General features: G+C 63.2%; 113 protein-coding genes, 2 tRNA genes and 1 pseudogene (1 of these 116 cut by a window edge). 79 read left to right on the forward strand and 37 right to left on the reverse strand.

Annotated features, from left to right (window positions below; genetic code table 11):
• Positions 1-346: 346 nt before the first annotated feature.
• On the forward strand, positions 347-574 hold the full coding sequence (locus G3T36_RS17365; RefSeq protein WP_163291132.1) for a hypothetical protein: 228 nt from the start codon (positions 347-349) through the stop codon (positions 572-574).
• Between the two features lie 13 nt (positions 575-587).
• On the opposite strand, the gene G3T36_RS19560 is transcribed toward G3T36_RS17365, so the two are convergent.
• On the reverse strand, positions 588-752 hold the full coding sequence (locus G3T36_RS19560; protein WP_193571364.1) for a hypothetical protein: 165 nt from the start codon (positions 750-752) through the stop codon (positions 588-590).
• 46 nt (positions 753-798) lie between these two features.
• Between G3T36_RS19560 and G3T36_RS17370 the strand changes: the two genes are divergently transcribed.
• Both G3T36_RS17370 and G3T36_RS17375 read left to right on the forward strand, forming a co-directional pair.
• Positions 799-1,611, forward strand: coding sequence for an inositol monophosphatase family protein (locus tag G3T36_RS17370; protein WP_163291133.1), 813 nt, complete (start codon positions 799-801; stop codon positions 1,609-1,611).
• Between the two features lie 38 nt (positions 1,612-1,649).
• On the forward strand, positions 1,650-2,099 hold the full coding sequence (locus tag G3T36_RS17375; protein ID WP_163291134.1) for a hypothetical protein: 450 nt from the start codon (positions 1,650-1,652) through the stop codon (positions 2,097-2,099).
• A gap of 149 nt (positions 2,100-2,248) precedes the next feature.
• On the opposite strand, the gene G3T36_RS17380 is transcribed toward G3T36_RS17375, so the two are convergent.
• On the reverse strand, positions 2,249-3,964 hold the full coding sequence (locus G3T36_RS17380; protein WP_420811060.1) for a glycoside hydrolase family 13 protein: 1,716 nt from the start codon (positions 3,962-3,964) through the stop codon (positions 2,249-2,251).
• A gap of 355 nt (positions 3,965-4,319) precedes the next feature.
• Here G3T36_RS17380 and G3T36_RS17385 point away from each other — a divergent pair, with 355 nt between their 5' ends.
• From G3T36_RS17385 to G3T36_RS17415, 7 genes are all read left to right on the forward strand, one after another.
• The gene (locus G3T36_RS17385; RefSeq protein WP_163291135.1) at positions 4,320-5,573 is read left to right on the forward strand and encodes a sugar ABC transporter substrate-binding protein; all 1,254 of its coding nucleotides are present in this window, start codon (positions 4,320-4,322) and stop codon (positions 5,571-5,573) included.
• Between the two features lie 68 nt (positions 5,574-5,641).
• Entirely contained in the window at positions 5,642-7,336 is a 1,695-nt protein-coding gene (locus G3T36_RS17390; RefSeq protein ID WP_163291136.1) for an ABC transporter permease subunit, read from the forward strand.
• Entirely contained in the window at positions 7,336-8,208 is an 873-nt protein-coding gene (locus G3T36_RS17395) for a sugar ABC transporter permease (RefSeq protein WP_163291137.1), read from the forward strand. The genes G3T36_RS17390 and G3T36_RS17395 overlap by 1 nt, the downstream gene beginning before the upstream one ends.
• A gap of 4 nt (positions 8,209-8,212) precedes the next feature.
• Positions 8,213-10,060 (forward strand): glycoside hydrolase family 13 protein, encoded by a 1,848-nt coding sequence (locus G3T36_RS17400; protein WP_163291138.1) that lies wholly within the window; start codon positions 8,213-8,215, stop codon positions 10,058-10,060.
• A 159-nt stretch (positions 10,061-10,219) separates the two neighbouring features.
• Entirely contained in the window at positions 10,220-11,176 is a 957-nt protein-coding gene (locus tag G3T36_RS17405) for an aldo/keto reductase (protein WP_163291139.1), read from the forward strand.
• 96 nt (positions 11,177-11,272) lie between these two features.
• A tRNA-Thr gene (locus G3T36_RS17410) sits at positions 11,273-11,344 on the forward strand.
• 29 nt (positions 11,345-11,373) lie between these two features.
• Positions 11,374-11,447 (forward strand) — tRNA-Met (locus G3T36_RS17415).
• A gap of 225 nt (positions 11,448-11,672) precedes the next feature.
• Here G3T36_RS17415 and G3T36_RS17420 read toward each other — a convergent pair.
• From G3T36_RS17420 to G3T36_RS17430, 3 genes are all read right to left on the reverse strand, one after another.
• A complete protein-coding gene (locus G3T36_RS17420; protein WP_163291140.1) occupies positions 11,673-14,012 on the reverse strand; it encodes a hypothetical protein in 2,340 nt (779 codons plus the stop codon).
• Between the two features lie 160 nt (positions 14,013-14,172).
• Positions 14,173-15,303, reverse strand: a complete 1,131-nt coding sequence (locus G3T36_RS17425) for a site-specific integrase (protein WP_163291141.1) — start codon at positions 15,301-15,303, stop codon at positions 14,173-14,175.
• A gap of 5 nt (positions 15,304-15,308) precedes the next feature.
• The gene (locus tag G3T36_RS17430) at positions 15,309-15,911 is read right to left on the reverse strand and encodes a helix-turn-helix domain-containing protein (RefSeq protein ID WP_163291142.1); all 603 of its coding nucleotides are present in this window, start codon (positions 15,909-15,911) and stop codon (positions 15,309-15,311) included.
• Positions 15,912-16,014: 103 nt separating this feature from the next.
• On the opposite strand from G3T36_RS17430, the gene G3T36_RS17435 reads away from it, so the two are divergent.
• The 13 genes from G3T36_RS17435 to G3T36_RS17495 all read left to right on the forward strand — a co-directional run bounded on the left by G3T36_RS17435 (position 16,015) and on the right by G3T36_RS17495 (position 26,959).
• Entirely contained in the window at positions 16,015-16,212 is a 198-nt protein-coding gene (locus G3T36_RS17435) for a helix-turn-helix transcriptional regulator (RefSeq protein ID WP_163291143.1), read from the forward strand.
• Positions 16,213-16,643: 431 nt separating this feature from the next.
• Positions 16,644-17,387 (forward strand): sigma-70 family RNA polymerase sigma factor, encoded by a 744-nt coding sequence (locus G3T36_RS17440; protein WP_163291144.1) that lies wholly within the window; start codon positions 16,644-16,646, stop codon positions 17,385-17,387.
• Positions 17,384-18,484, forward strand: a complete 1,101-nt coding sequence (locus G3T36_RS17445; RefSeq protein ID WP_163291145.1) for a hypothetical protein — start codon at positions 17,384-17,386, stop codon at positions 18,482-18,484. Before G3T36_RS17440 ends, G3T36_RS17445 begins: the two co-directional genes overlap by 4 nt.
• A 76-nt stretch (positions 18,485-18,560) precedes the next feature.
• Positions 18,561-19,223 (forward strand): hypothetical protein, encoded by a 663-nt coding sequence (locus tag G3T36_RS17450; RefSeq protein ID WP_163291146.1) that lies wholly within the window; start codon positions 18,561-18,563, stop codon positions 19,221-19,223.
• A 4-nt stretch (positions 19,224-19,227) separates the two neighbouring features.
• Positions 19,228-19,389 (forward strand): hypothetical protein, encoded by a 162-nt coding sequence (locus tag G3T36_RS17455; RefSeq protein ID WP_163291147.1) that lies wholly within the window; start codon positions 19,228-19,230, stop codon positions 19,387-19,389.
• On the forward strand, positions 19,386-19,709 hold the full coding sequence (locus tag G3T36_RS17460; protein ID WP_163291148.1) for a hypothetical protein: 324 nt from the start codon (positions 19,386-19,388) through the stop codon (positions 19,707-19,709). Before G3T36_RS17455 ends, G3T36_RS17460 begins: the two co-directional genes overlap by 4 nt.
• A gap of 7 nt (positions 19,710-19,716) precedes the next feature.
• Positions 19,717-20,751 (forward strand): hypothetical protein, encoded by a 1,035-nt coding sequence (locus G3T36_RS17465; protein WP_163291149.1) that lies wholly within the window; start codon positions 19,717-19,719, stop codon positions 20,749-20,751.
• 3 nt (positions 20,752-20,754) lie between these two features.
• Positions 20,755-22,293, forward strand: coding sequence for an SCO6880 family protein (locus tag G3T36_RS17470; protein ID WP_163291150.1), 1,539 nt, complete (start codon positions 20,755-20,757; stop codon positions 22,291-22,293).
• Position 22,294: 1 nt separating this feature from the next.
• Positions 22,295-23,743, forward strand: a complete 1,449-nt coding sequence (locus G3T36_RS17475; protein ID WP_163291151.1) for an ATP-binding protein — start codon at positions 22,295-22,297, stop codon at positions 23,741-23,743.
• Positions 23,740-25,545, forward strand: a complete 1,806-nt coding sequence (locus G3T36_RS17480; RefSeq protein ID WP_240148637.1) for a type IV secretory system conjugative DNA transfer family protein — start codon at positions 23,740-23,742, stop codon at positions 25,543-25,545. The genes G3T36_RS17475 and G3T36_RS17480 overlap by 4 nt, the downstream gene beginning before the upstream one ends.
• Positions 25,545-25,946: a hypothetical protein gene (locus G3T36_RS17485; protein WP_163291152.1), complete on the forward strand. Its 402-nt coding sequence runs from the start codon at positions 25,545-25,547 to the stop codon at positions 25,944-25,946. Before G3T36_RS17480 ends, G3T36_RS17485 begins: the two co-directional genes overlap by 1 nt.
• Positions 25,943-26,413, forward strand: a complete 471-nt coding sequence (locus tag G3T36_RS17490; protein ID WP_163291153.1) for a hypothetical protein — start codon at positions 25,943-25,945, stop codon at positions 26,411-26,413. Before G3T36_RS17485 ends, G3T36_RS17490 begins: the two co-directional genes overlap by 4 nt.
• Positions 26,414-26,515: 102 nt before the next feature.
• Positions 26,516-26,959, forward strand: coding sequence for a single-stranded DNA-binding protein (locus G3T36_RS17495; protein ID WP_163291154.1), 444 nt, complete (start codon positions 26,516-26,518; stop codon positions 26,957-26,959).
• Between the two features lie 397 nt (positions 26,960-27,356).
• Here the strand turns inward: G3T36_RS17495 and G3T36_RS17500 are convergent, their stop codons facing one another.
• From G3T36_RS17500 to G3T36_RS17510, 3 genes are read right to left on the reverse strand one after another with little or no spacing between them, the layout of a single operon-like run.
• Positions 27,357-28,820, reverse strand: coding sequence for a ThiF family adenylyltransferase (locus tag G3T36_RS17500; RefSeq protein WP_163291155.1), 1,464 nt, complete (start codon positions 28,818-28,820; stop codon positions 27,357-27,359).
• Positions 28,821-28,839: 19 nt separating this feature from the next.
• Positions 28,840-29,220 (reverse strand): hypothetical protein, encoded by a 381-nt coding sequence (locus tag G3T36_RS17505; protein WP_163291156.1) that lies wholly within the window; start codon positions 29,218-29,220, stop codon positions 28,840-28,842.
• Entirely contained in the window at positions 29,217-29,651 is a 435-nt protein-coding gene (locus G3T36_RS17510; protein ID WP_163291157.1) for a hypothetical protein, read from the reverse strand. The genes G3T36_RS17505 and G3T36_RS17510 overlap by 4 nt, the downstream gene beginning before the upstream one ends.
• A 156-nt stretch (positions 29,652-29,807) precedes the next feature.
• Here G3T36_RS17510 and G3T36_RS17515 point away from each other — a divergent pair, with 156 nt between their 5' ends.
• Genes G3T36_RS17515 through G3T36_RS17525 form a run of 3 tightly spaced genes read left to right on the forward strand, consistent with a single transcriptional unit; the run spans position 29,808 to position 32,795 of the window.
• A complete protein-coding gene (locus tag G3T36_RS17515; RefSeq protein ID WP_163291158.1) occupies positions 29,808-30,236 on the forward strand; it encodes a transcriptional regulator in 429 nt (142 codons plus the stop codon).
• The gene (locus tag G3T36_RS17520; RefSeq protein ID WP_163291159.1) at positions 30,214-31,287 is read left to right on the forward strand and encodes a protein kinase domain-containing protein; all 1,074 of its coding nucleotides are present in this window, start codon (positions 30,214-30,216) and stop codon (positions 31,285-31,287) included. The genes G3T36_RS17515 and G3T36_RS17520 overlap by 23 nt, the downstream gene beginning before the upstream one ends.
• Entirely contained in the window at positions 31,284-32,795 is a 1,512-nt protein-coding gene (locus G3T36_RS17525) for a tetratricopeptide repeat protein (protein ID WP_163291160.1), read from the forward strand. Before G3T36_RS17520 ends, G3T36_RS17525 begins: the two co-directional genes overlap by 4 nt.
• Positions 32,796-33,615: 820 nt before the next feature.
• Here G3T36_RS17525 and G3T36_RS17530 read toward each other — a convergent pair.
• On the reverse strand, positions 33,616-36,054 hold the full coding sequence (locus G3T36_RS17530) for an AAA family ATPase (protein ID WP_163291161.1): 2,439 nt from the start codon (positions 36,052-36,054) through the stop codon (positions 33,616-33,618).
• A 28-nt stretch (positions 36,055-36,082) separates the two neighbouring features.
• On the reverse strand, positions 36,083-36,304 hold the full coding sequence (locus G3T36_RS17535; RefSeq protein ID WP_163291162.1) for a hypothetical protein: 222 nt from the start codon (positions 36,302-36,304) through the stop codon (positions 36,083-36,085).
• A 648-nt stretch (positions 36,305-36,952) separates the two neighbouring features.
• Between G3T36_RS17535 and G3T36_RS17540 the strand changes: the two genes are divergently transcribed.
• The 4 genes from G3T36_RS17540 (at position 36,953) to G3T36_RS17555 (ending at position 41,597) form a co-directional block, all read left to right on the forward strand.
• Complete coding sequence (locus G3T36_RS17540) at positions 36,953-38,368, forward strand: ABC transporter substrate-binding protein (protein WP_163291163.1); 1,416 nt, start codon at positions 36,953-36,955, stop codon at positions 38,366-38,368.
• A 255-nt stretch (positions 38,369-38,623) separates the two neighbouring features.
• The gene (locus tag G3T36_RS17545; RefSeq protein ID WP_275690033.1) at positions 38,624-40,144 is read left to right on the forward strand and encodes a CocE/NonD family hydrolase; all 1,521 of its coding nucleotides are present in this window, start codon (positions 38,624-38,626) and stop codon (positions 40,142-40,144) included.
• 50 nt (positions 40,145-40,194) lie between these two features.
• The gene (locus G3T36_RS17550) at positions 40,195-40,965 is read left to right on the forward strand and encodes a CoA transferase subunit A (RefSeq protein WP_163291165.1); all 771 of its coding nucleotides are present in this window, start codon (positions 40,195-40,197) and stop codon (positions 40,963-40,965) included.
• Entirely contained in the window at positions 40,962-41,597 is a 636-nt protein-coding gene (locus G3T36_RS17555; protein WP_163291166.1) for a 3-oxoacid CoA-transferase subunit B, read from the forward strand. Before G3T36_RS17550 ends, G3T36_RS17555 begins: the two co-directional genes overlap by 4 nt.
• Here G3T36_RS17555 and G3T36_RS17560 read toward each other — a convergent pair.
• Positions 41,594-42,511, reverse strand: coding sequence for a LysR family transcriptional regulator (locus tag G3T36_RS17560; RefSeq protein ID WP_163291167.1), 918 nt, complete (start codon positions 42,509-42,511; stop codon positions 41,594-41,596). The genes G3T36_RS17555 and G3T36_RS17560 overlap by 4 nt on opposite strands.
• A gap of 70 nt (positions 42,512-42,581) precedes the next feature.
• Here G3T36_RS17560 and G3T36_RS17565 point away from each other — a divergent pair, with 70 nt between their 5' ends.
• The 3 genes from G3T36_RS17565 to G3T36_RS17575 are packed head-to-tail and all read left to right on the forward strand — an operon-like array spanning position 42,582 to position 45,057.
• The gene (locus G3T36_RS17565) at positions 42,582-43,763 is read left to right on the forward strand and encodes a CaiB/BaiF CoA transferase family protein (RefSeq protein WP_163291168.1); all 1,182 of its coding nucleotides are present in this window, start codon (positions 42,582-42,584) and stop codon (positions 43,761-43,763) included.
• On the forward strand, positions 43,763-44,245 hold the full coding sequence (locus G3T36_RS17570) for a MaoC family dehydratase (RefSeq protein ID WP_163291169.1): 483 nt from the start codon (positions 43,763-43,765) through the stop codon (positions 44,243-44,245). The genes G3T36_RS17565 and G3T36_RS17570 overlap by 1 nt, the downstream gene beginning before the upstream one ends.
• Positions 44,242-45,057, forward strand: a complete 816-nt coding sequence (locus tag G3T36_RS17575; RefSeq protein WP_163291170.1) for an HpcH/HpaI aldolase/citrate lyase family protein — start codon at positions 44,242-44,244, stop codon at positions 45,055-45,057. Before G3T36_RS17570 ends, G3T36_RS17575 begins: the two co-directional genes overlap by 4 nt.
• A gap of 6 nt (positions 45,058-45,063) precedes the next feature.
• On the opposite strand, the gene G3T36_RS20245 is transcribed toward G3T36_RS17575, so the two are convergent.
• From G3T36_RS20245 to G3T36_RS17590, 3 genes are all read right to left on the reverse strand, one after another.
• Positions 45,064-45,420, reverse strand: coding sequence for an IclR family transcriptional regulator domain-containing protein (locus G3T36_RS20245; RefSeq protein ID WP_163291171.1), 357 nt, complete (start codon positions 45,418-45,420; stop codon positions 45,064-45,066).
• Entirely contained in the window at positions 45,374-45,661 is a 288-nt protein-coding gene (locus tag G3T36_RS17585) for an IclR family transcriptional regulator (protein ID WP_163291172.1), read from the reverse strand. Before G3T36_RS17585 ends, G3T36_RS20245 begins: the two co-directional genes overlap by 47 nt.
• A 228-nt stretch (positions 45,662-45,889) precedes the next feature.
• Entirely contained in the window at positions 45,890-46,282 is a 393-nt protein-coding gene (locus tag G3T36_RS17590; RefSeq protein WP_163291173.1) for a cupin domain-containing protein, read from the reverse strand.
• Positions 46,283-46,567: 285 nt separating this feature from the next.
• On the opposite strand from G3T36_RS17590, the gene G3T36_RS17595 reads away from it, so the two are divergent.
• From G3T36_RS17595 to G3T36_RS17630, 8 genes are all read left to right on the forward strand, one after another.
• The gene (locus G3T36_RS17595; RefSeq protein WP_240148638.1) at positions 46,568-47,233 is read left to right on the forward strand and encodes a GntR family transcriptional regulator; all 666 of its coding nucleotides are present in this window, start codon (positions 46,568-46,570) and stop codon (positions 47,231-47,233) included.
• Between the two features lie 152 nt (positions 47,234-47,385).
• The gene (locus G3T36_RS17600) at positions 47,386-48,153 is read left to right on the forward strand and encodes an N-acyl homoserine lactonase family protein (RefSeq protein ID WP_163291174.1); all 768 of its coding nucleotides are present in this window, start codon (positions 47,386-47,388) and stop codon (positions 48,151-48,153) included.
• Positions 48,150-48,926, forward strand: coding sequence for an NAD-dependent epimerase/dehydratase family protein (locus G3T36_RS17605; protein ID WP_338031625.1), 777 nt, complete (start codon positions 48,150-48,152; stop codon positions 48,924-48,926). The genes G3T36_RS17600 and G3T36_RS17605 overlap by 4 nt, the downstream gene beginning before the upstream one ends.
• Positions 48,923-49,918 (forward strand): NAD(P)-dependent oxidoreductase, encoded by a 996-nt coding sequence (locus tag G3T36_RS17610; protein WP_163291175.1) that lies wholly within the window; start codon positions 48,923-48,925, stop codon positions 49,916-49,918. Before G3T36_RS17605 ends, G3T36_RS17610 begins: the two co-directional genes overlap by 4 nt.
• Complete coding sequence (locus tag G3T36_RS17615; RefSeq protein ID WP_163291176.1) at positions 49,915-50,751, forward strand: hydroxypyruvate isomerase family protein; 837 nt, start codon at positions 49,915-49,917, stop codon at positions 50,749-50,751. Before G3T36_RS17610 ends, G3T36_RS17615 begins: the two co-directional genes overlap by 4 nt.
• Entirely contained in the window at positions 50,748-51,407 is a 660-nt protein-coding gene (locus G3T36_RS17620; RefSeq protein WP_163291177.1) for a hypothetical protein, read from the forward strand. Before G3T36_RS17615 ends, G3T36_RS17620 begins: the two co-directional genes overlap by 4 nt.
• Entirely contained in the window at positions 51,404-52,639 is a 1,236-nt protein-coding gene (gene otnK, locus G3T36_RS17625; RefSeq protein ID WP_163291178.1) for a 3-oxo-tetronate kinase, read from the forward strand. Before G3T36_RS17620 ends, otnK begins: the two co-directional genes overlap by 4 nt.
• A gap of 94 nt (positions 52,640-52,733) precedes the next feature.
• Positions 52,734-53,441 carry a substrate-binding domain-containing protein gene (locus tag G3T36_RS17630; protein WP_163291179.1) on the forward strand — a complete coding sequence of 236 codons (708 nt, stop codon included), beginning with the start codon at positions 52,734-52,736 and terminating at the stop codon, positions 53,439-53,441.
• A gap of 51 nt (positions 53,442-53,492) precedes the next feature.
• On the opposite strand, the gene G3T36_RS17635 is transcribed toward G3T36_RS17630, so the two are convergent.
• Positions 53,493-53,939: an RbsD/FucU domain-containing protein gene (locus G3T36_RS17635; RefSeq protein WP_163291180.1), complete on the reverse strand. Its 447-nt coding sequence runs from the start codon at positions 53,937-53,939 to the stop codon at positions 53,493-53,495.
• A gap of 145 nt (positions 53,940-54,084) precedes the next feature.
• Here G3T36_RS17635 and G3T36_RS17640 point away from each other — a divergent pair, with 145 nt between their 5' ends.
• The 18 genes from G3T36_RS17640 to G3T36_RS17725 all read left to right on the forward strand — a co-directional run bounded on the left by G3T36_RS17640 (position 54,085) and on the right by G3T36_RS17725 (position 73,951).
• Entirely contained in the window at positions 54,085-55,089 is a 1,005-nt protein-coding gene (locus G3T36_RS17640) for an ADP-ribosylglycohydrolase family protein (RefSeq protein ID WP_163291181.1), read from the forward strand.
• 91 nt (positions 55,090-55,180) lie between these two features.
• The gene (locus G3T36_RS17645) at positions 55,181-56,206 is read left to right on the forward strand and encodes a LacI family DNA-binding transcriptional regulator (RefSeq protein WP_163291182.1); all 1,026 of its coding nucleotides are present in this window, start codon (positions 55,181-55,183) and stop codon (positions 56,204-56,206) included.
• 32 nt (positions 56,207-56,238) lie between these two features.
• The gene (locus G3T36_RS17650) at positions 56,239-57,606 is read left to right on the forward strand and encodes an ADP-ribosylglycohydrolase family protein (RefSeq protein WP_205245081.1); all 1,368 of its coding nucleotides are present in this window, start codon (positions 56,239-56,241) and stop codon (positions 57,604-57,606) included.
• Positions 57,607-57,636: 30 nt separating this feature from the next.
• A complete protein-coding gene (locus G3T36_RS17655) occupies positions 57,637-59,049 on the forward strand; it encodes an ABC transporter substrate-binding protein (RefSeq protein ID WP_163291183.1) in 1,413 nt (470 codons plus the stop codon).
• Positions 59,049-60,005: a carbohydrate ABC transporter permease gene (locus G3T36_RS17660; protein WP_205245082.1), complete on the forward strand. Its 957-nt coding sequence runs from the start codon at positions 59,049-59,051 to the stop codon at positions 60,003-60,005. The genes G3T36_RS17655 and G3T36_RS17660 overlap by 1 nt, the downstream gene beginning before the upstream one ends.
• Entirely contained in the window at positions 60,002-60,910 is a 909-nt protein-coding gene (locus G3T36_RS17665; protein WP_205245083.1) for a carbohydrate ABC transporter permease, read from the forward strand. Before G3T36_RS17660 ends, G3T36_RS17665 begins: the two co-directional genes overlap by 4 nt.
• Positions 60,907-61,791: a PfkB family carbohydrate kinase gene (locus G3T36_RS17670; protein WP_163291184.1), complete on the forward strand. Its 885-nt coding sequence runs from the start codon at positions 60,907-60,909 to the stop codon at positions 61,789-61,791. The genes G3T36_RS17665 and G3T36_RS17670 overlap by 4 nt, the downstream gene beginning before the upstream one ends.
• Positions 61,788-62,048, forward strand: coding sequence for an ADP-ribosylglycohydrolase family protein (locus tag G3T36_RS17675; RefSeq protein WP_163291185.1), 261 nt, complete (start codon positions 61,788-61,790; stop codon positions 62,046-62,048). The genes G3T36_RS17670 and G3T36_RS17675 overlap by 4 nt, the downstream gene beginning before the upstream one ends.
• Positions 62,049-62,080: 32 nt before the next feature.
• Entirely contained in the window at positions 62,081-62,806 is a 726-nt protein-coding gene (locus G3T36_RS17680) for a substrate-binding domain-containing protein (RefSeq protein WP_163291186.1), read from the forward strand.
• A gap of 870 nt (positions 62,807-63,676) precedes the next feature.
• Positions 63,677-64,702 carry a LacI family DNA-binding transcriptional regulator gene (locus G3T36_RS17685; RefSeq protein WP_163291187.1) on the forward strand — a complete coding sequence of 342 codons (1,026 nt, stop codon included), beginning with the start codon at positions 63,677-63,679 and terminating at the stop codon, positions 64,700-64,702.
• A 32-nt stretch (positions 64,703-64,734) separates the two neighbouring features.
• Complete coding sequence (locus tag G3T36_RS17690) at positions 64,735-66,102, forward strand: ADP-ribosylglycohydrolase family protein (protein ID WP_205245084.1); 1,368 nt, start codon at positions 64,735-64,737, stop codon at positions 66,100-66,102.
• Positions 66,103-66,145: 43 nt separating this feature from the next.
• Complete coding sequence (locus G3T36_RS17695; protein ID WP_163291188.1) at positions 66,146-67,558, forward strand: ABC transporter substrate-binding protein; 1,413 nt, start codon at positions 66,146-66,148, stop codon at positions 67,556-67,558.
• Complete coding sequence (locus G3T36_RS17700; RefSeq protein ID WP_240148640.1) at positions 67,558-68,514, forward strand: carbohydrate ABC transporter permease; 957 nt, start codon at positions 67,558-67,560, stop codon at positions 68,512-68,514. Before G3T36_RS17695 ends, G3T36_RS17700 begins: the two co-directional genes overlap by 1 nt.
• A complete protein-coding gene (locus tag G3T36_RS17705; RefSeq protein WP_163291189.1) occupies positions 68,511-69,431 on the forward strand; it encodes a carbohydrate ABC transporter permease in 921 nt (306 codons plus the stop codon). The genes G3T36_RS17700 and G3T36_RS17705 overlap by 4 nt, the downstream gene beginning before the upstream one ends.
• Entirely contained in the window at positions 69,428-70,312 is an 885-nt protein-coding gene (locus G3T36_RS17710; RefSeq protein ID WP_163291190.1) for a PfkB family carbohydrate kinase, read from the forward strand. The genes G3T36_RS17705 and G3T36_RS17710 overlap by 4 nt, the downstream gene beginning before the upstream one ends.
• The gene (locus tag G3T36_RS17715) at positions 70,309-71,310 is read left to right on the forward strand and encodes an ADP-ribosylglycohydrolase family protein (protein ID WP_163291191.1); all 1,002 of its coding nucleotides are present in this window, start codon (positions 70,309-70,311) and stop codon (positions 71,308-71,310) included. Before G3T36_RS17710 ends, G3T36_RS17715 begins: the two co-directional genes overlap by 4 nt.
• Positions 71,303-72,370 (forward strand): ADP-ribosylglycohydrolase family protein, encoded by a 1,068-nt coding sequence (locus G3T36_RS17720; RefSeq protein WP_163291192.1) that lies wholly within the window; start codon positions 71,303-71,305, stop codon positions 72,368-72,370. Before G3T36_RS17715 ends, G3T36_RS17720 begins: the two co-directional genes overlap by 8 nt.
• A gap of 93 nt (positions 72,371-72,463) precedes the next feature.
• On the forward strand, positions 72,464-73,951 hold the full coding sequence (locus tag G3T36_RS17725) for an alpha-amylase family glycosyl hydrolase (RefSeq protein WP_163291193.1): 1,488 nt from the start codon (positions 72,464-72,466) through the stop codon (positions 73,949-73,951).
• Positions 73,952-74,216: 265 nt separating this feature from the next.
• Here G3T36_RS17725 and panD read toward each other — a convergent pair whose 3' ends face one another.
• Positions 74,217-74,639 carry an aspartate 1-decarboxylase gene (panD, locus tag G3T36_RS17730; RefSeq protein WP_163291194.1) on the reverse strand — a complete coding sequence of 141 codons (423 nt, stop codon included), beginning with the start codon at positions 74,637-74,639 and terminating at the stop codon, positions 74,217-74,219.
• Between the two features lie 634 nt (positions 74,640-75,273).
• Here panD and G3T36_RS17735 point away from each other — a divergent pair.
• A complete protein-coding gene (locus G3T36_RS17735) occupies positions 75,274-75,576 on the forward strand; it encodes a hypothetical protein (RefSeq protein WP_163291195.1) in 303 nt (100 codons plus the stop codon).
• A 63-nt stretch (positions 75,577-75,639) separates the two neighbouring features.
• On the opposite strand, the gene G3T36_RS17740 is transcribed toward G3T36_RS17735, so the two are convergent.
• The 7 genes and pseudogenes from G3T36_RS17740 to G3T36_RS20255 form a co-directional block, all read right to left on the reverse strand.
• Complete coding sequence (locus G3T36_RS17740; RefSeq protein ID WP_163291196.1) at positions 75,640-77,049, reverse strand: ParB/RepB/Spo0J family partition protein; 1,410 nt, start codon at positions 77,047-77,049, stop codon at positions 75,640-75,642.
• A gap of 244 nt (positions 77,050-77,293) precedes the next feature.
• A complete protein-coding gene (locus G3T36_RS17745) occupies positions 77,294-78,415 on the reverse strand; it encodes an ArdC-like ssDNA-binding domain-containing protein (protein WP_240148641.1) in 1,122 nt (373 codons plus the stop codon).
• An 11-nt stretch (positions 78,416-78,426) separates the two neighbouring features.
• On the reverse strand, positions 78,427-78,711 hold the full coding sequence (locus tag G3T36_RS20310) for a DUF4113 domain-containing protein (protein ID WP_491047484.1): 285 nt from the start codon (positions 78,709-78,711) through the stop codon (positions 78,427-78,429).
• A 77-nt stretch (positions 78,712-78,788) separates the two neighbouring features.
• Positions 78,789-80,255, reverse strand: coding sequence for a potassium/proton antiporter (locus G3T36_RS17750; RefSeq protein WP_163291197.1), 1,467 nt, complete (start codon positions 80,253-80,255; stop codon positions 78,789-78,791).
• 367 nt (positions 80,256-80,622) lie between these two features.
• Positions 80,623-81,579, reverse strand: a complete 957-nt coding sequence (locus G3T36_RS17755) for a DUF389 domain-containing protein (protein ID WP_163291198.1) — start codon at positions 81,577-81,579, stop codon at positions 80,623-80,625.
• A 263-nt stretch (positions 81,580-81,842) separates the two neighbouring features.
• The gene (locus G3T36_RS20250; protein WP_420811061.1) at positions 81,843-82,187 is read right to left on the reverse strand and encodes a transposase; all 345 of its coding nucleotides are present in this window, start codon (positions 82,185-82,187) and stop codon (positions 81,843-81,845) included.
• A gap of 14 nt (positions 82,188-82,201) precedes the next feature.
• Positions 82,202-82,798 (reverse strand): annotated as a pseudogene (locus G3T36_RS20255) (IS5 family transposase); the annotation flags it as partial.
• 73 nt (positions 82,799-82,871) lie between these two features.
• Between G3T36_RS20255 and G3T36_RS17765 the strand changes: the two are divergent.
• A complete protein-coding gene (locus G3T36_RS17765) occupies positions 82,872-83,501 on the forward strand; it encodes a hypothetical protein (protein ID WP_163291199.1) in 630 nt (209 codons plus the stop codon).
• A 448-nt stretch (positions 83,502-83,949) separates the two neighbouring features.
• On the opposite strand, the gene G3T36_RS17770 is transcribed toward G3T36_RS17765, so the two are convergent.
• On the reverse strand, positions 83,950-85,887 hold the full coding sequence (locus tag G3T36_RS17770; protein ID WP_163291200.1) for an ArnT family glycosyltransferase: 1,938 nt from the start codon (positions 85,885-85,887) through the stop codon (positions 83,950-83,952).
• Between the two features lie 203 nt (positions 85,888-86,090).
• Between G3T36_RS17770 and G3T36_RS17775 the strand changes: the two genes are divergently transcribed.
• Positions 86,091-87,200 (forward strand): GNAT family N-acetyltransferase, encoded by a 1,110-nt coding sequence (locus G3T36_RS17775; protein WP_205245085.1) that lies wholly within the window; start codon positions 86,091-86,093, stop codon positions 87,198-87,200.
• 37 nt (positions 87,201-87,237) lie between these two features.
• Here G3T36_RS17775 and G3T36_RS17780 read toward each other — a convergent pair whose 3' ends face one another.
• Together G3T36_RS17780 and G3T36_RS17785 are read right to left on the reverse strand one after the other, a co-directional pair.
• Positions 87,238-87,453: a hypothetical protein gene (locus tag G3T36_RS17780; RefSeq protein WP_163291202.1), complete on the reverse strand. Its 216-nt coding sequence runs from the start codon at positions 87,451-87,453 to the stop codon at positions 87,238-87,240.
• Between the two features lie 182 nt (positions 87,454-87,635).
• Positions 87,636-88,523, reverse strand: coding sequence for a helix-turn-helix transcriptional regulator (locus G3T36_RS17785; RefSeq protein WP_163291203.1), 888 nt, complete (start codon positions 88,521-88,523; stop codon positions 87,636-87,638).
• A 128-nt stretch (positions 88,524-88,651) separates the two neighbouring features.
• Between G3T36_RS17785 and G3T36_RS17790 the strand changes: the two genes are divergently transcribed.
• From G3T36_RS17790 to G3T36_RS17830, 9 genes are all read left to right on the forward strand, one after another.
• Positions 88,652-89,668 (forward strand): zinc-dependent alcohol dehydrogenase family protein, encoded by a 1,017-nt coding sequence (locus G3T36_RS17790; RefSeq protein ID WP_163291204.1) that lies wholly within the window; start codon positions 88,652-88,654, stop codon positions 89,666-89,668.
• A gap of 17 nt (positions 89,669-89,685) precedes the next feature.
• Entirely contained in the window at positions 89,686-90,951 is a 1,266-nt protein-coding gene (locus tag G3T36_RS17795) for a multidrug effflux MFS transporter (protein WP_163291205.1), read from the forward strand.
• A gap of 128 nt (positions 90,952-91,079) precedes the next feature.
• Complete coding sequence (locus G3T36_RS17800; protein ID WP_163291206.1) at positions 91,080-91,841, forward strand: phosphatase PAP2 family protein; 762 nt, start codon at positions 91,080-91,082, stop codon at positions 91,839-91,841.
• A 65-nt stretch (positions 91,842-91,906) separates the two neighbouring features.
• Positions 91,907-92,503 carry a dihydrofolate reductase family protein gene (locus G3T36_RS17805; protein ID WP_163291207.1) on the forward strand — a complete coding sequence of 199 codons (597 nt, stop codon included), beginning with the start codon at positions 91,907-91,909 and terminating at the stop codon, positions 92,501-92,503.
• 17 nt (positions 92,504-92,520) lie between these two features.
• Entirely contained in the window at positions 92,521-92,856 is a 336-nt protein-coding gene (locus tag G3T36_RS17810) for a YciI family protein (protein ID WP_163291208.1), read from the forward strand.
• A complete protein-coding gene (locus tag G3T36_RS17815) occupies positions 92,853-94,070 on the forward strand; it encodes a DUF6596 domain-containing protein (protein ID WP_193571393.1) in 1,218 nt (405 codons plus the stop codon). The genes G3T36_RS17810 and G3T36_RS17815 overlap by 4 nt, the downstream gene beginning before the upstream one ends.
• Positions 94,071-94,317: 247 nt before the next feature.
• Positions 94,318-94,995 (forward strand): GntR family transcriptional regulator, encoded by a 678-nt coding sequence (locus G3T36_RS17820; RefSeq protein ID WP_163291210.1) that lies wholly within the window; start codon positions 94,318-94,320, stop codon positions 94,993-94,995.
• Positions 94,995-95,654: a GntR family transcriptional regulator gene (locus G3T36_RS17825; protein ID WP_240148642.1), complete on the forward strand. Its 660-nt coding sequence runs from the start codon at positions 94,995-94,997 to the stop codon at positions 95,652-95,654. Before G3T36_RS17820 ends, G3T36_RS17825 begins: the two co-directional genes overlap by 1 nt.
• A 232-nt stretch (positions 95,655-95,886) precedes the next feature.
• A complete protein-coding gene (locus G3T36_RS17830) occupies positions 95,887-96,162 on the forward strand; it encodes a hypothetical protein (protein ID WP_163291212.1) in 276 nt (91 codons plus the stop codon).
• A 64-nt stretch (positions 96,163-96,226) separates the two neighbouring features.
• Here G3T36_RS17830 and G3T36_RS17835 read toward each other — a convergent pair whose 3' ends face one another.
• Positions 96,227-96,781: an ABC transporter substrate-binding protein gene (locus G3T36_RS17835; protein WP_163291213.1), complete on the reverse strand. Its 555-nt coding sequence runs from the start codon at positions 96,779-96,781 to the stop codon at positions 96,227-96,229.
• Positions 96,782-96,974: 193 nt separating this feature from the next.
• Here G3T36_RS17835 and G3T36_RS17840 point away from each other — a divergent pair, with 193 nt between their 5' ends.
• The gene (locus G3T36_RS17840) at positions 96,975-98,717 is read left to right on the forward strand and encodes an AfsR/SARP family transcriptional regulator (protein ID WP_163291214.1); all 1,743 of its coding nucleotides are present in this window, start codon (positions 96,975-96,977) and stop codon (positions 98,715-98,717) included.
• Between the two features lie 77 nt (positions 98,718-98,794).
• Positions 98,795-99,046: a DUF4242 domain-containing protein gene (locus G3T36_RS17845; protein WP_163291215.1), complete on the forward strand. Its 252-nt coding sequence runs from the start codon at positions 98,795-98,797 to the stop codon at positions 99,044-99,046.
• Positions 99,047-99,088: 42 nt separating this feature from the next.
• Here G3T36_RS17845 and G3T36_RS17850 read toward each other — a convergent pair whose 3' ends face one another.
• Complete coding sequence (locus tag G3T36_RS17850; RefSeq protein WP_163291216.1) at positions 99,089-100,099, reverse strand: LacI family DNA-binding transcriptional regulator; 1,011 nt, start codon at positions 100,097-100,099, stop codon at positions 99,089-99,091.
• A gap of 140 nt (positions 100,100-100,239) precedes the next feature.
• Here G3T36_RS17850 and G3T36_RS17855 point away from each other — a divergent pair, with 140 nt between their 5' ends.
• From G3T36_RS17855 to G3T36_RS17870, 4 genes are read left to right on the forward strand one after another with little or no spacing between them, the layout of a single operon-like run.
• Entirely contained in the window at positions 100,240-101,619 is a 1,380-nt protein-coding gene (locus G3T36_RS17855) for an ABC transporter substrate-binding protein (protein ID WP_163291217.1), read from the forward strand.
• A 47-nt stretch (positions 101,620-101,666) separates the two neighbouring features.
• Positions 101,667-102,590: a carbohydrate ABC transporter permease gene (locus G3T36_RS20035; RefSeq protein WP_338031626.1), complete on the forward strand. Its 924-nt coding sequence runs from the start codon at positions 101,667-101,669 to the stop codon at positions 102,588-102,590.
• 3 nt (positions 102,591-102,593) lie between these two features.
• Positions 102,594-103,481: a carbohydrate ABC transporter permease gene (locus tag G3T36_RS17865; RefSeq protein ID WP_163291218.1), complete on the forward strand. Its 888-nt coding sequence runs from the start codon at positions 102,594-102,596 to the stop codon at positions 103,479-103,481.
• Between the two features lie 4 nt (positions 103,482-103,485).
• On the forward strand, positions 103,486-105,561 hold the full coding sequence (locus G3T36_RS17870) for a glycoside hydrolase family 2 protein (RefSeq protein WP_338031627.1): 2,076 nt from the start codon (positions 103,486-103,488) through the stop codon (positions 105,559-105,561).
• 3 nt (positions 105,562-105,564) lie between these two features.
• On the opposite strand, the gene ppk2 is transcribed toward G3T36_RS17870, so the two are convergent.
• Complete coding sequence (gene ppk2 / locus G3T36_RS17875) at positions 105,565-106,473, reverse strand: polyphosphate kinase 2 (RefSeq protein WP_205245086.1); 909 nt, start codon at positions 106,471-106,473, stop codon at positions 105,565-105,567.
• An 85-nt stretch (positions 106,474-106,558) separates the two neighbouring features.
• Between ppk2 and G3T36_RS17880 the strand changes: the two genes are divergently transcribed.
• Positions 106,559-107,212 carry a cation diffusion facilitator family transporter gene (locus G3T36_RS17880; RefSeq protein WP_163291220.1) on the forward strand — a complete coding sequence of 218 codons (654 nt, stop codon included), beginning with the start codon at positions 106,559-106,561 and terminating at the stop codon, positions 107,210-107,212.
• 21 nt (positions 107,213-107,233) lie between these two features.
• Here G3T36_RS17880 and G3T36_RS17885 read toward each other — a convergent pair whose 3' ends face one another.
• From G3T36_RS17885 to G3T36_RS17915, 7 genes are all read right to left on the reverse strand, one after another.
• Positions 107,234-107,851 carry a TMEM175 family protein gene (locus tag G3T36_RS17885; protein WP_163291221.1) on the reverse strand — a complete coding sequence of 206 codons (618 nt, stop codon included), beginning with the start codon at positions 107,849-107,851 and terminating at the stop codon, positions 107,234-107,236.
• The gene (locus G3T36_RS17890; RefSeq protein ID WP_163291222.1) at positions 107,848-108,045 is read right to left on the reverse strand and encodes a hypothetical protein; all 198 of its coding nucleotides are present in this window, start codon (positions 108,043-108,045) and stop codon (positions 107,848-107,850) included. Before G3T36_RS17890 ends, G3T36_RS17885 begins: the two co-directional genes overlap by 4 nt.
• 80 nt (positions 108,046-108,125) lie before the next feature.
• Positions 108,126-108,890, reverse strand: a complete 765-nt coding sequence (locus tag G3T36_RS17895; RefSeq protein WP_163291223.1) for an ABC transporter permease — start codon at positions 108,888-108,890, stop codon at positions 108,126-108,128.
• Complete coding sequence (locus G3T36_RS17900) at positions 108,887-109,723, reverse strand: ABC transporter ATP-binding protein (protein WP_163291224.1); 837 nt, start codon at positions 109,721-109,723, stop codon at positions 108,887-108,889. The genes G3T36_RS17895 and G3T36_RS17900 overlap by 4 nt, the downstream gene beginning before the upstream one ends.
• A complete protein-coding gene (locus G3T36_RS17905; protein ID WP_163291225.1) occupies positions 109,720-110,088 on the reverse strand; it encodes a DUF1048 domain-containing protein in 369 nt (122 codons plus the stop codon). Before G3T36_RS17905 ends, G3T36_RS17900 begins: the two co-directional genes overlap by 4 nt.
• A 1-nt stretch (position 110,089) precedes the next feature.
• On the reverse strand, positions 110,090-110,431 hold the full coding sequence (locus G3T36_RS17910) for a PadR family transcriptional regulator (protein WP_163291226.1): 342 nt from the start codon (positions 110,429-110,431) through the stop codon (positions 110,090-110,092).
• A 120-nt stretch (positions 110,432-110,551) separates the two neighbouring features.
• Complete coding sequence (locus G3T36_RS17915; protein ID WP_163291227.1) at positions 110,552-111,673, reverse strand: epoxide hydrolase family protein; 1,122 nt, start codon at positions 111,671-111,673, stop codon at positions 110,552-110,554.
• A 71-nt stretch (positions 111,674-111,744) separates the two neighbouring features.
• Here G3T36_RS17915 and G3T36_RS17920 point away from each other — a divergent pair, with 71 nt between their 5' ends.
• A complete protein-coding gene (locus G3T36_RS17920) occupies positions 111,745-113,322 on the forward strand; it encodes a phospholipase D-like domain-containing protein (RefSeq protein ID WP_163291228.1) in 1,578 nt (525 codons plus the stop codon).
• Between the two features lie 4 nt (positions 113,323-113,326).
• Here the strand turns inward: G3T36_RS17920 and G3T36_RS17925 are convergent, their stop codons facing one another.
• Positions 113,327-113,545, reverse strand: the 3' portion of a protein-coding gene (locus tag G3T36_RS17925; protein ID WP_163291229.1) for a hypothetical protein. The gene runs 81 nt beyond the window's last position; 219 of the gene's 300 nt are visible here — the last part of the coding sequence; the start codon falls outside the window, past its right edge; the stop codon is at positions 113,327-113,329.

Raw genomic sequence — 113,545 nt, forward strand, 5'->3', positions numbered from 1 at the left:
GGTCAGCTGCTTGGACACGATCTTCAACACGGCGACACGAGCACGAGACATAAACCCGACTGTGACGGATGTCCCGACTCATCAGGGACCTATCAACTGTGACCTATCTCCTGAACCCAGACACCTCACTCGCCACCATTGTGATGAGTCGCGACATCGTTCATAGATGAGTCGCGACATCGTTCATAGTTCAAGAAGAGTCCGGCCATCGGCCGGGCTCTCTGTTTTGGTCCCGAGAGCGGTCGCGGGCTCGCCGACTTGAGCCAAATCGCGGTCTCTGAAGCGGCGGCGGCACAGCGATTCGGCTCACGTCGCGCCGGGTTTCAGCCGGTGGGACCATGTTCCTATGGACATTGAACAGTGGTGGCCGAAGCTGAAACCGTCGACACGGCAGTGGCTGATCGACAACAACGGGGATGCCGTCTCGGCGGAGGTGTTGGAGGAGATCACGCAGGCCGGCGGATCGCCGACGTCCGACGCCTGGTGGGTCGGCGAGAGCGGTCCGTCCGGTTTCTACCTCTCCGACAGCGCCATCGACTGGATCGAAATCAGGGCCAACGACGAAGACGAGTAGGCCGCGCCCCCGTCTACGGCTTCCGGGTCGATGAGTTGCGGCGGATCGCCCCGATGACGATGGTGGCGAGCACGAGAACGATGCCGATAATGCCTAGCCACAGCAGGCCCTTGATGGCGAACCCGACGATCGCAAGGATGATCCACAGGACGACGAGAACGATTACCAGGATGAGCATACGGCTAACGGTACGCCCACTTGGCCGGCTGTGACAGGCTGGCACCATGACCGCTGAATCGCAGTTGCTCGACACCGCCACCTCGATCGCACTCCGCGCGGGGGAGCTCGTCAAGCGCAGGCGAAGCGAGGGCGTCGAGATCGCTGCATCCAAATCGGCTCCGGAGGACATCGTCACGCTCGCGGACCGCGAGTCGGAGCAGTTGATCCGGGATGCTCTGGCCGAGGTGCGTCCCAACGACGGCTTCTTCGGTGAGGAGTCCGCTGCCGACGCGGGTACCAGCGGCCTGACGTGGGTGGTCGATCCGATCGACGGCACGGTCAACTACGCCTATGACATCCCGGCGTACGCGGTCAGCATCGCCGTTGTCGAGGGCGACCCGGACCCTGAGACGTGGCGCACGCTCGCTGGTGTGGTCGTGAATCCGGCGATCGGTGAGGTCTTCACGGCGACGACTGGCGGCGGGGCTTACCTGAACGGCCGCGCGCTCCGGGTGCGGACAGGCGTGGAGCTGCCGCTCGCGCTGATCGGTACCGGGTTCTCGTACTCGGCGGAATTGCGGGTGCGGCAGGCCGCGGTCGTCGGTGGACTCATCGACCAGGTGCGGGACATCCGCCGGATCGGTTCCGCCGCACTCGATCTCTGCTCGATCGCGGCCGGCCGGCTCGACGGATTCTACGAGCGGATGCTCAACCCGTGGGATCACGCAGCGGGCGCCCTGATCGCACGTGAGGCCGGTGCCAGGGTGGGGGGTCTCGCCGGCGCCCTCGAGAGCAAGGAGCTGGTGATCGCCGCCGAGGACGGCCTTTTCACCCGTCTCGAAGTGGTACTCGCGTCGTTGGGTGTCCTCGACGACTGAACTGGGAGGATGGCTGCCGGGGCGATAGGAGTCTTCGAGTGAATTCGGGTGCGAAGCGGAAGCGGCCGTGGATTCGCGTCACGGCGATCGTGACGGTTGCCGTCGCGGTTCAGGTCGGCGCGTTTCTGATTTTGTTCGCTTCGTTATCTGATTTGCCGCCCGCCGAGCAAGGACCAGCCGTCTCGTCTGGAGTTCAAACAGACAAGACGCTCGCCTCTTTTGATTCGAACAGCGAGCCCGCGTTTGCCAAACTCTATCCCCGAGAATCTCAGAGCGATCGGGAGCAGGTTTGGGATCATTGTGCGGCCGTCTCAGCCCAAGGTCGCGTCAACGTACCCGCCGAGGCAGCCAGCCCGTCACACACTCGGGTCGTTCTCGATGGGTTCGCCAAGAACGACCCGCGCAAGAAGGCGAGCTGCACATTCTGGTTGACCTGGGAAACAGGCACCGGGTCCGGTTATTGGTATATCGCTTGGCAGCGCACATAGAGCGCTCCCCGCAGGGTCGGCGTTCGTAATTCAGGAGTTCGTGCATCCGATCGGGCCGAAACGGTCGGTTTCGGGCCGTCCCAGCCAGTTTGAGCGTGGAAACTCCTGAATTGTGAACACGGTACGCCCCACCACGAGCGGGACGTGCGTCAGACCAGCCAGGCGGTCGTGTCGGTCGGGAGCGTGCGCCCGGTGAGCGGCTCGCTGGCGAGCACGATGTCGCCGGCGGGCAGCTCCACCGGCTCAGCACCGAGGTTCGCGATCACGGTCAGGCCGCCGTTGCGGAACGCGACGACGTCGGGCCCGAAGCCGTCGAGCCATTCGATCGTGCCGAATCCGAGATTCCGTTCGCGGCGCACAGCCAGGGCGGTCGTGTACATCGACAGTGTCGACGCCGGGTCGCCCTGCTGCACATCGCGTGCGTACCGCGCCCATTCGGCCGGCTGGGGGAGCCAGCTCGCGGCGGTCGGTCCGAAACCGTAGGAGGGGCCGGCCGCTTCCCACGGAATCGGCACACGGCATCCGTCGCGCCCGTAACGCTCGCCGTTGGTGCGGAACCAGGTCGGGTCCTGGCGCGCCGAATCGGGCAGGTCGATGACTTCGGGGAGCCCCAGCTCTTCGCCCTGGAACAGGTAGCTCGAGCCCGGCAGAGGCAGCATGAGGGCGGTCGCCGCGCGAGCGCGTCGAAGACCGAGCGCCTCATCGGGGCGACCGGGAGTCTTCGGTCCGATTCCGTGACCCTGGAGGTTCTCGCCGGTGAGGGCGAGCCGGGTCGCGTGACGGACTACATCGTGGTTGGACAGCACCCAGGTGCTCGGGGCGCCGACCGTGGCGAATGCCGAGATCGAATGGTCGACGACGGAACGCAGTTCGGCGGCCGACCAGGGCGTCTCCAGGTATTCGAAGTTGAAGGCCTGCTGCATCTCGTCGGGGCGCACCCAGCGAGCCAGCTTCTCGAGCGGCTCGACCCACGCCTCTGCGCAGAGAACACGATCGTTGTCGTACTCCTCGAGCACCTCGTGCCATTCGCGGTAGATCTCGTGCACGCCATCCTGTGCCCAATACGGCGCCGTCGGCGGCTCGGAGCTGATGCCGGGCTCGAGGGTAGCGGTGCCGCCGCCCATGCTGCCGCTCTCCGCCGGCGGGGTGTAGTCGGGCAGGCCGGCGGCCTTGATCATGCCGTGGGCGACGTCGACACGGAAGCCGTCGACGCCGCGGTCGAGCCAGAACCGGAGGATTCCACGGAACTGTTCGCGAACCCACGGGTTCTGCCAGTTCAGGTCCGGCTGCGACGTGTCGAAGAGGTGCAGGTACCACTGGCCGGGGGTGCCGTCGGGCTCGGTGACGCGGGTCCAGGCCGATCCGCCGAAGACGGACTCCCAGTTGTTGGGCGGCAGCTCACCGGATGCGCCACGGCCGTCGCGGAACAGATAGACCTCGCGCTCCGGGCTGCCCGGCTTCGCTGCGAGGGCGGCCTGGAACCACGGGTGGTCGCTGGAGGAGTGGTTGGGGACGATGTCGACGATCACGCGGAGGCCCAGGCGGTGGGATGCGGCGAGCATCGCGTCGAAGTCGGCCAGCGTTCCGAAGATGGGGTCGACGTCGCAGTAGTCGGACACGTCGTAGCCGGCGTCGCGCTGAGGGGAGGTCTGGAAGGGGGAGAGCCAGACTGCGTCGACGCCGAGGTCGCGGAGCGCAGGCAACCGGCGGGTGATCCCTGCGAGGTCGCCGAGCCCGTCACCGTCGGAGTCCGCGAACGACCGCGGGTAGACCTGGTAGATGACGGCGGAACGCCACCATTCGCGGCCCTGCGTGGGCGTGGAAGGCACACGGGTCTCGAGTGCCGACTCAGTCGGTTCAGAAATGACGATGGTCGAGTTCAAAGGGGTCCTCAGTCGTTCGGTGGGCGCAACGTTGAGCTCGAAATCTGTCGTAGACGTTCGATGTTAGCGCGCGTGAGCTGCCCGGAAGCTGAATTGCGAAATGTAACAATCGTGCAAACGCTTCCACGAATGACGATACACGACGGGCCGGAATTGACCGCAAAACCCCGCCAAACCGCTCAAATCCAGATGAATACAAGGAATTTCAGGCTAATTGCATAAGTGCAATCCACTTGCTATAACTGGAAGCGCTTGCACAAAAGCGTCTGGGAGAACGGTCTCTCGCCACTATCGGGGGCGACCTTTCTCCGGAACATCACAGAAGAAAGGCACACCAATGAAGGTGACCAAACGGTCCTGGGTAGGGATCGCCGCCCTGGCCGCCACCGCGGTCGCGGCTACCGCACTCGCCGGATGCTCGTCGAACACCTCGGGAGAAGACCTCTCCAAGGGCTCGCAGACGCTGACCCTGTGGGTCGACACGCAGCGCGCGCCCGCACTCAAGGAGGTTGCGGCGCAGTTCAAGAAGGACACGGGCGTGACCGTGAAGCTCGTCGTCAAGGACTTCGCGAACGTCGACAAGGACTTCATCAGCCAGGTCCCCACCGGCAAGGGCCCGGACATGATCGTCTCGCCCCACGACAAGCTCGGCGCCTACGTGCAGAACGGCGTCGTCGCGCCCCTGCAGCTCGGCGACAAGGAGAAGGACTTCGCCAAGGTCGCCGTCCAGGCGGTCACGTACGACGGAAACGTCTACGGCCTCCCGTACTCGATCGAGAACATCGCGCTGATCCGTAACACCGCTCTCGCCCCGACCGCCGCGAAGACCTTCGACGATGTTCTCGCCGAGGGCAAGGCTGCGGTCAACGCCGGCAAGGCCAAGTACTCGTTCCTGCTCGGCCTCGACCCCAAGCAGGGCGACCCGTACCACATGTACCCGCTCCAGACCTCGTTCGGCTCGTCCGTCTTCGCACAGAAGGCCGACGGCAGCTACGACGCGTCGAAGCTCACCCTGGGCGACCCGGCAGGCGTTGCGTTCGCCACCGCCGTCAAGAAGTGGGGCCAGGAGGGCGTCCTGAACCCGAACATCACGGGCGACATCGCGCTCGACGCCTTCACCAAGGGGAAGTCGGCGTTCTACCTCACCGGTCCGTGGAACGTGCCTGCCATCAAGCAGGCGGGTATCAAGTACTCGATCGACGCCCTTCCCTCCGCGGGCGGCCAGGACGCGAAGCCGTTCCTCGGTGTGAACGCGTTCTTCATCAGCTCGAAGAGCAAGAACAAGGTCGCTGCGACCAAGTTCCTCGTCGACTACCTCGGCACCGACGCGGTCCAGGAGCAGCTGTACAAGGTCGGCGGCCGTCCGCCGGCGCTCACCAGCGCCTACGACGCCGTCGCGAAGACCGACGCCGACATCAAGTCGTTCGGTGACATCGGTCTGAACGGTGTCCCGATGCCGGCCATCCCCGAGATGGCCTCTGTCTGGGCCGACTGGGGTGGAGCCGAGCTCCAGCTCATCAAGGGCGACGGCGACCCCGCAACCGTGTGGAACACGGCCGTCACCAACATCCAGGCGAAGATCAAGGGCTGAGCCCTCGTCGCCGGGCCGGGGTCGCGCACGTCGCGGCCCCGGCCTCCGCACGAAATCACAGGAGCACCATGACGAACGACGACGATCGTGTCGACACTCTCGACCCCGCGGATGAGGTCGCAGTCGACCCGGGAACCGCGCGCTCGACGGGCGGGCCGGCCCCCCGCATCCGCCCCCAGAGGCCGGCGAAGCCGGAACGAGCCGCAGAGCGGGAGCGGAGCGGATCGAACGGTCTCGGCGGCCTGATCGCGAAGATCGTCCTCCTCGGGCTCCTCGACGCTTTCGCCGTCTGGACCGTCTTCGTGATGGTGGGACTCCACATGTGGATCCCGGTCGGCGTGACCGTGCTCGTCACGGGCGTCATCAACTGGATCTACCTCGGCCGCAGCAAGCGGCTCCCTGCGAAGTATCTCGCCCCTGGCGTCTTCTTCCTCCTGCTCTTCCAGGTGTTCGTCGTCGTCTTCAGCGGCTACATCGCGTTCACGAACTACAGCGACGGGCACAACAGCACGAAAGAGGATGCGGTCGCATCCATCTCCAGTGCGGGCGCCAAGCGCGTCCCCGACTCTCCCGCCTACCAGCTGAGCGTGGTGCAGCGCGGCGCCCCCCTCTACCTGCTGGTGACCGCGCCCGACGGCACGGCCTCGATCGGTACGACCAACCAGCCGCTCAAGCCGGTCACGAACGCGGAGAAGGATTCGACCGGACGCGCGACCGGGGTTCCCGGCTACCGCAGCCTCAACCTCTCGCGGGTACTCGACCAGCAGGATGCGATCACCTCGCTCAAGGTCCCGGTCTCGAGCAACCCCAACGACGGCTTCCTCCGCACGGACGACGCGAGCACCGCGTACGTGTACAAATCCGACCTCACCTACGACGCGAAGGCCGACACCTTCACGGACACGGACGGAATCGTCTATGCCGACAACGGCAAGGGCGAGTTCCAGCAGGTCGGCGGCACCAAGACTCTCAGCCCCGGCTGGAAGGTCGACGTCGGGTTCCAGAACTTCGTGAAGGCCTTCACCAATCCGCAACTCGCCGGGCCGTTGTGGAAGGTGATCATCTGGACCTTCGTCTTCGCCTTCCTCTCGGTGGCGACCACCTTCGCACTCGGCCTGTTCCTCGCCATGGTGCTCAACCATCCGCGGCTCCGCGGCAAGAAGATCTACCGCGTTCTCGTGATCCTGCCGTACGCCTTCCCTGCCTTTCTTTCGGGTCTCGTCTGGGCCGGCCTCCTCAACCCGGAGTTCGGTTTCGTGAACCAGGTGCTCCTCGGCGGGGCGCAGATTCCGTGGCTGACCGACCCGTGGCTGGCGCGGCTCAGCGTCATCGGGGTCAACCTGTGGCTCGGCTACCCGTACATGTTCCTCGTCTGCACGGGCGCGCTGCAGTCGCTGCCCGAAGAGGTGGACGAGGCGGCGCGCGTCGACGGAGCGAGCCCGTGGAGGATCTTCCGCTCGATCAAGCTTCCCCTGCTGCTCGTCTCGGTCGCGCCTCTGCTCATCGCGTCATTCGCGTTCAACTTCAACAACTTCAACGTGATCTACATGCTCACCCGAGGCTGGCCGCGCTTCACCGACACGACTCTCGACATCGGATCGACCGACCTGCTGATCACGATGGTCTACAAGGTCGCGTTCGGTCAGGGCGGCGTCCGTGACTACGGACTCGCCAGCGCGCTGTCGATCCTCATCTTCATCCTGATCGCGATCATCTCGATCATCGCGTTCCGCAAGACCAAGGCCCTCGAGGAGATCAACTGATGAACAGGAAGAGGCCGTTCAACTTCGTCCGCTGGTTCGCCGACACCGGCTGGCGTCACCTCGTCGGCATCGCCCTCGTCGTCGTGGCCGTCTTCCCGCTGCTGTACGTGCTGAGCGCATCCCTCAATCCGGGCGGTTCGCTCGTCGGGTCGAACGCGTTGTTCTCGACCATCGACCCCCAGAACTACGTCGCGCTGTTCACCAACCCCGACCAGCCGTTCGCCCTGTGGTTCCTCAACTCGATGGTCATCGGCGCGGTGACGGGGGTGTGCACCGTGTTCCTCGGCGCCATGGCCGCCTACGCGTTCTCGCGGATGCGCTTCCGGGGCCGCCGCATCGGACTGCTCTCGCTCATGCTGATCCAGATGTTCCCGCAGTTCCTGGCGGTGGTCGCGATCTTCCTGCTGCTGTCGGCGATCTCTGATGTGTTCCCGGCGCTCGGCCTCGGAAGCCAGCTCGGTCTCATCCTCGTCTACCTCGGCGGCGCACTCGGTGTGAACACTTACCTCATGTACGGGTTCTTCAACACGGTCCCGGTGTCGATCGACGAAGCGGCGAAACTCGACGGCGCGAGCCACGCGCAGATCTTCTTCAGCATCATCCTCCGGCTGGTCGCACCGATCCTCGCGGTCGTCGGCCTGCTGTCGTTCATCGCGTCCACGGGGGAGTACGTGATCGCGAGCGTCGTCCTCACCGACCCGTCGAGCCAGACGCTCGCGGTCGGTCTGTACACCTTCGTGTCGCAGCAGTTCTCGAACAACTGGAGCATCTTCGCCGCCGGTGCGGTGCTCGCCGCGCTGCCCGTCGTCGCCCTGTTCCTGGCGCTGCAGAAATACATTGTTGGCGGATTGACCGCAGGTTCGGTTAAGTAGGCATATGCTGCCTCACCACGACGGTTCGCCTCTGTACGTCTCCACCCAGGCGCCCGGGATGGGCGACACCGTGTCGGTGCGTCTGCGCGTGCCGCAGGCGTGGGGGGAGGTCGATGCCGTTCGAACGCGGTCGAACCCGGACCATGAGCCGCAGTTCACGGATGCCGTGATCGTCGCGAGTGCCGACGGCTGGGACTGGTGGGAGGCCCCCATCCACGTCGAGAACCCGGTGCACGGGTACCGCTTTCTCATCTCGCGAGCCGATGGCCGCAAGGTGTGGGTGAACGCGACCGGACTCCACGAGATCGAGACCCTCGACTCCGAGGACTTCAAGCTCGTGACCTTTCCGGCACCTCCGACGTGGGTGAAGGACTCCGTGCTCTACCAGGTGTTCCCCGATCGGTTCGCGCGGTCCGCTGCGGCTGACGAGCGTCCCGTGCCCGACTGGGCGATCCCGGCGGAGTGGTCCGACCCGGTCGACCTCGTTGCTCCGGGTCGCTCACAGCAGTTCTACGGCGGCGATCTCGACGGAGTTCGCGAGCATCTCGACCACCTCGAGCGGCTCGGCGTGACGCTGATCTACCTCACCCCCGTATTCCCGGGGCGGTCGAACCACCGCTACGACGCCTCCAGCTTCTCTGTCGTCGATCCGCTGCTCGGCGGCGACGACGCGCTGATCCGGCTGGTCGAGGCTGCGCACGAACGCGGGATGCGCGTCATCGGCGACCTCACCTCGAACCATTGCGGAGACGGTCACGAATGGTTCCGTGCGGCATACGGCAATCCGGATGCACCGGAGAGCGAGTTCTTCTACTGGTTGAACGACGAGCACACGGAGTACGTCTCGTGGCTCGGAGTGCCCAGCCTGCCCAAGTTCAACTGGAATTCGGCCGAACTGCGCCGCCGGTTCATCGAGGGGCCGGGCTCGGTTGTCGGCCACTGGCTCGCCGCCCCGTACAACTTCGACGGGTGGCGCATCGACGTCTCCAATATGACCGGGCGCTATCGGGAGGACGACCTCAACGAGGAGGTGCGGCGGACCATCCGCCGCACGATGCTCGCGGTCAACCCCGACACGATTCTGCTCGGCGAGTCGACGAACGACGCGTCGAGCGACTTCCAGGGCGACGCGTGGCACGGCGCGATGACTTACACCAACTTCACCCGGCCGATCTGGGGCTGGCTGTCCGAGCCTGACAGCGAGTCCTCTTACTTCGGGCTCCCTTTCGGAACGATTCCCCTGTACGACGGCGAGCAGTTCTTCGCGGCCCACCGCCAGTTCACGGCCGGCTTCCCCTGGCGCACCCGGCTCGGAACGATGAACGCCCTCGACACGCACGACACCCCGCGGTTCCTCACGAACGCGAAACCCGGCACCGTGCCGGTCGCGTTCGGCATGTCGGTGACCCTTCCGGGCATCCCGGTCGTCTTCGCCGGTGACGAGTTCGGACTCACCGGGGTCGACGGTGAAGCGTCGCGCATCCCGCTGCCCTGGGCGGAGGAAAACGGATCGGCCGCCGATACGATCGCGCTGTACGCGTCGCTCATCGGGTTGCGGCGGGCGCACTCCGCGCTCAACGGCGGGGGGATGCGCTGGCTCCACGTCAGCCCGGAGGCGCTCGTCTATGTGCGGGAGGACGCGGACGAGTCGATCCTCGTCGTGGCGGCCCGTGAGACGTACGACCTGACCCTTCCCCCCGGACTGGTCAGCAGCCCTGGCGAGGATCTGGCGCCGCTGGTGGGGGAGGGGAGCCTGCACGCCGGCGGGTCGGGCATCCGCCTCACCGGTTCCGGCCCCTCGTTCACCGCCTGGCGCCTGCCCGGGGTCGTCCTGCCCGCGTTTGCGGTCTGACGGGTCGCTTTTCGGCGTGTGCCCGCCACGTCGGTACATTCCCGCCACCTCGAGCTGGCGGGAATGCACCGAACTGGCGGGCACAGTTCGGCTGGCGGCGGAATACGTCAGGAACATTCGCGTTACCGTCAAGGTCGGCACACCTTCGAAGGAGACCCCATGACAGCACCGCGCAGAACCCTCGGCACCTCTGACCTCGACGTCTACCCCCTGTCCCTCGGCGGAAACGTCTTCGGCTGGACGGCCGATCGTGACGCATCCTTCTCGGTGCTCGACGGCTACGCGGCCGCCGGTGGCAACTTCGTCGACACGGCCGACAGCTACTCCGCGTGGGTGACCGGCAACACGGGTGGCGACTCCGAGCGCATCATCGGCGAGTGGTTCACGGCCCGGGGCAACCGGGATGACGTGGTCATCGCGACCAAGGTGAGCCAGCACCCGGAATTCAAGGGCCTCGCGGCCGACAACATCCTGAAGGCGGCGGATGCGTCACTCGAGCGCCTCCGAACCGACCGCATCGATCTCTACTATGCGCACTTCGACGACGAGACCGTGCCGCTCGACGAGACAGTGGGTGCACTCTCCAGCCTCGTCGACGCCGGAAAAGTGCGGTACATCGGCATCTCGAACTACACGCCGGAACGCGTCGCCGAATGGTTCCGGATCACGAACGAGAACGGCTTCCACCGCGCAGTCGCGCTGCAGCCGCACTACAACCTCGTCGAGCGCGACTTCGAGGACGCCTATCGTGAACTCGCCGAGCGTGAAGGACTCGGAGTCGTGCCGTACTTCGCGCTCGCAAAGGGATTCCTGACCGGCAAGTACCGGGACGGCATCACGATCGACAGCCCGCGCGCCGGCGGCGCGACCGCCTATCTGGATGAGCGTGGGCGCAACGTGCTCGCGGCCCTCGACGGCGTCGCGAACGCTCATGACGCATCCGTCGCATCCGTGGCCCTCGCCTGGCTCGCCGCCCAGCCGACCGTTGTCGCGCCCATCGCGAGCGCCCGTAACACGCAGCAGCTGGCGGACCTCATCGCGAGCGTCGAGCTGCGGCTGAGCGACGCGGAGCTGGAGTTGCTTTCCGGCGCGTCATCCGTCACCGCGGAGGTCTGATCCGGACGCCGTCACGTGTTTAGAGCAGCCTCCGCGGGATGGTATTCTCGTACGGTTGCCAAAACGGCCGACGGTCCGCTGTCGTGCTCAGGCTTCGCCCCCTTAGCTCATTGGTAGAGCACTTCCTTGGTAAGGAAGAGGTAGTGGGTCCGATTCCCACAGGGGGCTCCGCCCTCCAGCGTTCACGCGGAGGCCGCGGCGGGGTAGCTCAGGTGGTTAGAGCACACGGCTCATAATCGTGGTGTCGCGGGTTCAAGTCCCGCCCCCGCTACAAGCCCCGGAATCTCGCCATTCCGGGGCTTTCTTCATGCCAGCTGACCGGCCCCATTTTGCCGATTTGCCCACATTTTGCCCACACTTGAATCCGCGTCAAGGTGAGGGAACATTGACGTCCGGGATGGCAAATGAACCTAATCGGCCGTCAGGCCTGCTTCGACCCAAGAGCTTGGGCAAGCGGCACCTGGCAGACGGATAGGTGGGTACTAATTGGCGATGCCTACCCGGGTATCGCGGTTGAAGCATCCGCGATACCGCTAAGCGCGCGACGTGGCTTGGGATAGGCCGCCCACATGACTGAGAAGTCACTGCTGTATCCGCGCTCGAACCGAAGCACCTCGTTTGCATCCTCAAACGCCGCAGCTCTCACGAGTAATTGATTGCGTCCGAGGCTCGGGAGGCCGGCCCACTGCAGGCTAGACGGTCGACTAATGGAATGTTCGAGGCTTCGTGGCCCTTGGAACCTTACGGTCCGCCTGCCCCATCGGTCCCCGGTGTCGCCTGCCGGTGCGAACAGATTGAGGCCAAATCCAAGGTTCTCAATTAGGCGGATAGCTTGCGCAACTGATTCAAGGGTCTCTGCCATTTGTGCGACCTCAGGAGATGTGCGTCGATAGTGCGAGAAGGCGTTTCTAACCTGATCGACCCTAGCTAATCGAAGTCCAGCCTCGATCTGTTGGAAGCCATTCACGATTCGATCCTGGCTGTGCTCTGATATGTCTAGGAATGGAACGGTCGATTTGAATGGGAAGTTCTGAAGAGCAGTGATGCTCGCGTACTTGGGAAACTCGGATTCGGGTCGCTCGAAATCCGAAGCTTTTGACCGCACGCTGGCGAGCACTTCCGACAGCACGCCAAAACCTCTCATCAGCGGATACATAGTGAGCTTTCCGTTGAATCGAAGCTTCTCGCCGATCTCGGTAGCCTCCTCTGATCTTGTGTACCGATCGAGTAGTTCGAGGCCGACGGATCGATCTAGATCAGGGGTGTAGTTGAAAGGTCGAGGTGAGATCGAGTGATCGTAAAGGAGGCTCCAGGAAGCGAAAGCAAGCGAATCTTCGAGCCGCCCCTCCAATTCAATAAAGTATGCGGAGGCCTTGCCCTTGAAGTCGGCTGCATCATCGGCTCCAGTTCCAAGCCAACTTTGAACCGCCGCCGCGACCTTCTCGTGCTGGCGCCAGAATTCAGCATGGAGGTCTTCGGGATCACGGTCGTCAAATCCCAGCTTCCAGAGCAGGCGAGAGATGATCTCTTCGTCAGACTCACCTTCAAAATCACCAGCTCCAACGAGTTCGCTTGCTGCGATCGCGCTGGCGCTTCCTGACAGAACGAGACGGGTCAATGCATCTGCGGGCGATTGTGTTCGCAAGTACTCGTCAAGTCTCACCTCTAGCGAGACTCCATCGATTCCACGTAGTTGCCAGTCGAGCTCATGGCGCTCAGCGTCACCGGCGTCGAGGTAGATGCGACGGAACAGGTCACGTTCGCGAAGTACAGGGAGACCAGGATCACCGGAGACGAAGCGAACGCCGTTCACACCCAATTGGGGCTGCAGCTTGAAGGCCCCTGACCGGAGATGAGCGGTCGAGACTGGACGGCGGACCTCGCCCACAGGTACCCCGAGCTTGCCAGCCCTCACAAGGTCGTCGATCGCGACGCATATTTCGTCGTCGTCGAATTGAGTGAGGACTTCCTCGAGGAACTGTTCGCGCGAGATTAGGCCAGGCAAAGTTTTTGATTCGCTAAGACGCGCGTTCAGGGTGGAAAGCTCGTCCATACTCAAGCAGTCGCCGACCAACGTCACCATGGGAGCTGTCCAGCTGTTGCCGAAGTAACTCTCGTGTACTCGGGATATCTCGCTCGCGAGTCCGGACCAATCGGCTGCCGCGTTTGGCATGGACCGAAGTAGTCGCTCGAGCTTGCCGCGCTCCGCATTGATTGCCGCGTTGTGTCCCGTGCTCAGAACCACCGAATGAAGCTTGCGGCAGACAGGATCATCGCAATGAAATGCAGGGACTCGCGATGACGAGCGCAAAATTCGCCGGTAGTTCGAGGTGCGCAGACCAGACGGACCGACGACGAAGCGCCCGTATTGGAAGACGCCTGTCGGCGTTGCGTCGAGGAGTTGGATGGTCTCTTCGTTTGTGAGGAGGTCCTTCTCGTCCTCGAAGACGCCCGCGAAGTAGTCGTAGAGTTCGCGTCCAAAAATGAACGGAAATCGGATCTTGCGGGCGACGATCTGATCGGAAATCGCTTCTGATAGGCGATCGATGTCGGTGTTCGCGACGTCTATGAAGAGGTCTTCATGGCCCAACGTGAGCGCACACATTAGGTGAGCCTCGAGTCCGGGGACCTCTTCTTGGCGAATCAAACGACTCTTCATTTCCCGACCAGGTTCGGTAAGCGCGATTCTGTCGGTCAACGCGTTCGGAACAGAGTATTTGTCTTGGATGACGCAGTCCTTGAGCAAATCCATTAGGTCCACGACGTCTGCAAATGCACTCCGCCAAGTTTCATCGGTGTTTGCAGCGAGCAACTCCTCTGCGCTGGTTCCAGCCAAGCGAAACCTTCTCTCCGTGGGAGGCATACTGATCAGTTCTCGCAAATGCTTTCAGGCGCTTTCCAATTGGTCTAGTCCCCTTCGAGGTGGCAGGTGTCGCTGCCTCACCCCTGCGGACCCAATGGTTCCGCCGACTCCGACCGAGCTTGTAGCCGCAAAGTCAGCCCGCTTCTCTTGCTGAGCCTGGCCAGACCAGAGTGATTCGTGCCTCGGCTTGTTCGTGAAGACGGTCAGCCACAGCATTCAGATCGTCATCGAAGAGGTCACTGTAAATATCAAGGGTCATTGCCGCAGATGCATGCCCGAGCATCCGTTGTACGACTTTCACGTTTGCTCCCGCGCTGACAGCAAGTGAGGCCGGAGTGTGGCGCAGGTCGTGGATTGTCATTGCGGGCAACTCTGCTTTTCGAAGTGCTCGATCCCACCACGAATTGACCGTCATGGTTGGGGTCCTCTGGTATCCACCGCGCCCATCATCGAAGACGAGCTCGTCTCCACGCTTTCTTGCGCACGCGGCCAAAAGAGGCGCAGCCAGAAATTGGGGGTAAGGAACGCTACGGCTCTCGTGAGTCTTCGGTGTTCCGACCACTATTTGGCCATTTACGTATACGGCATTCTCAACAACGGAAAGCCGTCGCCTGGCAGCATCTACGTCCCGCGCGCGCAGTGCAGTTGCTTCTCCCCAGCGCAGTCCTGTGTACGCCAGCGTCGCGACGATTGTCGCGTGATCACCGCACGCAGCGACGAGCTCGGCAACCTGTTCGTTGGTGAGGTAGACGTGTTCTCGTGAGACGCGCCGGGGGAGCTTCACACCGCGCGCCGGGTTTGAAGGGATGAGGTGGTCCTTAACGGCGTTATCGAGGATGCCCGCGAGGATGTCGTGGGAACGTCGAACGATAGTGGGCGACTTCGGCTTCTTCGTCTCGGTGCCGTTGCTCAGCTCCGTGATCCACGCTTGCACCTCCGTGTGGCGGATGGACCCGACCTTTACCGAACCCCACCGGGGCTCAACATGTAGGCGCCACGCAGACTCGTAGACGTACGCGGATGAAGGCTTGAGATGCGAGCGTGACGCGAGCCATGCCACCCCGAGCCGGTCGACGGTGGCACGGGCGGCGGTTGGATCGATGTACTGCCCCGTCGCCTTCTTGGTCACGACTGATGCTAGAAACAGTTCGGCTTCTCGTTTGGTACGAAATCCGCGCTTGTCCGTCTGCGAATGGTCCGGCTTGCGGTAGCGAACCCGATACCTCTTTCCGGCCGCCGACTCGTAAGCAGTGATGCTCCCCATCTCCGCTACACCTGGGCGACGGTCCGCTCGAGCTTAACGTCTTCAAGCCCGCTCGTTGCTAAGAGGCTCGAGACCCGGGCCACCTCACGCGTGAGGGCCTCGACACGCTGCTCGACCTCAGTATTTGCGCCAACCAGATCGGGGTCTCCTGATGCGGATTGCACCGCAAGAACGATCCGCAAACGCTCGACCTCGCGTCGCAAGGTTCCAAGCTCGCGGAGCGTATTGAGGATGTCCACGTCGACGCGTTCTGCCGCAAGGGTCGGGCGATATGAGCTTGCGGGTGTCGCTGAGAGCCAGCAGTCGAACTCTGCTGCAGTCATTGTGTCGAAATCGTCGCTGAGGTTGGGCAAGTCGAGACGGGCGTTTGGCCGGCCAATGGGTGCAAGAAGCATCGAAGGGGGAACGCCGAGCGCCTTGGCAATGTTGAGCAACTGACTGACGCTGATGTCCGCCTTCCTGCCGGACTCGACGTTCTCCAGGACCGCCGCAGTGACGTTCCCGCCCTCGATGGCATCAGCGAACTCGCGAGTTGTGCGAAAACCGCGCTGTCTCCTGGCGAGTTTGATGCGGGAGCCGAGCGTCGTTTCTGATCGAAAATCCGTCATTTTGACAGAATAGCGCGCATCCTCTTGTCAATCTAGCGGATACTCGCTATTGTCGTTCCAACAAATCAATAACTCTCTAGTTGTCGAAACGGAGGAGATTGAGATGACAGGGGAATTCATTCAGCCGTCCGATGTAGCTGAACTCACGGGGCTTTCGCTGGCCGCATTGGCTCAGCTTCGCTACCGCGGCAAGGGGCCACGGTTCTACAAGCCCACTCCGCACAAGGTTCTCTACAAGCGCGTGGAGGTGATCGCATGGCTGGAAGCGAGCGCGCAGACAAGGACCGAGGCATTCGCGTGAGCCAAGCGACCCAGTCTGCGCCGGCTGGCATCGTCGATCGGGTGGGTGCCTATCTCGTGCCGGTCGACCCGATGGACGATCTGCAGTGCGAGACCTGTCAGTAGAACAGTTGGTTCACCCCGGCGCGTCATGCGTTGACACCCCCTTGTTCGGGGGTAGCGTGCGACACCAATGAAGCGGCTGTTTCCCACCCCGTTTACTGCGGCGCCGGGCTCGCGAATCGAGTCAGGGCAGCGGTGACGCATCGTGGCTGAGACTCCGGAAGTTCAGGGTCGAAGTCGCTTCTCGCTCTCGAATCACGGCAAGCCGGCCAGATCCCTAGCCGCTGGCGTTGCCCTTCCTCCTCTGCTGATCGCGCGTTCTTACGGGTCTGTGACCCGAACCCGAATCCTTCGCAGTAGCCACACCAGAGCAAGAAAGGTTGTGATCACGTGGCTGGGGGAAATCAGGTCGACCTGGTGGCCGACAAACAGGTCGACGAGTTGCTTCGCAACGTCGACGCCATGCGCCCGTTCGTCCGCTATCGGATGCGCGGACGGCCGAACGATGTGGACGTAGTCCTACAATCTGTCCGCGAGACCGTCTGGCACCGATGTGAAGCATTCGACCCGTCACGTGGAACGCCGAACGCGTTCGTGTTCGGCATCACGCGGAATGTCGTTCGTCGCGAGCTGTGTAAGCACTTTCAAGAACTCGACGAGTTGCCCGAGGATCTCGAGTCATCCGATACTCCGGATCCGCTCGCTACCTTGGTTCGCCGATTCGACGCGCACCGTTGGATGAGTCTGGTCGCCGACTTCGTAGGCGCATCCGATTGGGCCGTGATCACCGAGATGGCGCTCAGCGACGGTGATACGGAACGGGTGGCAGCACGTCACCAGCTCACGACCCGTGGGTTGCGGACAATTCGGGATCGGGTGAGTCTGACCGCGCACACGGTGCGAGCGGCGCTCGCCGCTGTCGACGCGAACCTTCCGTTGACCGGCTCAGTGATCCTTCACTGTGTGCCCGAGCGAGGTGGACTTCGCGAAGTTGCCGAGATGATCGGCGACGACGCAGACGCCATCGCCGCGACGTTGCATATCCACTCCGGCTCGGCGAGAGCGCGGATCGCGACCGCCAAACGACTTCTCGGCATCGCGCGCACCGTCATTCAGCAGGAGATGGCAGCATGATCGGAGCGGGTGCCGCCGCACGCGCGGTCACCCATTCGAAAACGACGAGGAACCTCCTGATCGTCGCGGCGGTCGTCCTCCTCGTCGTCCCGGTTTCCCTTGTGGCGCTACCAATCTCTGTCGTGCTCGCGATGGGCGCTGGCGTGTTTGGAGGTGCCGGGGGACTGTGCGGCGGGTCGGCGCCCGCCGTGGCAGCAGGGCGAACCATCGACGGTTACGGACCCGTCCAACTGCGGATCGCGGAAACCATCATCAGCGTAGGGCAGCAGATGAGTGTGCCGCCTCATGGGCAGGCGATCGCGTTGATGGTCGGCATGGGTGAGTCGGGTCTGCGCGACCTGGATCACGGTGATGCTGTCGACAACACCACGATCGGTGTCTTCCAACAGGGCGCCAGCTATGGAACCCGGGCACAGCGGATGGACCCACCCACCGCCGCACGTGCTTTCTACACGCGGATGATTGGAGTGCCGAACTGGCAGACGTCACCGCCCACCGTCGTGGCGCACGCCGTGCAGATCAACCGAGACCCGAACCACTACACCCCGTTTTGGCCTCCCGCCGAGCACGTGCTTACCGCGCTCACCCACTCGAACCAGGGATCCTGTTCGATTCCGGCGAACGCGCGCGCGGCAGCAACAGTCCTCGTCGCCGCGATTCAGCAGGGCAAGCTGAACTTCCTCGAGCCGAGGTACGAGCAACAGGTACTGAACATGGCGGCGGGCACCGCAACTCCAGATTGTGCGATCGACGCCCACATCCTGCAACTGATCGTGGTCGCGGTACACAGTTTCGCGCAGGTCGGCGTCAGCGATCTCAACCGACGCTGCACCGGCACCACTCCCGGCGCGGGCAAAGCATCCGCGCACTGGAAGGGCAAAGCCGTCGACTTCTACGCCCTCGACCGCCGATCCCTCACTGGCGCCGACAGTCTCTCGGTCCAACTCATTCATGTTCTCGACCCGTTCGCCCCGCACGGTTCCGGCATTGGTCAGAGCGATTGCCGCGCCATAGCCGGCGTCCGGCTGGGATCGCTGACGAACTTCACCAGCGACTTCCCCGACGGCTGTAATCACCAACACGTCCAGGTCCCTTGATTCGGAGATCTGTGAAATGCGCGCCAAAGTTCGGACCAATCGGGAACGTGCAGGTGAAAGCGGCTACGAAACCGAGGTGAACGACATGGTCAAGAAGCTGATCGCGATGACAGCGCTCGCTTCATCCCTTGCACTCGTGGGATGCGTTGCCGCTACACCTGAACGACACCACACGTTCACGACCATCGCTCCCGTCATCCCGACGCCGACGTCGGCCGCCGATGTGAAGCCGGCGGCGTCCGGAATCGTCGATACCGTGTGGGTCGAGGTCTACCCCGGTAACACCTTCAAGGCCAAGCATGGCTGCCACTGCACCCTGCCCGATTCGACCGAAGAACTCTTTCCCACTGGCACACCTGTCCTGCTCGTCACGATCACGATGACCGGGGCTTGGAAGCCGTCGCAGGGCAACGCAACCAGACAAGACGTCACCGGCACCACGCTTAACGGGACCAAGTTCGACGGCCGGCCTGAGCGTGCCGTCCTCGACACGGTTGACGGTCCCGCGGTCGCGAAGGCTGCGGGATTGCCTTGGCTCCCGAGCGGTCTCTTCCACGGCGAAGCCGTATGGACGATCCCGAACAAGCAACCACGGGCATTCGCTGCGGCCTGGTATCTGCCGCCCGGCGTCGACCGCCTCCTGCTCACGGTCAACGTGCCAGCCGAGGGCCAACCCAATCGCCTCGTTGTACCGCTCCCGGCAACCGCGATCAGCGCGACGAGCGCCGACGGAGAGTGACCCCTTGGAACTCATGAACAACCTGCTCGGACTCCTAGCCCTTGTCTGCGCAACTCTGTCCGGCATCGCCGGCATCGGCGTCCTGACCGCGCGACGACTCAAAGCAGCCCCCGACATCGACCCCAAATCGAAGGATCCAAACGCTGAGAGGAAGAACGAATCATGAATGCACTGAACGAGGCCGTCACGATCGCGCATGCCCGCGTGATCAACGTGTTGACAGTCACAAATCCCACCCCAGATTTCTCCGGGCCCGGAGTCTCCGCCCTACAGACCATCGCGAACGTCGTGTTCGCCATCGTCCTCACCCTCGCCGTGATCGGCGGGCTGATCGCGGCAGGCTTTATCGTCGTCGGCCATGTCTCCAGCAATGGGCGGGTTCAGAAGATGGGCATCGTTGGCCTGATCAGCTGCATCGCCGGAGTCGCCGTTGCTGGCGGAATTGCCGGGCTGATCAACTGGGGTCAGTCGCTGAACGTGGCGTGACGAAACCATGATCGCCATCGCCGCTGTTGACCCGTGGTCGCCGAACTACGGATGCTTTGTCGGCGACTTCGGCTGCCAGGCCTTACAGACCGTCGCCGGGTTCATGGCTTCCACCATCCGTAACCTCGGCGACTTTATCGCCACCATGGTCTCTGGCGCGTTCAATAACAACATCGATCAGAACAGTTGGAACATCGCCCACTCGCAGTTCCTGTTCTGGGTCGCCATCACCGCCCCGATCATCCTGATCATCGCTCTAGTACAGATCGGCATCGCGATGATCCTCCAGGACTGGGCGAGGATCGGTCGCACCGCCGCGGGAGCGGCATTGGCGATCCCATTCAGCGCCGTCTGCGTCTGGGCCATGCAACAGTTCTCCGCCGTCACCGACGACATCACACGCAACCTCACCACCTCCGTGCAAGGCGGCGATCTCAGCGATGGCCTCCTCCGGGTGGTTGGCCTCTTCGACGCACCGAAACAGGCATCCAACGCGGTGATGCACAGTGCCGAATTCACCCAAGGCGGAGTGATCTACTCGATGGTTAGCCAAGGCGCGCAAAGCCAGGGCGCGGTCGGCGAATACGTCATGGCCCTCCTGGTCGTCGGGCTGATGATGATCGCCTCACTCTTCCTCTTCGTTGCCATGGCCATCCGCGAGTTCGGCCTCCTCGCCCTCGCCGCGATGGCACCAGTCGGGTTGATGATGATCGGCCAACCCAAACTCACCGCCTGGGCCCAACGCTGGATGAACCTCACAACCGGTCTCCTGATCGCCAAACCCCTCGCCGCAGGCGTCGTCCTCCTGGCCGTTGAGCTCACGAAATCCAGCCTCAGCATCGGCGTGCTCCTCGTGGCCGCCTGCGCGGTCATCGCCGCATCCTTCTCGCCGCTCTGGGCGACGAAACTCGTGTCCTTCGCCGGAGCCGAAGTCGGCACCGCCCTGCACCATCGCTTCTCGGTCCGCGACCAAGTCTCAAGAGCCAGCACAGCAACCGCCCCCGTGCGAACCGCCGCACGCGTCATCAAGGTCGGGAGATAGACCATGACCACCTTCATCGCCGACCAAATACTCTCCGACGAAGGCGCACCTCGCGTCCGATTCGCCGCACGCGAGCGCCGCGGCCTCATCCTCGGCCTCACCTTCCCCCAACTGGTCGTCGTCGGAGCCGCGATCGCCGTCCTCCTCGCCACGCTGTTCATCAACCCGAATGTGTTCTGGGTCGCGTTGCCGATCGTGGCGCTCGCGTGTTTCCTCGCCGTCGCAACCTACCGACGGGAACCCGTCCTCGTCATCGCCGCCCAGGCGCTCCGGTATGGGTACCGAAGCGTTGCAGGACAGACCGCCTTTCGGCGCGACGTGTGGATGCGGGTGAGTCTGGCGTCGCTTGACATTGGTCATGCGCACCTTGAGGCGATCAAGCCGGTCGTGACCTCTCGGTTCCTGCTGCCCGGTGCGCTCGGTGACGTACAGATCATCCAGGTCCCCGGCGCTGGCGCATTCGTATACAACGCGCGCGGCCGCCTCGCCTCAGTCACCGTCCGGGTCGGCTCCAAAGCGTGGGCGCTGCGCGACAAAGGCACCCAAGAGGCCGCATACGACGGCTTCGTCGAATGGTTGAGCTCCCTCGAAAACCTTCCCGGGGTGCGGGAGACAACCATCCGGATCCGAGTCGACCGTGCCTCGTCCAACGAGCTCCACGACTACCTCGTTGCGCGCGAGGACGAGAACCAGCCGCAGGTCAGCACCGAACTGCGGAAGCAGTACTGGATGCTCACCGAAGCGGCGTCGAAGCGGTCGATGGGGTTCACCAACTTCATTACCCTCACCTTCGATACCGCCGCCCTGAACTCCGCGATCCGTGACGCCGGCAAAGGGCTCACCGGTCTCGGTGCCGTTCTCAAGGAACGCGTCGCCGGCATCGAAGCATCGATGGAGCACGCCCGTCTGGCTCCCGCTGGATGGCTGACCTCAGATGAACTCGACGACCTACTCGCGCTCTCCGCGGACCCAGTGTCCGCCTCCGTCCGTCGCGAACAGGACACTGGTCCATTGGAATTGCCGGCCGCGCCGCCAGTGATGGGAATCGACGAGGGCTGGGACTCGATGCGTGTCGACGAATCCTGGCATCAGACGTTCTGGGTCGCCGAGTGGCCGCGAACCGACGTCCGAACCGGATTCTTGGAGCCGCTGCTCTACGCGGGGGATGCGACTCGGGTGATTACCCTGCAGGTTCGGCCGATTGCCACGCACAAGGCGCTGGCCCAGTTGAGTCGCGCTCAATCTGACATGGAGACTGCCGCGACGATTCGTTTCAAGCTGCAATCCCGGATCCCGCTGACCCATATCCGGGAGGAAGAGGATCTTGCGGTGCGCGAGCACGACCTGGTCGACGGATTCGGCGACGTCCAATACCGCGGCTTCATCACCATTTCCGCCGAATCCAAGGACGCCCTCGCCAAAGCCCGCACCGACATTGAACAGGCCTCCCACCCCGCGCGTCTGCTCCTCGCCTCGATGTCGGGACAGCAGGCGGCTGGGTTCGTCACCGGCGCACTTCCGGTGCCGATCGAGGGAGAGTGAGATGAAGAACGTCAGCGTCATCGGTCGGATCCCCGCGGATGAAAAGCCCGGCACACAAGGCCGGCAGCGTCACGTCGAGGGGTCGCAGAAGAACGCCAGCTGGAAGGTGCAGCCGCAAGAGCTGCCCGCGTCGAAGATGCCCTCCTGGGGCTGGAAGCACCCACACAACCTGCGAGGCCCACTGCGGGCCACACCACCGGCGCACCGGTGTTCATCCCGGGTCCTCGGTGGTGCATACCCGTTCCTGGCCGAAACAGGCGACATCCTGACCGGCGCATACATCGGAGAGAACCTGCTCTCCCGCGCCCCGTTCTGCTTCGACCCATGGGACGCCTACTCAGCCGAAGCCGTCCGCTCCCACTCCGTCGCGATCCTCGGCGTCAAGGGCACAGGCAAATCGATGCTCGCCAAATCGTGGTCCTCCCGGTTGGCCCGGCTTGGAAGGAAGATCGCGGTCCCGCACGACCCCAACGGTGAATGGGTCCGCGTCGCCGAATACGTTGGCGGCACATCCATCACAGTCGGGCCGGGCAAGGCTGCACGCATCAACCTTCTGGATGAGGGTCCTCGGGATCCGTTGTATTCCGATGAGGACTGGAACCAGAACGTGCTCCAGTACCGGCGCGCGACCGTGAAGACGATCATTCGCCGGCTTCGTGAGGGCGGGAACCTCGAGCCGGTCGAGCACACTGCCCTCGATGTTGCGCTCGACGGATTACGCGGTCAAACGACAGTGACGATCACCCACGTCTACAGCAGGCTCGTCGACCCAGACGCGAACCTTCCCGTCGAGGTTGCTGACGCCGGGCACCGGCTCGCTCACACGCTACGGCGGATGGTCTCCGGCGACCTCACCGGATTCTTCGACGGCCCATCCACCGTCCAGTTCGATGCCGACGCACCCATGATGGTCGTCGACACCTCCGCACTCAAGGGCGCCTCTCCCGAAGCGCAGGCGCTTGCACGGTTGGCGACCGCGAACTGGATCCGGCGCTCCAGCCTTGGCGCGAACCGGCAAGCCCGGGTGATCATCCACGAGGAAGCCGCCGTCGAACTGCTCAACGACGTCTCTGGCGGCGACGGTCTCGCCGAGCGAGTGGAGGACGAGAAAGTCGCCCGTCACCTCGGAATCAGCAACTGGTACCTCCTGCACCGCGTAGCCGACCTCGACGCCCTCGGCGACCGCAACAGCGCACTCCACTCCCGAGCCCTCGGACTCCTCGCCGACTGCGAGACCCGGATCTCCTACGCCCAACACAGCGGCGAAATCGCCCGATCACGGGAAATCCTCGGTTGGAACGACACCCAAGCCGGCCTCGTCCGGAAACTCCACAAAGGCGAGGGACTCTGGCAGATCGGCCAGGACCGCGTCGCCAAAGTGCGCAACATCTGCACCGACTACGAGATGGGCATCTTCCGCACCGACGCGTTCGGAGGCGAACGATCATGAGGAACCAAGGGTCATCCTGGCCCCGCCTCGCCCTCTACCTCCTCTTCGGCGTCGTCGTCGCCGGCGCGTTGACCACCTTGGCGGCCGGCGCCACTATTCACGCCGTTTGCGGCGCCGGCGGACGACCGGACAGTGTCTTCGCCGGGCTCCAACTTGCGATCAGCGGATCTGCGGATGGGTTCACGACTTCCACCGGATGCGCACCGCCAGTCACCTTGGTTCGCGTCCTTGATGCGCTCGCGCTCGTCTTGATCGTTGTTGGCTCGTCCATGGCTGCCGTCTGGTGGCTTCGCTTCCGGCAGTCGGACCGACACTTCATCCACGAGCTGCGAGGCCGGGAGGGTCTCGCCAAGCCGGGGGAGATCCGCAAACACACGTCCGCGGGAACCGCAGTCCGTCGCGCCAAGGCGCTGCGCCCTTCATTGTCCAGTCCGACGGCCCCTGCCGTGGGTTGGAAGGTTGGTCAGGCACACCGACAGGACGTGTACGTCTCGATCGAGGACTCCATCGTGGTCGAAGGCGCCCCGCGCTCCGGCAAGGGCTACCGATTCATCATCAACGCGATCCTCGACTGGTGCGGACCACTCATCACCACCTCAACGCGGAACGACAACCTCTCCGCCACCATGCGCGAACGCGCCCGCGTCGGCGAGGTCACCGTGTTCGACCCGCAAGAGCTCTCCGGTGTCCGCTCGTCCCTGCGGATCTCACCGGTCACCGGATGCGAAGACCCGCTCGTTGCCGACCAGCGCGGCCAGGCGATCGTCGCCGGCACCGCCCTCGGTGCATCCAAAACGAACCAGGAGTGGGCGCACGTCGCCTCCTCCGTGCTCTCCCGACTGCTCCACGCCGCCGCCGTCTCCGGACGCGGAGCCGACGCCCTCGCCCGCTGGGGCTCAAACCCCCGCCTCGCCCTCGAAGCGGTCAGCGTCCTCAGCAACCAAGGAACGCCAGGCTGGGCGGAAGACTTGGACGCGATCATCAACGGCGACGAGAAGCTGCTGGCGTCGAGCTGGTTCGGAGTCTCCGGCGCCATCCGCCCCCTCGCCATCCCGGCAATCCGTAAGGCCATGACACCCGGTCCCGGCGAACAATTTGACCCCGACCAGTTCCTGACCGGATCCAACAGTCTCTACTTGGTCGGTACCGGCGCTGGCGCCGGATCTGTTGGGGGCTTCCTCGGCGCGGTGTTGGACGACATTGTCGAGACCGCCCGCCGTAAAGCGCTCGCTTCTCCCGGTTCCCGACTCGACCTCCCGCTGGCGTTGATCCTGGACGAGATCGCCAACATGTTCTCCTGGCCCGCCCTGCCCCGCATCATGGCCGACGGCGGCGGCATCGGCATCTCAACCATCGTCGTCCTCCAAGCCCTCTCGCAAGCGGAAACAGCATGGTCACGCGCCGAGGCCGACACCATCTGGTCAGCCGCCACCGCCAAACTCGTCCTCGGCGGAGCGTCCGACGTCGACCACCTCCGCGACCTCGAGTCACTCCTCGGCAACCGGCGGATTAGAAACACCGGCCACTCCTACAACGAGACCGGATCCTCCACCAACATCCACGATGAGAAGGTCCCCGTCATGTCTCTCGACGAGATCCGCCGCATGCCCGAAACCGTCGGACTCCTCGCCTACCGAACCCGACGCGGCATTCTCCTCGACCTCCGAGGCTGGACCGACCGCCACGACGCCAGACGAGTCAAATCCGGCAAAAAGGCAACCGAGACGGATCAGCAGCTCGTGTTCGCTGAGCAATACCAAGCAGCCTTAGATCGGCGCCGCGCGGCAGGGGAGCGGAACTGATGTCGAACCGTCGCCGCCCCGCCTGGGACAACAACTATCGCACCCGTTACCTGCACTCACCAATGTGGTTCGCCCGCCGTGACCGGTGGTTTATCGAAGAGCGCCGCCGCATCGGACAGATCCGCTGCACCCTCTGCCTCGGCGTTGGCACGGCCCGCACCCTCGAACTCCACCACCTCGACTATCGCGGCGTTACCCAGACACCACGCGGGTGGGCGGCTCATGAACGGCACCAAGACCTCACCGCGCTCCACCCGCGCTGCCACGAATACGTCCACCAGCTCATCGACCGCGACCGCGCCCTCTCCGGCCTCGTCTCCCGTCGCACCGCCTCCGCCCAAGCCATCGGGCGGCTCCGCGCCAAGGTCGGCCGCTTCATCGAAACGACGGAACTCGAGTGAGCGGCGACGAGACCCCGATCGAGGACCTCCTCGACACGTTGCCCGAGAACTGGGACGCTCAACTCCCGCGCCGGAGTCCAGGGATGCTCGGAATCTCCGTCATCAACTGGCGCGCCCTCACAAAGGATGAGGCACCAGAGATCTGGACCGAACTGGGGGAGTGGGTCGACTGGTTCATCCGGCGCTACAACCTCCCCACCCGCAAGATCCCGCCCTGCTGGTACAAGCACGGAGCTCTCGTCGAAGAACTCTCCGCGCTCCACGCTGCATGGCTCGTGTCCTTCGACAACCTCGATGCCGGCTACGGTCCTATCGGCTGGCATGAGCGACTCGCCGTCGCCATTCCACGGCTTGCGGGCTGGTACAACGGCGAATGCCACAACGGACACACCGAACTCCCACAAGGCAGCGACCACTACGAGCCGAGGGACTGGCCCGACTGGATCGCGAGCTCTCACGCAGAATGAGCCGATTGCGCGCCGCCAGCGCGCGTCCACATCACCCGAAACGGAACGTGCAAGTAAGAGCGACCCGACAAGACGGCCGCACCACCTGAAAGGCACATAACCATGAGCACACGAGTACCCATCAGTATCGAGGGCAACCTCGTCGCTGACCCTGCTTACGGCGAATCCGACAACGGCACCAAGTTCGCCAAGTTCACCGTTGCCGTCACCGACCGCAAACTCGAAGACGGCAAATGGGTCGACGGCGACACCCAATACCACCGAACCACCGTCTTCGGCCGTACGGCCGAGAACGTCCGCGAAAGTCTCGCTAAAGGCGACACTGTCATCGTCAACGGCAACCTCGAATTCCGCCACTGGACCGACCCGGCCACCGGCGAGCCTCGCGCGGCAACGGAGGTCGTCGCCGACAGCATCGGCCCGTCGCTCCGCTACACCACCGCGGAGGTCGCACGCCGCGCCCCAAAAGCTGACGGCCCGGCAGCTTCTGATACCGGGCCTGATCGAGTTCCTGATGTCTCAGTTGTTGCCGCGTCGCTCACGTAGGTCCATCGTCTGAGAGAACGGCCAGTGGCAGGCGGGCCGGCATCTGGTCCGCCTGCCTCGCTTCAAGTGGCGCCTAGCAGAGCAGAGCAACGGTCCCCTTTGTACGCGACGGGCGAAGGGAGTTTGCTTTCGAGTAAGAGTATGGCTCTATTAGCAGTTTCTGCGGACTATCAGCAACTTCGAGAAATGCTGATGAAGTCTACTTTTCTTTGCCACGGTATTTTCCTGGCTGTCATGGAATTTCCGGGATAGACGCGGGGTTGCGAGCAGTCTCAAGCGAACAGACCGCTGGAACAAGTGACCACTCGGCGGCAAGCAGAGGTGCTCCGTCCCCGATCACATGAATCAAGGCAGCATACTGACAGGATGCAGGTGAGGGTGCCACACACGGACGCGACTACCCGACGACGCGATTGATAACGCGTTGCACCACGCTTTCCAACTTGGCGACGGCACGGAGGCGGAGCGAGTGCTTCTTCGCAGTGCGGTTGTTGACGATGGTTCGCCAGCCCTCGCGGTGCTCGGCGATGGGCGTACGCCGGTCACCCGCCGTCGTCGCGTTCTCATACGGGCAGTAGGGGCCAGATGTCGCGGTGGAATGTTCGAGCATGTGGGTGGAGAGGATGTACCGGAGCGGATCAGGGACGCCGCGTCGACCTGGGTGTGCGGTGAGGCTGACGAACTGTGCCAGAAGGGCGCTGCTGACGCTGGCAGAGAGTGCGGCGACGTTCTGACTGGACGGAACCTCGCGGTTCGCGCCTTTGATGTACTCGGGATCGTCTAGTAGCCCCAACTTATCAAGGGAGACGTCGCCGGCGACGAGTTGGCCGATGCAGGCCATGCAGGGCCGTCCGGGGACGAGGGTGTGAGCGCGCCAGATCCCGTTGCGCAGGCGACCGTCTGCAAAGGTGTCGAGCGCGATGCCGCCATCGATGACCGGGATGAGGTCTGCGTAGGCGATGCCGTTGAGCACTGCCCGCGGCCAGGGCCGGTCGACGCACGAGAAGATCACGTCGTAGTCCAGTGCGATGCTTACTCCGACGGGGTCGGTGATGCTGACCTCGTGGCGGCGGACCTCGACGTGAGCGGCGGTCGCTGCAGACTTCATAAGGCGTGCCGCGACGTCGACTTTCGAGCGCCCGAGGGCGGCGTCGAGGCGGGTAGCGCCGATCATTCGGTCGAGGTTGCGGGTCTCCACGGCGTCGTAGTCCATCACACCTACATTGAGTAGGCCGGTCGCGGCTAGGCGTTGGGCGATGTCGAGGCCCACGCTTCCGCTGCCCACGACGAGGACGCGTAGCCGGGAAATCGAGCCTTGGGCGCGCTCTCCCCACGAGGAGACGGTTCGCTCCTGCGAGGCGGTGACGCCGGGCACGGCGCGAAGGTCATCGTTCCAGGTGACCGCGAGAGTTGGGGAGACGGAACGCACAGACTCGGCCCAGGTCGGGGTGGTGCGGTCGAACCAGAATCGTGCCGACCATGCAGTGTCCTGACCGCCCAGCGTCATTCCGAGGAGGGGCATCTTCGTTGCGGCGCGGGCCACGCGCTCGTACTCGGATTCGGTGTCCCTATCCATACTGGAAAGTCGCTGCCAGCCTTCGCCGCCAGGGTGAGAGTGCAGGAGCACGAGTCCGTGGCCTGCAGCGCGTGCTTCGCTCGCAGCGCGAAGGACATACGCGCTCGTGAACGAGGCGTTGCCGTGCACGTGACGCTCGCCATCGCGGGGGAGGATGACAGACCGGATGAGAGCAGTGGTCCGCTCGAGCCCGGTGGAGGGTCCGTAGGTTGCGATGAGAACATCCTCTTGTCCATCGCTACGGATAAGGTGATCCCGCATTGCTGCTTCGGTTTCACCGGTCATGGCGACCGAGTAGCGCATGTCAGGCCTCCCCGAGGATGGCGATGGAGAGGAAACCGCGGACGTGGCTCAGCCACGCACGGGCCGGCTGCATCGAGGTGTCGGTGTAGTTGTAGTCGCGGGAGTGTCGGACGAACCCGGGCGCGCAGTCGGTGCTGTCGATGTTGGTCTGCTCGAAGCGCACGGTGTCGGGCAAGTGAATCCAGTGCGGCGGCACCGCCGGCCAGCTCTCGACTTCTGAGATGCTGACACCGGTGGTCACGACCTGGCGGGCGAGGGCCCCGTTAACCGGGACGACGTCGTAAAGGATCCGGGGACCGTCGGCCCTGGCCGGGGCGCCCGCAGCAGTCATGTCGTCGATGAACTGTTGGGCCGCCTCGGACAGGGTTGGCGCGTCGCTCACGCGACACCGCCGACGTGCTTCGCGGTGACGAACTCGTCACCTTCCACGATGGTTACGATCTCTTCGTCGGGGAACGACGCTGCGGCGCCGACGCGGGCGAGGTCGTAGCCGGCCGGGTCGACACCGGCGAGGCGGAGCAGGTCAGCTGCGGTCTGGTCGTCATCGTAAGTGCGAAAGGACTCACCATCGATGGTGAAGCGGACGTGCTGGCGTGATACGAACCGCTCGGCGTCCCTGAGGTTGATGATCTCGTCGTCCTTGAGCTTCTCTTCGACGTCGTTCTTCTTGACGAGGAACAGGTCGAAGATCTTGGGGTCACGGCCAGCGAGGCGCAGCAGGGACGCGGCCTCCTGGTCGGTGTCTCCGATCGTGAACGCCTTGCTGTCGATGAAGATCTGCAGGGACCTGGTGGCGGGGGTTGTGGGGGCCATTTGGGCCCTCCTTCCGAGGAGAGTGTTGCTGTCTTTCGCCAGTCGGCGTCCTGTTGCGGAACTGCAACATTGATTCAACTATAACACATATTGTCTCGCTACTGCAACATTGTTGCAACCGTGGTATGGTGAATTGACTTAAGAAACGGAAGCGCAATGGCTAAGACACAGATCGATACCGCTCGGCTTTTTGCTGTTCTTGAAGCTCGTACGACCGATGAGAATCTGTCGTGGCGTCAGGCCGCCACGCAGATAGGCGTCAGCCCCTCGTTACTCTCACGACTTCGATACGGGCAGCGTCCTGATCTCGACGGTTACGCAAGTATTGTCCGCTGGCTGAGGATGTCTGCCGACGATTTCATCGAGGTCGCTGGCGAAGATGCCGGGCCCGGAGGAGAGGTCAGCCTGATTACAGAGATCAGCGCGCTTCTTAGAAGACGGCGAGATCTTTCAGATACCGACAAGACCTATCTCGAGGACGTGATGCGCGTAAGCCTGGATCACATTCGTCGAAGCCAACCCACTCAAGAGGTAGATAATTCAGCCTCATCTGCCTCAGGGGATGACTCTCTTGACATCAATTGATGCCCAGAACGCTGCCCTCCATTTAGAAGGCGTGGCGCTGGATGGCGGGTGGACCGTGGGTCCGCCTAACCAATTCGATCAAGAACACACCGGCGGGGTCTTCAGTGTCACCTACTCGGTCGTGCGCGCAGATGGCACCCAAGGATTTCTAAAGGTGCTAAATCTCCAGGAAGCGCTTGAGAGCGATGATCTGGTCAACACGCTGAGCCGCATCTCTGCAGAGTTCCGCGCTGAACGCGACTTGTGTGAGATGTGCGGGACCAAGAGGCTGTCGCGCGTGGTGACTGCCATCACCCATGGAGAAGTCAGAGTTCCAGGCTTCCTAATCGGCACCGTGCCCTACATTATCTTCGAACAAGCGACTCACGATGTGAGGGTCGCACTCAGCCGGGCCAAGCAGATCGACGTCGTCATCAAGTTGGAGTATGCGCACAGCCTTGCTACTGGGGTCCGCCAACTGCACCAAATCGGAGTTGCGCACCAGGACATCAAGCCGTCGAATATTCTCGTTTTCCCAATCCTGGACAAGCGAGCCGTCGGAAAGGTCGCAGACCTCGGCCGCGCGTATCGCGAAGATGCCGAGTCCCCTCACGACAACTTACTCATTCCCGGCGACCGGTCCTACGCGCCACCGGAGCAGCAGTATCGTCACCAGTTCGACGACCCCGCCATTCGACGTTTCGCTGCGGACCTTTACCAGCTCGGAAGCTTGATCACGTTCATGTTCACCGGCCGAACGATGAACACATTCTTGACTGTCAACCTCGCCAAACACCACCGCTGGGCATACTACGGGGACTCATACGAGAGCGTGGTGCCCTACCTCGATGAAGCGTTCGAAACTGCGTTAGCGCAAATCGAGGCCGAGCTTCCCCAGGTCGTCGGTGAACATCTGATTCGGATCATCCGATACTTGTGCGAACCTGACGCGTCACTTCGTGGTCATCCCGCGGCAAGACGGCAGCCAGGTGGATCGGCTTTCGCACTTGAGCGGACTGTATCCGAGCTCGACCTACTTGTTCGCCGTGCAGCACTACAAGTGCAGCGATGAGCCTTCAGGCTGCTGATGACGCGCGGGAAGTGGTCCCGCGATGGCGCAGCTTCTCGGATGCGAAGGCATCCGTCGAGCTCGCACCGCTAAGGAGCGCTCAGAGAGTCGCTGCAGAAGCCGAACTCGCCCCGCTGAGGGCTCGGTACGAGTCTTCGAACGATCGGTTCGTCATCGCCGACTATCTTGGCGCCCTTATCACTTACCAAGTCGATCAGGCGATGATCGATCCGGTGGCGTATTCGCTCGCTGCCGCCTCGGAGGAGGGTAGCGCGCTTTGGGCATTCGCTAGGGACGCAATCAAGCTGGGCGATAACGAGTTAGCCGAGGGTGCTGTGGATCTCTCATCGATCAACTCGCACGCCCAACTGAAACTCCGGGCGCTGCGGCAAGTAATCAGGCGCGCCCCTCGCCGCGCAACATTCCGCATCGATGCCGCTCTTGCCCACGCCACGCTCGGAAACCGAGAGTCGGCCAATCGTCAGGCCAGTATCGCGCTCGAGCTCGCGCCCGCCAATAGGTTCGTGGTGCGGAGCGCAGCGCGCCTGCTGATAAGCCAGGGTGAGCCGGATGAGGCTGCGTGGGTCCTTCGTCGCGCCGGCTTACATCGTCAAGACCCGTGGGTGCTCGCGCCTCTTATGAGCGCGATGCAACTCGCCGGCAAGAAGCCCACAGAGTTTCGCACCGCACGCGAACTCGCGGCAGTGGGAAATTACTCGAATGCGGATCTCGCTGAGCTCTGGAGCGAGATGGCGACCATCGAGTTGAGCGCTGGTAAGACTAAGGTGGCCCGCGGTCTATTTCGTTCGTCGCTGCAAAAGCCGAACGACAACGTCGTAGCTCAGGCTGAATGGGCTTCTAAGGCGGGCGGATTCACGCTTCCGCAAGAGGCCCTTGACGTCGAACATGGGTATGAAGCGCGTTCGAGAGCGTTCGCTCGCGAGGCCAAATGGGAGGCGTCCGTGGTTGAAGGGCGCGCATGGCAACGCGATGAGCCATTTGCATTGGAACCTGCCCTCAGCACCTCCTATTCTGCCGCCCTGGCGCTGGAGGACTATGAGGGAGCACTCGAGGTCGCTCGTGCCGGGCTCAGCTTCCATCCAGGCGACTCAATGTTGAGAAACAATGCAGCCTTCGCGGCCGCGAAGCTAGACATGACGACAGAAGCCCAAGAGCACCTTCGCAACGCAGAATCCCCCGAAGGCGCTGATGAGCGCGTCACGATTACCGCAACTCGTGGTCTCATTGCGTTCAGGATGGGAGACGCGGGGGCCGGCAGGGCTCTTTATGCTCAGGCTGTGAACGAATTTCGCAGGATGGGCAATTCTGATATGTCGGCGCTGGCTAGCAGCCTGTGGGCACTAGAGGAACTGCGGATACACTCGCCGGTAGCACAGGAAGTCCGGGAAGCGGCGTTGGGCGACTCTGCACATGCTCGGCTGCCGGAGGTAGCGCTCTTGATTGACCGCATGCGAGCCGCCTTCTCCGCGCCCGGAGCCTGGACCACTTGAACGTACCGGGAACTGCGCGTGAGGTTCTCGGCTGCTGTCAGAGTAGGAAGTGTCCTGCGTGGGTGACGTTGCTGATTTAGGGCGACAACTCCGCTACACGACAGCGTTTCGCCCCTGTCAACTGACATAACGACCATAACCACCTAAACGAAATGACCGGTCCGGGTGCGAGTTAGTGTCGATCGCTGTCAGCACGTGTCAGGTCAGCGAGCGGCAGAGGTGCCATGCGTCGGGTGGGACGCGAACGCACGTTGAACGCTCGACCCGTCGATACCAATTGGCCAGCCGCACAATCAGGCTCCGACATCCGTGATCGCCCAGACCGAAGACGCGCTGTTCGACCGATTGGCGTGACTCCGGGATGCATCGTGATCCGTAGTCAAATGGCAGGGGGTTGCGGCAGACTGTTGATGTGAGCACAGAGATGCCGGCGCCGAGGCCTTGGGGAGTTTCGGATGAGGAGGCAATTGAATTGTGTCGAGAGTGGATGGTCCACCTCGGCGCAACAGACACGCGTGTGATGGACGTTCCGGCGCGACACATCTGCGATCTCTACAGCAACCACTTTCTTGGCTGGGTGGAGAACAACGGTGGAAACCTTGAGGTCGAACTTGTGAATCGTGCGGCCGCTAGCTCTGCTGTAGACGGGCGATCCGCCCTGCTTTTTGTGCCAGGAGGGGTATATCCGGAGGCGCGGGTCCAGGCGGATGCGCTCGGAGTCGCCCTGCTTCGGTTCCGCGCCAGGGACGGCGCTCTAGAGGGGGTCAATGTCCTAGGTCGCCGCGCGCGGACTGTTGGGCTGCCCGGAGGGTAGTCGATGTCATCGCTTGAGTGCGGCGGAAATGTTCGGGGGTGTTGTAACCCCGGACGCGTCGGTGACCTTCTGGGCCGCGCGGTTGAGCTCGACTCGAGCAGCTTGGCGGGACGCTTTCAGCGTTTCCTCGATGGTCTGGCGTTGCATCATCTCGACGAGTTGACTTCGGGCAGAAGCCCGGGTCGGGGCGACGAGAACGATGTCGTTGTTCTCTTTGCCCCGAGTAAGGCCAACATAAAGGCCCGCGGCGTCAACACCTGGGCCGACGAGAGCGCAATCGGTGGTCTCGCCCTGGACGCCATAGACGGTTGATGCATAACCGAGGTGCAGATGGGCGCCGGCGTATTCGTGGGTGATCTTCTTGACATCGGTCGAGTCCGTGGAGGACGCGAGAATGACGTGTGCCGCCGTGATCCGCTTCACTACCCAATGTTGGCGGTTCTGGACGTCGGCACGGTGATCGTTCCGGCGAGTTTGAACGACGTCACCCACAAAGATTGGCTGGCCTCCTTGACCTGATGTGGATTCCGTGGTGTCGATCTGACCGGCATGAACCCTCCCAGATTGGATGTCTTCGCTAATCGCTTGTGCCTCAGCATGGGTCGCGGTGACCAGTGCGATCGTCTGGCGCTGCTCAACCGCTTCGAACCACGCTGAGACCATTTGAGCTCGTGCCTCGTATTCGCTGTTTGCAAGAATGACGTGCCCGGTATCGATGAGCTCGTCAGCGACGCCTTCGGATGCTTCGCGACCATGCGGGTCGCGAAGCCTTTGCGTCACGTTCGCCCATGCAGAATCCTTGAACCGATGGATCGCAGTCAACTCGACCTGGTCCGCCGAGTGGGTCCAGAAGAGAGCCATCGCGCCGGAGTGCCCCACTGGCAGCGCCTGACGTTCGTCGCCCACGAGCGCCACTGTCGAATGAGTTCGTTCCAGTACGTCGACGAGTGCGTTGGCTCCCTCGAGGTCGAGCATGCCGGCCTCGTCAACAACGATCCGATCGCCCGGACTAACTGCAATACGCGGACCTGTGTACGTCAGCCCCGTGGTCTGATCAATATCGCCGATTTGGAGGCAGCGCCATTGGGTCGCTCCAGCCTCGTTCGTCGACCATCGCCAGCCGTAGTCGTGGAGCAATTGATGCAGCGACGACGACGCGCTTTGCGTTTCACGGCCAGCGACTGCCGACGCCTTCTTGGTCGGCGCAACGATGATCATGTTCCGGCCGCGCCGACGAAGTGCAGCACCCGCGACCTTGAGCATGGTGGTCTTGCCAGTTCCGGCCGCACCGGACACGGCAACGCTTCGTGAGGTTCCAGCTATGGCGGCGACGCCAGCTAGTTGACCTCTGTCAAGCGTGTGTCCAGGCTCGACTGCTTGGCCAACCGCCTCCACCTCCTCTGTGCTCAGCGTGGCGCCCGGGGCAGATATCAACTCGACCCTTCGGGCAAGAGTGGCCTTCAAGGTCGCGGTGGAAATGGCCATTCTTTGCTTGACGTGCGCAGGGACGTTCGGCTCTGTTAAAAGCGTCACAGTGTGAACGCTCGTTGCTCGGGAGACCACTTCATCTAGGACCTCAGCAAACTGCCGTCGCTCGGCGACGACGCCGGAGCTTGCGATCGCGCGAATCGCGCCGGCACGAATGTCCATATCGCTGAACCGACCTCCCGTGCCGGTAGATCTAGCGTCCGCATCCACAATCGCCTTCGCAGCCAGAAGCTCGACATCGAGACTCTCGACGGCAGCCGGCCGGATCGCGATCTCGCGCCTCGGTCGGCCGAGTTCGGGATCAGCTTGTAGAACGTCGGCTCTGACGATTGACGCCCAATCGTCCTCGTTCACGTGCCCGGGCTTGTTCGGTCGACCAGTAGCCCATGCCCACTGATCGATTTGGGTCAGCACGGTGGAAGAGGGCTCCTCGTCGGGGTGGCGCTCCCTCCAGGCGCGGAGGTGAGAAGCCTTGTTCGTTTCGATCTGTGCGGACCGCTTCGATAGCGGCCGCACCAGATGTTGGAGCTGGTCGATTTCCCCGTCCGAGTTCAGGGTGAAGCCCTTCGACGCTAGCGCGGTGATCCATGCGGGGTCGGTTCGCGAGGCGAGGTCGCCTTCCGCGTTGACGACGTTCTGGAACCGCAACGCGACCCTGGTGTCGACGTTCGACCACTTAAGGTCCATTCCTTGGACTTTGACGTTCAGCCACAGATGCCGGTGCTTGTGCGGGTCCAATGACCGCGAGCGTTCGTGTCGCAATTCGACGACTTCGACTCTGCCGATGTCCTCCCGGATGGCGCCCTGCTTTCCACGGCGGGCGTTGAGTTCGGTCTGCCATAGCTTGATGATGCGATCCCGCAACCGATCCTGCAGATCCTCGTACGCGGCCGCCAGCTCCGGGTCTAGCATCGCCGCGATTGAGAACGATTTCGGAGCGTTGATCGTCGCATCCAAGATCAGGTCGGCGACTGGCGACTCAAGGTCACGGCCTCGACGCTCCGATGTGAGCCGGGTCGACTCCGTCCACCCAATCCTTCAGCTGGGAGCGGGTGAGCAGGTCGTCGCGGATGGCACCGTTTTCCACGATGTATCGAGTCATCACCGCATCCGCGTATCCCGCGGCGGCGAGCACCCCGTCCGCAGTGCGGGCCGTCAGTGTCGAATCACAGACCCCGTTGAAGGCGTACGCGATCGCCTGCTTCACCCCTTGGGAAGCCTGCCCGCGTTTCCACCTGGCGACACCACCTCGCACACCTACACGTTCCGGTTGCAAGGGAGATTTGGCGCGCAAATCTCAAATCCACTCAAAGAGTGCCTACGTGCATTGGCTCTTGGTCGTTTCTGCTGGGCTTGCCTTGGCTCACCTTCCGTTCGTGCTTGAGCTTCCCGAGTGTATTCGTCCAGGCGTTCTCAGGTTTTTTCTCGAACCTTCGGACCTTCTACCAAACATCACCCGATCACCTTCCACTCCACGACTTGCGCCGCCTCGATCGAGCCCTCGGTGGGTTGCTGCCGGCGACGATGAAAAAGGCATCAACCGTCTAGACCGTCCGCGCAACAGTCGTCAGTTGGACGAAGGCTTAGCAGCGTCACGGAACGGTGACGCTGGGGCAACCGCGGGGACTACTCGAAGATCTCGCACAGATACATGCGCAGAAGTTATCAATCAACAATCAATTGGCATTTCAGTTCATGAACGGTGCTGCGCGAAACTGAGCCAACGACACGGCTTGCACCTCGCACGCACCTGAGCCTCGTTGATCGCAGCTCGGCGCCCCTAGCGGTGGCTGCCGCTGTCTTCACGGACCGCCGTCACAAAGCAACAACGAAATCCAAGAGAAAAGGGACAAAGATGCCTCACTTCAACCGTCGAGAGCAACCTGCCGGGCGCCGCGCCAAAAGGATCCGCGCTGTCGCGGTCACCTTTGCTGTCGTGGCAGCTTTGACCGCCTGTACAGGCCAGGGAAGCGCAGCCAACAATTCAGGTGAGCCGACGGGGAAACTCACGTATTGGTACGCGCCGAACACGCCCGACGCGAAGGGGGTGGCCGACTTCACCAAATTCAATGTCACTCCCTTCCAGAAGCAGTATTCGAAGGTGGATCTCCAGGCTGTGCAGAAGAATGTCAATACGCTCAACCAGAACATTCAAATCGCGCTCGCAGCAGGCAAGGGTCCCGATATTGTCACTGGATCTGGTATCGCGTCGGTGTTCCCGTATGCTCAAGCTGGCTATCTGAAGGACCTGACTTCCACGGCGAAACAGAACAACTGGGCGAACAAACTGCTGCCCTGGGCTCTGGAATCCGCGAAGGTCGATGGCAAGGTCGTCGCCCTCCCGCAGGGGTATGAGACACTCTCCCTGTTCTACAACAAGACGCTGTTCAAGAAGAACGGGTGGACCCCTCCTAAGAACCGGCAGGAGCTCGCGGACTTGGCTGCCAAGATGCTCGACAAGGGAATAACGCCGTTCGCTGCAGGCAACTCCGACTATCCGCCGGCGACCCAATGGCTCGTTTCGGCTTTCATGAATGAGGTAGCGGGTCCCCAGAAGATCCACGACGCGCTCACCGGAAAGATTACCTGGACAGCTCCCGAGTTCGTCAAGACGATGGACCTCCTCAAGGAATACTTCGACAAAGGGTGGTTCGGAGGGGGCGTCAAGAAATACTTCTCGACGACCGACCCTCAGAAATACACCCAGCTCGCCAGTGGTGAGGCAGGCATGTACATCTCCGGGACCTGGGAGTTTGTGACGTTGCCGGAGTACTTCGGCAAGGGCAACAAGAACGAGTTCGATTGGGCGCCACTGCCTTCGCTTGCAGATGGCGTGCCCATCACCTATCCGCTCTCAATCGGCAACACGCTGTCGATCAATGAGAAGACGCAGAACTCGAATGCCGCAGAGGCCTACCTCAACTGGCAGCTTAATGACACGAAGACCATGTGGGCTGCTGTAGCTGCGACCGGTGTCGACCCGCTGCCCGTGAATATCAATAAGTCGGACATCCCGTCCAACGTGGACCCTCGGTACGCGCGTGTCTATACTTCCCTGCAGGCGGCGAGCGAATCGGGCAACGTCGGATACACGACCTGGACATCGTGGGGTGGTAAGGCCACCCAATTCATCTCCGACAACGCTGACAAGGTCCTCAACGGTTCCGAGTCTGTGGGCGATTTCCTGAAGGGGATGGACGCGGCTTTCCAGAGTGACAAGGCTCGCAATCTGATTCCCACCCCTTACACCACCGGAGAGGCGACGAAGTAGCCAACTCAGTTGTTGCCGGAATAACAGCGGGTCGGGTGCGGCCATCTGCAGCCCCGACCCGCTGCCGGCACCAGAATGCCAACGATGCTTACAACAGGCCTTGACTTTGTCCGGTCAGCACCGAATTGCAAGCCATCGCTGCCCCAAGCATTGCCGCGAGTAACCAACGCACGTTAGAGGAGAAATACGTTGCTTCAAGAGTTGGGCCGCGAAGACCTAATCCAGATCGAGGCCGAAATTGGTCCGCTCGGATCGATGCCGCTCGGCCGAGAAGAAGTAACGGTTCAGACAAATGACGGGATGCTACTAAATGGGACGCTAACGCGGCCCCTCGCTACTGGGCCACTTCCGGGAATTCTCATACGCACACCCTACGGGCGAGCATGGATGAACTCCGCCGCTGCTCACCTCGCATCACATGGCTACGCGGTCCTTGTACAGGACACCCGCACCTCCACCTCATACTTCTTCGAAGCGCGAGACGGCGGGGCTACTTCCGACTGGATGGAACGACAATCCTGGTTCGACGGCAACCTCGCGCTCGCCGGTTTCAGCTACCTCGGCTTCACGGCATGGGCGACTGCATCGACATGTCCTTCATCGTTGCGTGCAATGGTCATCGCCGAGTACAGCGCCGATCGGGTGACGGCCTGGTACCCCGGCGGTTCCTTCACGCTCGATCAAGCTCTGACCTGGTCCGTACAGAACGAGCTGGACGGTTCCGACACCCCACCGAGCGCCGAAGTTTTTAACCAGCTGCCGCTCAGCGAAGCGGACGAGGCCGCAACCGGGGAATCACTTCCCTTCTATCAAGAGCGACTCTCATTCGGACCGAATTCGTCGCACTGGGACTCCATCGACTACTCGTCTGTAGCTGAAAGCATTTCTGTTCCAGTTCTCCTGTTCGACGGTTGGTATGACTACCACCGCATCCCGATCTTTCAGGATTTCGAGCGTCTCGGACGTGCAGGCGTACAACGAAGACTCGTCTTCGGACCATGGACACACAGCCCACTGGACATGCGCAGATTTCTTGACGAGACGGTCACCTGGTTTGACCTACACATCAAAGGTAAGGGTGAGCCCGAAGCCGAGGCCTCCCTCTTTGACACCGGAGCGAACGAATGGGTTGATTTCGATCGCTGGCCGGATGACATGACCATTCGCACCCTCTACGCCACGTCGGACTTTCGGCTTGCAACCGAGCCGCAACTACAGACAACCGAGATCGGCTGGACCTATGACCCTCTCGATCCCACCCCAGCGGTTGGGCTTACCGCGTTCGGCAACCTTGAAATCGGAGGCCCCCAGGACAACCGAGAACTGATCGGCAGGTCCGATGTGATCGTGTTCACAACCGGTCAGTTGGAGGAGGACTTTCTGGCGGCCGGCCGCGTTTCGGCTCACGGGTCGGTTCGTTCAGACGCGCCGAGCACCGACTTCTTTATCCGGGTCCTGGATGTCGGCCCGTCGGGAGCGGCACTCAACGTCTGTGACGGGATCAGGCGGGTCTCAGGTCCGGACCTCAACGGGCCGGACGGATTCACGCTGGAGGTCGACCTCGGGCCAATCGCTCACTGTTTCGCCAAAGGCCATGCGATTGGCTTACTTATTGCCAGCGGCGCTCACCCCTATTTTGACCGCAATCTCGGGTACGGGGACTCCTCACCGAATGCAAGCCGGGCGCGGGTAGCGCACCCGGTGATCCAGTCGGGCGGTGTGGGTGGTTTCTCCATTAGCTTCTCACTTCGTTCTGACGATTTTGGTTCGGGTTGACGACGTCGCCGCCCCAAACCCATTCGATTTCCAGGACGAAAGATCCAACCATGAACAAGATCTGTGCGACCGCTGCCGACGCTGTTTCCGACCTAGAAGGAGGTCAGCGTTTTGCTGTCGGTGGGTTCGGACTCTCCGGCGTCCCATTTGCACTTATCAATGCAGTCCACGAACTCGGTATCGACGACCTTGAGATCGTGTCCAACAACTGCGGCACGGATGGCCATGGGTTGGATGTGCTCCTCACGTCGAATCGGATCAGGAGAATTGTCGCGTCATATGTCGGCGAGAATCGCGAGTTCGCCCGCCGTTACCTCAGTGGCGAGCTTGAGGTGGAGTTGATTCCGCAGGGCACGCTGGCTGAACGCCTGAGAGCTGCCGGCTCCGGTGTTCCCGCCTTCTACACGCCCGCAGGCGCAGGGACTCAGATTGAGACAGGAGGGCTGCCCTGGCTTTACAACGGTAACGGTGAGGTTCTGCGTGCGTCTCCGCCACGGGAGACTCGGCGTTTCGAGTTGGATCAGTTCCGCGGTAAGTATCTCCTCGAGGCGGCGTTGCCATGCGATGTAGGCCTCGTTCGAGCGTGGCGTGGCGATCGATTCGGGAACCTGATCTTTAGAAAATCTGCGCGCAACTTCAACCCGCTCTGCGCGATTGCAAGCGCGATGGTCATCGCAGAGGTGGAAGAACTCTCCGAATCAGCGCTTGATCCTGACTCAGTTCATCTGCCCGGCATCTATGTGAATCGGATCGTGGCCCTCCCACCAGAACTCGCAGGCGACAAACCTATCGAGAAAATCACGCTAGGTGAGGGCTCATGAGCTGGACCAGGCAACAGATGGCGCAGCGTGCCGCTCACGAAGTGTACGACGGCTCTTACGTCAATCTCGGAATTGGGATACCGACTTTGGTCCCGAACTACATTTCGGACGAACGTGAAGTCTTCCTTCACAGTGAGAACGGCGTCCTTGGAGTAGGCCCATACCCTGCAGCGGACAAGGTCGACGCGGACCTCATCAACGCAGGCAAGGAAACGATCACTGTTCGTGAGGGTGCGGTCTTCTTCGATTCTGCGATGAGTTTCGGAATGATCCGCTCGCGACGTATCGACATCGCGATTCTTGGAGCCATGCAAGTCTCCGCTCGCGGCGACATTGCCAACTGGGCCATCCCGGGAGCGATGGTCAAGGGGATGGGTGGTGCAATGGACCTCGTCCACGGTGCAAAGCGGATCGTTGTCGTGATGGACCACCAGTCGAAGGGCGGCCTGAGCAAGCTCGTCTCGACTTGCACGCTACCCCTCACCGGAGCAGGAGTCGTCGACAGGGTGATCACGACTCTCGGGGTATTCGACGTTGACAAGGCGGCCGACGGATTCCGTGTCGCAGAACTGGCACCTGGGGTCACTGTCGAACGAGTCAGAACTGTCTCCGACGCTGCGATCCTCAGTTAGAAGGGTTGTGGGGGCCCGCCCGCTAGCGTCGTGCGGAAAGACACCACAGTCGCGGAGAACTGTCTCGCGAGCGCTGATGGGGCGGGCGAAGCCGGTGCGATGACGGCGAGCTCGCGAGAGACAGCTGGCTCTTCCAGCGGAACGAATCGAAGTTCGCCGGCGGTCGTCAAAGACTGTGTCGACAAAGGGAACACAGTGATACCCATGCCGTGAGACATCATCGCAATCGCGGTCACCGTCGCATCGACGGTAACAGTCGTATTTGGATAAACGGCTGCCGCCTTGAAGCCTTCGTCGGTCAGCCGCCTGACGCTCGTCCCTTTGCTGAGCGCGATGAAATTGTGATGAATCAAGTCCTGCCATCGAACCTCTCCCATCTGCCCCAACGGATGATCCCTTGGCACGACAGCGCACGCTGGGTCGCTCCCTAGCGGTGTAACAAGAAGGCCGGCGGCCTCTGTAGGTAGTTCCGTGATTGCGACATCGGCGTCTCCCGAATGTAATCGTTCCAACACCTCCTTCGCCGATCCGGTTACCAAGTTCAGTTGAACTTCCGGTCTTGTCGCCAGAAAAGCGGAGACGACTTGAGCAAGCATCCCGCTCGCCAGGACTGGAAGAGCCGCCACTGTAAGAAGGCCACGATCCGCACGTTGAAACGCTGCGAACCGTCCCATGCCAGCATCGAATTCGTCTAAGATCGCAGCCGCGACCGACAAGAACTCAATTCCGTCCGCCGTTAGCTCGACCATTCGCGTGGTTCGCGCAAACAGTTGCGCCCCAACGTGGGCTTCAACCGTTTGCACCGTGCGGGAGACAGCGGGCTGGGTCAGGCGAAGGCTTCGAGCAGCTTCACTAAACGATGACGACTGAGCAACAGCAGAAATCACGCGAAGTTGTTCGATAGAAAGATTCATGCGCCAAGTTTATCAATCGACAACCAACCGACATTTCAGTTTATAAAAGGTACTGCGCGAAACTGGACAAATGGAACAGGAAGGTGGCGCGGGGCCGGGGTCGAACGGCCCACTCGAAGGCTTGCGGGTTCTCGACCTCACGAGCACGATGTCGGGGCCATTCTGCACCCTATTGTTAGCGCAGCTCGGGGCACTCGTGGACAAGATCGAGCCCCCGGTCGGAGATGTGCTGCGGCGCGTCCCAGGCGGCAAAAGCGCGACGATGTCACCGATCTTCCTCGCGTTCAACGCCGGCAAGAGGTCGATATCGTTGAATCTCGGGGTCGAGTCGAATCGCGAGTTGCTCCGACGGTCGTTCCGGAGCTACGACGTGATCGTCCACAACATGCGACCGTCGGCAGCGGGACGAATCGGGCTCACCCAGACGGCCCTCAGTGAGGCGGGCTCCGACGCCGTTCTCTGCGAAATCGTCGGGTATGGACCAGGACCGTTTCAAGACCAGCCGGCGTACGACGACACAATTCAGGCTGCATCAGGGATGGCTTGGGTCCAAGGAAATGGTGCAACGCCGGAGTACGTGAGGACCGCAATCGCCGACAAGACAGCAGGTATCTATGCCGCCCTGGCCGTGTGTGCAGAACTGAGCGGGCGGGCGCGAGGACGTGCCGCGCGAGCCGTAAAGATCCCCATGCTGGAGACGCTCGCGGCCTTCACTACGATCGAACAGCTTGGGGGACTGACATTCGACCCTCCAACCGGTCCCGCCCTCTATGCCCGAACCGCGTCGCCGGAACGACGTCCGTACGCGACTGCAGACGGCTACATCAGCGTCATGATCTATACGGATCGACATTGGCGAGCGTTTCTCGCGGAGATAGGCCGAATGGACCTCATCATCGACCCGCGGTTCGCCACGCTTGCGGGTCGCACCTCGAACATCGACGAGGTATATGAGTTCGTCGCCGAGCAGGTCGCTGAACGCACCACCGACGAGTGGGTTCAAACACTGCGACGAATCGATGTACCGCACGCGAGAGTCAATTCGTTGGGCGACCTCTTCGAGGACCTGCAACTCGCGTCGGTGAAGATGTTCGCGCCGCGTAGTCACCCGACCGAGGGAACTCTCCGGACTGCGCGCCCCCCGTTCCTCTTTGACGACGAACCACTCGCCGACCCCGGGTTTGCCGAGCAGCTCGGGGCGTCGACCGCGGCATTCATCGCGGAGCACTGCACCGTGGCGGCTGAAAGTTGATGGGAGCCAACCGTCGAGTCGTGCAGAGGGGCTTGTACTTCGACGAGATCGAAGAGGGTGCGACGTACGTTCACGCGCCGGGACGAACGGTGACCGAAGCCGACAACGTTCTCTTCACGACGCTGACAATGAACACCCAGTCACTTCATCTCGACGCTGCATGGTCGGAACGCACCGAGTTCGGCGAGCGACTAATGAACAGCATGTTCACCCTTTCCCTCCTTGTGGGACTTTCCGTGGCCCAACTGACGCAGGGAACGATCGTGGCAAACCTTGGACTAACCGATATTGCTTTCCCTTTGCCGGTTCGAGCGGGAGACACCCTCTACGCGGAGACACTGGTCTCCGCGAAACGTTTATCGACTTCGAGACCCGGACAAGGCATCGTGACGTTTCTCCACACGATGCGGAATCATCACGCCGACGCCGTCGCGACAGCGCGTCGAACCGCCCTGGTCCTGTTGTCTGGAAGCATTAAATGAGCTTGGGACCGGCGCTACTCTTCTGCCCCGCCGACAGATCCGACCGTTACGCAAAAGCCGCCATCTCGGCGGACGCCGTCATCCTTGATCTCGAAGACGCTGTCGCTCCTTTACGGAAGGAGTACGCGCGCGAGTGCCTCGTCGCATCGCGGCTCGACCCTGCGGGCATCATCGTCAGGATCAATCCGGTAGGCACGCCCGATTATCAACTCGACCTCGAAGCGCTGGCGGAGACGCACTATCGACACCTCATGCTTGCGAAAACCGAAAGACCGTCGCAGATCGATGAACTTCATGGACTCGGATTCAGCGTCACCGCCCTGTGCGAAACGGCGGCCGGCGTTCAAAACGCTCCCAAAATCGCGTACCACCCTGCTGTGGCTGCCCTGATGTGGGGTGCAGAGGACCTCCTCGCAAGTATGGGCGGGAGATCCAGCAGGCTGCCCACCGGAAATTACAGGGATGTCGCGCGCGAAGCGAGGTCGCGGATACTCATCGCTGCCCATGCTGCCGGCAAGCTGGCGATCGACGCCGTATACCTCGACATCCCAGACCTCGATGGCCTGGCCAAGGAAGCTGAAGACGCGGCAGCGAGCGGCTTCGCGGCCACCGCCTGTGTTCATCCAACCCAAATCGAGACGGTGCGAAGCGCTTACGCCCCGACCGACGCTGAGGTGGTGTGGGCGACCAGTGTCCTTGAAGCGTCACACGCCCAGCAGGGGGTATTCCAGCTTCGTGGCCAGATGGTCGACGAGCCACTACTTCGGCAGGCGCGTACCGTCCTCGTCAAGGTGCGCGAGCCTGACATTTGACCTGGGTTACGAGAGTCGCGCTGCCACTCGCTCACCGAGATCGTGGGCGCACGTGATGACCAGATGCGACAGATCAGATTCAACGCCAGGGTGGAACCGCTGGCGGGGCAGGATAATCCCGATGCTGCTCGACACCTCGTTCCCAACCCAAATAGGCGCCGCTACCCCGACGGCACCAAGGTTCACTTCGTCGTCACTGATCGCGTAGCCGCGCTCGCGGACGAAAACGTGAGTCTGCTCGAGCTCCGCGGCAGAGTGCGGCGTCCGGGGAGTAAGTCCTGACAGTCCTCGCTCAACTACGGCACGGACCTCGCCCTCAGGGCGAAAGGCGAGTATCGCGTGCGACGACGCACCTGCGTACATGGGTCCAGGTGAGAAGTTCGGGCACGAACCGGATGCTGAACTTGCTGGCAACGCTTTCGACGAACATGCGCTCCCCGCGGTACCGATCGTAGACGGTCAGCACTGCGGTCTCGCCAGTCTCGTCCTGCAATCGCTCGAGAAGAGCGCGAGCCTCTGCGTACGGATGCTGGCGTTGTCCGAGCGCGGACAATCGGAAGAACTCCCATCCGAGTTGCCAGGACCCCGAGGCATTCTGTGCCACCAGGCCAGTCGCGCTGGCCGCGTCCAACGTCCGTTGGACAGAGGACGGCGGAGCCCCTAAGGTGCGCGAAAGCTCGCGTACCCCGACGCTTCCAGTGGCACTATCGACCAACACGCTCAGAAGCCGGGAAACGGCGCCAATTGGATTCCGTTCACGGCGCTCAGAGGTCGCCGCTCCATCAGGACTATTCATTTCGTCCTTCATCTTTGGAGAGTCCAGCGTATGGACCTAGTCGAATCCGTGACGAATGGCCTTCGTCGAATCTTCGCCGTATGGCGGGCTGTAGATCACGAGAAGCGACGCGGGTTCGGCGCTGGTCACTGTGAAAACATGGGGAACTCCCGCGGGAAAGAAGCAAGCCTCTCCCGGGATCATGTCAAACCTGTCGTCACCAACTTCGACAGCAGCGGACCCGCTCAGAAGGAAACACGCTTGTTCCATGCCGGGATGGGAGTGAGGCAGTGCCTTTCCCGCCGCGTCGAGAGTTCCGAGTAGAACCTCCATCTGTTCAGCGCCCACATCAGGGCCAATCAGTCGGCGATTTACCGTCCCGACATGATTTGCGGGGGAGAAGCCGGGCACTTCGTTTGGCCGTATGTGAAATCGCGACAGTTCAGACACGTTTCCGTCCTTGTCTCAAACCACTCTCTATAGGCCTTCTTAGCGTACATGCGTACGCTTAGAAGAAGCGACCGGTGATCGACGGTCGAATACGCTTTGGTCGACCACCGTCACCCTCGACGAGGGCTGCAGCTCGCCGTTGACGGTTCGGCCCGCAAGACGGGGAGACAGTTGTTAGCGCTCTACGTGGACACGTTGCGGAGCGTCGATTCGGCCGCCCGGTGATGCCGATGCGGGACGGTACTCTTACGGTGGCGCACACGTTGGCGCCGGTGTTGAGGAGGAATGTTGGCTGAATATACCCCGGTGCGGCAGCCGATCGCTGATCAAATGTACGAGGTCCTGCTCCGCCAATTCATGAACGGCTCGCGTGCGGCAGGCGAGAGTTTGAACATCGGGGCGCTTTCCCGCGAACTGAATGTCAGTCAAACACCGTTGCGTGAGGCGCTGGCCCGGCTCGAGCACACTGGCCTGGTCCGTCGCGAAGCTCTGCGCGGATACCGCGTGGCACCAATGATGAGTCGCAATGAGATCGCGCAGTTGATGGACGCTCGACTGCTCTTGGAGCCGAAGTTGGCTTCAGAAGCGGCCCTGCGGGCGACGCCGGTGTTCTTGCGTGCGATAAACGAAACGGTGAGGGATTTCGCAAGCGCCGAACCTCGGGCGGATGTCGAAAGTGAGGAATTCGGCCTCTATTGGAGCGCTGACCATCGCTTTCACACCTTGATCGCCTCGCAGGCAGGGAACCCCTTCCTCGAGACTGCTTACGACGCGCTAAGTGGGCAGATTCAACGCTTCAGGCTCTTCTCCAAGATGGGGCACACCGGACTCGACGCTGCCGTACCAGAGCATGAGGTGATCCTGAAAGCGCTCGAAGCGGGTGATCCGGTCGCCGCAAGCGAGGCGATGCGATCTCATATCGAAGGCGCCATGCGGCGGTCGATCGGCTGACATGTTAAGACCGGGCTGGTTGCAGGCTTCCTAACTATAGTATTGTCAATACTATTGAATCTGTTCGCGTTGAGGAGGCGACTACGAGAATGGCGACCCCACGACTTGACGTCAGCGCGCCGCAACGAGTTGATCGGTCTGCGGAGTAGGCCATGTACAGCGCGATACCGCTCGTTCATGGCTTTCCGGGAAAGTCGCGATCACATGGAGCTTTCGGCTGGAGCAGCCTCTGGCTGCTCCAGGATGACGAGAGGCGTGTGCTCGTGGACACCGGGCCGCCGTCATACATCCCTCTAATACACAGTGGACTCGCGAGCGCGGGTTTGAGCGCCGCCGACATTACGGATGTAGTTGTCACCCATTTGCACTGGGATCACGTCAGCAACTTCACTGTCTTTCCAAACGCAACGACATGGGTCGGGGAAGACGAACTAGCCTGGGCCAGCACTCTCCCGGCCGGAACCCAGTTCAGTCCGGACCTGCACATCCAGGAGCTCTTACGCCGGGGCGATGGGGTCGGAAGAATCCGCCCGGGACGTGAAGTGCTTCCCGGGATCCACGTGATCGCCAGCCCGGGACACACGCCTGGGCATCTGGCACTCACCGCGGACACAACGACGGGAACCTTCATTTTCGCTGGCGACGCGGTGAAGAACGTCAATGAATTACGAACGCTCAACGTGGAATTCACCATGAGCGAGGCCGACAGTCGCCGGAGTGTCCAGAGATTGCGGGCCCTCCTTCGAGACACGAACGGGCTCCTCATCCCGGGTCATGATGTGCCCCTTCGGGCGGACGGCAATGGGTTCGCGCGAGTACAAGGCCAAGTAGCTCAGATCGGCTACATCGACGACGAGGGCGAAGTCGATCGCAGCATCGGCGACCGGACGCTCGACAGCAATACGACGGAGGAAGCGTGAGAGTCCTTTACACCGGGTCCGCGGGGAGGATGGCTGTAGTCATCCGGGAGGGGCTCGCCAGCAGGTACGACCAGGTCGTCCTTTACCAGCGGACCGCGACAGGCGAGCTCCATCCCAATGAGACGATCGTCGTCGGCGACCTGACAGACCTTGGCGCCCTCGTCGCGGCCGCACAAGGCGTCGACGTGATCGTTCACCTCGGCGGGAAGGCGGACGAATCGGATTTCGCCGAGATCCTCTCCTCGAACATCGTCGGCAGTTACAACGTCTTCGAAGCAGCCCGGCGGGCCGGTGTGCGTCGCGTTGTCTACGCGAGCTCAAATCACGTGGTCGGCTTCTACCCGGCTGCGGAGACAGTGAATGAGGACACTCCGGTCCGACCGGACAGCTACTACGGAGCCTCAAAAGTCTTCGGAGAGGCGCTGGGCAGGCTCTACCACGACAAGTGGGGCATGGAAGTTGTGGCACTTCGAATCGGCATCTTCCGACAACGCCCGGCCGATCGCCGGCAACTGGCGTTGTGGCTCAGCCCGCAAGACAGCGTCGAACTCATTGCCCGCTCGATCGAAGCCGACGGGATCGGCTACCTCTTGGCGTATGGATCGTCGGCGAATCGAGACTCCTGGTGGGACAGCACCCGCTCCTGGGAAGCGCTCGGCTACCACCCCAACGACGATGCAGCCGACTACCAATCCGACATCGAAGAGGTCACCGAGCCTGAGCGCTACGGTGGCGTATTCACGGCCGCCGATTATCAAGGAGGAGTCTGGTGACCGACCCACGCTCACCCGTTGTGCTGATCACTACAGCGTTCCTCAAGCCGGGCGGCGAGGTCGACTCCCGCCTGCAGGAAGCTGGCGCGCGGGTGATTTTCATCCCGAAGCCGAATGAGGAACCCGGTCGCTTCCGTAAGGCGCTCGGCGAAGCGGATGCTGTGATCGCCGGCACGCACCCGGTCACTGCCGAGATGATCGACGCTGCTCCGTTCCTCCGGGTCATCGCACGCACGGGCGTCGGCTACGACAATGTCGACGTCGACGCCGCATCCCGGCACGGCGTTGCAGTTTGCGTGACGCCGGGGGCGAATCGGCAGGCCGTCGCTGAGCACGTTTTTGCTCTAATGCTGGCCGCAGCGCGCGACGTACCGGACAACATCGCTGAGGTCACCACCGGCAAGTGGACGCAACGCTCGGGACGGGAACTCTCAGGCGCGACACTCGGCATCGTGGGCCTCGGATCCATCGGAAAGACCGTCGCCCTGCTGGGTCGTGCGTTCGGCATGCGGGTGGTCGCCTACGATCCGTACTTCGACTCGCAGTTCGGGGAGGATCACGACGTGAAGCAGGTCGAGCTGGGGGAGCTTCTCTCGATTGCAGACTTCATCACACTGCATCTTTTCCTCGACTCGACCACGAAGCATCTCATCGACGCACAGGCGTTGGCACGTACCAAACCAGGCGCCATCGTCATCAACACGGCCCGGGGCGGAATCATCGACGAAAACGCGCTGGCCGACGCGGTCCGTTCCGGTGGACTCGGCGGCGCAGGATTGGACGTCTTCGAAACCGAACCCCTCCCGGTCACCTCCCCGCTCGTCGGCCTTCCGAGAGTGATCACCACGGGCCATGTGGCGGGTGCTACCCAGGAAGCCCGAACGCGATCCGGCCTCCTTGCAGCCGAAATTGTCCTGGCCGCGCTGAAAGGCGACAACGTTCCGCACTCCGTAAATGGAGACAAACTGACCGTGAGCGCAGGCATCGCATGATCGTCGAGACACAAAAGGGCCCGGTGAAGCTCGCAGCGAATCTCAAATGGCTCTTCACCGACCTGCCGTTCCTGGACCGCTTCGATGCGGCGGCCGCAGCAGGCTTCACCGGAGTCGAATACTCCTCCCCATACGAATTCGTGCCCGTCGAACTGCACAAGCGACTCGATTCGACTGGCCTCGCGCAGATCCTGATCAATACCCCGGCGGGCACCGCCGGTTCTCCCACCCAGAACGGGGCGGCGGCCGTTCCCGGTGCAGAGGCCGAGTTCCGAGACGGCGTCAAACGCGCACTCGAGTACGCGACGACTCTTGGCGCTGGGCTCATTCATCTGATGGCCGGGCTTCGACCGCAGGGAGTCTCTGCTTCCGATTCGATGTCACTGTACGTCGACAACGTCGCCTGGGCTGCAGAACAGGCCTCACCAACTGGGGTGCGACTCGTTCTCGAAGCGATCAACAAGCGGGACGTTCCCCGGTTTGCGCTCGACTCATTCGAGGATGCAGCGGAGGTCGCCCAATCCGTTGATCCGAAAACCATCGCCGTCTTGTTTGACGTCTATCACGCTCAGGTCGACCGCGGGAATCTGATCGAGCGGTTCAACGCTCTCCTACCCTCGATCGGCCATGTGCAAGTCGCCGACAACCCGGGCCGCGGAGAACCCGGGACTGGGGAAATCGCATACGCGAATGTGCTCGCCAACGTCGCTGCCAGCGGATACGACGGGTGGGTCGGCTGCGAATACCGTCCCGTCACGAACACGATCGCTGGGCTCCGGTGGATTGATGATCTGACCCCGGGAACCGTCGGCAAAGATTGGAGAGACCAATGACTGACGAACCGCTGATCGCTCTCATCAGCGCGACGACTGCAGCGATCCCCGCCGCTACCGCGGCTATCCACGAGCGAATTCCAGGCGCGAAGGTCTGGAACATCGTCGACGACCGGCTCCTCACCGACGCCCAGGCAGCCGGGGGAGTGACTCCAGAGCTCGAGCAACGGATGGGAAGACTCATCGAGCATGCCTTGATTGAGAAGCCCGATTCTGTGCTGCTGACGTGCTCCCAATACGGCTGGGTCGCACGGCGCAACGAATCGGCTATCCCAGTCCTTCCACCGGACGATGCGGCGTTCGAGCAGGTCGTGGCACGCGGGGCTCGATCGATTCTCGTGCTCGCCTCCATTGAGAGCGCACGCGCTGATACGGTCACCCGGCTGACAGACACTCTCGAGGCCGCCGGGATCAACGTGGACATCGATAGCCGAGTCGTCGCTGGCGCATCCGATCGCGCAGCGCAAGGAGACAATGTCGGGCTCTTGGATCTTCTTCTATCAGCCTCGGCCGGCAGTCACGACGCGGTCTTCCTTGCTCAGTACTCACTCGCAACAGTTGCTAACGACCTGGCGGCGGCCACCGGGAAGCAAGTTATCAGCGGACCGTCCGCGGCGGCCGACTCCATCGCGGACTGGCTCGGACGGACGAGATGATTGCCGTCATCGCCGACGATGTAACCGGCGGGACGGATGCTGCCAGTGCCTGCCGAGGAGCGGGCCTTCGGACGCTACTCTCCTTCGGCATCCCACTCTCGCCCGCAGACGAAGTCGTGAATGTGCACGTCGTTGCCTTGAAGACCCGGTCAATTCCGGCGCAGGACGCAGTTCGTCAAACCCTCGATGCGGCGCGCGTGCTGCTCGAGGCAGGTGCCGACTCCTTCTACTTCAAATACTGTTCGACGTTCGATTCCACCGCCGACGGAAACATTGGGCCCGTTCTCGATGCGCTGTCCGACCTTCTGAACGTCGGATCTGTCGTGACCACGCCGGCCGCTCCGAGCCACGGACGAACTGTGTATCGCGGGTACCTGTTCGTCGGGGACAAGCTCTTGGCCGAGTCGCACATGCGCAATCATCCCCTCACCCCGATGAGGGACTCGTCCGTTTTGAGGCTCCTGGGCGCGCAGACAGCACGCCGTATCACCATGCTCGACCTCCCGGTAGTGCGAGACGACAGCGACCTGCTCCAGCAGAAGATCACCGACGGCAGCACATGCCCGCGCTATCTCGTGGCGGACGCGATCTGCGATGATGACCTCAGGCGGCTCGCCCACGCCATTCGAAACGAACGGTTCGCTGCGGGCTCCGCCGGCCTCATAAGTGCAATAGCACGCGAACGGGCACGCAGCGAAGCGGCACCCCCAGCGTTGCCCCTTCCGACGAGGTCGGCAGTGGTGGCAGGGAGCTGCTCCGAGGCAACGCTCGGTCAGATTGCGGCATTCAAGCAGGCCGGATTCCCCTGGTATGAACTCGACGTCCTCGCGACGCCTAACCCAGAAGCACTCGAGGCGGATGCGCTCGCGTGGTTCGATCGCACCCCAACGGACCAACCGGCTCTCATCTACTCATCCCGTTCGCCCGAAGAGCTTGCGAAGATCCAAGCGGTGCTCGGCGTCGAAAGGTCGGCGCAGATCATCGAACACGCGACAGCCGAAATTGCCGCCGCACTCGTGAGGCGCGGGGTGGGACGCATCGTAGCCGCTGGCGGTGAAACATCGGGCGCAGTGGTCAAAGGATTGAAGCTCAGGACGGGGCTGGTCGGCCGGGAGGCGGCACTAGGCGTCCCGTGGATCCACTTCGGCGACGCGTTCGCGATCCTGCTGAAATCAGGAAACTTCGGCGATCGCGATCTTCTCGTTAGAGCGGCAACCCAGACGACCACGTGACGCCGCCGTGTCACGGCATTGTCCCGACAACTCCCACCGGTCGCGTTGGCCCGCATCACCTTCCGCCCTCAATAGCGACACAAAAGGAAAGCGCATGAACTCAGCGGTGACGAGGAATGTTCGTCTCCTCAGCGGGCTGGCCACCAGGGCTGCCCTGGTCGACGACATCCTCCCGGCATTCGAGAACAACACCGGCATTACTGTCGACACGCTGTTTGAACCGACGAGTGTGCTCGTAGACCTCATCAACGACGGGGAGCGATTCGACGTTCTTCTCGGAGTCAGCGGGACCGTCGAACAGCTCGCTGAACAAGGCGATGTTCTGGTCGATTCGATTCGCCCTGTAGCCCAGTCAGGCATCGGTGTCGCTGCAGCCGACACCATGATTACGCGCCCGCTCGGCACCGTGGATGATTTCATGAAGACTCTTCTCGGCGCGCGGTCGGTGGCCTACTCGCGATCTGGAGCAAGCGGTATCTACTTCGCAAATCTGCTTGACCGACTCGGTATCCGCGCGGAGGTCGAAGCCAATGCGACCGTGCTCGACAAAGGCCTAACCGCAACCGCTCTATTCGACGGGCGAGCTGATCTTGCAATCCAGCAAGTGAGTGAATTGCTTTCGGTACCGGGGGCCATCGTCATAGGATCGCTCCCGCTCGAAGTCCAGTCGTTCACAACGTTCTGTGCCGGTGTCAGCACGAACGCCGTCTCGCTGGCAGACGCGTCGGTTCTCGCAGATGCTCTCGGTTCCGAGAGCGCGCAAATTGCGTACCTGTCCACCGGACTCATCCGACCGGAATAAGAAGCTCGAGGGCAGCCGGTCGACCGCATCCGGTTGCGCCCGACCTCCCGGTTAGCTCTCCGGAACGGTTGGCCGGATAACTCCTTTAGTGAGGATGAAGCATCCGTACGGCCGGCTTTCGCCCGTCGCGACAACTGCAGTGGCAGCTCTGACCCGGGCGTAGAAGTCGCCGCGCTCAAGCACCTCGACTGAGATAGGGCGATTCTCGATCGATTCGATCAGGGAGATCGTTTCTGCGGCGACGGCGGGGACAGCCTCGGGATCGTCGACAGCCGCCATTCGTGCGACGGGGGTGGGATTGAAGGTGTCGATCGGGAGTAGCGTGAGAATCGCGCTAACCGCTTCAATAAGTTGCTGCCCGTCCATCCGGATCACCGGTATGCCCGCCGCGTACGACGGGAAGTTGTTGTCGACGACAGCGACGGTGTCCCCATGTCCCATGCGGGCGAGCACGCCGAGGAGCTCAGGACCGATAAGTGAATCGATTGTCTTCAGCACCGGGATCTCCGTTTCGCGGTCATGACAGGTAGCTCTCTCGTGATTCCTATAGTATAGTCAATACTATCGAGCGTCGACGGAATGTCACCAGGTCGAGCACCGGGAAGGCGCCACAGGACAAATGGATAGTCAATAGGAGACCGACGTGATCACAGAGGACATCAGGCAGCGCTTCGTAAGCGTTGTAATCGCAGCACGAGTAGGCGATGCGATGGGAACTCCCACGGAAGGTCTCACCGTCGAAGAGATCGATGCGCAGTATGGCTGGGTGACTGATTTTGAAGGCGACGGCACGGATGACAGTCTGATGGCGACAATTCTGGCCGAGACGCTCAAGCGTACTGAAGGGCGTGCAAGCTCGGATGACTGGGCGGTCGACATCCTTCGCAACCGGCCAGAGATCAAGTTGAAGAAGGACAAGTTCTTCGTTTCGGTCATCCAGCTGGTCGAGAAGCTCAACATTGGTTATCGACCGAGCACTGTGGCGGTCGGAAACATGGCCTCGAGCAGCTCGGCGATGTGTATCTGGCCGGTCGCCCTGGCCAATGCCGCACAGCCGTTCGAGGCCGGCAAGCAGGCCTACGAGTTGGCACGACTCATCCATGTCAATGATGTAGACCACTGCACCGACGCGGCGGCTGTCCTCGCGGCCTCGATCGCAGCGGCCCTGCGACCGGGAACTTCGGTAACTGAGGCGATTGAAGCCGGATTGGCGGTTATCCGGCCCCAGAGCGGCTCGGTCTTCAAACGCGTGCTGATGGACGCAATCGATCTCGCTGCCGCTGCCGAGAGCTTTGACCAGTTCCGAAGTGAATATCACGCGCGATTCTCGCGCCCCGAGATGTGCGATTCATTGGAGACTGTCCCGGCTGCCCTTGCGATTGCGATCCTTGCAAATGGGAACGTGCAGACTGCGGTCGAGTACGGCGCAAACTTCGGCGGGGACACCGACACCATTGCAAGCATGGTCGGCGCGCTCTGCGGCGCCCTGGATCCCTCGATCCCCAGCGCCTGGCTCGAGACCCTCGGACCTGAGGCCGTCGGTTCGGCGGAAGGGGTTGCTGACGACCTCCTCACTACCGCGCGGGCGCGGGTCGCATCGCGATTCCGCGGGCTTGAAACGGCCAAGAACATGCTTGGTTCTCTCTAGGATCCGCCCGACCTATCGAGCTGGGATTCACGACGCTTGCGCCAAGTGCAAAATCGTTTTATATAAATCGATTCAGACGGACAGGGAAGTCATGTCATTAGAAGTGGGTATCAAAGATGTGGCGCTTCGCGCTGGCGTATCCCCGGCGACAGCATCAAATGCGTTGTCCGGTGCCCGGCCCGTTTCCAAGGAGACGCGTCAGCGGGTATCCGCCGTTGCGGAAGCGATGAAATACCGCCCGAACCTGGTCGCCCGCGCTCTGCGCCGGCAGGAGACCAAGACGATCGCGCTTCTGGTCGGCGACATCTCCAACCCGTACTACCCGGCCGTTGCACGGGCCATCCACGATCGAATCGGTGCGCACGGCTACGTGTCGTTCATCGGCAACACGGATGGCGACCCCGAAGCCGAGGTCCGGGTGCTCGAGGAGATGCGGGCTCGCAGCGTGGATGGCGTGATCATGGGCACGATGGCGCTGTCGTCGGAGCGGATCAGGAGCGTCGTCGGACCGACGATGCCGCTGGTGCTGCTGACCGGTGAGGCGCTCGAATCCCCAGAGCATCAGGTGCGCCAGCTCCGGGCCGATGAGGTCGGCACGGACGACTCGATCGGAATCCGCGAGGCGGTCGCACACCTCAGGAACAAGGGTGTCACCGACATCGGCTACGTCAGCGGTCCGCTCGGCTCCATCCCTGGAACGGATCGACTGCAGCGGTTCCGTGACGCGATGGAGGACGCCGGTCTTCGTGTCGACGATCGCTGGATCGGGTTCGCCTCGGGCTACACGCTGGAGACCGGCTACGACGCCGCCGAACGTCTCCTCGCGCCGTCGGATCGCCCGGCCGCGATCATGTGCGCCAACGATCTCATCGCTATCGGGGTGCTTGAAGCCGCCCGCGACCGGGGCCTCGTTGTCCCAACCGATCTGGCGGTGGTGGGTTTCGACGACATCCCGACCGCAAAACACGTCAGCCCGAGGCTCACCACGATCATCAACCCCGCGACTCTCGTCGGCTACGCCTGCGCCGACGCGCTGATGCGGCGAATCGAACATCCCGATGTTCCCTTCGAGCACACCGCGCTTCCCACCCACCTGATCGCCCGCGGCTCGGCGTAACTCTCCACCCACAACAAGAAAGCAACCACCCAGTGACGAACATCGATGTTTCTGCTGCCGTCGAGCTCAGCTCCGACTTCCAGTCCAAGTTCTTCAACGCGCTCACCCCGCGTGACCTGCTGCACGACGAGGTGGCGCAACGACGCGAGACGGGCTACGACGTGAACGCGTTCGTTTCGGAGGCGAATCTGACCGATCCACACGATAGTGCTGCGGTCCTCGATCTCGTCGATCGGATGGCGTCCGCGGAACGCCTCCCCGGCTGGACCTACGTCGAGCCGGACACGCTCGAGGACATCGCGGCCACCCTGGGCGCCCAGACGCCGGCCCGGTCGCTGCCGGAGGCGACGCTGCGTGACAAGATCAACGCGGCCTGGCTCGGCCGGATCGCGGGCTGCAACGTCGGCAAGCCGGTCGAGTGGGGCAGCCACTGGACAGCTGAGCACATCCGCGAGTATCTGATCCTCGCCGACGCCTACCCGTTACGAGATTACGTGCCGATGCTCGACCCTATGCCGGAGGGGTTCACCCTCACCGCGTGCTGGCCGGAGACCACCCGCGGCAACGTCAAGGGCTCCGCACGCGACGACGACATCGACTACCCCATCTTGGCGCTCCACCTGCTCGAAACCCACGGCACCGCCCTCCGCCCAGAGCACGTCGGTGCTGCGTGGACGAGGCTCTTTCCCATCGAGCAGGTGTTCACCGCCGAGAGGGCGGCCTACGTCAACATGATCGAGGGATTCACCGGTTCGGACGTCGCCCGCCGGCGCAACCCCTACCGTGAATGGATCGGCGCGCAGATCCGCGGCGACGTGTTCGGCTATGTCCACGCCGGTAGTCCGTGGGAAGCCGCGAAACTCTCCTTCCAGGACGCGTCGCTCTCCCACGTTGGCAACGGCATCTACGGGGAAATGTGGGCAGCCGCCCTTGTCGCTGCAGCGTTCACTGCGTCGTCCGCCACCGAAGCGGTCGAACAGTCGATCGCCGTGGTGCCACCGCAGTCTCGCCTCGCCGAAGCGCTCCGCCACACCCTCGAACTGAAAGCATCCGGGATCACCTGGGATGCCGCCCTCGCCGAGATCGAGGCGGCGTACGGACACTACTCCTGGGTTCACACCATCAACAACGCTGCGGCTGTCGCCGTCGCGTTGCTCTGGTCCGATGACGACTTCCTCACCGGTGTCGGCCGGGTCGTCATGAGCGGCTGGGACACCGACTCCAACGGTGCCACCGTCGGCTCCGTCCTCGGTGTCATCGCCGGCACCAGGAACCTTCCCGACAATCTCATCGCACCGCTCGAGAACCGAACCCGTTCGGCTCTCTTCGGTTTCGACAACTCCGTGATCTCCGACCTGGCCGATCGGACCACTTTCCTTGCACTCAACGGCCTAACCTAACCCCCACAAGAGAAAGAGAAAGAGACGAAGATGCCTCGCACATCCAACACAGCGCGCAGCAGTGCGTCGCGCGTAAGGCTCGTCCGAGCCGGCGCGATCGCAGCGGCTGTCGCAGTCGCTCTTGCCGGTTGCACATCAGCCGGTTCAAAGGCGAGCACGACCGGAGAGCCGAGCGGGCAGCTCAGCTACTGGTACGCGCCGCCCACTCCCGATGCCGCAGGAGTGGCCAACTTCATCAAGTTCAACATCACCCCCTACCAGGAGAAATACCCGAAAGTCGATCTACAGGCCGTCCAGCGCGACGTCAACACACTTGACCAGCAGGTTCAGGTGGCGTTGGCTGCCGGTAAAGGCCCCGACATCGTCACGTCGTCGGGAATTTCGAACCAGATGGCTTACGCGAATGCGAAGTACCTCAAGGACCTGAGCTCCTTCGCCGACGCGAACAAGTGGAGCGACACGCTCCTGCCTTGGGCAAACGAGATGAGCAAGGTCAATGGGAAGACGATGGTCCTTCCGCAGGGCTACGAGACCCTTCTCTTGTACTACAACAAGACCCTGTTCGAAAAGAATGGCTGGACCCCGCCGACCAACCAGCAGGAGGTCGAGGACCTGGCGGCAAAGATGGAGGCGAAGGGGATAACCCCGTTCGCAGCTGGCAACTCCGACTTCCCGCATGGCACGGGTTGGCTGGTCAGCGCGTTCCTCAACGATGTCGCAGGTCCGACCAAGGTGCATGACGCGCTCACCGGGAAGATCGACTTCACCGACCCGGCGTTCGCGGACGCCATCAACCGACTCAAGAGCTACTTCGACAAGGGATGGTTCGGCGGAGGGGTGAAGAAGTACTTCGCAACCACCGATCCTCAGAAGTACACCCAGTTCGCCAGCGGCCAGGCCGGAATGTACATCTCCGGCTCCTGGGAATTCATGACCCTTCCTGAGTACTTCAAGAAGGCCAACAGCGAGTTCGACTGGGCGCCTCTTCCGTCGCTCGCAGACGGGATTCCGATCACTTATCCCCTGTCGATCGGGAACGTTCTGTCGCTGAACAAGAACACGAAGAACGCCCACGCCGGCGAAACGTACTTCGACTGGAACCTCAAGGACACCAAGAGCATGTGGGGACAGGTGGCCGCGACCGGTGCCGACGCCATGCCGGTGAAATTCAGTGCGTCGGACATCCCGTCCACGGTGGATCCACGGATAGCTCGTCAGTACACCGAACTCGCGAAGGCAAGCGAGAAGGGTGCCGTCGGCTACACCACCTGGACATCGTGGGGAGATAGGTCCCACGCCTACATGAACGACAATAACGACAGGGTGCTCAACGGCGACCTGTCCACGTCGGACTACCTCAAGGGGTTGAGCGCCGCATTCAAGGACGACCTCAAGAAGGGTACGGTCCCGACGGTCTATTCGACGGGAAGTTCCGCAGGCTAATGAGTTCCACAATTATGACCGGTGCTGCTGCGGTTGACGCCGCGGGCGAGGCTTCACGTCTCGCCCGCGGGCGCCGTCGCCGCCTGAAGCGACGCGGTGCCTGGGTCGGGCTGCTCTTCATGGCGCCCGCCCTTGTACTCAACCTCATCGTGATCGGCGGCCCGTCGATCTCGAACTTCTACTACGCATTCACTGACTGGTCCGGACTCGGCCCTGCCAAGTTCAACGGACTCGATAATGCAGTGAGACTCTTCCAGGATCAAGGGTTCTGGAATGCGCTGACCCACAACTTCATTTACATGATCTTCTTCCTTACCGTGCCGATCACGATGGGGCTGTACGGGGCGTTCGCCTTGTCGAGAGTGCGCCGTAGCGCTTCGCTGTTCAGGGTGATGTTCTTCATCCCCTACCTGATCGCCAGCGTTGTCAATGCCGCGATCTGGAAGAACATCCTCGCGCCTGAGGCGGGACTGGCAGCCGCGTTGAACAAGGTGGGGATCCACTGGTTGGACAACGTGTACTTCTTCGGCGACCCCAACTTGTCGCTTGGCAGTGTCATGTTCGTGGACAATTGGCATTTCTGGGGATTTCTTGTCGTGCTATTCCTCGCTGCCACGACGAACATCGATGGCTCCCGCTATGAAGCCGCCCGGATCGACGGAGCGAACGCCTGGCAGGAATTCTGGCATGTCACGCTTCCGGGAATCCGACCCACCCTCGTGTTCGCTCTCACGATCATCTCGCTCTGGTCGCTTCTCGCCTTCGACTATGCATACGCACTCACCGGCGGCGGGCCAGCCGGCTCCAGCGACTTGGTATCTCTTCTCGTCAACCGAACTGCATTCGGTGCCAACGAAGCCGGGTACGCAGCATTCATGGGGCTCACGATGTCCGTGCTAGGCGGGATCATCCTCGTCATCATCGGACTGCTCCGCCGGAGAGAGGACGAATCATGACCGCGGCACCTGACACTGAGACCATCCACCATTCGACCCGTCGCCGTATGATCCGTTCGAATGGTGACATGGACGCCCGTCCGGGAGGACTCAAGCGGGCACCATTGTCCGTCATCGCGCTGACTTTGCTCGCGCTTTTTGCCATCCTGCCGGTCCTGGTGCTCTTCTTCAACTCATTCAAGAGCGACACCGAGCTCGCGACAAACCCGATTGGATTCCCGCAGTCGTGGGACCTTTCCAACTTCGAGACTGCGTGGACAATGGGCAACCTGGGACAGGGCCTCGCGAACAGTGCCATCCTTGTGGTCGGTACGGTCATTGGCGTCTGGATCTGCGCAGGCATGGCAGCGTATGCGCTAGCCAGGTTGAATGTCCCGTTTAAACGTGGCATCTCGTTCTACCTGTTGATCGTGATCTCGTTGCCGGCGCAGATGTTCCTAGTACCGCTGTTCTTCATGTGGACGAACCTCGGACTCTATGACAACCTGTTCGGGCTGATCCTGATCTACACGGCCTTGAACACTCCCTTCGCAACGCTCCTTTTGGAAACCTTCCTTGTCGGTATTCCGAAAGAGCTCGACGAGGCCGCGCGACTGGATGGGGCGAACGAGTGGCAGGTCGCAACGAAGGTCATGCTTCCGCTATCCCGGCCCGGGTTCCTCACCGCCGGCCTCGTCGTTGGGCTAGCGGTCTACGGTGAGCTGTTCTTCGCGGTGATCTTCATCTCATCGCCCAACAACCTACCGATTTCCACCGCGTTCCTGTCGTTCCAACAGGGCTTCACGAGGCTCTATGGAGTGACCGATGCAGCCGGCTTCATCATGATCATCCCGGTGATCCTCTTGTTCCTTCTGATGCAGCGCAGATTCATCAGCGGCCTGGCGTCGTCCGGAGTAAAGGGGTGACTGGCAGAGTCACCGTCGTCGGAAGCGCGAACGTCGACCTTGTCTACCGGGTGGCACGCATTCCAGCGCCCGGCGAGACGGTCACAGCCGATTCGGTGGACGTGTACGCCGGCGGGAAAGGCTTGAACCAGGCGGTCGCTGCCCGACGGGCGGGTGCCGTCACCGAGTTGGTCGCCGCGGTCGGCGGCGACGACCATGCGCAACTGCTGGTCGATGCGGTGAACCGAGAAGGCATGAATCCAGCACGACTTCGACGCGTAGACGGGCCGTCGGGGTCGGCGGTCGTAACGATCGACGCTGCAGGTGAAAACAATATCGTCATCCTTCGGGGCGCAAACGCGGCGCTCCGGCGTCTTACCGAGGACGAGAGGGAGCTCGTACGCTCCTCCGATGTCCTCGTTTGCCAGCTGGAAGTCCCGGACAGCGCGGTCGACGACGCAGTCAGGACCGCACTGTCCGCAGGAGTGAAAGTCGTCCTGAACCCGACCCCGGTCCGGCCTGTGTCCGCCGCGATCATCGCCGCAGTCGACGTGCTGATCGTCAACGAACACGAAGCAGAGCAGTTGCGTGTGACGGATATGCCCGTCCCGTGTGTGGTGACCACTCTGGGTTCGCGTGGCGCGACCCTGGCAGTCAGCGGGAAGCCTCTCGTGAGGATCCCAGCCAGAAAGACCTTCGCAATCGACAGCACCGGCGCCGGCGACACCTTTGTCGGATACTTCGCCGCAGGAATCGCCGCCGGAGCTGACTACGAGACCGCCGCCCATCGCGCGAGTATCGCGGGCTCCTTGTCCGTCGAGGAACAGGGTGCGGTTTCATCCATCCCGACGACGCAAACGGTCAATGACACGTTGCATATCGAGAGAGTAGGGAACTCATGAACGAGGAAACCCGCAGGAGAATCCAGGCGGACGTGCTCGGTCAGGTGATTGGGAATGAGCTCGGCGCTCCGACCGAGAGCATGAGCCGCGCGGACCTCCGAACGACGTTCGGCCGTGTCAGTGGGTTCCTGTCGAGCGATCCAGCCGGAACTGACGACACCGAATACGCCGCAGGCTACGGGGTCCCGGCCACGTCAGGAGTGCACTTACGTGCCCTCGCTGAACAACTCGTCAACGCAGTCAACGTACCTTCCTAATCAACTGCAAGACGGAGAGGGGGAGCGTTCGGATGGCAATGTCAATCTCACACTCAGACTCACTCGTCCTGCTCAGCGCGCTGCCGCTTCGCGACGCCCTTACCCGTGACATACTCCCTGCCTTCAGCGCTGCGAGTGGTATCGGAATTCGCGCGAGGTTTGAGCCGTCGTCGGTGATCGAACAACTCATTCGCGCTGGCGAAGTGCCGGATCTCTTGATTGACACAACCGGCTCGATTAAGGAGTTCACTCGTCAGGGTGTACTCCTCCGGAACTCAGCTACAGCGGTAGCGAGTTCTGCTATAGGTATTGCGGTTGTCGAAGGGCGCGTCGTACGCCGATTCGAAACGATAGCGTCATTTCTGGCGTTTCTCTTGTCCGCCCGATCGGTCGCCTACTCGCCATCAGAAGCGAGCGGAATCTACTTCGAGACGATGCTCTCCCGGTTCGGCCTTCGGGACGAAATCTGCTCGAGAGCAACCATCTTCAAGGACGGATTGACAGCGACCGCCCTCAGCGACGGCAGAGCTGATGTAGCTATTCAAGAATTGAGTGAGTTGGCGAAAGTCGCTGGGGTCCAGGCTATGGACGCATTTCCAGCTGACCTCCAGCGCGGTACTAATTACGCCGTGGCGATCGCAACCAGATCGTCGCGGACCTTGTCTGCAGCCTCCCTGATCGACGCGCTCGTTTCAGATTCGTCGAGATCAGCATTCGAGAGAACGGGTCTGCGGACCCCCGGGTCTCGGAGGGGGTAGCGCGTCCACCATCCTGAACCGTTCAAACTGGCATCGCATCTCAAGGACCACCTTCACGGTCGACGCGGGCTGTCGCTCGGCCTTGACGGTCAGGTCCGCACGACGAGGATTCGGTAGTTCGGCTGCGGGCCACCCCAAAGGTCTGTAGCCGGAAGGAACCCCCCGCCCCCTTCCGGCTGCAGCCACCTTCGCCCGAGAACACAAAGTCCCACAGTTGCTTGCAACGGATACATTCCCGCACTGGAGAGAGGAAAGTCCGATGTCCAACGTCGAAGATGACGACAGCACACCCGCCTTCAACGGCCCGTTGAGGGTCTCGCACGTCGAGATCTACCGTTCCCGGAACGGTGAGACCATCAAGGTTCGCTGTCGGTGCGCGCTTCGCCGCGACCATGACTACGCAACGTGGGTCTACCGCGGGCGCCCTCGTGAAGCCGGTCCCCACCGAACCCTTTCGAGACTGTTCACGCCAGACGACGAGGGCGGATTGTCATGACGATTGCACGCATCCTGAGTACCGCTCGTCGTTGGGCATCGCGACACTCAGGCGAGAGAGCCTCACCCGATTCATTGCAAGGATCAGATGTGTCGGAACCACTTGTACGACCGGACGTTGCTGCCCAGCGCCTTGTTCACCAATTCACCCGGGGAGCTGACCCTTCTGCGACGGCAATGTTTGCCGCATCGAATCAGGCCGATTCACGGGCTCCCCTATAGCTTCCGTCCGAGAATCAATGGCGAGCGTAGCGGGCGAAAAGCTAATTCCAACCTGCTACTTGACACCAGGGCGATCGCCGCTCATACTGTTCGCGCCAAGAGCCAAAATCGATTTATATAAATCGATTCGGGACGATTACAGACAGGGAAGTCATGTCATTGGAAGTGGGTCTCAAAGACGTCGCGCTTCGAGCGGGAGTCAGTCCCTCGACTGCGTCCAACGCACTTTCGGGTGCGCGGTACGTGTCGGCAGAGACTCGCCAGCGTGTCTTCGAAATCGCGGAAGCGATGAACTATCGCCCCAATCTCGTCGCGCGTGGTTTGCGCCGGCAAGAGACCAGGACGATCTCCCTCCTCGTCAACGACATTGCGAACCCCTACTACCCGGCCGTAGCTCGCGCAATCCATGACCGCATCGGCGCACACGGATATGTCTCCTTCATCGGCAACACCGATGGAGACCCCGAGACCGAAGTGCGCGTGCTCGAGGAGATGCGCTCCCGCAGCGTCGACGGCGTCATCATGGGCACGATGGCGCTTTCTCCGGAGCGGATCAGGAGCGTCGTGGGACCGACGATGCCGCTCGTGCTCCTGACCGGCGAGTCGCTCGAATCGCCGGAGCATGAGATTCGGCAGCTCCGTGCCGACGAGGTCGGCACGGACGACTCGATTGGGATTCGTGAAGCGGTTGAACACCTCCGCAATCAGGGCGTCACCGACATCGGCTACGTCAGTGGCCCAGTCGGATCCATCCCCGGTACTGGCCGAATGCAACGATTCCGCGACGAATTGACCGAAGCGGGCCTTCGCGTCAACGAAAACTGGATCGAATTCGCGTCCAGTTACACGCTCGAAACCGGGTACGACGCGGCTGACCGCCTTCTCGGACGATCGAACAGGCCGGCCGCGATCATGTGCGCCAACGACCTCATCGCCATCGGGGTCCTCGAGGCGGCGCGTGATCGGGGTCTCGCAGTTCCCACCGACCTCGCAGTGATCGGATTCGATGACATCCCCACCGCGAAACATGTCAGCCCCAGGCTCACCACGATCATCAACCCCGCGACTCTCGTCGGCTACGCGTGCGCCGACGCGCTGATGCGGCGAATCGAACATCCTGATGTTCCCTTCGAGCACACCGCGCTTCCGACCCACCTGATCGCGCGCGGCTCGGCGTAACTCTCCACCCACAACAAGAAAGCAATCACCTCGTGACAAATACCGACGTTTCTGCTGCCGTCGAACTCAGCTCTGACTTCCAGTCCAAGTTCTTCAACGCGCTCTCCCCGCGCGATCTACTCCACGACGAGGTGGCGCAACGACGCGAGACGGGCTACGACGTCGACGCGTTCGTTCGGGAGGCAAACCTGACCGATCCCGAAGACAGCGGGGCAGTTCTCGACCTCGTCGATCGGATGGAGTCGGCGGAGCGTCTCCCCGGCTGGACCTATGTCGAGCCCGATACGCTCGAAGGCATCGAGGGCAGCTTGAGCGCGCGGACACCCGCGCGGTCGCTCCCAGAAACGACGCTGCGCGACAAGATCAACGCCGCCTGGCTCGGCCGGATCGCGGGCTGCAACGTCGGCAAGCCCGTCGAGTGGGGCAGCCATTGGACGGCTGAGCACATCCGCGAGTACCTGATCCTGGCTGACGCCTATCCGCTGCGCGACTATATCCCGGTACTCGACCCGATGCCGGAGGGGTTCACGCTCACGGCCTGCTGGCCCGAGACCACTCGCGGCAACGTCAAAGGCTCCGCACGCGACGATGACATCGACTACGCCATCCTGGCCCTGCACCTGCTTGAAACCCACGGCAGCGGCCTGCGGCCGGAGCACGTCGGTGCCGCATGGACACAGCTGTTCCCCATCGAGCAGGTGTTCACCGCCGAACGCGCCGCCTACGTCAACATGATCGAGGGATTCACCGGCCCCGACGTCGCCCGACGCCGCAACCCATACCGTGAATGGATTGGTGCGCAGATCCGCGGTGATGTGTTCGGCTACGTCCACGCCGGCAACCCGTGGGCCGCTGCGATGCTCTCCTTCCAGGACGCATCGCTTTCCCACGTCGGGAACGGCATCTACGGGGAGATGTGGGCAGCTGCCCTCGTCGCCGCTGCGTTCACTGCCACCTCCGCCATACAGGCCGTCGAACAGTCGATCGCCGTGGTGCCACCACAGTCCCGCCTTGCCGAAGCCCTCCGGCACACGCTCGAACTGAAAGCGTCCGGAGTCACGTGGGACGCGGCCCTCTCCGACATCCAGGCCGCATACGGCCACTACTCGTGGGTCCACACGATCAACAACGCTGCGGCGGTTGCCGCCGCGCTGCTCTGGTCCGACGACGACTTCCTCACTGGTGTCGGCCGCGTCGTCATGAGCGGTTGGGACACCGACTCCAACGGCGCAACGGTCGGTTCAGTCCTCGGTGTTATCGCCGGTACCAAGAACCTGCCCGACAATCTCATCGCACCGCTCGAGAACCGAACTCGCTCGGCTCTCTTCGGTTTCGACAACTCCGTGATCTCCGACCTGGCCGACCGGACCACGAGCCTCGCACTCAACGGCCTCAAGTAAACCCCAGCAAGAGAAAACCCCACCCCAAGAGAAAGAGACGAAGATGCCTCGCACCATCCGACCCGCGCGCAGCACCACATCGCGCCGACGGCTCCTCAAAGCCGGGGCGATCGCTATCGCGGTTGCTGCGGCGCTAGCCGCCTGCACCAGCAGTGGAACCGCGGGTAGCACTACCGGCGCGCCGACTGGCACGCTGAGCTACTGGTACGCCCCGAACACACCCGACGCAAAGGGTGTGGCCAACTTCATCAAGTACAACATCACCCCGTACCAGAAGAAGTATCCGAAAGTCGACCTGCAAGCGGTCCAGAAAAACGTCAACACGATCAACCAGCAGATTCAGGTCGCGTTGGCTGCAGGCAAGGGCCCGGACATTGTCACTGCGTCCGGTATCTCCAACCAGATCACGTACGCGAAGGCCGGCTATCTCTCCGACCTGAGCTCGTTCGCAACGGCCAACAAGTGGAGTGACACCCTTCTCCCGTGGGCATCCGAAGTGAGCAAGGTCGACGGCAAGACGGTCACGCTTCCGCAGGGCTACGAGACGCTGCTCCTGTTCTATAACAAGACCCTGTTCCAGAAGAACGGGTGGACGCCGCCGACGAACCAGCAAGAGGTTGAGGATCTCGCGGCGAAGATGGAGGCGCAGGGCATCACCCCGTTTGCGGCCGGCAACTCCGACTATCCAGCCGGAACCGAGTGGCTCGTCAGCGCGTTCTTCAATGATGTCGCCGGCGCGGCCAAGGTCCACGACGCGCTCACCGGGTCGGCCAATTGGACCGACCCCGCGTTCGCCGACTCGATCAACCGGCTGAAGAGCTACTTCGACAAGGGCTGGTTCGGCGGCGGCGTGAAGAAGTACTTCTCCACGACCGACCCACAGAAGTACACTCAGTTCGCGAGTGGCCAGGCTGGCATGTACATCTCCGGCTCGTGGGAGTTCGTGACCCTTCCTGACTACTTCAAGAAGGCGAACAGCGAGTTCGACTGGGCGCCGTTGCCCTCGCTGGCCGACGGTGTGCCGGTCACTTACCCGTTGTCCATCGGCAACGTGCTCTCGGTGAACAAGAACACCAAGAACGCTCACGCAGCCGAGCTCTACCTCGACTGGAACCTCAAGGACACCAAGACGATGTGGGACCAGGTCGCGAACACGGGGTCCGACGCCATGCCGGTGAAAATCAATCCGTCGGAGATCCCCTCCAACGTGGACCCGAAGATCGCACGTGAGTACACCGAACTCGCAAAAGCAAGTGAGCAAGGAGCGGTCGGCTACACCACATGGACGTCGTGGGGCGGCCAGGCAGACCAGTACATCGTCGACAACACTGACAAAGTCCTCGCCGGCAGCCTGTCGACGACGGACTACCTCAACGGCCTACAGGCCGCGTACAAGGGTGACGTGCAGAAGGCCACACTCCCGACAATCTATTCGACAGGAAAGTCGCTCGGCTAATGAGTTCCACAACCATGACCGGAGCTGCTGCGGTTGAGGCCGCGGGCGAGGCTGCAAGCCTCGCCCGCGGGCGCCGACGCCGCCTGAGGCGACGCGGCGCATGGGTCGGGCTGCTGTTCATGGCGCCCGCCCTCGTGCTCAACCTCGTCGTGATCGGCGGCCCCGCGATCTCGAACCTGTATTACGCATTCACCGACTGGTCCGGTCTCGGCCCAGCCAAATTCAACGGCCTCGACAACGCCGTACGACTGTTCCAGGATCAATCGTTCTGGAACGCGCTGACCCACAACTTCATCTACATGCTCTTCTTCCTAACCGTGCCGATCGCGATGGGTCTCTACGGTGCGTTCGCTCTGTCCCGCGTGCGTCGCAGCGCGACATTGTTTCGGGTGCTGTTCTTCATCCCTTATCTGATCGCCAGCGTCGTCAACGCCGCGATCTGGAAGAACATCCTCGACCCGCAGGCCGGCCTGGCCGCCGCGCTGGACAAGATCGGTATCCACTGGCTGGACAACGTGTACTTCTTCGGCGACCCGAACCTGTCGCTCGGAAGTGTCATGTTCGTCGACAATTGGCACTTCTGGGGCTTCCTCGTCGTCCTCTTTCTGGCGGCCACGACGAATATCGACGGCTCGCGCTATGAGGCCGCCCGCATCGACGGGGCGAACGCGTGGCAGGAATTCTGGCACGTCACTCTCCCGGGGATCCGTCCAACACTCGTGTTCGCCCTCACCATAATTTCTCTTTGGTCGCTGCTCGCCTTCGACTATGCCTACGCACTGACCGGCGGTGGCCCGGCCGGTTCCAGCGACCTGGTTTCTCTGCTCGTCAATCGCACGGCTTTCGGAGCCAACGAAGCCGGGTACGCAGCGTTCATGGGGCTCACAATGTCCGTGCTCGGCGGGATTATCCTCGTCGTCATTGGTCTGCTCCGCCGTAGGGAGGACGAATCATGACCGCATCAAACGACACTCAATCCATTCACCTGCCGTCGCACAGTTCGACTCGACGACACGATCGTCGCTCGAAGAGTGAATTGGACGCACGCCCCGGCGGACTCAAACGTGCTCCCTTGTCGGTCATCGCACTCACCGTCCTTGCGCTTTTCGCAGTGCTGCCGGTCCTGGTGCTCTTCTTCAACGCGTTCAAGTCGGACACTGAACTCGCAACCAACCCGCTCGGACTCCCGAGCTCGTGGGACTTGTCCAACTTCGAGACCGCGTGGACGTTGGGCCGACTGGGGCAAGGCCTCGGGAATAGTGCAATCCTTGTCGTTGGTACCGTGATCGGCGTCTGGATTTGCGCCGGAATGGCCGCTTACGCGCTGGCCCGGCTTAACGTGCCCTTCAAGCGTGGCATCTCGTTCTATCTGCTGATCGTTATCTCCCTACCGGCGCAAATGTTTCTGGTGCCGCTGTTCTTCATGTGGACCAACCTCGGCCTGTATGACAACCTGTTCGGGCTCATTCTGATCTACACCGCGCTCAACACACCGTTCGCAACGTTGCTGCTGGAGACTTTCATCGTCGGTATTCCGCGAGAGCTAGACGAGGCCGCGAGGCTCGACGGCGCGAACGAATGGCAGATCGCAACGAAGGTTATGCTTCCGCTCGCACGGCCGGGTTTCCTCACCGCCGGCCTCGTCGTCGGGCTCGCAGTCTACGGCGAGCTCTTCTTCGCGGTGATCTTCATTTCGTCGCCGGACAACCTGCCGATCTCTACCGCCTTCCTGCAGTTCCAGCAAGGATTCACCCGGCTCTACGGCGTGACTGACGCGGCCGGGCTCATCATGATCATTCCCGTGATCCTGCTGTTCCTGTTGATGCAGCGGAGGTTCATCAGCGGCCTCGCATCCTCCGGAGTGAAAGGGTGACCGGCAAGGTCACGGTCGTCGGAAGCGCGAACGTCGACATCGTCACGAGAGTCGCCCGTATTCCTGCGCCGGGCGAAACCGTAACCGCCGACTCGTTGGAGGTCTATCCCGGGGGAAAGGGATTGAACCAAGCTGTAGCGGCGCGACGAGCCGGAGCAGATACACAACTCGTGGCCGCGATCGGAAACGACGCGCACGGCAAGATAATCATCGACGTGGTCGCCGGTGAGCAGATGAACCCGACCCGCCTCAGACGCGAGGAAGGCCCAACAGGCACCGCCTTCGTCACGATCGACGCGGCTGGCGAAAACAACATCGTGATCGTTCCCGGAGCCAACGGCACTCTGCGCCGCCTGGCCGAGGACGAGCGGGAGCTCATTCGCGCGTCCGGAGTCCTCGTCTGCCAGCTCGAGGTTCCGGACAGCGTCGTCGAGGACGCCGTGTCCACAGCCTGGGAGGCTGGGACGGCTGTCGTCCTAAACCCGACTCCGGTCCGGGCGGTTCCGGCGGCAATTCTCGCCGCAGTCGATGTACTGATCGTCAACGAGCACGAAGCAGAGCAACTTCATGCATCGGACCTTCCCGTTCCATGTGTGATAACAACCCTGGGAGCCGACGGTGTGAAGCTGGACATTCGCGGAGAGTCCAGTGTGCGCATCGATGCAAGGAAGACGATCTCGATCGACTCCACAGGCGCGGGCGACACATTCGTCGGCTTCTTCGCAGCCGCGATCGCGGCCGGGGCCGACTACGAGACCGCCGCCCGACGAGCGAGCGTCGCTGGCTCACTGTCCGTCGAGGAGCAAGGCGCCGTGCCTTCAATACCAACAAAACAAGCCGTCGATGACGCGTTGCGTCTGGAGAGAGTAGAGAACCAGTGAACGAGGCAACACGCAATCGGATTCGAGGCGCGGTGCTCGGCCAAGCGATCGGGGACGCACTTGGCGCTCCAACCGAGGGGATGACTCGCGCAGCCATTCGCGCAAAATATGGTCGGGTCACGGGATACGTGTCAGATGATCCAGCCGGCACGGACGACACCGAGTACGCAGCAATGACCGCACAGATCCTTCTCAAGGCTGGCCCGGACATTACCGTCAACGACGTTGCCCGAGGATGGATCGAAGCGCTGGTTGATCAAGTGACCCCATTCGACGGAGGAGGATTCTCCGAAATGGAGGCGATTCACAACCTCGCCAAAGGGTTGCTCCCGCCAGCGTCAGGTACCGACAACCACGAAATGTGGAGCGACGGCTCTGGGATGCGAGTGGCTCCGATCGGGGCGTATGCCGCGGGCAATCCGGTCGAAGCAGCTCGCCTGGCAGGAATCGACGCGCAGGTGAGTCACGCGCGCGACGGAATCTGGGCGAGCCAAGCTATCGCGGCGGCAACAGCAGCAGCGATCGTCTCGACCGATTGGCGGCACATCGTTCAGGCAGGCATCGATGTTACGCCGCCTGACTCGTGGACCAGGCGAATGATCGAGAAGGCTATCGCCATCGCCGAGGGGACCGGCACAGTTGAGGAACGACTGGACGAGCTGGAACGTCGCGTTGCGATCTTCCACTATCCATGGGCGGACGTCGCCCCGGAGGCGATCGCCTTAGCTTTCGGCGTGTTCGCGATTGCCGAAGGCGACTACTCGGAGGCCGTCCTCGGCGGAGTGAACATCGGCCGCGACGCCGACACAATCGCGGCGATGGCCGGCGCGATGGCTGGCGCTCTCAACGGGGTCGACGCGATTCCATCCGAGTGGAAGGACCGGCTCGGCCCGCTGCGCGGAAGTTGCATCGCCGCGATGGCCGGTGTCGACCTGTGGGAACTTGCAGATGAGATCGCCGATTCGGTCGACGAGCGAAAGGTACTGTCCAATGACTGAACTTGCTAACCGCGCCCATGGGGCCCTGCTCGGGCTAGCATCCGGAGACGCCTCCGGCTTTCCGTCGAGATATCACAAGATGGCCCACGCGGGCGCAAGCAGGAGTCTGCTCTGGAGCCAGGCCGTCGAAATGGATGACGCCCAGATCAACAAGTTCCCCCTTCCCTTCACGCACGCCGCTCCGTTGAGTGCAGGTGAATTCTCGGCAACGGATGACGCTGAGCAGGCCGCGCTCGGAGCCGCCGTGCTGCTACGCGCGTTCCAGAACCGCATCGACGTAGCCCGGAACGAGCCGGAGACAGGGGAGCTTTTCGCAGCATGGCTTCAGATCGTCCTTCCGCAAGCCGATGGCTACTGGGGATCTGTCGCCGATCGCTCAGCGATCCTCAACAGCATCGAAGGGCTGACACCTCCCGCGACCGGACGGGACAACCCGCACTTCTATGACGACTCCGCCGTAGCGCGCTCGCTGCCGGTCGGTCTCGCCTACGCTGGAGACCCGGAAACGGCCGCCGCCGTGGCCCGCCGTCTCGCATCGATCACGAACGACGGTGTTGGTGTGGACGCGGCCGCCGCGTTTGCAGCCGCGATCGCCCTGACGGCGGCCGGAGGCACCCTCCGGGACGCCGCAGAGCGAGCTCGAGAGGAGATCGTCAGCGACTCGTGGCTTGGACGCAAGCTCGAGCTCGCCGAGGAAATCTTCGCCGATGCCGGCTCGCTGATAGCCGCGATCCCCGCCTGGAACGACGAGGTCGCGAACCTAGAGTACAACTTCGGCAACATCGCTGCTGAGACGCTCCCGCTCGCCTTGATCATCGCGCGCGAGTCGCAGTCGTTCGCTGAAGCCCTCGGAATCGCGAACCTGGTCCCTAAGCAGGCGGACACGATGCCCGCGATGGTCGGCGCGCTCATCGGCGCCGCGTACGGCACCTCTGCAATCCCGGCGACTTGGCGCGACCGCGTCGAGACGCTTCGCGGATACACCGTCCCCTCCACGGCGGGCGTTCGTCTGCGTGCCGTCGCGGAGCAGCTGGTCAACGTTCTCGAAGTGGCTTCCTGAACTTCGGTCCCGGGGTTGTTGCCGCAATCCCGGGACCGAAGCACCAAATAAAACTGTCCGATTCGAACAACGAAGTGAGAAGAGATGCGACGTTTGAGGTTACGCACCGCACTAGCAGCCGGGGTCACCGCTGCGCTCATCGCAGCAGGAACTGTTGCAGCAAGCGCGCCGGCGGCGGCCGAATCCCATTCCATCGTTCAAACGAACAAGCCGACGCAAGTTAGCACCGACTTCCAGAACCTTAACGGGTTCATGTGGTTCTACAACACCTATTTCGGCTACAAATACAGCGACATCACCAAGGATCTCGACCATCTGAAGGCGAGCGGGATCCGGGTACTCGGGTTCTTCAGCCCCTACAACGGCGACAAGACATTGTGCGCGGGGTGCGACCCCCTCGACTACTACTCGGTATCCCCACAGAACGGGACCATCGAGGACTGGAAGACCCTCGTCAGCCAGGCGCACAAGCGCGGCATGAAAGTGGTCTCCTACTTCGTGAACATCTACATGGATGCGAACTCACCGTTCTTTGCGAAGGCTCAGCAGGAGTACGCCGCGGGTGACCGCACATCCCGGGAGGTGAGCTCGGTCACGTGGACCACGAATCCGAGTGATCCGCTGCCGTCACTTCGGATGGGGCCGCCATGGGCGAGCAGCTGGGAGTGGAGCCCGATCGCGGGCGCTTACTACTGGAAGCTCTGGTTCGGCCCCGGATTCAACTGGGACCAGAGTACGAGCGTCGCCGAGGTGAAACGCTTCGAGGAGTTCTGGCTCGACACCGGCATCGACGGATTCATGTGGGACGTGGGTCGTTTCGACTCGCGCTTCCAGGAGGCAGCGGTCACCCTGCCAAAGGCATACACCACCAACGACAAGTGGCTGACGTTCGAAACCACGGGTGCACCGAGCGCCCAGACTGCACACGCCTTCGGTCTGAACTCGTGGTTCAACTACAGTGACCAGGGCAACTGGACAAACGACTACACGCGCCTCGTCAACGGTCAGATCGACGTCAACGGGCTCGAAGCCGAGCTGAAGAACTCCGACTACGCCCGCTCGGTCGGGGCGACCACGCACGCGTGGACGATCGCAGCGGACGACGACGCCAACCTTGCCAACCACGACTATCCAAGCTATCCGAACGATGAAGTCCAGCGTGTCCAGGAGGCGGCGCTACTGGCCGGGTCCGGAATCCTCTACGGTTCGCCAATGTACGACCAATACATTCGTTGGTCACCGACGTTGCGGGCGAACTGGGATCGGGTGCTGAGCACGGTCAACGACAACAAGGCGCTACTGCCAGCAGCAAGTCGTGACCGCGTGCCGGCCGGGCCGGACGCAAATGTCTTCGCCGAGCGCCGCACCAGCGAGGACGGCAAGCAGACCGCTCTGCTCGTGTACAACTTCAACCCAACACCTACGACGGTGACGGTCGACCTCTCGAACACCGGAATCGACCTGAACCAGCAGCCGAAGGATCTCTACAACGGCGGCAAGGGCACGAAGATCAACGGCGCGGGCTACGCGGTCAGCCTGCCCGGCTACGGCTTCACCATGCTGGAGGTGAAGACCAAGTAACAAGCACGCGGGCAACGCGGCGAGTCAAGGGAGCCCTCTTGCCGCGTTGCTCGCGTATCACAGGAAGTGCTAAGTCGACCACCGTCAAGGTTGACGCGGGCTGTCGCTCAGCTTTGACGGTTCGGTCCGCACGACAAGGATCCGGTCCTTAGATTGCGGATCACTTAAGGCCCGCAGCCGGAAGGTTCCCCCCAAACCTTCCGGCTGTGGCAACCTCCGAATAGGCCCCGCGCACACACGACGGTGGCGATTCTTAGTCCGCAGGTCACCCTACCAATGAAGCGACGTGCGGCGGTGTTCTGACACCTTCGACGTGCGAGCTGGCCGGGTCTGCGTCCACTGCCAACATCCTGTTCCTGGGATCGACGTGGACCACCGTGGGGTGGAAATCTCTGAGCTCTTCCCCGCTTAGCTGCGCGTAGGAGATGATGATCACCAGGTCGCCGATGTGTGCGAGGTGGGCGGCGGCACCGTTTACGCCGATGACGCCTGAACCTCGTTCGCCGGCGATGAGGTAGGTCTCGAAACGGTTTCCGTTAGCGATGTTGACGACGCTGACTTGCTCGCCTGGCAGAAGGTCAGCGGCGTCCATCAGATCGAGATCGACCGTCAGTGAACCGACGTAATGCAGCGACGAGTCCGTCACCGTTGCGCGATGGATCTTTGACTTGAACATCGTCCGGATCATTGAGGTCGCTCCTCGCAACAGAATGGTGCGCTGTTGCGCCACAACTAAGAATATGCCGCTCAAATCGCGCGTGCCGTCGCGAATTCGACCCGGTGGGAGGTCACCCGCGGGAGAGCATTTCGCGGCGAACCATGGGCCGAGACACAGCCAGCGATCCCCAGCCCGATCGCCTGCTCGCTGCACCCGCGCTGCATCTCCGTCACCAGATCTCAATCCCTACGAGGCGTTTGGACTGCTTGACCACATCCGACAGCCCTCGGGACCCTACTGTCACCAGCCGATCTCATGCCAGATATGTCGACTCGGTGCGGTCGGAGATCGGCTGCAACCGTGGCGCGCGTTAGCCCGTTGCGAGCTCGCGCTGAACCCTTCGTCAGAATCGTTCGATGGGAAGGATTCCGCATCACTGACTGTGGAGCCGCCGAAGCGGCGCTGCCTTGGTTGCTTTTGTGTGTCTTTCCGACGGCCGATCGTAGCTCGTTCCCGGTTCTCCGTGCCGGGCTTTCGCGGCATATCCTCCCTCCGCTGTGCTCCGGTCCGGTATTCCACGGTCCCGGCACTACGCCCCTCCCACTCGCTCTCGATCTCTTCGCCGGAAAGGCAAACAAAAACAGGCGACAGGGGAGTGAGACGGATGCGGGTATTCATCATCGACACCAGCAACATGGGTCCAGAACTGCAGGGCGGAATGATCGGGGTGGTCGGGTCGGCCGTGCCGACGGCGGATGAGAAGCGCGACTGCGTGGAGACCGTCAGCCGATATGCGAACGATGGGTGGGCGGTTGCTGCAGACCCGTTCACGCCGATTGGGAGGCTGGCCGCTTTGACGGCAGAGACGGCGTGCGTGCCGTTTCTCGCACTCGACCGTGCCGTACGGTGTGGCGGAACTCCAATTACGGTTGCGCCAGCAGGGCCGGGTCGGCCGTCGCTCGGCTGATTGAACCAGCCGTATCGGGACAGTGCGGGTCCGGCCGTCCCTGGCCGGACCCGCATTGGCCACCTACTCGTTTGCGTCGTCGACCGGTGCTGCCGGCTGATCGTCGCTGTCATCCACCTGCGCTGCACTTGCCTGAGATGCGGTGACGATTTGCTCGACCTCGCTGAGGGAGTATCCCCACGCAGCCAGCTGGGCGAGGTAGGCCGCGTCGGTGCGGTTGGGGTACCGCCAGGACTGTTTGCTGGTAACGCTTTCGCAGGCTCCGAGCACAATCGCAAGCGAGACCTGCTGGGCTTTCGCCGGGGTGTGCTCGACAGAGCCCGCGAGCTTGTCCGGTTCGGCGTAGCCGGGCTGTTCGATGCCGAGAAGCACGTGGGCGAGCGGGTTGCCGTCCCGGGTCGCGGCGCTGACTGCTTGCCGGTGAATGGTCAGCCCGTTCGCGATCACCACGGCGACATCCTTCGGGAGGGTCTTGCGGGAGAGCAGAGTGGCCACCCATTCCCGGCGTACGGTTTCGGCGGAAGCCCACGCCTTGTTGTTGGCGATCAGGGTGCGCCGTTCAGCCTTCTGCTCATCGCTCATCGGCCCGCTAGTGTTTCCGCCCGCGTCGTAGCGGTGGTACCCGGCGGCTTTCGGGTCGGAAACGAAGTAAGTGATGTGGGCGTCGCCGTCTGCGTAAACCCGAACCCGGGCGGCCCGCCCTTCCATGTTCTCAATGTGCTCGACAGTGACGCGTTCGCCCTCGGCGGTAAGCAGGTCGCTGATGCAGCTGTATCCGGTGTCGTAGTAGCCGGGATCGTTCTCGAGCACTGTGTATCCGCGTCCGGTCAGGTCGGCTTCGGTGGCCGACTTGATCTGGAGCCGCACTTTTTCGTCGCGTGCGCGTTGTGCGGCGTGGGTGAATTGGGCGGGGTCGTGGGTGGCGACTTCGATCAGATCCCTCTTGATGTCGTCGTTGTCCTCGAACTCGATCAGCACGGCCGCCTGATCCAAGGTCAGCGCGTGTTCGTGGATCGCGGTTGCGGCGCTGCTGTTCTCCGCAACCGCGAGGGCGGTTTTGATCTCGCGGGGTTTCGTTGCGGTGCGCCGGGCAATGGCGGTGACGCTGAGCCCTTCGAACACGAGCTGCTGAAAGGCGGTCGCGCGGTCGCCGTCGGTGAGGGCTTCGCGTTGGTCGTTCTCCACCAGCTGCTGCACAATCCGCTCTGTAGCTACGTCGTCGGCATCGACGATATAGACGGGGATGCTGGACAGTTCGGCTTCGCGGGCGGCCAGGGTGCGGCGCTGTCCGGCCCGAACGACGATGCTGCCGTCGCTGTCCCGCCTGGCGAGGACTGGGGTGAGGACTCCGTTCTCGCGGACGCTCTGTACGAACGCGGGAGTGAGGGGGGTACTGGGGCGCACGTTGGTTTCGATGACAAGGCTGGCCGGGTCGAGGTGCTCAGTGGTTCCGGTCACGGTGGTGTCGCTCATGGTCTTTCTCCGTTCAACTGTTCTTGTTCGCCTGTCTGGCAAGAGGATCGATGGTGAGCGGGAGCGGGCGGAGTGCCGGGACCGTGGAATACCGGAGCGCAGCGAGGATATGCCGCGAAAGCCCGGAACGCAGCCGTGGTAGCGAACTACGATCAGCTGGCCAGGCAGACGAACAATCCCAAAAGGGCGCGCCGCTCGCGGCTCCAATGGAGTCAGCGGCGTTGGAGGGCGCCGCTGACCTTCATCACTCGACCGGTTCGAGTCCCAGGATTCCGGTGATGGTGTGAACGGTGCGCAGTACGCGGGTGGCTGTGGATGCGATGAGGGTGCTGTCGGCGTTGGCCCATCCGGCGATATAGCCGATGCTGTAGTCGCTGGTGTCAAATCCGGTGAGGCCTGCGACGACGTAGGCGACGGATTCGGCTTCGGTTTCGGCAAGTCCGCGATGGTGGCTGTAGTCGGCGAGGTTCTCCGTATGCCCCAACAGGATGTGTGCCGTTTCGTGGATCAGTGTCTTCGCGGCTTGCTGCGCGGAGAGAGCCGCGTTCAGGACGACCTGTCGCCGGGCGGCGTCGGAATATCCGTGGAGCTCGCCGGAGAGTGGCCGCCGCTCGACCGTCCATCTTTCGCTCGTCAGGTGGGTGGTGAGATGGTTGACGATTCCGAAGTCGTCGGTGCCAGTCAGCTGCCGTGCAAGCAGAGGAGGCTCTCCTGTGTCTTCGGTGGGGTCCGTTTGCGAGATGTCGAAGACGGTCAGGATGGGATAGCGCGCGGCTCCGTTTCTCATCCGCTGGGCGGTCTCGCTTGGCTTCGTGTCGTCAGTCTCGTCTGGGTCTGTGGTTTTCGCGATTCGGTATCCGAAGATGTGGATGCCGTGTTCTCCGGCGCGGACTTGGCGGCCCTTGGCTTGCCAGGCTCGATATCCGGCTACTGCGGTCGCGTCGGGTCGTTGCGTCAGGATCAGCAGCACATTGTTCAGGCTGTATTGGTGGAATGAGGCGGTAAACCGAAGGAATTGCTGCCAGCGTTCCGACCGGCGGAGGGCTTCGACTTGCTCGACGATGCTCGCGTGCAGGGCTTCGGCTCGACTGTTTTGGCCGTCAGTGGTGGTTGTGGGTGTGGTGGTCATGATTTCGTCTCCTATGTGGACAACTGTTTTTTGTGCCGTCCGGCAAGGAGCGTCGAAGGTGAGCGGGAGCGCCGGGAGTGCCAGATGATCTCGGGCGAAATAAGCCCGACAGGGCGCGTCCGAGATCATCTGGAACGGCGAGGCGCGGTAGCGAATTACGATGACCCGTTCGGACAGGTCACATACATCCGGACAGGAACAGGCCGCATTGCGGCTCAGTTCAGGCGGGCTGGGCAAGATGCCAACGCCTATATGACGTGGGCTGTACCGAGCTCTGCCCAATGGGTGGTGGCGCGCGGCGAAAGTATCTCGCGCCGCATCTCGAACCCTGGTCCCGGCTGCAAGTCGGCTATCCCTCTCGGCACCGGTGACCTCCGGATATTCGATCGGACGTCCGGCGTCAACCTCGTGGATGCGGTCGATGCGAGCTGCGCCGTGGCGGGAGTGTGGTCGCCGGTCGAGATCAACGGTCTACATGGACGGCGGACTGCGGCTCGGGGCGAAAGGCGGATCTCGCCGCCGGAGCCGATCACGTCCTGATCCTCGCGCCAGGTACCCGGGGCAGGACTGGCGACCGCCGACGGTTGCCCAGCGTAGTCGCGAGGCGCTTCTAGTACGGATCGACGCTTGCGTCGAAGATGCGGTCGAGTTGGGCGTCGGGTTCTGCGAGGGTGAGGACGATGTCGCCGGCTTGAAGTCGGGTGCTGCCGCGGACTTGGAGGAGCCGTCCCTCGCGGTTGATCATGCTTACCCAACCGTCATCGCCGAGGTTGAGGTCCTCGATGGTGGATCCGTCGGCGGGTGAGCCGCGGGCGACCGTGTGGTGATGGAGCCCTTCAGGTTCTTCGTTGAATCGCAGTCCGCTCGCCCACGGCTCTGGCTCGACCACCCACATAGGAACCCGAAACAGCCGGGCCATAAGCGGAATGAACCCGCCTTGGAAGACGACCGAGACGACGACGACGATGAAGATCAGTGCGTAGATGGTGGTGGCGCGGGCAGCACCAGCGGTGAGGATGAAGATTCCGAGCAGGATCGGGACCGCCCCTTTGAGCCCGGCCCAGAGCACGAAGGCTCGTTCTCCCCACCGCAGGCGTATCGGTAGCAGCAGCACCCCCACGAAGACCGGGCGGATGACGAAGATGAGAAGTGCCGAGATACCCAGTCCGGTCCAGAGGATGGCAGGGTTGAACACGTCGTCGAGGGAGACGCTGAGGCCGAGGACGACGAAAACGATGATCTCGGCAAGGCTCGCGATCCCGCCACTGAAACGCTCGATCTCGCGTTTGTATGGCGCGCGGCCGTCGCCGCTGACGATGCCGGCAAGGAATACTGCGAGGAAGCCGGAGCCGTGCAGGATGGTCGCCACCGCGTAGATCAGGGCGGCGCACGCTATCGCACGCACCGAGTAGAGGGCCCCGTTCGGAAGCGCCACCCGCCGGGTCAGCTTCATCAGACCCCACCCGCCGGCGAAGCCGACGACCGCGCCGACCACCATCTGCAGCGCGAACTGGCCTACGGCGCCGAGTACCGCATCCACCCCGGTGCCCGTCGCCGCCAGGAAGCTGACCATCAGCGCGATGCCCACGGGATCGTTTGCGCCGGACTCTCCCTCGAGGATCGTTCCTGTACGACCCGTGATCTCACGCTTACCCAGAATCGAGAAGACGACCGCAGGATCGGTCGGCGACAGCGCGGTTCCGATGAGCAGCGCGGTCTGCCATGCGAAACCGAAGAGGAAATGCGACGCGACAGCGACCCCTGCTGCGGTGAGGGCCGTGCCGACGATTCCGAGCACGGTGATCGCACCGGCCGCGGACCGGAACCGACGCCAGCCGATGTGCATCCCGCCATCGAAGAGGATGAAGATCAAGGCGACCGTGACGATCCGTTCGTCGACCTGAGCGGGCACGGCGCCGAGGATGGGGAACACGGCTGCTGCCGCGGCCGCCGCAGCCAGGAACAGGGCCGGTGCCGGCACGCGGATCCACGCGCTCAGGCGATTCGAGAGCACGGCGACGATCACGGTCGCGGCGACCACGAGGATCACCAAACTGAACGGCTCGATGTCGATCACGGCGCCGCCCGAGGCCCACTACGGAAACCCGCCATACCGACCTCCTCGTCAAGGCGCGTCAACCCAATTGCCGACCAGACTTCCCGGCGCACCTCGTGGACTCGATATACGGCATCCCGATGACCCAACCCTACAACCCTGTCTCCGACTCATAACGGGAGGGTCGAGTCGCCGGAACGGCGCGTCGAGCGGGAGGTCACAACCACTTCCAGGCGAACGGTTCGTCACCATTGCAGCATGATTTCCGCCAAGCGACTCCAGACCACCTATCAGAGGTGTGCGAACCGCTTTCAAGCAAACGGAGGCGCCGCGGGTGGCACTGACCCGCAGTTTTCTATGCTCGGTCGCCGCCTTGCCGACGAGACGGTCAGACAGTGCCGTGCTGCTGCCCGGTGATCGCCTGTGTTGCGCGCCGTCGCTGGTTCACACGCTGCACAATCAGGGTCGCCACCCCGCCGAGTGTGATCGCGGCGAGGTTGATGGCCAACTGGATGAGCGCACCAACGGACTGCTCGGTGGCCCCGTAGGCGAGGGCGACGGCGGCGTTCGCGGCGGCCGGAATCGTCGTCACCGAGATCAGCACCCCGATGAGTGCGCCCGATTTCGCGGTTGACAGAGAGAGTAAGCCGGCGATGCCGGCGAGGAAACCGACCACCCAGCTGAGCACGTTCGGTCTCCAGATGAAATCAGTCAGAGGCCGGGAGTGGAGCAGGTCGGCGGGTGACATCAGGTGGAGAACGGTGAGCAGCAAGGTGAACAGGATGGTGATCGCGATAGCGACGGCGAACCCGACGGCGAGTGCGAGGACGGATTGAGCGATCATCCGTCGTCGCCACCGCACGAGGCCCACAGAGAGCGCAGCAAGCGGGCCGAAGTCTGGGCCGACGACCATCGCGCCGACGATGAGGATGGGTTCGTCGAAGACCACACCGATCGCAGCGATCATCGTGGCGACGGACATGAACGTCAGGAAGGTGGGGGAGAGACTGGTCTCCTCATGAGTGCGCTGCTCGATCTCCTGCCACACCACCGCGTCGGCGGCGTGCCCGGGGGCGGCGCGGCTTGCGCGCTTCGCCGCATCCGAGATCTCGATGCCGATGTCGTCGACTGAGATTGAGCCCTCGTGCTGCACGCCGAGTTGCTGAAGCTGGTCGAGCAGGATGCTCGACCCTTCGCGGGCGACATCGCAGAGCACCAGGTCGCCGACAGGTCGGGTAGCGGCCTTCGGGACGCGAACGATGTTTGTCGTCGCCACGTTGTCCTGGAGGGTCGTTAGCACCTGGTCGACGAGGTTGGCGGGGGCGATGATTCGCAGATGCTGCACGTGGCCAGTGTCACCGCAATCGAGCCGCGCGTCTGGCGATCGGGGGCGTGTCGGTGAACGCGGCCTGTCAGGGCGGCCTCTTCCCGCCCGACACTCCGGACGGGCGCGATGCACTGTGGCGCATGAAAAGGCCCGCGCTCGACGGGCCAGAAATCATGCGGCACCTGTTGGCAGAGTCAGTCCGCCCAAAGTGGTAGTTCATACGCCCCGCTCAATCAGAGATGAGCAGTCCGTCTAAAGCGTGTGATGTCTCAGCGGGCGATCTAGGCGGTGTTGCTAAACCCTGTTTGGACCCAGTGGAGGGCTGCGGCGAGGCATAGGGCGGAGTGGTAGTTGCGGGCGGTCTTCTCGGATCGCATCGCGATGCCGCGCCACTGCTTGAGCTTGGTGAAACAGCGTTCGACGACGTTGCGACCGCGGTAGCGCTGTCGTTGTTCGGGGCCGAAGTCGATGGGCCGCCCAGGGCGTTTGCGACGGTGGGCGATCTGGTCGGCGCGTTCGGGGATTGTCGCAGCGATGCCGTGCTCGCGTAGCCTGGCCCGGTTCGCCCTGGATGGGTAGCCCTTGTCGGCGAGGACCCGGTCGGGCCGTGTGCGCGGCCTGCCGATGACGCCGGGACGCGGATCTGGGAGAGGGTCTCGGCCAGCATCGACCTATCGGCGACCTGCCCACCCGTGATGACGAGCGCCAACGCTCGCCCGTTGCGGTCGCAAACCAAGTGCGTCTTGCTCGTCGGGCCGCCTCGGGAGTGGCCGATCGCGTGATCAGGAGGTTCGAGGCCGAATTTCTTGTAGTTCGCTCGAGCCCCCTTGGTGCGCGGAAGGGTCGCGCCGTGTTGGTGGACGCGAACGATCGTCGAGTCGATCGAGATCACCCAGTCCAGGTCCTCGTTCGCCAGCGCGAGGGACTGGGCGTGCTCGAGCAGATCCGCCCACACTCCGGCCTTGGACCATCGGTCGAAGTTCTTGTAGACGGTGTTCCAGTTCCTGAACCGTTCGGGCGTATCCCGCCACGGCGCGCCCGTCCGATAATGCCAGGCGGTTGCTTCCACGACCATGCGTCGATCCGGCGGCGGGCGCCCCGCCGCCGCCACGGCCGGGAACACCGGGCTGATCACGGCCCCCACCTCCTCGGAAATCACATCGCGAGACACGCCTTCCAGAGTCGCCGACGAACACTCGGATGGGTTGGGGACACCTCCTAGTAACGTAGGCAGCATGGCCGAAGGACGCGGGTTAGGCGGAAGTCGTCTAGGTGGCTTCGTCCGGGCTCTTCGGGCACTGTCTCACAAGGTGGCAGCTCTTGAGGGTCTTGCTGCTGCGCTGCTGATGACGGCGTCGATATATCTGATCGAACGCCAGCCGGGCGTGGGCACAGCCCGTCCTGATCTCAGTTGGTACGGCGATCCACGCAATCGCGCCCTGGTGGAAATTGGGCTGGACTTCGGCGTGGTCGGCATGATCGGGTTCTTGTGGTTCATGGCGGTGATTCGCCGACGGCTCGCTGAGCGCGAAGACCAGTTCTATGCGACCGTCTTTCTCGGAAGTGGCATCATGTTCGCGATCCTGGCGACGACTGCCGCGGTGTGCGCGGCCGCTCCGACTTTGGTCGTTCACTTTGGCGGTGAGGAGAGCCTCAGCGATTCGACTATTGCGCTCGCGCACGGCCTCTGGTTCGGGCTCTGGGGGATCGGTGCGTCCAGGTTCGCCGGCTTCTTCATGTCCGCGACGTCGACCCTCGGCCTGCGCTTCGGGGCACTTCCGACCTGGCTCGGCCGTATCGGATACGTGCTTGGTCTGTTGCTCGTCATCACTGGCGCGTTTGCGGGTCCACTTGACTTTCTCTTTCCAGCCTGGCTCGCATTGGTAAGCATCACGCTGCTCTTCAGCAGTCGGGACAGATCCGCCCATCCGCACAGCTGAGGCACGCATAACTGCCGATCTGTAATCACAAAACGCGGTCCGCAATGTCGAGTTGAGCTCAATCAGTGGCGCGGCACCGCGATGCGATCCGACAAGACCGCCCGCAACTACCACGCCGCCCTATGCCTCGCCGCAGCCCTCCTTGGTGCAAACAGGGTTTAGCAACACGGCCTAGTTCTTGCCCACATTTTGCCCACACTTTGGATGGAGTGTGTGTTATCACGGTGATCACAATGCTTCGAGGATCCGCGGAATTCCGCGGAATCTCTGTACAACTTAGCGGCCGACGAGGGCCGAACTAGAGCACACGGCTCATAATCGTGGTGTCGCGGGTTCAAGTCCCGCCCCCGCTACGAAAGGCCCCGAGATCTCGCCATCTCGAGGTCTTTTTCTATGCCCACAGGTCGGTCGTTCCGGGACGAATTGCTGAGCGCCAGCGTCCCGGCGATTACTGGGGCGCAGCCTGTGCGAGACAGTCGTAGAGGGTGTCTGCAGGCGGCCCAGTCTGCCCGGTCGTGGCCCGGCTCCAGTATTCCTGGGGTGGGATCATTCGGCAGCTTGATTTCACCCAATCCTGGATCGCCCAAAGGTTCGGTGTGCTGGTTCCCGTTTTCGAAGTGGGCCGCGTGATCAGGACGAATCGCAGCTCATGAGTGTCCACCAGGTGTGTGAGGGCGGCGAGTGTGGGGGAGGGGACCCGCGACGTGAATCCGCCCATCGGGAGTACCCGAACGGCTCCGTTCATGATCAAGGGGGCCGCGCTTCGCCACGTGTCCGTTGCGAGCGCGAAGGCGCCGCCTTGTGCGCGATCCTCGGCGTAGTCGTAGATCCGCTTCTCTGTGGCAGCGGTGGTGGGGATGAGGCGGTTGGAGTCGAGTCCGATTCCGTAGACGTCGTGCCGGACGAGTTTTCGTGCCGCGATCGCGGCAACCGGGGGGCCGCCGTAGGCATCGTTCGCCGTTCCGGAGTACGCCGGGATCACAGTCGATCCGCTCCAGGTGAGCGGGCCGATCAGGCCGGCCACCGCGACGGTCACGATGGCCGCCCAACCGAAACGCCTGTTCTTCAGAATGCCGAGACTGCGCGCAAGCAGTCCGAGGCTACCGAGCGCGCCGAGGATCACGACGGAAGGCAGGAGCCAGGGTGCGAGGTCCGGAAAGTTGCTGATGACGACGACTGACCAGATGCTCTGGACGGCGGCCGTGACCGGCAATGCGAAACGTAGCGGACCTCGTGTGAGGTTCGCGGTGCGCCCCAAGAGGACGATGCCGATCGCCGTCAGCGCACTGAGAGGGAAGCTGAGCGCTGCGAGGTAGGCGGTATGCGGCAGGCTCATGACGCTCAGCACAGCACCGACGGTGAGGAGAAGGGCCGTCGAGAGGATGAGACCTGTTCGCAGGCCGCGGTCGGCTACGAGAGTTCCGCTCCTTCGCACGGCCATGAAGCCGAGCACAATCCCTGCCGCCGCCAACGGAAAGAGCCAGCCGATCTGTGTCGCGTACTGCGGGAGGAAGAACTTCAGGGGTGTGTGCGCGAGTGGGCCATCGACGATTCCCACGATGGCAGCGTTGCCGGTTACGTGCGCGAGGGGATCCGAGCCGAGGGCGCCGGGAAAGACGTTACGGAAGAAGCGGTCGATGCCGTTGTAACCGATGGCGCCTGAGAACACATTGTTGTTGGTCGTGCCGTCGATGTACGGGCGCTGGGATACCGGGACGATGGCCATCGTCCCCATCCAAGCGAACGATGTGGCAACGGCGACGGCGACGAATCCGAGGACCGCGCGAACCTTCTGTGCAAGCGGCCGAGCGTTCAGAGCGAGATACACCGCCGCCAGCGCTGGGATGGCGAGCCACGCCTGGGCCATCTTCACCTGGAATCCGACTCCGATGATCAGTCCGGCGAGGAGCAGGAAGCGCCGCTTGTCCGTTTCGACGCTCCGCTGCCAGGCTGCAATCGCCAGAACCGTGAGCATCGTCAGCATTGCGTCCTCCATGCTGTGGGAGAACATCGAGACGAGCAGGGGCGTCGCCACCATGAGCCCGGCCGCGATCAGGCCACCCGCTCGTCCGAGCCATCGCTTGACGACGTAATAGGTGGCCGCGATGGTCACCAGCCCCTCGATCACTTCGGGCAGAGCAAGCGACCATGGGCTGAATCCGAAGACTCTCGCGGAAAGCGCCTGAGGGACGAGAAAGCCGGCCAGCTTGTCCAGAGTGATCGTCGACTGGGGGTCGAACGCTCCGAAGAAGAATGCCTTCCAGCTCTCGGACATGCTCTTGGCAGCCGTGGCGTAGTAGTCCGAGTATCCGCTCGAGGGGAGATTCCAGCCGTAAAGCACAGTCGCGACGGCGAGGAGGGCGATGAGTGGCCAGGCCGAGCGCAAGGACCGTAGTACTACCTTGCGCACACCGTGGCTTTCAGCACTCGAACGGCAGACGTTTGCAATGTCATAGGCAAATTTACGGAACTCCTCAGTTTCGGATGTTCGAATTCGAAACAGCAGTCAACCATCGCGTGTCGACTTCCCGCTGGGTAATGCTGCCGAAGTTCATGTAACCGTTCAGGTTTCGAAAGAAGGGTGCCACTATGTGCTCGACCGTTGCTGAGCCCACAACCGTTCAGGCCGCGGGCCCGGTCAGCCCGCCTGTCGAAGCCAGATCGTGCGCCGTCCCGCTCAGCCGACGCGTTTCAGCGCCCCGGTTGCTCTCGGTTCCCCGCCACCCCGATGTGACGGTGTGGCGCGCTGCGACCGAGTCCGACATCGGCGCGATCTGGGAACTCCGTCAGGCCATGGGAGAGGCCGATCATCCGAACTACCGAACCGCTCGCGAATCGATCGAGGCCGACTTCGCGCTGCCGGGGTTCGAGCCGGAGCGCGATTCCATGATCGGTTTCGACTCCACCGGTCGAGCTGTCGCTGCAGGAATGGTGATCTTCCCGTCGCGGCATCAGACGCTGGTGCGGTCGCTGCCGATCGGCGGCGTGCATCCGGATTTCCGGGGCCGCGGGATCGGCCGGGCCCTGTTCAACTGGCAGGTCGGTCGCGCGCGCCAGCAGCTGGCTTCGTCGTCGCGAGACCTTCCCGGCTGGATCCTCGCCTTTGCGGATGAACGCGCACCGCAGGATGCGCGGCTCTTCGAACGGGGAGGGTTGCGACTCGCCCGCCATTTCCTCAGCATGGAACGAACGCTTTCCGACCCGATCGAATCGCCACCAGCCCCGAGGCGTGTCCGAATCGTTCCATACGTCACGTCGATGTCCGATGCGGTACACCGTGCCCGTGACGAGGTCTTCATCGACCATTGGGGAAGCCAGCCGATGACCGATCAGCGTTGGCGTGCGTTGGTGGGTTCGAGGCGCTTCGCCGGGGAGTTGTCATTCGTCGCCCTCGCTCAAGGCTGTGGCGGAGGCGAGTGCGTGGTCGGCTTCGTCCTGTCGAGCACGGACCCGAGCATCTGGCCTACTCAGGGGTTCAGCAGCAGCCGAGTCGACCAGATCGGGGTACGCGCCGCCTGGCGCGGGCGAGGGATCGCCCATTCCCTGCTGGCCACTCAGCTTCGCATGAGCCAGGCGCGCGGGTTCGACCGGGTCACCCTGACCACGGATGGAGGCTCCGAGGCGCGCCCTCTCACGCTTCACAGTTCCGCCGGCTTCCGCACCACCGGAAGCAAGAAGGCGTTCGTGCTGGCGCTCTGAGCGACCTCGGTTGCGAGTCCACGCCGGTGGACTCCAGTCAGGGTCGGCCTTCCTCGCTGTACGCGGTCTCCCCGTCGTCGTCCTTCCGGTCCTCGAAGTTGCTGTCGAGGTCCCTTACCAAGTCGGTGAGGACGCCGTGCTCCTGGTCGTCCTCGTCGGGGAGCGCCCCGGCGTCGTCCCCGTCAAGACCGGGCGCCTTGTCGTTCGTCTGATCGAATTCGCCGATCGGTTCATCCTTGCGCTCTTCATTCATCACATGCCCTCCAACTTCCTCGTTACGCTCACTGTCTCGGGAGCGGTTTCTCGTGGATCACTCATCGCGTGCCTCGGCCTGCGTTCGTATCTTTGATCACGATGACGGCATCCCGCCGTGTCGTCGGTCATGGAGCCACTAGTACGCCGCTGGGGCTGAACGGAAACCCCCTTGACAGGGAATCAGTTCGTGGACCGCTCCACGATCGTGATCGCGTCAGCCCGCTCGGTGATCGCCCAGGATGCGAGGAGTCGGAGGCGTTCATCTGAGGGGCTTCCAGGGACCGCCGGGTAGATGGTGATGCCGAGGCCTTGGTCGTCTTCGAGGTCGAGGGATTGATACGTGAGTTCGAGGAATCCGACGACGGGGTGATTGAAGGTTTTGGTGCCCGCGTAGTGACGGCGGACATCGTGCGCGGCCCAGCGTGTACGAAACTCCTCACTGCGCACCGAGACTTCGCCGACGAGGTCGGAGATGCGCTTGTCATCCGGATACCGGCTCGCGTCTCTGCGGAGGATGGCGACGTTGATGTTCGCCGCGCGCTCCCAGTCGGGATAGAAGTCGTGCGCGCGGGGATCGAGGAAGATGAACCGGGTGTGGTTCGCGGGGCGCGCCGGGTCGCGATACATCTCGGAGTAGAGCGCGTATCCGAGGGCGTTGGCGGCGACGATGTCCATCTGCTTGTTGCCGATGATCGCCGGAGCGGCGGTTATGGAGTCGAGGAGGTACTGCAGTGTCGGGCGCACGGCAGCTGTGCGATCGGCCCCGTGACGCTGGAGGCGTCCGTCATTGGCGATCCGGGCGAGGTCGTGGAGGTGGTCTTGTTCGGCCCGGTCGAGGCGAAGTGCGCGCGCGATCGCATCGAGTACCGCATCCGAGACTCCGGAGAGGTTCCCGCGCTCGACCCGGGTGTAGTAGTCGATGCTCACCCCGGCGAGCCGCGCCACTTCCTCGCGGCGCAGACCCGGCACCCGGCGGCGGCCCCCGAAAGGTTCGATGCCGGCCTGCTGCGGGGTCAGTCGTGCCCGCCGAGTGGCGAGGAACTCGCGCACTTCAGCTCGGTTGTCCATGCTGCAACGCTACGACGGGTTGCCTCCGTGAGAGGGTTTCTGTTGGAACCCGTTTAGGCAGAGCCCTCGCTAGCTGTCCGCCGTACCGAGATGGTTGATCCACAGCAGTCACACGTTGGAGGAGCTTCATGCGAGCAACAGTCCTGTACGGCCCGCGCGATGTGCGCGTCGAGGATCGGGCGAAACCGAACATCCAGAAGCCGACGGATGCGATCATCCGGCTCGCTGCGGCCTGCGTCTGCGGATCCGATTTGTGGCCGTATCGCGGCACGGATGTGGTCACCCAGCCGACTCCGATGGGTCACGAATACGTCGGAGGCGTCGATGAGATCGGCTCTGAGGTCACGGAACTCAAGGTCGGTGATTTCGTGGTCGGCTCCTTCTTCGCGTCAGACAACACCTGCGAGATCTGCCAAGCCGGATACCAGACCAGCTGCATCCACCGCGAAGGAGTGAGCGGAGCACAGTCCGAGTTCATGCGTGTCCCGCTCGCCGACGGCACGCTCGTCGCAACACCGGCAATGCCTGAGGCCGACAAGATTCCGTCGCTGCTGGCGGCGTCGGATGTACTGGGAACCGGATGGTTCGGCGCCGTCGCCGCGGAGGTCGGCCCTGGCAAGACAGTCGCAGTCGTCGGCGACGGGGCCGTCGGGCTCCTCGCGGTGCTGGCGGCACAGCAGCTGGGCGCAGAACGGATCATCGCGATGAGCCGGCACAAGGACCGGCAGCGACTGGCCACGGAGTTCGGCGCGACCGACATCGTCGTCGAACGTGGTGATGAGGGCGTCGCGAAAATCAAGGAACTCACCGGAGGACTCGGCGCGCACTCGGTTATCGAGGCTGTCGGAACTCAGGAATCGATGATGCAGGCGATCCGGGCGACACGACCTGGCGGACATGTCGGGTATGTGGGCGTGGCACACGACGTGAGCCTCGACGGGCTGGAGTTGTTCTTCTCTCACGTCCACCTTCACGGTGGGCCGGCACCGGTGCGTGACTACCTCCCGCGGCTGATCGACCTGATCCTGCGCGGCGAGATCAACCCGGGCAAGGTATTCGACCTCGAGTTGCCACTCGACGAGGCGGCCGAGGCGTACCGCGTGATGGATGAACGCCGCGCGATCAAAGTGCTGTTACGCCCGTGAGTGACCGAAGGAATCTGATGACTTACACCGAACGCACTGTCGCGACCCACGCGAGCGGGCGAGCTCCAACCGCGGAGGTCAGGTCAAAGCCCGGACTCCCCTTGGTCATCGTGCTGGGGATGCTCACGGTGTTCGGGCCGATCTCGATGGACCTCTACCTTCCGGTGCTCCCCGCTCTCGGGCGAGACCTCGCCGCCTCAACGTCGGCCACACAACTCACTGTGACCACGTGCCTACTCGGCCTTGCATTCGGACAATTGATCGCCGGGCCGCTGTCGGACCGGTTCGGGCGTCGACGGCCGCTTCTGATCGGCGTAGCAGCCTACATCGCTGCATCCGTCCTCTGTGCGGTCAGTCCGACGATCGCTGTGCTGATCGTCGCGCGGTCCGTCCAGGGCCTCGCTGGTGCGGTCGGCCTGGTCATAGCTCAGGCTGCGGGTCGCGACATCTATTCGGGTGGCAAGTTGGTGCGCTATTACGGGCGCATCGTGGTTCTCTCCGGGCTCGCTGCGATCGTGGGACCGGTCGTCGGCGGCCAGCTTGCCGGCATCACAGACTGGCGGGGCATCTTCTTCTTCCTCGCCGCGATCGGCGCGCTCATCCTCCTCGCCGTCGTCTTCATCTTCCGGGAGACGCTCCCGATGGCGCTTCGCACGACCGGCGGACTCGCTCACACCAATGGCCATTTCCGTGTGTTGCTCACGGACCGGCTCTTCTTGGGTGCGCTCCTGGTCAGCTCATTCGCATCCGCAGCCCTCTTCGCGTACATCAGCGGAGCCACGTTCGTACTCCAGGACATCTACGGGCTGTCGCCCCAGCAGTACGCGCTGGCATTCGGACTCAACTCTGCCGGGTTTGTCGTCTTCGGCTGGCTGGCCGGGCGTTATGCGGAGCGCTGGTCCGAGCGTGGCGTGCTCATCATCGGCATCGGCATGATTACCGCGGCATCACTCGGGCTATTGACGACGGCAATCCTTCGCCTTCCGGTTTGGGCCGCGATCATCTCACTGCTCGCCCTCGCCAGCGGAGTAGCAACCACGAGCCCGCCCTCCACATCGCTGAGCATGCGCGACTATCCGCACATCGCCGGGACCGCAGCATCCCTTCTCGGGGTCTCCCGCTTCCTTTTCGGGGGCCTCGCCGCCCCTCTCGTCGGGTTGGCAGGTGCGCTGGACATGGTGCCCCTGGGCATCGTCACCGTCGTCGCGAGCGTGCTGTCGGGCATCGCCTACGTGGTCTTCGTTCGGACGGGCGGCAGGACCACACGAGCTCGCGCTATATAGGGGAGCGACACCGACTTCGGATACCACTGCACCGATCGGACGATCATTCCAGCCCCTGAACTGATGGGCTGACCGTGGAACGATGGGGGCATGACATCGGCATCCGAGTTCAGAAGCTGGCGCTTGCAATGAGCGGGGATCAGGACCACGAGACCCGCACACCCAAAGAGGTGATCAAGGAGGCCGTCGACAGTGAGGCTCCCGGTGAGGTTCGAATCGCCCGATTGTGGTGGGTTGTCTCGGCTGTGGTGGCTCTCCTTCTCGTCGTCCTGCTGGCGGCGGTGATCTTCTACCGTCAGGCTGACAAGCCGTTCGGTTTCGAGGTCGAGTGGATGGGGGAGCTGGTCGAGGCGCGCGCCCCGGTCTGGACGATCCCGGCCCTGGTCTTCGACTGGGTGGGCGGCGGCATCAGCTCGATCGTCATCGTGCCGCTCATTATCATCGGTGGATTGCTGATCTGGCGGCGCCCCTGGGGCGCCCTGTACTACGCGATCGCGGCAGTAACGAGCGTGGCGCTCACGACGATCATCAAGAATCTCGTAGGGCGCCCGCGACCGACGGAGATCCTCGTTCAACCCGACTTCGGCTCCTTCCCCTCAGGTCACAGTGCCAATGCGGCGCTCATCGCGACGACCCTGGGAATCATCTTCTGGCGAACGTGGATCTGGATAGTGGGTGCTGTCTACACCGTCCTGATGATGCTCAGCCGCACCTACCTCGGCGCCCACTGGATCTCAGATACCGTCGGCGGCATGCTCGTAGGAGTGGGCGTCGCGGTCATCATCTGGGCGCCGTTCGCATTGCGGCTGTATCGTGAGCGCCGGCTCCCGCATCCACCGATCTGGGTCAAGGTGGATCGGCATCCCGCCAACTCGGATGCGGCCAAATAAATCCCGCGCCGCTGTCGAAACGCCCGTTCCGCGTTCGTAGCACTGGTGAGAGAAAGGAACTCACCATGAAACTCACGATCAGCCTGCAGGTCACCCTGGACGGAGTCGCGCAGGCGAACGGCGGGAACAACGAGGAGATGGACCCCGGATTCACACGCGGCGGCTGGGCACTCGCGTTCGACGACAAGGATGCTGCCCAGTACATCCTCGATACCTGGCGTCGTCCGGATGCCTTCCTCCTCGGCCGCAGGACGTTCGGCCTGTTCGAGACGTACTGGGGAGCCAGGAGCGACGACGGCGGGTTCGGTGAGGCGATCAGCTCGAAGCCGAAGTACGTGGTCTCGAACACACTCACCGATCCGGCGTGGGAGCACACCACCGTGATCTCCGGTGACATCGCCGCCCGGATTCGCGAACTCAAGGCCCAGCCGCCCGGCGAGCTCCTGCTTGTGGGCAGTGCTGCGCTCGCCCGCTGGCTCCTGGAGAACGAGCTTGTGGATGAGCTGAACCTGGTCCAGTTTCCGGTGATCGTCGGAGAGGGCAGGCGGTTCTTCCCGCAGGACGGCCTGGACTTCGGGCTGGAGTTGCAGGATTCGACGGTGTTCGGCACCGGCATTCTTGGACTCACCTACCGCGTGGGCGGCCGCCCCGTTTACGCCTGAGCGAGAGGATGGACGACATGCAGTATTTGGTCAACGTGATCGACGACCGGAGTGAGTCAGGGACCGCCGAAGAGGCTCTCGCGATCGACGCGTTCAACGAGAAGCTGGTGGCCGGTGGCAACTGGGTGTTCGCGGCCGGACTGGCCGACCCGACCGCATCCACCGTCATCGACGGCCGCGGCGACGAGCCGGTGTTCACCGACGGCCCGTTCGTGGAGACGAAGGAATGGGCGGCGGGCTTCTGGATCATGGAGGCCCCCGATCTCGATGTGGCGCTGAAGCTGGCGGCAGAGGGCTCGAGAGCCTGCAACCGCCGCCTCGAGATTCGTCCGGTCCTTCCGCCGCCCGAGTGAACGACGTCCGCGACGCGCTGACCCGCGCCCACCGCGAGGAGTGGGCGCGGGTCGTCGCGACCCTCGCGAAGCGCTTCGGCAACCTCGACACTGCAGAGGACGCGGCCGCAGAGGCCTTCGCAACCGCAGCGGAGCGGTGGCCGGAGGACGGCATCCCGCCGGCACCGGGCGCATGGCTGACGACAACGGCGACGCGGAAGGCGATCGACAGGATCAGGCGCGAGAGCACGCGCGATGCCCGACACAAGGAGGCGATGCTCGTGTATGACACCGAGCCGGAGCCGCTCGGCGTGATCGACGACGATCGACTGCGACTGATCTTCATCTGCTGCCACCCGGCGCTCGCGATGGAGGCGCGGATCGCCCTGACGCTCCGCATGGTCGGCGGTCTGACCGTGCCGGAGATCGCGAACGCGTTCCTCGTGCAGGACACGACGATGGGCGCCCGCATCACTCGCGCGAAATCGAAGATAGCGGCCAGCGGCATCCCGTATCGCGTGCCCGACGCCGGAGACCTGCCGGCGCGGGTGTCGGGGGTGCTGGCGGTGCTGTTCCTGATCTTCAACGAGGGCTACCTGGCATCGGGTTCGGACCTCGCGCCGGTGCGCGAGGAGCTGACGGCGGAGGCGATCCGCCTCACTCGGCTGCTGCGAGAACTGCTGCCGGCGAATGGCGAGATCACCGGGATGCTGGGGCTGATGCTGCTGACCGAGGCGCGTCGCAGGGCGCGCCTCTCTCCATCGGGTGAGCTGGTCCCGCTGGCAGAGCAGGACAGGGCGTTGTGGGATGCCGCGCTCATCGCCGAGGGGCACGCACTGGTGCGCGAGCGGCTGGCTTCCGGTCTCGCGCCCGGGCGCTATCAGCTGTTGGCCGCGATCAACGCTGTGCACACCGACGGCACCGCCCCCGACTGGGCGCAAGTCGTCGCACTCTACGATCAGCTGGTGCGGCTCGACCCCTCTCCGATCGTGCAGCTCAACCGGGCCATCGCGGTCGGCGAATGCGACGGCCCCGAGATGGGACTCGCTCTGGTCGACCGGCTCGGGGACGAGCTCGACGGGTATCACCCCTTCCATGCGGCCCGGGCGCTGTTGCTCGGACATCTCGGCCGGGACGCCGAAGCGCGGGAGGCGTACGGTGCCGCAATCGCGCTCGCGGAGAACTCCGCTGAGATCGCGTACCTCAAGGGGCGTCAGGCACGCCTCGGCTCTTAGACTGCCATGCATCGAGGGGGAGGTGTTGGGGTCCTGCGTACCCGAAACGCAGGACCCCGTAGGGGATCCGAGACCCGAACCCGGAGCCCCTCTCCACAAGAGAACATCGCCGGGGGAAACGATGCCCTTCCGTGAATTCACCTGCCGTGCAGTATATGCGCTAATTGGGACTTTAATCCAGATTGAAGTTCCAGTTGGGGTTTCCACTCGATACCATTGAACTGGGTTGAACCGTGAGGAGGTGCCGATGCCGGTCCCGGGGGCATCGAGCAACGCGCCAGTGCGTGTGCTGGCGCGCGATCGCGCCTATGAGTCGATCAAGAGGGCGATCCTGGGGCGGACGATCCTGCCCGGCGAGCGACTGGACGACGACAAGCTGCAGGCGTGGCTGAAGATGTCGAAGACCCCGATTCGGCAAGCGTTGCACGCTCTGACGGTGGAGGGATTCGTCGAAACCGCGGCCCAGTCCTACACGCGTGTGATCGAACCGCGTGTCGACGATGCCGTGCTGCACCTGCAGACGATCGGCATCTTCGTTCTCGGAATCCTCGACCTCACGCTGGGCTCCCTCGACCAGGAGCGGCAGGACGAACTGGTCCGCGATGTCGACCAGCTTCTCGCCGCGCTTGAGAACGAGGACATCGACGGCTCTCTCGCGGCGTCGCAGACCTACTACACGCATCTGATGCAGTCGTGCCCCAATCATGTCCTCGTCGAGCTGGCTCAACGGACACTGATGGCCCGGGCTTACTACGTTGTCGTCGCCTATCGCGCTCTGGGGGTGCAGTGGCACGAGGCGGCGGCGGCCTACCGGGGGGTGCGTGATGCGCTGGCGGAGGGGGACCCGCAGGCAGTCGCCGATGCGACCAAACGGGTCTTCCAGATCGCGCAGCCTGACGCTGTGATGCAAGCGGGTGGCTCCTGATGCCGATACCCGAGCCGGCCGGCCGATCTGAACCGGCCCGTGAACTCGTCCGCGACCGTGTGTATGCACAGGTGAGGAACGCGATTCTCACCGGTGTCCTGCTCCCCGGTGAGAGGCTCGACGAGGCCGAACTGCGGAAGTGGTTACAGGTTTCAGGGACCCCGATCAGGCAAGCGCTTCACACCCTGAGCCTCGAGGGTCTCGTGCAGACCGCGCCGCAATCGTATTCGGCGGTCATCGCACCGAAACCGGAGCGCGCACTGGAGACGCTGCAGACCATCGGGGTGCTGCTCGCCGGGGCGACGCTGATGACCCTCCCGCGCCTCGACGAGGCCGCGCGAGCCGAGCTTGCGCGGCTGGCCGATGCGGTGATCGACAGTCTCCAGGTCGGCGATGTGCCCGCGATCACCACCGCTGCTGAGGCATTCTTCACATTGATCCTGCACGCCTGCCCCAATCCGGTGCTCGTAGAGATCATCGCCCGGTCAGGGCCGTCCCTCAGCTATCACGTGAGCGTGGCACACCAGGGGCTCGACGCCGACCTCGTCGAGCTGGCACGCGGGTACGAAACGCTGAAAACAGCCCTCGAACACCACGATGACCGGGGCGTGGTCGCAGCGACGAAGCGGGTCTTCCGCGTGGATTGCGCGACCTCCTGACGCAGGCCTGAATCAGACGCGCAAAACGCTGGCCAAACACGAATTCCGCAACCAAACGACGTTTCCGAGTCTCGCGAAGCCTCTCCCACGTACATCCGAAATATCGCACGCCCGCGATCGCGGTGCTGCTGGTCGGCGCGGTGTCGCTGCTGGCTGCGGCGTTCACCCTGGAGTTCGTGTCGTCGATGATCAACTTCGGCGCGCTGATCGCCTTCATGGTGGTGAACGCCACTTGATCATCCACTTCGCGATCCGGCGCGGGGAACGGCACGGCGCCAAGCAGATCGTGCGCAACATCGTGCTCCCCGGTATTGGGATGGTGCTCACCGGCGTGCTCCGGGCCAACCTCCACTTCGACGCGCTGACCTACGGCCTCATCTGGTTGACGATCGGTATCGTCACACTGCTCGTTCTGACCAGGGCGTTGCGCAAGCGCCTCGGAGTGAAGCTGGACCAGGACGGCGACGCCGCCGTCGTGACCCGCGAGGGCGCCCCAGCGAGAAGCTGAACTCGTCGCGAAAGAAGGCCCCGGAATCGTGCGATTCCGGGGCCTTCTTCATCCGATTGGGTTCTTAGAGACCCAGAAGGTGGTTCAGCTGGTTGACCAGTCCGTTGAGTGCGACACCACGGTCCAGCAGCCCAGCGACGCCGCAGAGCAGATTACCGAGCAGGTTACCTGCACCCGGCACAGCCGTGATGTTCAGGTTGACCTGGTTCAGGGTGACTACCAGACCCAGAAGGTTGAGGTTGAGCGGACCAAGCTGCAGGCTCAGGATGCTGCAGGCAGCCGTCGCGGCAGCTCCGCTGACGGTCGTCGTCACCGTCTGGCTGACCGGAGTAACAACGCCGGTGAGCGAGGTCAGCGTTCCGGTTACGAGACCCGTGACCGACAGAACGCCGTTCTGATTGCTGAACGAAGTAGGTGTGAAGGTTCCTACGAAGGTTCCAACGCCAGGAATCACCTGATTGATCGCGGATGATGCCGTAGCGCGGGCGGTCGACGCCGCCGAAGCTGCGCTCGATATTGCGGGCGCTGCTGGGGCGGCGTTCGCTGGCAGAGCCGTGACGCCGACCAATCCAGCACAGATCACCGCAACGAGCGCAGGCGCATACAGTTTGTTCCTCATCGTGATTTTCCTTTCGAGTTGGTTGCCGGAAAATGCGCTGGATCCGTTTGGATGCGACCCATTTTCTGCAACCCGCGCCACGGTACCCCCGTTCGGGGGGTGCGCAACCCGGTCTGGGTTTATGGCGCGTATGCCCCTGATCGCAACTCGACGACGCAGAAGCCGGACGTCATCCGAGGAATATGCTGGGGGAATGAACGGCGAGCAGCTCGCCATTTCGCTTCTCGGCACCTTCTCCGTTGCCGTGAACGATCACGTCGTTCCCGAGAATGAGTGGCATCTGAAGCGCGCTGCCGACCTGGTCAAGCTGCTCGCGCTCGCACCGCGGCACAGGCTCCCGCGCGAGGAGGTGATCGAAGCGCTCTGGCCCGATGGGCAGCTCGACCGGAGTGCGGTGAATCTGCGCAAGGTCGCGTTTCAGGCTCGGCATGCCCTCGGATTGGCCGACGGCGTCGTTCTCGAGGATGGGCTCGTGAAGTTGGCGCCGCACCACACTGTCCTCACGGATCGCGACAGTTTCGTGGATGCTGCCTCGCAGGCGATCGGATCCGGGGACGCTGCGGCCTGCCGCGCAGCGGCGGCTCAGTATGGTGGCGAGCTGCTTCCCGACGATCCGTACGTGGCGTGGTGCGAGCAGGAAGGGCGCTATCTGCGGGGACTCTTCCGGGAGCTGTTGGAGCAGGGACAGCTATGGGGCAGGTTGGTACGCGAGGAACCCACCAATGAGCGCGCGCACCGGGAGATCATGCAGGCCCAGCTCGAGAGAGGCGATCGCGCGGGCGCCATCCGGCAGTTCGATCTGCTTCGCACGACGCTCCGCGAGGAGCTCGGTGTCGCGCCGGGCCCCGACACGGTCGCCCTCTACAATCGAGCACTCGACATGGATGGCCGGGATGCGCCGACGCCGGCTGAGCGAGCCCGGGCGCTGCTGGCGTGGGGTCTCGTGCACTGGCAGCGCTCCGATCTCGACGAGGCGCAACGGACGGCCGCCGAAGCACGCGCGCTCTCCATCGATGCCGGATTGCCCCGGGAACTCACAGAGGCGAGCGAGCTGCTCGCGCTGATCGCCCATGTCCAGGGCAACTGGCACGAGGTTTTCGCCGAAAACTTCATGGAGAGCCTTTCCCGCAATGCGGGTCTCGCGCCTTTCGTCTTCGACGCGAACATCTGCTTGAGCGAGTTCGCCCTCGGGGAGCAGAACGGGTTGTCCGACGTCGCCGCCATGGCGCGCCGGCTGATTCAATTCAGTACGCGCACAGGCTCGCCTCAGGCCGAGGCGCTGGGCAGACTGTTGCGCGGCGAAACCGCCCTGCTTTCAGGGCTCGTCGGAACCGAGGTTCGCGAGGACCTGACTCACGCAGTACGACTCCACAGGGAATCCTCCTCGACCACCGGTTGGGCGTTGGCGGCGGAGCGTGGCGCACAGCTCGAATCCCGTGGCGGCAACCGGGCGCGCGCGAGGGAAGCACATCGACAAGCGCTCCACATCGCTGAGCAGACGGCTGTGCGCGAGCACCTCATGCCCTTGATCTACGGGGGCATGCTCCAGGGTGAGACGGCTGGCACGTCGCGGGATGTGATCGATGAGGCGGAAGACGCCTTCAGTCGGCATCAGGCGTGCGACACCTGTGCCATGTCGTTCAGGGTCAATGCCTCGATGGTGTCCGCCCGCTCCGGTGACCTGGGCCGGTCGGAACATTACCTCGACGAAGCACGTCGGGTTGCTCCGATGTGGTCCGGCGGGCCATGGCACGCGGCGGTCGATGAGGCTGACGCGACCTTGCTGCTCGCGCTCGGTGGCGCGCCGGCTGACGTTGTCGCCCTGTTCGAACGGGCCGGGGCTCGCTTTCGATCGGCTAACCACCAGCGCGACGCCGACAGATGTGAACAATCCGCAGCGTCAGTTCCCAATCGCAGTCGACTGCTCGAGAGGTAACGCTCGAGGAACGCCCGGCGCATAGCGTGCCAGCTGTGGGATGAAGGTCATCCCCGAAGCTGAGCAAGGAGGATCCCATGCCACTGTTCATGGATATTCATCGCAGCATTCCTGAGGGTGCAGACGCCCAAATGCTGGAGCACGCCCACCAGGCGGACCTGAAGGTTCAGGACAAGTACAACACCAATTACCTCAACTACTGGTTCGATGCGGAAGACGGGCGGATTTTCTGCCTGGTCGAGGCCCCGGATGCGGAAAGTGCGCAGGCTGTGCACCGTGAGTCTCACGGCCTGGTCGCCGATGAGATCTATCCGGTCGCACAAGGTTGAGGCGCCGCGCTGGTTGCCAGCGGCTCGGAAGATCAGCTTTCGTCACCCCTGCGTACTCTCGCGGGGGATGAGTTCGTGGGGAGCGATGACCTCGTTCGCCGGCACGTCGGGATCCTCGATCCGGGCCGCGAGCCTCTCCACGGCCGTGCGCGCGATGTACGGGGTGTCGAGTGAGACCGTGCTGAGCGAGGGGCGCGAAAAGCGGCCCTCCTGGATGTCGTCGATCCCGATCACCGCGATGTCGTCGGGAACGCGAAGTCCAGCGTCGAAGACTGATCGGATCGCTCCCATCGCCAGTAGGTCCGAGTAGCAGAAGATGGCGTCGAGGCCGGGGTTCTGCTCGATGAGAGCGGTTGCCGCTGCGTAGCCGTCCGCGCGCCCGTAGTGGGGCGCATCCATCTGAAGAGCAGTGACCGGCTCGAGGCCGTGCTCCTCGAGGGCAAGCCGGAAGCCTTCGCTGCGCTGCAGCGGGGTGGCGTAGGTCTCCTTCGGCTGAGCGCCGATCGCAGCAATGCGGCTGCGTCCGCGCTCGAGAAGATGTGTGGTCGCGTCGTGCGCGGCCTGCACGTTGTCGATGGCGACGTGGTCGAACCGGCCATCGAAGACGTGTTCGCCGAGGAGGATGAGCGGGAGGGTGTCGGAGGCTTCGAGATCGCTGAGCTCGTCCTGCGTGGCGAGTGGTGCGAAGAGCATCCCGTCGAAGAGATTGCGTCGAGCACCACTGCGCAGCAGTTGGCGCTCTCGTTCGTGGTCGTGACCGGTCTGGTCGATCATCACCTGGAAGCCGAGCGCGTCTGCCTCATCGATGACCGCCCGGGCCAATTCGCTGAAGAAGGGGACGTCGATTTCGGGCACGACCAGGGAGAGCAGGCCGGTTTTGCCGGTGCGCAGTGTGCGGGCGATCGGGTTCGGGCTGTAACCGAGGTCGTCGATCGCTCGCGTGACCCGCTCGCGCATCTTTTCGCTGACGTGCTCGTAGCCGCTGACGACGTTGGAAACTGTACGAATGGACACCTGCGCCCGATCGGCGACATCGCGCAGTGTGGCTGCCATGGGTCTCCTCTCGTCGGTACCGGCCATTCTATCGTTTGCAACGTATGCAAACATGGGTTAGAGTTTGCATACGTTGGCAAATGTCGCGAAACTGGCGACGACCCGAGCCGGCACACCATCATCCTGCACAAAGGAGTGTCATGAACCACACACCACGTAGGGGCGGTCGCACCACCGTCCTCCGCGTCGCGGCCCTGGCGACTGCAGCGCTCGTTGCAGTCGGCCTGAGTGGCTGTGGCCCGGAGATCGGTTCCGGCAGCACCTCGACCACTGACAGCTCGATGCTCAAAGCTCCCACCGAGAAATCGCCGAAGGGCACCATCACCATCTGGGACCGATCCGGTGACCTGTTCAAGGTCTTCGACAACGCGATCAAGGATTTCAATCGCGTCTACCCAGGCATCACGGTCAAGCACGAAGCAGTCGACATCGATGCCAAACTCCAGAACACACTCATCACCGGAACTGATGTACCAGACGGCGTCTTCCTCGACGACGCGAAGGTGGGTGGGTACGTCGACTACCTCTGGAACCTGAAGGACGTGCTCGCGCCGTACGCGAAGAACATCGCCAAGCAGAAGGTCGACGTCAACACGGTCAAGGGCGGGATCTATGGAGTGCCCTTCGACCTCGACCCCGGTCTGCTCTTCTATAACGCGAAAGCGCTCGGCGCGGCAGGTATCGACCCCAGCAGCATTCGCACCTACGACGATCTGATCGCCGCGGCGAAGCAGTATCAGCAGTACAAGCCCGGCTCCAAGCCGATCCACCTGGAGCAGAGCGCGTTCCTGGGTCAGCTGCAGCTCGAGATGTACGCGAGCCAGCTCAGCACGAGCCTCGCGGACGCGAACGGCAAACTGCGACTCGACTCGCCCCAGTACAAGCAGATCCTCACCTGGCTCGACACCGTGCAGAAGCAGGGCCTCGGCACCCGGGCAGAGTATCTCAGCCCCAGCGATGTCGGTGCCCTCGACGCGAGCAACGAGGTCTTCTACCCGTGGGCGATGTGGTTCGACTTCGCACCGCAGCAGCAGTTGAAGACGACCAAGGGCGACTGGCGCGCCATGCCCCTACCCGCATGGTCGAGCGGGGGAGCGCGAAGCGGTGCGATGGGCGGATCCTCGTTCGTTCTGCCCAAGGATGGCAAGAATTCCCAGCTGGCGTGGCTGTTCTACAAGTTCCTGATGTACGACAAGGCGGGCTACACCGCGGTGTACGGTCCGAATGCGGTCTACCCGGGCGGGCTGAACACCTCGATCCCGGCATACCAGCCTGCTGCCAACCCGTCCAAGCCCCTGTTCACGACGATCCCTGAGATGGGGGACCAGGATCTCTGGAGTACGGCGATCAAGGCCGGAAAGGAGATCCCGGGCGGAGCGCCTATTCCGTCCTGGTGGGCAGGAGCAGTCGATTACCTCGGTAACGACGTTCAGAAGATGCTCGATGGGACGATGACCCCGAGCCAGGTGATCGATCAGTCCTCGAAGGACATCCAGTCCAACCTGGTCGACCGCAAGTAGGCCTCGGCCGGCCCGTTCCGCACACCGCTCGCAGACAAGGACATGACGTGGCAACCACGATGACAGCACCCTCGCCGACCCGCGTGCGCACGGCACGCCGGCAGCGTGGACTGCCCGGGCGGAGGCGAGTGGCGCCTTACCTCTTCGTGCTCCCCTTCGTCGCGATCTTCCTTGCCTTCAGCATCTATCCCCTGATATTCACCCTGCGCCTCAGCTTCACGAACTGGCATGGGGCGGGGGGCGCGGAATGGGTCGGCTTCGGCAACTACCTCTACCTGCTCGGCAATGATGCGTTCTGGGCGTCGCTGGCGAACTCGGGGGTGCTCTGGCTGTTGATCGTGCCGGTCCAGCTCGTCGTCTCGGTGATCGTGGCTGTGCTGCTCAACAGCACGAAGCTGAGGATGCGCGGCTTCTACCGGGTCGCGTTCGTCGTTCCCTTCGTCACTCCGCTGGTCGCCGTCGCACAGATCTGGATCGTCCTGTTCGACCAGAACTACGGCGCGGTCAATGCGGTGCTCGGCGCCGTGGGCATCCCGCACATCGGGTGGCTGGTGACAAGCGCATGGGCCAAGCCGACGCTCGCCCTGCTCTTCCTCTGGAAGACCACGGGGTTCGTTGTGATCATCCTTCTGTCGGGTCTCCAGTCGATCGACGCCGCTCTTTACGAAGCGGCGTCCCTCGACGGTGCGAGCCGCGTGCGCCAGCTGTGGAGTATTACGGTGCCATTGCTGCGGCGTTCGCTGATGTTCTGCGTCGTGCTGCAGACTCTCGCGGTCTTCCAGATGTTTGCGGAGCCCTACGTGGTGACCAAGGGCGGCCCATACGGGTCGACGACGACGGCGGGTCTCTTCCTCTACAACCACATCTCCCGTGCCGATCTGGGCACCGGGGCGGCCAACTCCTTCCTTCTGGTGATCGTCGTCATGCTCGTCTCCCTCGTATTCGTCCGCCTGCTCCGAGCCAAGGATTGAACGATGGCCACCATTGACACCGTCACCCTCACCGCCGCGCGCCGACCACGGCCGCGCATCCGGGTCGGCTCGCACATCTTCCTTCTCATCCTCACAATCGCGTTCCTCGCCCCGGTCGCCTGGGCGATCCTGTCCTCGTTCAAGCCGGCGGCCGACATCATCCGCGATCCGCTCGGCTTCGACCCCTCGTCGTTCACCCTCGACAACTTCCGCGGGATGCTACAGGACGTACCCATCGGCTCCGGCTTCCTCAATACCGGGATCGTGCTGGTCGTGAAGGGCGGGATCACGCTGTTCTGTGCGCCACTCGCGGCCTTCGCTTTCGCGAAGTACGACTTCCGTGGAAAGGGCGTCATCTTCGGCGCCGTGCTGTTGACCCTGATGCTGCCGACGATCGTGCTCATCATCCCGCTGCTGCTGGAGATGAAGGAACTCGGCTGGGTGAACACCTACCAGGCGCTGATCCTCCCGGGCGCGGTGGACGCGTTCGCCATCTTCTGGATGCGACAGGTGATCGCAGCCGTCCCGGACGAACTGCTCGACGCCGCGCGAATAGACGGTTGTGGCGAGTTCGGGATCTTCTGGCGTGTGATTGTGCCGATAATCCGCCCCGGACTGGCCGGGCTCGCCGTCCTGACCGTCATGAACATCTACAACGACTTCGTCTGGCCGGTCGTCGTGTCGAATTCCAGCCAGATGTCAACGCTCCAGGTGGTGTTGTCGACTCTCGCCCAGAACATCTCCGGCAACAAGATCGGAGCCGACTATGCGACGGTGACCGGCGAACTGCTTGCCGCTGCATCCGTCGCCCTCATTCCCCTCCTCATCCTGTTCATCGTGCTGCAGAAGCACTTCATCAACGGCATCCTCGCCGGAAGCGTAAAGGGCTGACTCCGTGACTATTGCTGAAACGACCACCGAGCCCACCGCCGGCTCCTTCTCGCTCTCCGACGTGCCGCGGCCCGAATATCCCCGACCCGATCGGGACCGCTCGGCCGCGTGGCTGAGCCTCAACGGTCTCTGGCAATTCGAGGCCGACGAGCGGACCCCCGACTCGATCGTCGTTCCGTTCGCCTGGGAGACCGAGGCGTCAGGCGTCCAGCGGACCTGGCTCGAGCACGCGGTCTACCGTCGAACGGTCGAGGTCCCGTACGACTGGGACGGACGTCGCGTTGTGCTCTGTTTCGGGGCAGTGCACCACGAGGCGATCGTGGCCGTGGACGGCGTCGAGCTCGGCCGGCATACCGGCGGTCACAGCTCGTTCGAGTTCGACGTGACCGACGCGCTGAAGCCCGGCCGCCCGGCGGAGCTCACGGTCGAGGTGGATGCCCCTGCCGACAAGCGGTCCATCCCGCACGGCAAGCAGCGCTCCATTCCGCGGGACGACTACGACGGTGTGGCTTTCACGCCGACCTCCGGCATCTGGCAGAGCGTCTGGCTGGAAGCGCGCGGCCGAACCTACGTCGCCGAGGTCGCCCTGCGAGGAGATTCACTGACCGGCTTCGACATTACGGGGGAGCTCGCCGGCGACCGCACGGATGGCATTCGCGTCATCGCCGAGGTGGACGGGGAGCGCGCGGAGCTCTCGGTCTCCGGTGGCCGATTCAGCGGCCGCCTCCAGCTCGTCGAGCCGCGGCTCTGGAGCCCCGACTCGCCTCACCTGTACGCCGTGACGCTCACCGCGGGCGACGGGGGAGACGCTGACCGACTCATCGTCACAGCCGGACTGCGTCGAATCGAGACCTGCGGCGAAGAACTCCATCTCAATGGAGAACGTCTCTACGTGCGGGGTGTCCTCGACCAGGGATACTGGCCGACGACGGGGTTGACCGCGCCAGACGAAACCGCCCTGCGACGAGACATCGACCTGGCCCGCGAACTCGGCTTCAACCTGGTGCGCAAGCACCTGAAATTCGAGGAGCCCCTCTGGCTCGACTATGCCGACCGCACGGGGATGCTCGTCTGGGCGGAACCACCGTGCCCGAGTAGGTTCAGCGCGACCGCCGCCGCTGCGTTCGAGCAGCAGCTCCCGGAACTCGTCGAGCGCGACGGCAACCATCCCTCGATCGTCATCTGGGGCCTTTACAACGAAGAGTGGGGGCTGGACTGGGACATCCCGGGCAGTCCGGAACGCGCCGAAGCGGCGATGCACGCGTACGACACGATGCGTGCTCTGGACGATTCCCGTCCCATCGTGGAGAACTCGGGCTGGGCCCACGTGCGCACCGATCTTGTCGACTGGCACTACTACGATGAGGACCCTGGACGCTGGGCGACGAACCTCGCGGCTCTGGCTGCAGGGGAGCGGGAGACCTTCGAGGTCAAGCTGGGGCCCGACTTCCTGGTCGACAAGTCGTTCTATGGTTCGCCCGATTTTCCCCGCACCGGTGTCCCCATCCTGAACAGTGAATACGGCGCCGGGTTCACCAGTCTTGACCGCGCTTGGCACGTTCGCTGGCAGACGCAGGAGATCCGTCGTCACGACCGCTTCGCCGGCTTCGTCTACACCGAGCTGACCGACGTCGAACACGAGATGGCCGGTGTGCTGGATGCTGGTCGGCGCCGCAAGGACGAAGGCGGACTGGATCCGGCCGACGCCTTCGGTCCGACAGTGCTCGTCGTCGACCTGGTGCCGGCTCATGCGGGTGCCGACATCCCCGTGCCCACGGAGACGCTCGCGCTGGGGGTGCATGTCTCGCATCACGGTCACGCGCCCGTAGCCGGAATGCTGCACGCGGCGTGGGGAACGGCCGGATCCCTTTCGCCTCGTGCGGCGACGTCTGACGCGAGCGAATGGGTCGAGGCCGAGCCTTTCCGGCTGAGCGAAGCCGCCGTCGTTCACGTACCGCCGCGCCCTGGCCCGGCCCGGCTCCATCTCTGGTTCGTGACCCAAGGGCGCACCATTGCACGGGCCTTCGTCGACGCTGCGCCGATCGAGTCGCCGAACCGTCGCGGAGCGCGGGTGAGATGAGTCCTATTCGTCGCCGACGAGGCGCTTGCTGCGCATGACGATCTGCGGGTCGGGTCGCTTGACCACAGCCGGATCCTTGCCCTCGTAGTCGAACTGACTCAGGAAATAGCGCATGGCGTTGACCCGCGCGCGCTTCTTGTCGTTCGACCGCACGATCGTCCACGGTGCGTGCTGCTTGTCCGTCCGGTGGAACATCTCCTCCTTGGCCGCCGTGTAGTCGTCCCACCTGTCGAGGGAGGCGATGTCCATCGGAGACAGCTTCCACCGCCGCACCGGGTCGAGCTGCCGCATGGCGAACCGGGTGCGCTGCTCCGTGCGCGACACCGAGAACCAGAACTTGGTCAGGTGGATGCCCGAATCGATGAGCATCTTCTCGAAAGCCGGCGCCTGGACCATGAACTGCTCATACTCCTCGTCGGTGCAGAACCCCATCACCCGCTCGACGTTCGCCCGGTTGTACCAGGACCGGTCGAACATGACGATCTCACCGGATGTGGGGAGGTGCTGGACGTAGCGCTGGAAGTACCACTGCCCGCGTTCCCGGTCGCTCGGCCTCGAGAGCGCGACGACGCGTGAGGTGCGCGGATTGAGGTGCTCGGTGAAGCGCTTGATGGTGCCGCCCTTGCCGGCCGCATCCCTCCCCTCGAAGACGATGACCGCGCGGCGGTCGTTGTCCTCCAGCCAGTACTGGAACTTCAGCAACTCCACCTGCAGCTGGTACTTCTCGAGCTCGTACCGCTCACGCGTCATCCGCTCCGAATACGGGTACCCCTCCTGCCAGGTGTAGACCGGGTTTCCCTCGGGATCGATCAGGTCGGGGTCAGGGGTGTGCCCACCCTGCACTGTGTACCCGGTTGCACGCAAGTACTCGATGTACTCGCGGAGGCCGCCCGCGGAGAGATCGTCAGCCATTCTTCCTCCTTGCCGCCGATCGGCGTCCTCTGATCGCATGGGTCGCGATATCCGGAGTGTACGCGGGGATGACACAATATCGAGCGTGTCTGACGCGGCGAAGCATAGCGTGCGGCGGAGCCAGCGAAGCCGGATCCTGATCGTTCTCGGACTGAATGCCGCGCTCATCGTCGGTCTGGTCGTCGCGGGCGTCCTTGCGCACTCTGTGAGCGTGCTCGCCGCTGCCGGCGACACGATCGCCGACTGTTTCGCGCTGGTGCTCGGCCTCATCGCCATTGCCTTGCGCGATCGGAATCCCGATCGTCCGAACGCGCAACGGCCCATCGTGGCCGCGGCCCTCGTGAATGCGACGCTGCTCCTGATCGTGACGGCGACGGTGGCAATCGAGGCCGTTTCGCGCCTGCGTGAGGGCTCGCCTCCGGTCGAGGGTCTGCCGATGGTCATCGTCAGTGTCATCACGGTTCTCGTGATGCTCGCCGGCGCGTTCGTCCTGGGCCGCTCAGCCGCCGACGAGGACCTGCACATGCGATCAGTGCTGATCGACGCCCTCGCGGATGCGGCTGCCGCTGCTGCGATCGCGGTCGCGGGAGCCATCATCCTCGTCACCGACAGTTTCTACTGGCTCGACCCGGTGCTCGCCCTCGGAGTGTCCGTTCTGATCGCGATCGCAGGCATCCAGCTGATCGTCAAAGCGATCGCGGCGCTGCGCGGGAAAGACGTCGACTTCGACGACGACTGAACCCACGCTCACCGCGGCTGGTCAGTCGCCTCCTCCCGCGCGCTCGCCGGCCACACCGGTCTGGTTGAACATGTAGTAGATGCTCAGCGCGCCATAGATCGCCAGCATGAGTGGCGCGCTGATCAGTCCGATGAGCGCCACTACGGGGTAGAGAATCGTTCCGATTCCGAACCGCACGATACTTCGGATGCGGGCCGGCGACCACACCTGGCCTTCTGACGCTTCGAATCTGCTCACCCGAGCGAACAGGAGGGTGAAGGCGATCGCCATTCCCGTCATCGACGCGCCGTAGAGCAGCACCGCCACGCGGAGATCCTGGGCATTCTCGACCGCGAGGTATCCGGCCAGGGTCGAGGTGGTGAACGGCACACTGGTGACGAACAGGAGAAGCAACAGGTTGTAGAAGAGAAGCAACCGATCCACATGGTTCGCTCGCTGGATCAGGGCGTGGTGGTTCACCCAGATCACGCCGATGACGAGGAAGCTCACCAGGTAGGCGGCGAAAGACGGCCATTCGGCGACGAGCTGGGTGGCCAGGGATTGTTTCCCGTGCGGATCGACGTGGAGGTCGAGCACAAGCAACGTGATGGCGACGGCCAGCACGCCGTCGCTGAAGGCTTCTAGCCGAGCTCTCGTCATCGCTTCCTGCGGCGGGCGATGGCGATGCCGATCAGCACCAGGCCGACCACCAGAACGATCGGACCGACGGTGGCCCAGACCGATGAGCCGCTCATCGACGACCCCCGCAGCACATTGAATCCCTGCAGAGTCCACACCAGCCCGGCCGCGACCAGGATGACGCCGGGGACGAGGAACGGCCAGCTGCGCTTCATGGCCAGAGCGTAGCAGCGGGACGCGCGGGAGGGGCGGATGCTGTGAAGCGTCCGCCCCTCCCGTTTCAGCACCTGGGTCGTCAGTTCATTTTGCGTCGGTAGGCGGCGATCGCGAATCCGTAGGCGACGACGAGGATCCCGACGAGCCAGGCGAGCGCGATCCAGATGTCGGTGCCGACGGGCTGCTCGGAGAACAGGGCCCTGATGGTATTGACGATCGAGGTCACGGGCTGGTTCTCGGCGAACCACGCGACCGGTGCGGGCATCGTCTCGGTCGGGACGAAGGCTGAGCTGATGAAGGGCAGGAAGATCAGCGGGTAGCTGAATGCGCTTGCGCCGTCGACGGTTTTCGCCGAAAGCCCCGCAATCACCGCAAGCCACGTCAGGGCGAGGGTGAACAGGATCAGGATGCCCGCGACGGCGAGCCACGCACCGACCGACGCCCCGGTGCGGAAGCCCATGATCAGTGCGACACCGATCACGATGGCGACGGAGACCAGGTTCGCGACCAGCGAGGTGAGCACGTGCGCCCAGAGCACGCTCGACCTGGCGATCGGCATGGACTGGAAGCGTTCGAAGATGCCTCCCTGCAGGTCGAGGAACAGCCGGTAGGCGGTGTAGGCGATGCCGGATGCGATGGTGATCAGCAGGATGCCGGGGAGCATGTAGTCGATGTACGACTCGTTCGATCCAGTGTTGATGGCGCCGCCGAGCACGTATACGAACAGGAGCATCAGTGCGATCGGTGTGACCGCCGTGGTGATGATCGTGTCGGGGCTGCGAACGATGTGGCGCAGCGAGCGCCCGGTCAGGACGCCGGTGTCGCCGAGGACATGGGTTGTCATCGGAGTTCCTTTCCATGGGACACCGTGTCGGCGTCGGTGGTTGCGGTTTCGCCGGAGTCGCCGGTCTCGCCGGTCTCGCCGGTCTCGCCGACGAGGGCGAGGAAGACGTCCTCGAGCGAAGGCTGTTTCTCGACGTACTCGACTTCGGCCGGCGGGAGGAGCTGCTTGAGCTCGGCGAGCGTGCCGTTCTGGATGATCGTGCCCTTGTGGAGGATCGCGATGCGGTCGGCGAGCTGCTCGGCCTCGTCGAGGTACTGCGTCGTGAGCAGCACTGTCGTGCCCTGCCCGGCGAGCTTCTTGACGGTCTGCCACACCTCGATGCGCGCCTGGGGGTCGAGCCCCGTCGTCGGTTCGTCGAGGAAGATGATCGGCGGATTCCCGATCAGGCTCATCGCGATGTCGAGCCGGCGTCGCATGCCGCCCGAGTAGGTCGCCGCCTTGCGGTCGCCCGCGTCGGTGAGCGAGAAACGGGCGAGGAGTTCGTCGGCGATCGCACCCGGGTTCTTGAGGTGACGCAACCGGGCGACCAGCACCAGGTTCTCCCTGCCGGTGAGTACTTCATCGACTGCGGCGAACTGGCCGGTGAGACTGATCGATTCGCGCACATCCCCGGGCTTGGCAGCGACGTCATAGCCGTACACCGTTGCGGTTCCCCCGTCGGCTTTCAGCAGGGTGGACAGGATGCGCACCAGCGTGGTCTTGCCCGCTCCGTTCGAACCGAGGAGCGCGAAGATGGTGCCCGCCTGCACCTCGAAGTCCACGCCTTGCAGGACGTGCAGGTCTTTGAACGATTTCTGGATGCCCTGCACGTGGATGGCGGCCTCCGTGGTCATTTCTTCTCCTCCCGCTCTGCGTCCTCGATCGCCTTGGTCAGGCGGGCGCGTTCCTTGTCGATCCACTGCTTGCCGCTGTACGCCTGCGCGAACGCGTCGGCGAACTCGACCGGGTCGTCGCCGACGATCTCGCGCACGGGTGTCCCATCCGCTGCGGCACGCTCCCAGAGGTCGGCGAAGTCGCCGAACATCGTGATGAGCGTGTCGCCGTCGACGACACCTCCGGTGTACATCAGGTAGCGCTCGATGGCCTTCGCGGAGGCACGGTAGGGTTCCGGGAGCGCTTCGACGCGGGCCTTGTACTCCCTGAATTGCTTCTTCTGCTCGAGTGACCCGGTGAGGGTCTCGATCCACTTTGCGACCATTTCAGTTCTCTCCTTCTGTACGTTCACGGTGGAGCTGTTCGATGCGTTCTGAGAGGAAGCTCCAGGCGCTCCAGAACTCGGCCAGGTACTCGCTGCCCCGTGCGTTCAGCGAGTACACCTTGCGCGGCGGTCCCTTCTCGGATGGGACCTTCGTCACGTCGACGAACCCGCGCTGCTCGATTCGGACGAGCAGTGCGTAGACAGTGCCTTCGACGATGTCGGAGAAGCCCTGTTCGCGCAGCCGCGCCGTGATCTCGTAGCCGTATGCCGGCTGCGAGCCCAGGATCGCGAGCACGATGCCCTCGAGCGTGCCCTTGAGCATTTCGGTCATCTGCTTGGCCATGGGAACCCTCCCTTCGCTACTCAGTGATGTTGACTACCACTAGATAGTAACGCCGACTACCAGTAGTTAGCAAGACTGAATAGCGAGGGTTTTTTCCGGCCTGGATCGAACCAGCCAGAGCTACCGCAGCCGGTCGAAGAAGGCGATCATGTCGGTCTCGACCAGCGCAGGTGTCTGCTTCGCCGTGAAGTGGCCGCCCGTCGGCAGGTCGTTCCAGAACCGGATGTCGGTGTACGTTCTTTCGGCGTAATGGCGCGGGAAGCCGCGCTCGCCCCACTGGATGGACACCCCGACGGGCACGTCGATCATCGGCATCGGCGTCTCGTGCCGGTAATCGAAGTAGGCGCGGAAGGAGGTTCCGATGGTGCGGGTGAACCAGTAGAGGGAGATGGTCGTCAGCAGCTCGTCCGTACTCCAGTAGTCGGAGACTTCGTCGGTGCCACTCCATTCCCGGAACTTCTCGATGAGCCAGGCCGCGAGGCCCGCCGGTGAATCCGTCAGGCCGACCGCGAGCGTGTCCGGGCGCGTCGACTGCTGACTGCTGTAGGCGCTCGCGCTTTTCCACTTGGCGTCCAGCCAGTCGATGAAGGCCTGCTCCTCTTCGGTGAGGTCCTGCCTCCGCTCGGCCGGTGGAAAAGCCGCGTGCGTGGCGAAGAGACCGATGACTGCGTCGGGATGCGTCGCCGCCAGCCGGTCGCTGACCCACGTTCCGACATCCTCGCCGTAGGTCGCATATCGCTCATAGCCGAGCACGCGCGTCATCAGCGTGTGCCAGCGCTCCGCGACGGCCGCCGACGTGAACGGCTCCTTCATGACCTCGGAGAACCCGTAGCCGGGCAGCGACGGGATGACGACGTCGAAGCCGTCGGCCGCCAGGAGCTCGCCGAGGGGAAGCATCTCGATGAACGAGTACGGCCAGCCATGGCTGAGGACGATCGGGATCGGATCGCGAGCATCCGCCAGCCCTTCGGCCCTGAGCTGTACGAAATGGATGCGCTCGCCGTTCACGGTCGCCGTGAACTGCGGGAACGCATTCAGCCTCGCCTCCGCCGCACGCCAGCCGTACGACTCGCGCCACTCGTCCATCAGGGTCGCGAGAAAGGGGATGTCGACGCCCGCCTCCCAGGGTTCGGCCGGCGTCGGCACCGGGTACCGCGTGCGCGCCAGCCGGATGCGGAGGTCATCGAGCTCTCTGTCGGGAACGCTGATCCGGAAGGGTTCGGGGGCGGTGAAAGCGTCCATGACACCACCGTAGGGCCGGCCACCGACCCCAGAGCGGCGCCGTCAGCACGCGATGACGTAGAGTTCGTGGCGTGGACGATGATGCCGGTGACTGGTTCCTGAGCCGTGCCGAGCGGGCGAACCCGGCCACCGACGTGCAGGCCGGGCGGCCGCCGTGGTCGGAGGGCAACCTCGTTCAGCCTCTCGTCCACGGTGCGACCTACTTCGCGCGGCTGCATGCGGAGTTGTCGGCATTGCAGGCGGGCGACCGGGTGTGGTTCACCGACTGGCGCGGCGACGCGGACGAACGGCTGCTTCCGGATGGCCCTTCCATCGGTGAGCTGCTTGCGGGGCTCGCTCGTGCCGGTGTGCAGGTGCGCGGTCTGATCTGGCGGTCGCACGGGGAACGGGTCTCGGCGCCCATGAGCGGGCTGTCCAACCAGATGCTGGGCCGGGAGATCAACGACGCCGGTGGAGAGGTCCTGCTCGATCAGCGAGTACGGGTGTTCGGGTCGCACCATCAGAAACTCTTCGTCATCCGTCATACCGAGGATGCGTCGAAAGACGTCGCCTTCGTCGGTGGCATCGACCTCTGCCACAGCCGCCGCGACGATGCCATCCACGCGGGAGACCCTCAAACGCTGGACATGGATCCCCGCTACGGAAAACGACCGCCGTGGCACGATGCCGCCCTCGAGCTGCGCGGACCGGTGGTTGCGGACCTGCTGACGGTGTTCTCCGAACGCTGGAACGATCCGCATCCTCTCGACCACCGCAACCCGTACCGGAGCCTGCTCCAACGACTCGCCCGCATGCCCCGGCATCCGAAGCCGCTCCCCGAGGCCGCGCCGCCCCCACCCCCCGCGGGCCCGCACGCCGTGCAGTTATTGCGCACCTATGCGCCGAAACGTCCGCCGTTCCCCTTCGCCCCGGCGGGGGAGCGCAGCGTGGCGCGGGCCTATTCGAAGGCCTTCGCCCGTGCCCAGTCCTTCATCTACATCGAGGACCAGTACCTGTGGTCGACCGAGATCGCGGCGGGAATCGCGAGAGCGCTCACTGACAATCCTCGGTTGCGGGTGATCGTGGTGGTGCCCCGCTACCCGGATGCGGACGGCCGGCTCACCGGGCCGCCCAGCCGCCTCGGCCAACTCCGTTCCATCGCGATGCTGCGCCGCGCCGCGCCGGACAGGGTCGGCGTGTTCGACATCGAGAACGAGGCCGGCACTCCCATCTACGTTCACGCGAAGATCTGCGTCGTCGACGACACCTGGTTCACCTGCGGCTCCGACAATTTCAACCGTCGCTCCTGGACCACGGACAGCGAACTCACCTGCGCCGTCCTCGATCTCTCGGCGGAAGGCCGGCCCCTTACCGGCAAGGTGGCGCGTGATCTCCGGCTCCAGCTCTGGGCCGAACACCTCGGCCTCGACCCCGATGACCCCCGCCTCCTCGACACCGACAACGGCCTCGCGCTGTGGAAAGCGAGCGCTGACGATCTCGATCACTGGCACCGGACCGGACGAAGCTCGGAGCGTCCGATCGGACGAGTGCGGCCGCACCGGACCGAGCCCGTCTCCCGGCGTCAACGGATCTGGGCCGCCCCGGTGAACCGTATCGTCATCGACCCGGACAGCCGTCCCCGCAGGCTGAGGGGCACATCCGAGTTCTGAATCGTCAGGACGAGATGGCTTGCGCCGCGGCCTCGCGGAGCTGCGCGACTGGTCCCCGACTGCGTTGAACCGTCAGTTCGGCCGCTACGGCACGCAGAAACTCGACGGCATCCGTCAGCGTCGGGAAGAATGCCCAGGAGAAGCGATCGCCGATCACCATGACCTCGACCTCATCGCCGACATCTTCGACGAACCCGACCAGGGACTGCGCATCGTTGTAGGC

Source organism: Leifsonia tongyongensis, from assembly GCF_010686705.1.
Lineage (GTDB): Bacteria > Actinomycetota > Actinomycetes > Actinomycetales > Microbacteriaceae > Diaminobutyricibacter > Diaminobutyricibacter tongyongensis.

Bases quoted from the DNA above. Each gene is read 5' to 3' on its own strand.
- G3T36_RS17680 (WP_163291186.1), top strand. From the start codon at position 62,081: ATGGCAATGTCAATCTCACACTCAGACTCACTCGTCCTGCTCAGCGCG.
- G3T36_RS17435 (WP_163291143.1), top strand. From the start codon at position 16,015: ATGACAGGGGAATTCATTCAGCCGTCCGATGTAGCTGAACTCACGGGG.
- ppk2 (WP_205245086.1), bottom strand. From the start codon at position 106,473: ATGGCTGACGATCTCTCCGCGGGCGGCCTCCGCGAGTACATCGAGTAC.
- G3T36_RS17525 (WP_163291160.1), top strand. From the start codon at position 31,284: ATGAGCCTTCAGGCTGCTGATGACGCGCGGGAAGTGGTCCCGCGATGG.
- G3T36_RS17630 (WP_163291179.1), top strand. From the start codon at position 52,734: ATGAACTCAGCGGTGACGAGGAATGTTCGTCTCCTCAGCGGGCTGGCC.
- G3T36_RS17820 (WP_163291210.1), top strand. From the start codon at position 94,318: ATGCCGGTCCCGGGGGCATCGAGCAACGCGCCAGTGCGTGTGCTGGCG.
- G3T36_RS20245 (WP_163291171.1), bottom strand. From the start codon at position 45,420: ATGTACGCAGGTGCGTCGTCGCACGCGATACTCGCCTTTCGCCCTGAG.
- G3T36_RS19560 (WP_193571364.1), bottom strand. From the start codon at position 752: ATGCTCATCCTGGTAATCGTTCTCGTCGTCCTGTGGATCATCCTTGCG.
- G3T36_RS17460 (WP_163291148.1), top strand. From the start codon at position 19,386: ATGAATGCACTGAACGAGGCCGTCACGATCGCGCATGCCCGCGTGATC.
- G3T36_RS17905 (WP_163291225.1), bottom strand. From the start codon at position 110,088: ATGGTCGCAAAGTGGATCGAGACCCTCACCGGGTCACTCGAGCAGAAG.
- G3T36_RS17615 (WP_163291176.1), top strand. From the start codon at position 49,915: ATGATCGTCGAGACACAAAAGGGCCCGGTGAAGCTCGCAGCGAATCTC.
- G3T36_RS17395 (WP_163291137.1), top strand. From the start codon at position 7,336: ATGAACAGGAAGAGGCCGTTCAACTTCGTCCGCTGGTTCGCCGACACC.
- otnK (WP_163291178.1), top strand. From the start codon at position 51,404: ATGATTGCCGTCATCGCCGACGATGTAACCGGCGGGACGGATGCTGCC.
- G3T36_RS17385 (WP_163291135.1), top strand. From the start codon at position 4,320: ATGAAGGTGACCAAACGGTCCTGGGTAGGGATCGCCGCCCTGGCCGCC.
- G3T36_RS17795 (WP_163291205.1), top strand. From the start codon at position 89,686: ATGACTTACACCGAACGCACTGTCGCGACCCACGCGAGCGGGCGAGCT.
- G3T36_RS17825 (WP_240148642.1), top strand. From the start codon at position 94,995: ATGCCGATACCCGAGCCGGCCGGCCGATCTGAACCGGCCCGTGAACTC.
- G3T36_RS17365 (WP_163291132.1), top strand. From the start codon at position 347: ATGGACATTGAACAGTGGTGGCCGAAGCTGAAACCGTCGACACGGCAG.
- G3T36_RS17560 (WP_163291167.1), bottom strand. From the start codon at position 42,511: ATGAATCTTTCTATCGAACAACTTCGCGTGATTTCTGCTGTTGCTCAG.
- G3T36_RS17620 (WP_163291177.1), top strand. From the start codon at position 50,748: ATGACTGACGAACCGCTGATCGCTCTCATCAGCGCGACGACTGCAGCG.
- G3T36_RS17405 (WP_163291139.1), top strand. From the start codon at position 10,220: ATGACAGCACCGCGCAGAACCCTCGGCACCTCTGACCTCGACGTCTAC.
- G3T36_RS17735 (WP_163291195.1), top strand. From the start codon at position 75,274: ATGCGGGTATTCATCATCGACACCAGCAACATGGGTCCAGAACTGCAG.
- G3T36_RS17780 (WP_163291202.1), bottom strand. From the start codon at position 87,453: ATGAATGAAGAGCGCAAGGATGAACCGATCGGCGAATTCGATCAGACG.
- G3T36_RS17885 (WP_163291221.1), bottom strand. From the start codon at position 107,851: ATGACGAGAGCTCGGCTAGAAGCCTTCAGCGACGGCGTGCTGGCCGTC.
- G3T36_RS17740 (WP_163291196.1), bottom strand. From the start codon at position 77,049: ATGAGCGACACCACCGTGACCGGAACCACTGAGCACCTCGACCCGGCC.
- G3T36_RS17915 (WP_163291227.1), bottom strand. From the start codon at position 111,673: ATGGACGCTTTCACCGCCCCCGAACCCTTCCGGATCAGCGTTCCCGAC.
- G3T36_RS17700 (WP_240148640.1), top strand. From the start codon at position 67,558: ATGAGTTCCACAACCATGACCGGAGCTGCTGCGGTTGAGGCCGCGGGC.
- G3T36_RS17900 (WP_163291224.1), bottom strand. From the start codon at position 109,723: ATGACCACGGAGGCCGCCATCCACGTGCAGGGCATCCAGAAATCGTTC.
- G3T36_RS17500 (WP_163291155.1), bottom strand. From the start codon at position 28,820: ATGACCGGTGAAACCGAAGCAGCAATGCGGGATCACCTTATCCGTAGC.
- G3T36_RS17805 (WP_163291207.1), top strand. From the start codon at position 91,907: ATGAAACTCACGATCAGCCTGCAGGTCACCCTGGACGGAGTCGCGCAG.
- G3T36_RS17540 (WP_163291163.1), top strand. From the start codon at position 36,953: ATGCCTCACTTCAACCGTCGAGAGCAACCTGCCGGGCGCCGCGCCAAA.
- G3T36_RS17705 (WP_163291189.1), top strand. From the start codon at position 68,511: ATGACCGCATCAAACGACACTCAATCCATTCACCTGCCGTCGCACAGT.
- G3T36_RS17510 (WP_163291157.1), bottom strand. From the start codon at position 29,651: ATGGCCCCCACAACCCCCGCCACCAGGTCCCTGCAGATCTTCATCGAC.
- G3T36_RS17720 (WP_163291192.1), top strand. From the start codon at position 71,303: ATGACTGAACTTGCTAACCGCGCCCATGGGGCCCTGCTCGGGCTAGCA.
- G3T36_RS17845 (WP_163291215.1), top strand. From the start codon at position 98,795: ATGCCACTGTTCATGGATATTCATCGCAGCATTCCTGAGGGTGCAGAC.
- G3T36_RS17515 (WP_163291158.1), top strand. From the start codon at position 29,808: ATGGCTAAGACACAGATCGATACCGCTCGGCTTTTTGCTGTTCTTGAA.
- G3T36_RS17470 (WP_163291150.1), top strand. From the start codon at position 20,755: ATGACCACCTTCATCGCCGACCAAATACTCTCCGACGAAGGCGCACCT.
- G3T36_RS17890 (WP_163291222.1), bottom strand. From the start codon at position 108,045: ATGAAGCGCAGCTGGCCGTTCCTCGTCCCCGGCGTCATCCTGGTCGCG.
- G3T36_RS17775 (WP_205245085.1), top strand. From the start codon at position 86,091: ATGTGCTCGACCGTTGCTGAGCCCACAACCGTTCAGGCCGCGGGCCCG.
- G3T36_RS17800 (WP_163291206.1), top strand. From the start codon at position 91,080: ATGAGCGGGGATCAGGACCACGAGACCCGCACACCCAAAGAGGTGATC.
- G3T36_RS17370 (WP_163291133.1), top strand. From the start codon at position 799: ATGACCGCTGAATCGCAGTTGCTCGACACCGCCACCTCGATCGCACTC.
- G3T36_RS17655 (WP_163291183.1), top strand. From the start codon at position 57,637: ATGCCTCGCACATCCAACACAGCGCGCAGCAGTGCGTCGCGCGTAAGG.
- G3T36_RS17425 (WP_163291141.1), bottom strand. From the start codon at position 15,303: ATGGGGAGCATCACTGCTTACGAGTCGGCGGCCGGAAAGAGGTATCGG.
- G3T36_RS17400 (WP_163291138.1), top strand. From the start codon at position 8,213: ATGCTGCCTCACCACGACGGTTCGCCTCTGTACGTCTCCACCCAGGCG.
- G3T36_RS17520 (WP_163291159.1), top strand. From the start codon at position 30,214: ATGACTCTCTTGACATCAATTGATGCCCAGAACGCTGCCCTCCATTTA.
- G3T36_RS17595 (WP_240148638.1), top strand. From the start codon at position 46,568: ATGTTGGCTGAATATACCCCGGTGCGGCAGCCGATCGCTGATCAAATG.
- G3T36_RS17695 (WP_163291188.1), top strand. From the start codon at position 66,146: ATGCCTCGCACCATCCGACCCGCGCGCAGCACCACATCGCGCCGACGG.
- G3T36_RS17565 (WP_163291168.1), top strand. From the start codon at position 42,582: ATGGAACAGGAAGGTGGCGCGGGGCCGGGGTCGAACGGCCCACTCGAA.
- panD (WP_163291194.1), bottom strand. From the start codon at position 74,639: ATGATCCGGACGATGTTCAAGTCAAAGATCCATCGCGCAACGGTGACG.
- G3T36_RS17600 (WP_163291174.1), top strand. From the start codon at position 47,386: ATGTACAGCGCGATACCGCTCGTTCATGGCTTTCCGGGAAAGTCGCGA.
- G3T36_RS17660 (WP_205245082.1), top strand. From the start codon at position 59,049: ATGAGTTCCACAATTATGACCGGTGCTGCTGCGGTTGACGCCGCGGGC.
- G3T36_RS17665 (WP_205245083.1), top strand. From the start codon at position 60,002: ATGACCGCGGCACCTGACACTGAGACCATCCACCATTCGACCCGTCGC.
- G3T36_RS17910 (WP_163291226.1), bottom strand. From the start codon at position 110,431: ATGGCCAAGCAGATGACCGAAATGCTCAAGGGCACGCTCGAGGGCATC.
- G3T36_RS17495 (WP_163291154.1), top strand. From the start codon at position 26,516: ATGAGCACACGAGTACCCATCAGTATCGAGGGCAACCTCGTCGCTGAC.
- G3T36_RS17685 (WP_163291187.1), top strand. From the start codon at position 63,677: ATGTCATTGGAAGTGGGTCTCAAAGACGTCGCGCTTCGAGCGGGAGTC.
- G3T36_RS17855 (WP_163291217.1), top strand. From the start codon at position 100,240: ATGAACCACACACCACGTAGGGGCGGTCGCACCACCGTCCTCCGCGTC.
- G3T36_RS17575 (WP_163291170.1), top strand. From the start codon at position 44,242: ATGAGCTTGGGACCGGCGCTACTCTTCTGCCCCGCCGACAGATCCGAC.
- G3T36_RS17430 (WP_163291142.1), bottom strand. From the start codon at position 15,911: ATGACGGATTTTCGATCAGAAACGACGCTCGGCTCCCGCATCAAACTC.
- G3T36_RS17675 (WP_163291185.1), top strand. From the start codon at position 61,788: ATGAACGAGGAAACCCGCAGGAGAATCCAGGCGGACGTGCTCGGTCAG.
- G3T36_RS17850 (WP_163291216.1), bottom strand. From the start codon at position 100,099: ATGGCAGCCACACTGCGCGATGTCGCCGATCGGGCGCAGGTGTCCATT.
- G3T36_RS17545 (WP_275690033.1), top strand. From the start codon at position 38,624: ATGCCGCTCGGCCGAGAAGAAGTAACGGTTCAGACAAATGACGGGATG.
- G3T36_RS17480 (WP_240148637.1), top strand. From the start codon at position 23,740: ATGAGGAACCAAGGGTCATCCTGGCCCCGCCTCGCCCTCTACCTCCTC.
- G3T36_RS17570 (WP_163291169.1), top strand. From the start codon at position 43,763: ATGGGAGCCAACCGTCGAGTCGTGCAGAGGGGCTTGTACTTCGACGAG.
- G3T36_RS17865 (WP_163291218.1), top strand. From the start codon at position 102,594: ATGGCCACCATTGACACCGTCACCCTCACCGCCGCGCGCCGACCACGG.
- G3T36_RS17840 (WP_163291214.1), top strand. From the start codon at position 96,975: ATGAACGGCGAGCAGCTCGCCATTTCGCTTCTCGGCACCTTCTCCGTT.
- G3T36_RS17785 (WP_163291203.1), bottom strand. From the start codon at position 88,523: ATGGACAACCGAGCTGAAGTGCGCGAGTTCCTCGCCACTCGGCGGGCA.
- G3T36_RS17485 (WP_163291152.1), top strand. From the start codon at position 25,545: ATGTCGAACCGTCGCCGCCCCGCCTGGGACAACAACTATCGCACCCGT.
- G3T36_RS17645 (WP_163291182.1), top strand. From the start codon at position 55,181: ATGTCATTAGAAGTGGGTATCAAAGATGTGGCGCTTCGCGCTGGCGTA.
- G3T36_RS17550 (WP_163291165.1), top strand. From the start codon at position 40,195: ATGAACAAGATCTGTGCGACCGCTGCCGACGCTGTTTCCGACCTAGAA.
- G3T36_RS17445 (WP_163291145.1), top strand. From the start codon at position 17,384: ATGATCGGAGCGGGTGCCGCCGCACGCGCGGTCACCCATTCGAAAACG.
- G3T36_RS17810 (WP_163291208.1), top strand. From the start codon at position 92,521: ATGCAGTATTTGGTCAACGTGATCGACGACCGGAGTGAGTCAGGGACC.
- G3T36_RS17465 (WP_163291149.1), top strand. From the start codon at position 19,717: ATGATCGCCATCGCCGCTGTTGACCCGTGGTCGCCGAACTACGGATGC.
- G3T36_RS17390 (WP_163291136.1), top strand. From the start codon at position 5,642: ATGACGAACGACGACGATCGTGTCGACACTCTCGACCCCGCGGATGAG.
- G3T36_RS17790 (WP_163291204.1), top strand. From the start codon at position 88,652: ATGCGAGCAACAGTCCTGTACGGCCCGCGCGATGTGCGCGTCGAGGAT.
- G3T36_RS17475 (WP_163291151.1), top strand. From the start codon at position 22,295: ATGAAGAACGTCAGCGTCATCGGTCGGATCCCCGCGGATGAAAAGCCC.
- G3T36_RS17895 (WP_163291223.1), bottom strand. From the start codon at position 108,890: ATGACAACCCATGTCCTCGGCGACACCGGCGTCCTGACCGGGCGCTCG.
- G3T36_RS17835 (WP_163291213.1), bottom strand. From the start codon at position 96,781: ATGAGGAACAAACTGTATGCGCCTGCGCTCGTTGCGGTGATCTGTGCT.
- G3T36_RS17555 (WP_163291166.1), top strand. From the start codon at position 40,962: ATGAGCTGGACCAGGCAACAGATGGCGCAGCGTGCCGCTCACGAAGTG.